Here is a 111525-nt window from a genome sequence, read left to right as displayed (position 1 = left end):
GGCGAGGCCCCCATGGCCACCAGCCGCTCCAGCAAAGCAGGCACTGCGGTATCCGCATATTTGGCGATATTCAGCTGCCCTTCACGGGCAATGTCTGAGGACGGCAGCATAATATGAGCCATACCCGCAATTTTGAGCAGAGGGTCGTGAAGGGTAATTCCGACGCATGATCCGAGGCCCAGCGTGCGGATGACCCCGGGATCGCGCACGACGTTCATGTCGGCCATGCCTACTTTAACGATGCTTTGCTCTTCAATCATTCTCTAGAGGCACTCCCAGGGCTTGAAAAATTTTCGCGAACGAGTCCGGATCGGGGATCAGAAAGAACTTCCCTTCCACCTCATGATCGCCCTCGAGAAAAGTCGTATCGATCAGCAGCGCATCATCACCCATTTGGCCAAACTGGAGCAGCCCGTAGCTCAGAACGGCGCCGGCCATGTCCATCGCCAGGCCAGGGACCGTCGGGGACAAATCCAGCTTCGTAAAGTCGGCGAGCGAGGACAGGTACGAACCGGCCAAAATATTGCCGATCTCGCAGAGTGCCGATTGCTCCATCTCATCGAACATCCCGTCCTGGTCGACCTGCATGCCGGCCAGCCTCTTCAGCAGGCTTTTGGCTGCTTCCGGGCTTAGAATAAAGAACAAATTGCCTGGAGCGTCGCCTTCCACCCTCAGAAAAATAGCAATGACGATTCGCTCGGCCCCGCCGACCCTGTCGGCAATCTCTTCAAAGGGAAGCAGCTGCACTTTGGGAACTGCCATATCGACCGGCTTATCGAGCAGGCGGGACAGCGCCGTTGCCGCATTGCCCGCCCCGATATTGCCGACTTCCTTCAGGACATCCATTTTGAATTCCTTAAAATGCTTAAAGACCTCCACGAACTACTCCTCTAGGCTTTCCAGCTGAATGATTTCGCTCTTCTTCAGCACTTCGGACAAGTTCAGCATGATGAGCAGACGGTCATCGCCGATTTTTGCCACGCCGTCCAGGTATCTGGCTTTAATGCCTCCGACGACTTCCGGCGGAGTCTCGATCCGGTCTCTGTTCAGATCGATGACGTCATTGGCCGAATCGACGATAAAGCCCACTTCCATTTCGCCTACCACCACGATAATGATCCGGGTTTGGTCCGTATATTCGGTTTCCGGAAGGCCGAAGCGTCCCCGCAGGTCGATAACCGGAATGACGACGCCCCGCAGGTTGATGACGCCCCTAACGAACGTGTATGTCTTCGGAACGCGTGTAATGGGAAGCATGCGCTCAATCGTTTGGACTTTGTCGACTTCGATTCCGTACTCTTCACTGCCCAGCTTAAATACAATGACTTTGATATCTTCTCCCATGCCCTAAACCTCCTTATTTAAATGCGGCGTATTTGCAATTCTTTACTGTCGCCGCAAGCCTTCCTTTATCGCAAGCCGTCCTATTTAATGAAGACGTTCGGATCCAGAATCAAGGCCACCTGGCCGTCGCCCAGAATCGTTGCCCCCGAAATTCCTTTGATTTGCGGCAGATATTTGCCAAGGTTTTTCAGGACGATTTCGTTTTGTCCGATAAATTCGTCGACGGTCAAAGCCGCCAAACGGTCTCCCTTATGGATGACGATGATCTCGGTTTCGCTTTCGTCCTCTTCATTAAAGTCAGGAACTTCAAAAATGCGGCTGAGCGAAATGAGCGGGATCATCGAACCGCGGAAATCCACCATTTTGTTGCCATGCACCTGGCGGATTTGCTCCTTCTTGACGATGCCGGTTTCCACGATCGAGCTGAGCGGGATGGCATATTTCTCGGATCCCATCTTCACGAGCATCGCGGCGATGATCGACAAGGTGAGCGGCAGCTGCACCGAGAAATTGGTTCCTTTCCCCGGTGTCGAATAAATGGTCACCTGCCCGCCGAGCGAAGTGATCTTTGCCTTCACGACATCCAGTCCGACTCCCCGGCCCGATACGTCGGAGATTTTTTCGGCGGTGCTGAAGCCCGGCGCGAACAGCAGCTGGTGCACCTGCTCGTCCGACATGCCCTTCGCTTCCTCCTCGGTAACGATGCCTTTCTTCAGTGCGGATTTCAGGACGTTGTCGCGATAGATGCCGCGCCCGTCTTCTTCTATTTCGATAAAGACGTGATTCCCGCTGTGGAAAGCCCGAAGGTGTACGGTACCCGTCTCCGGTTTGCCGGCGGCAACCCGGTCCTGGGGCGACTCGATGCCGTGATCGACCGCATTGCGCAAAAGGTGAACGAGCGGATCCCCGATCTCATCGATAACGGTCCGGTCAAGCTCTGTTTCTGCGCCGGTAATGACCAGCTCCAGCTTTTTATCCAGTGATTTGGCCAGGTCGCGGACCATCCGCGGAAACCGGCTGAACACCGTATCGACCGGGACCATTCGCAGCTTCAGGACGATATTTTGCAAATCGGAGCTGACGCGGCTCATGTGTTCTACGGTCTCGGTCAAGGCATGGTTCTGTACCTCTGAAGCCAGCTGTTCCAGGCGTACCCGGTCGATTAGCAGCTCGCTGAACAGATTCATCAGCACATCGAGCCGTTCGATATCAACCCGGATCGTGCGGGCCGGAGCACCGCCGGTTTTGGCGGCCGGCTTGGCTGCTGCCGCGGTCTTGTTATCCTTGCTCTCTGCCGCTGGCGCAGCGGCTGCCGGAGCGGCAGTGTCAGGTTTCGTTTCTTCGGCCACAGCCGCCGCGGATTGAGCGGATGCCGCCCCCATCTCGGCCATTTGCTGCAGGGATTCGTGATCGAGTTCTACTACTGAGGCTTGGTCAATCTCCGAAACGTTCAAAATTTGCTGTTTGAGTTCGGCAGGATCTTTTTGTGTTATGTAGTAGAGTGAGAAGCTTTTTTCGAATTTTTCCTGCTCAATATCCTGCACGGTTGGATGGGACTTAATGACTTCGCCGGACTTCTCCAGCAGATCAAACACCATATAGGCGCGGACCGCCTTCAACTGGCAATCGTCCCGAATGGCGACGTCAATATACAGCACGCGGTGCCCTTCCCCTATGGACTGCTGTAAAACGGAGTATTGAAATTCATCAAGCTGGATGGCGGTATTGGTTTCTTGCTTGGCCGGAGCGGAGCCTGCGGACTTCGCGCTGCCGGTGGAAGGGGCTTCTCCGCGAACGATCGCCTGAAGGTCGGCAACGATGGCCGATACGTCGGCTTTCCCTTCGCCGCCCTGGGTGATATCCTCCACCATAGCCTCAAGGGCATCGAGCCCTTTAAACAGCGTGTCGAAGATAAAGTCCTGCATCACCAGCTTTTCGTTCCGTACCAGGTCGAGCACGTTCTCCATTTGGTGGGTCAGCGACGCCAGGTCCTCAAAGCCCATCGTAGCCGCCATCCCTTTCAGCGTATGAGCCGAGCGAAAAATAATCTGGACGATGGAGAGATCATTCGGTGTCTGTTCGAGCAGCAGCATGTTTTCATTCAAGGATTGCAGATGATCATTGGACTCATCGATAAACATGGATAAATACTGATTCATGTCCATTATGAGACACCTCCTAATAAGTTTGCTTTCCGTTGCCTACAGCCTGGACGAGCCCTGCGGCAATATTGTGAAGCGGTAACACATGACTCACGCAGCCAAGTTCCACTGCGGAACGCGGCATGCCGTATACGATGCAGGTCTCCTCGCTCTCCGCGAACGTGCTGGTAACCCCGGCATCGTACAGCCGCTTCATCATCTTTGCCCCGTCGCTTCCCATCCCGGTCATCAGCACCACGTGGCGTTTCAGGGACGGAAGCTCAAGCAGGGATTCGAACATGACATCCACCGACGGACGGTGGCCGCCCACCGGACTCTCCTCCGTCAGCGAGATCATTAGGCCCCGGCTCTGATCCGGTACGATCTTCGTATGATAGCCGCCCGGGGCAATATAAGCGAACCCTGGCTCCAATGCCATTCCCTGCTCGGCTTCAACCACGGTCAGCGGGCTGAACGTATTCAGCCGCTGGGCGAGGGATTTCGTAAAATTGGGCGGCATATGCTGCACGATGACAACGGGTGCCGGAAAGTCGGCCGGTATGCCCTCAAGGAGCGTCTTCAGCGCCCGCGGTCCGCCGGTGGAGCAGCCGACCGCAACAAGCTGCGTATACGCGGTTGCTGCCCTGCCCTCCGCTGTCCGGCTGGGCTTGGCGGCATCCGTTCCCGCCGGCTTGGTTGTTTTCGCTTCTTGTGCCGAAGGAGCGGATTCCAGCACCTGGTGCGTCAGTTCGCGTGTTGTCCTGCTACTCGTAGAATCCTGATGTTTCTTTCCTGCTCCAGGCTTGGAAAGCTTCGTTGCCTTGGGCTTGTCAGGCTGCTGCAGGACAACCTCCTTATCGGGAGCGCTCTCCTGCGCGGCTGCCCCGTTACGAAGAACGCCGATTTCTTTTGCCAGGTCCGGGAGCGGCCGCTTCCGCCCAAGCTTTGGCAGGACTGGCGTTGAAACCGGTGCAGCCGCGGCGGGCTTGTTCTTCCGCTTCTCTTCCTCCGCTTTCCAAAGCGCTCTCCGTTCCTTGGCCGCCATAGCTGCCTTCATCTGCTCAAGCAGGGCATCCCGAACGTCATCGATCTGCTGCGCATGCACTACGGACGGCTTGCGAATAAAATCAAACGCTCCGGCCTCAAGCGCCTTGATCGTCTCCCTCATGCCGGCCTCATTGATGCCGGACAGCATGATTACCGGCAGCGGATGCGCCTGCATAATGGCCGTAAGCGCTTCGAGTCCGTTCATCACCGGCATCTCCACGTCCATCGTGACGAGGTCCGGCTGCTGGCTTAAAATTTTGTCTACGGCTTCCTTTCCGTTAACGGCCGTATCAACGACCCGAAATGCGGGATCCTTTTCAATGAGATCGGATACGATCTTCCGCATGAAAGCCGAGTCGTCCACTACTATGACTTTGTATGGCGTCATGCCGCTTGTTCACCTCTGTTCCTTAGTACAGAAAATCATTTTGTACGACGAAGCCATTTATGCATAAACCCTTTGATTCCTGTCAAGGCACTTGGTTCCGGGGGAGCCGGTACGAGCAAGTAACGGTATGCGATCCGCTGCAGATCCTTCGCTGCATCGCAGTTCGGGTATGCAAGGGAAAAGGGAACCTGCTTCTTCACGGCTTGTACAACATGACTGTCATCGGCGATGTAACCCAGCATGGTCGTTTCCACGCCCAGAAAACGCCGGGTCGCCATGGCGATTTTGTCGGCGGTTTGAGCCGCTTCCTTCTCATCGCCCGCCCGATTAATGATCAGCTTGAAGGTAACGCCCGGTTCCGCGCCGCTGACCACCTTGATTAAAGCGTAGGCGTCGGTGATTGAAGTCGGCTCCGGGGTGGTCACAACCAGGCATTCATCCGCCGAACGGATAAAATTCAGGTTCTCCTTGGACAGCCCAGCGCCGGTATCGAAGATGATATAGTCCATCTCGTCTGCCAGTCCTTCAATCTGCTCCGTAAAATAAGCCAGATCCTGCTCGGAGAGTGACAACAGCTCGGATAGCCCGGAGCCGCCGGCGATAAAAGACAACGAATGCGGTCCTTTCTCGATGATTTCGCTCGCCGACTTCTCACGCTGGAGTAAATGATACAGGTTGAATTTTGGCGAGATGCCCATCAGTACATCGATATTGGCCATACCGATATCGGCGTCAAACACCAGCACTTTCCGTCCCATCGCCTGCAGGGCAAGGGCAAAGTTGAGCGTAAAGTTCGATTTGCCTACGCCTCCCTTTCCGCTCGTAACGGTGATCAGCTTGGCGGTTTTCCCCTTTCCGGTCAGCCTGGGTTCCATTCCGGCTTCGGCTCCTCTCCCGCCGGATCCCCGCTGCCGGATCAAATCCCTTAATGCTTGTGCCTGGTCCATCATGGCGCCTCTTCTCCAAGCAGCATACCGCACAGCTTCTTGCTGTCCAGAAGCAGAAGGTCTTCAGGCACGTTCTGGCCGTTGGTCATGTAGGACAGGTACAGCGGGTATTCCCGGATCAGGTTAAAGACGGAGCCGCAGCTTCCGGTCTCATCCAGCTTGGTGAAGATCACCTTGTCCAGCCCATACTTGCTGAAGTGTTCTGTAATCTTCTTCATATCCTGGCTCTTGGATGTCAGGCTGAGCACCAGAAAGGTTTCGCTGTGGTCCGTTATGGCGGAAAACAGGCTTTGCAGCTCCGAAACGAGCAGCTCGTTACGATAATTGCGGCCGGCCGTGTCCATCAGGATGATGTCGCAGTCCTGAAGGCGCTGAAACGCCCGCTGCATATCACCGGGCGACTGCACCACCTCCAGCGGGACATTCAGAATGGAGGCGTACGTCCGAAGCTGGTCTACCGCCGATATCCGGTAAGTATCGGATGTGATCAGGCCAACTTTCCGGTGAAAACGCAGCAGCTGTTCCGCAGCCAGCTTAGCGATGGTCGTCGTTTTGCCGACCCCCGTAGGACCTGCGACATAGACGATCCGTGTCCGGTTGGCTATGCCTCCGCCAAACCGCTCCGAAAGGAACGCCAGCACCTGGCTGCGTACATGTGCAAACAATTCTGCATCCCCAAGCGTCCGGCCGCTCTCTTCCCAATGATCAAAGGAGGAGGTCATCCACTCCTCGATGAGGTCGAAATCGACCTCCTGCTGGATCAACCGCTCCTGCAGCTTCTCCAGTACAGCCGGGAGCTGCTGCTTCATCAGCGATTGGCGGGAGATTTTGGCCATCCACGCCTTCATTTCCTGCAGCTCTTCCAGCAGCTTGGCTTCCACGCTGTTTCTGGCCTCCGGCTCTCTTTCCCCCGCCTGCTGAGGCTGTTCAGAGCGGCTGAGCGCTCCGGTGTTCTGCCCCCGTTCCGAAAGAGGGAACGTTACGTTGGAAGGCGGCGTCTCGTTCGCAGCTGCTGATTCCCCATAGCCTGCCGCCTGGGTCACGGCCTCGCCGGCTTGAACGGATGTCATCTCCGCCTCCCGACGCTCCGGACGAGCAGGAGCGGCCTCCGGCTGGGCTTGATCTGCAGAAACCTTGGCGCCGGTTGCGGCAAGGGTCAGCTCGGCGGTCTTCTTGTATGCCTGCGGCACGGCCTTCTGTGGGACGGCCGCCTTTTGAGGAGCCGGGGCCTGCCGCTGTTTCGTTGCTGTATTCGCCTGTTCGTCTGCTTCCACCGCGGCGATGACCTCGATTTTTTTCTTCTTAAACATACCCAGGAAGCCGCCCAGCTTGGTCTCCTTCGTGCTCAGAATGACGGCATCGCTGCCCAGGTCATTGCGGATTTGGAGCATAGCTTCAGGCATCGTATCGACCACATATCGCTTTACTCTCATAAGTTCACCACTCCGACACTTTGAATTTCTACATTGGGTTCAAGCTCGCTGTAAGAAAGAACCGGAATATCCTGCATGGTCCGCTCAATCACCTGGCGCAAATACATCCGGATGGTCGGCGAGGCAAGCAAAATGGGCTGCTGTCCCGATTGAAGCAGGCGGTTGATCTGCTCGCTGAGCTTCTGGTACACCGTCTGGGTAGATACCGGATCCATCGCCAGATAGCTCCCCTGATCCGTCTGCTGGACGCTGTCGGCAATCTTTTTCTCCAGCGTTGGCCCTACTGTAATGACCTTGAGCGTCTCGCCTTCTCTTGAGAACTGCTGCGTAATTTGCCGGGATAATGCCTGCCGCACATACTCGGTCAGCACATCGGGATCTTTCGTATATTGGCCGTAATCGGCCAGCGTTTCAAAGATCGACACCAAATCCCGAATCGAAATTTTCTCACGAAGCAGCTTGGCCAATACTTTCTGAACATCTCCGATCGACAGCACCGACGGAATGAGCTCGTCGACGAGAACCGGATAATTTTCGCGCAAATTGTCGACCAGCGTTTTCGTCTCCTGCCGTCCAAGCAGCTCGTGGGCGTGCTTTTTGATCAGCTCGGTCAAATGGGTCGCCACGACGGACGGCGGATCCACTACCGTATAGCCCGAAAGCTCCGCGCGATCCTTCGTCGCTTCGTCAATCCACAAGGCCGGGAGTCCGAAAGCTGGTTCCAAAGTTTCAATTCCCGTGATCGATTCGTCATCGTAACCGGGACTCATGGCCAGGTAGTGATTTAATAGTAATTCACCGCTTCCGACGGTATTACCTTTAATTTTGATGACATATTCGTTCGGTTTTAGTTGAATATTGTCGCGGATCCGGATCACCGGGACCACAAGACCCAGCTCCAAGGCGCACTGCCTGCGGATCATAATGATCCGGTCAAGCAAATCTCCGCCCTGCTGTGTATCCGCCAAAGGAATCAATCCGTAACCGAATTCGAATTCGATCGGGTCCACCTGCAGCAGGTTGATGACACTTTCCGGACTGCGCACCTCTTCGATCTGCTGTTCCTCTTCCAGCTGTTCCACCTCGATCTGCTTTTTGTCCATGTTCCGCTGCATCCGGTAAGCGGCAAAGGCGAGCAGCCCGGCCAGCGGAAGCGTCGTGATGAGATGAATCGGAGTAAACAGCCCGAGGAGGGCAATCGTCGCCGCCACAATGTACAGCAGCTTCGGGTACGACAGCAGCTGTTTGGTCAGATCGTTCGCCAAATTGCCTTCCGAAGAAGAACGCGTCACGATCAAACCGGAAGCCGTTGAAATTAAGAGTGCGGGAATTTGACTGACCAGACCATCCCCGATAGTTAATACCGAGTAGGTGGACATCGCATCCTGGAAGGACAAGCCCCGCATGGCGATCCCGATAATAAAACCGCCGACCAGGTTGATCAGCAGGATGATGATGCTCGCAATCGCGTCCCCTTTGACGAACTTGCTCGCACCGTCCATCGCGCCGTAAAAGTCCGCTTCGCGTTCCACTTTGCGGCGCCGCTCCCTGGCCTGCTGCTCATTGATCATGCCGGCGTTCAGGTCGGCGTCAATGCTCATCTGCTTGCCGGGCATCGCATCGAGTGTGAACCGGGCGGCGACTTCCGCCACGCGTTCCGATCCCTTCGTGATGACGATGAACTGCACGACGACCAGAATCAGAAAGACGATAAAGCCGACGGCGATTTCCCCTCTGGCGATCCAGCTGCCGAACGTTTTGACGACGTCGCCGGCAAAGCCCTCGGACAGGATAAGCTTGGTCGTCGAAATGTTCAGCGCCAGCCGGAACAGCGTCGTAATGAGCAGAAGCGAAGGGAAAATGGAAAACTGCAGCGCTTCCTGCGTATTCATCGCGACGAGCAAAATAATGAGCGCGAGCGAAATATTAATGACCAGCAGCACGTCGAGCAGCCAGGACGGGATCGGAAGAATCATCATCATTACAATGCCGATGACGCCGGTCAGTATCGTTATCTCTTTTAATTTCAAAGCTTCCTTACCTCCGATCCCTTATCTCACTTTGCCTTTTAATTTATATACATAAGCCAGTACTTCAGCCACGGCTTGAAACAAATCGGCGGGAATCGAGTCCCCGATCTCCGCCCTTTGAAACAGCGCACGGGCCAGCGGCTTGTTTTCCATCGTAATCACGCCGTTTTCCTTGGCGATCTCCTTGATCCGCAGAGCCACAAAATCCTGCCCTTTGGCTACGATTTGCGGGGCATCCATGTTCGAGCCCTCGTACTTCAGGGCCACCGCGAAGTGGGTCGGGTTCGTGATGACGACGTCGGCCTTCGGCACTTCCTGCATCATCCGCTGCATCGCCATCCGGCGCTGCCGCTCCCTGATCTTCCCCTTGATCAGCGGATCCCCCTCCATTTTTTTATATTCATCTTTAATGTCCTGTTTCGACATCCGAATACTTTTCTCGAACTCATACTTTTGATACAAAAAATCCAGTGCGGCCATCACAAACAGGGCGGCCCCTATTTTTAGGCCGAGCTTCATCGTCAAACTGGCCACAAAATGAAACGTCTTCTCAATATTAACCTCGGACAGCTTGCCGATATCCGCGATAGCTCCTCTAAGCGTTTGATAAACGAGAAAGCCGATGATCACCAGCTTTAAGATCGATTTCGCGAACTCGACCAGAGAACGGACCGAGAATATATTTTTAAACCCCTTGATCGGGTCCAGCTTGCTGAATTTGGGCTTCAGCGATTCCCCCGTCAGCATGAAACCGACCTGCATCAAATTGGCGGCGAGCGCCATGACGACGACGGTAAGAAACACCGGCGCCAGCAGCAGCAAAATGTCGATGCCGTATTCCACGGCGAGGCTCATGACGTTGTTAATCGACAAATCCATGGTCAGGCGGTTCAGAAAAATGTCCTTGAACAGTCCGACAAGCCGCTCCTTGAACGATGAGCCGAACATGAGAAGGCTGAAAAAGGAAGCCAGCAGAACGACCGCGCCGGTTAAATCCTGGCTTTTGGCGACCTGGCCCTTTTTCCGGGTATCCTGCCGCTTTTTCGGGGTCGCTTTTTCGGTTTTTTCTCCGCCAAACAGCTGCAGATCCAGGGGATACCTGTAGGACACGTTCCTTCCCTCCATCCTCACATTACGCAGGCTTGTGACCGATAATCCCCAGAAGCGTCTGCATCGACTCAAACATGATCCCGAACAAGTCGCCGAAAATATAGGAAAAGCTCGGTACCAGCAAAAACAGAATCATCAGTCCGACAATAATTTTCAGCGGCATCCCGACGGCAAATACGTTGAACTGCGGTGCGGTGCGTGCCAGAAATCCCAGCCCGATGTCTGTCAGGAACAGCGCCGTGACGAGCGGAGCCGACATTTGAAAGGCAAGGACAAACGACTGGCCGAACGTCTTGATCAAAAATTCCGACAAGCTGCCATCCGCCATTCTGATAAACAACTCGTTGGAAAGCGGAACCCAGTCATAGCTCCGGATGATGCCGTCCAGCAAATAGTGATGCCCGTTCATCGTCAGAAACAGCAGCAGGGCGAACATGTACTTGAAGTTGCCCAGCATTGGCGCTGAGGTGCCCGTCATTGGATCCAGCACGTTCGCGATCCCGAAGCCGATCTGGATGTCGATGAAGGAGCCGGCCGTCTGGATCACCATAAACAGCACATAGGCAACGAATCCGAGCAGCAGCCCGATCAGCACTTCCCTGATGATCAGGAGGACGTACGTCACATCTGCCGGAACGCTCTGATGCACGCCATATGTTAGGTACACAAGCGCAGATACGAAAAAAGCGATGCCTATTTTGAAAATATTCGGGACTCCTTTAGAAGAAAGCACCGGAACGACAACAAAAAAGGCTGTAATTCGACAAAAAATAAGCATAAAAACCGGCAGACTTTCCAGCAGCATGTTCATGAATAAGTCCGCCTATCCGATATATTTGTACAAGTTGTCCAAAATGTTAAAAGTGAAGTCCACCAGCGTCGTCAGAATCCATGGCCCAAAGAAAAGAATCGCCAGCAGTACGGCCACGATCTTTGGCACAAATGCCAGCGTCTGCTCCTGAATTTGGGTTGTCGCCTGGAAAATGCTGATCACCAGACCGACGATGAGTCCCAGCAGCAGCATGGGCGCACTGACCTTCAGCACGGTATATACCGCCTGGCCGGCGAGACCGATAATAAATTCCGAATTCATGGCTGAACATCCCGCCCCTTCTTCATACTCATTCAGGTATTAAAGCTCATCAGCAGCGACTTGACGACCAAATACCAACCGTCCACCAGCACAAACAGCAAAATTTTAAACGGCAGCGAGATCATGACCGGCGGGAGCATCATCATGCCCATCGCCATCAAGGTACTGGATACGACGATATCTATAATGAGAAAAGGAATAAAGATCATGAATCCCATCTGAAAGGCCGTTTTGAGCTCGCTGATCGCGAACGCCGGCACCATGACCGTGAGCGGAATGTCCTTGTAGGTATTCGGCTTTTCGATCTTGGTATACTTCATAAACAGCAGCAGGTCCTTCTCCCTTGTGTTGGAGAACATGAACTTTTTCATCGGTTCCGCCGCTTTGTCCAAAGCCTGCGTCTGTGTCAGTTCTCCTTTTAAATACGGCTGCAGGGCCACATCATTGATGGAGGAAAAGGTTGGCGTCATGACAAACAGCGTCAAAAAAAGAGCCAGCCCTACGATGACCTGGTTAGGGGGCATCTGCTGAGTTCCAAGCGACGTTCTGACAAAACCGAGCACGACCACGATCCGCGTAAAACTGGTCATCAGCACAAGCAGCGCCGGCGCGATGCTGATGACCGTGATGAGAAGCAGAATCGAGAGCGAGCTGGTGCTTGGCTTCCCTCCGGAGTCCCCTACCTGGATATCGATATTCGGTATCGGATCCGCAAAGGCGGCCGTCACCGAGAGCAGGCTGATCAATGTAACGATGATACAAACGAACAAAACCTTCTTTTTCATGGCTCCCTCAACCGATCTGTAGTATTGTCTTCCCGCAGGAGCTCTTCCATCTTCTCTTTACGGTTTGACATCCGGCGCAGCTTCTCGTCAAATACTTCATGAAATTCCGGCGTTTCCTCCAGGCTGATCTCCTCGGATACCGGACCCGTTTTGCGCAGCTTTGCAGCAAGCTTGGCCACCAATGGCGATAACCCGTTCTGCGAGTATGCCGGATCCTGTTCAAACGATGCCAGGATGACGGCGACCTCGTCAGGGTCGGTAATTTTATCGACGAGGCGAATATCTTCGCCTACGCCGACCAAATATACGCTGCTGCCGATTTCAATGACCTGGAGCGATTTGTTCGGCCCCAGCCCGACAGCCCCCAGCGTCCGGATCGAACGGCTGCTGAACCAAGTTTTATTTTTCCGGCCGAGAAAACGGATCAGAAGAATAATGAGTGCAATAATCACCGCCAGGACGATGATGACATAAACCAGGCTGAGAGCGTAATTACCGGAGCCGGGAAGCGGCGTATCTGGATTACTCATCTAAAGTCCTAAACTCCCAGCGTCTTATTGATGGCTTCAATAACGCGGTCGGTCTGGAACGGTTTGACGATAAAATCCTTCGCGCCTGCTTGGATGGCGTCGATGACCATCGCCTGCTGCCCCATGGCGGAGCACATGATGACCTTCGCGGCCGGGTCGATCTTTTTGATTTCTTTCAGCGCGGCGATCCCGTCCATTTCCGGCATCGTAATATCCATCGTAATCAGGTCCGGACGAAGCTCTTTAAACTTCTCGATCGCCTGGGATCCGTCCTGGGCCTCTCCGACTACCTCAAAACCGTTTTTAGTCAAAATATCACGGATCATCATTCTCATAAATGCAGCGTCATCCACGATAAGAATTCGATTTGCCATTGATTAAAAATCCTCCCTAAATTTTGCTATTGTAATTTTTGTATTCGGTCCCACTGGCTGAGAATATCCGTGACACGCACCCCGAAATTTTCATCGATAACGACAACCTCGCCTTTGGCGATCAGCTTGTTGTTGATCAGGATGTCAACCGGCTCGCCCGCCAGCTTGTCCAGTTCGATGATTGAACCTTGAGACATTTCCAGGATATCCTTAATTTGCTTCTGGGTCCTTCCTAATTCTACGGTGACTTTAAGAGGAATGTCCATCAATAAGTTTAAATTATTTTGATCGACCTGGCCGAACGAGCCACCTTGTAAATTCGCAAATTGCACGGGCTGCACGTTGACGTTGCGGTTAGGCATAGACCCGTAATGCTGCGGCATGGCCGCATAAGGATTCTGCATGTTCGGATCGTACGCTTGCCCCGGCATGGAAGCGGGCATCCCGGCAGCTGGAGCACCGTAGCCCGGCGCGCCGGACGGCATTCCGTAATCCTGCTGCTGCGGAGCCGGCTGACTGGCTGTCGGAGGCGGGTAAGAGGCCTCAGGCTGAGATGCCGGCCGCTCAGGCGCTTCAACCGCTGGCGCCGCCTGCTGCATCGACTGTTCCGCCTCGTCCGAACCATGAATCAGCATGCTGACCATATCCTTGGCGAACTGGACCGGAAGCAGCTGCATGATCGTGGAATCGATCAATTCTCCGATTTTGAGCCGGAAAGAGATCTTGATCAGCGTTTGCTCGGAAGGCAGGCTGTTGACCCCGTCGCCGTTGGCCATGTCCAAAATGTCGATGCCTGGCGGCGAAATATTGACGAACCGGTTAAATATCGTCGACATCGAAGTGGCCGAAGAGCCCATCATTTGGTTCATCGCTTCCTGAACCGCGCTGATATGGATTTCGTTCAGCTCCGCATCCTGCGGATCACCTTCTCCGCCCAGCATCAGGTCGGCGATGACCTGCGCGTCACGCGTTTTAATGACCAAAGAGTTGATCCCTTCAAAACCGTCCACATACGTGACATGAACAGCCACATGGGGCTTGGGGAACTCTTCCTCAAACTGGCTGCGGGTAATGATGGACACCTTCGGCGTCGTAATGTCCACCTTCTTGCCCAGCAGCGTCGAAAGTGCAGTGGCTGCACTGCCAAACGTAATGTTGCCGATCTCTCCCAGTGCATCCTGCTCCAGAGGCGTTAAATAATCGTCTACCGTCGAACCCGCATTTCGGGAGAAGTCGGCCGCTTCGGTCTGTTTCAGCAGGGCGTCGATCTCTTCCTGGGATAAATAATCTTTACTCGTCAAGTTCTTCAGCTCCTTCGCTGACAATTTCGTCGATTTGCACGGCCACGCGGTCTTTGACGGTACCCGGGCTTCCTATAAACTTCAACCGGTCACCAACCTTGATTTTCAGTCCCGAATGTACCGGCTTGGCCAGACTGATGACGTCCCCTACATTCAATCCCAAAAACTCGGATACGGAGATATAAGACTCCCCAAGCTCGGCGATCATGCTCAGCTTGGCTTGGCTGATCCGGTTTTTGAGCGACTCGGCTTCCTCCGGTACGCTGGACTTCTTCTCCGATACAAACCACTGATGGGCCGAGAGCTTCGACATAATCGGCTCCAGCACTACATGCGGAATACAGAGGTTGATCATGCCCGTCGTATCGCCGATTTTAGTGCTCAGCGAAATCAGGGCGATGGTTTCGTTCGGTGAGACGATCTGCATAAACTGCGGATTCGTCTCCATCGCCTCCATCCGTGGAGAGATATCCAGCACCGTTTTCCACGCTTCCGCCAAGCTCTCGAACGCCCGGCTGAAAATTCGCTCCATGATCGTCGTTTCGATTTCGGTGAGCGAATTGATTTTGGAAGGAGCGTTTCCGACTCCGCCCAGCAGCCGGTCCAGCATGGCATAGGCCACGTTCGGGTGTACTTCCAGCACCATTCTTCCTTTCAAAGGTTCCGCCTCAAAAATATTGAGAATCGTCATCTTCGGAATCGAGCGGATAAATTCGTCATATGGAAGCTGCTCGACCTGAACCACGTTAATTTGAACAAACGTCCGCAGCTGTGCGGAAAAATAGGTCGTCAGATAACGCGCGAAATTTTCATGAATCCGTGTCAGACTTCGGATATGATCCTTGGAAAAGCGGACGGCCCGCTTGAAATCATAGGAACGGATTTTTTTCTGGGTCTCTTCTTTTTTAAGTTCCTCCGCATCCATTTCACCGGACGACAATGCGGCGAGCAGGGCGTCAATCTCATTTTGCGATAATACATCAACCAATCATCTCACCCCCTTACGGTTTCCGGTCGTTATGTTACAGCGGCGTCAAAACAAAGTTCGTGATGGAGATTTGCGTCAGTTTCCCTCGTGTCAAGGTTTTATTGATCAGATTGATCAATTTTGCGCTTAATTGGTCTTTTCCTTTGGAGCCCTTCAGTTCCTCGGGTCTCGTATCGGCGAGCGTCTTAATAATGATGGGCTTGATCTCGAATTCTTTGATCTTATCGAATTCTTCCTTCGATTTTTTGTCGTTCAATTGGAACGCAAAATTCATCAATACGATATAATCCTGATCCGCGAGATTGGTCTTGATATCCGTAATCTCCGAAGTGATTTCCACAAGCTCGTCTGCCGATAATTTTGGAGCCTCGATCGTTTGGGCGGCCGATTTCGTTTCGTTTGAACTGCTCCCGAAATATTTATCCATCAGCAAAAATGCGGCAAGCACGATCAGTGTAATCGCCAGCAGTATCGTTATTAGCCAGGGCAGCATCTTTTTCATGGGGATTCCTCCGTTTGTTGCACTTTAATAGTTGCGTTGTGAACGCCGATTTCCTGATTGTATTGCTTCACCAGGGAAATGACTTCCGCCGCTTTTTCCAAAACAATCATTCGTTTGCCCGTAACCAGGGTAATATACGTGTCCGGCGTTTCTTCCACTGTTTCGATAAGCAGGGCATTCAGCCATAATGGTGAGCCGTTTAACCGGGTAACTAAAATCATAGCAGGCCTCCTATGGAAATCGGAGGAGGACAGGCCTCCCCCGTCACTTCACTCTACTAACGCTTCAGATTGACAATTTCCTGCAGAACTTCGTCAGAGGTCGTAATGATCCGGGAATTCGCCTGGAAGCCGCGCTGGGCGACGATCATTTCGGTGAATTCGCCGGTCAGGTCAACGTTGGACATTTCCAACTGCCCGGCTACGATTGCGCCAGTTCCTGCATCTGCGTCGTTCCCCGTTGTAGGGGTAAGCGTTCCACCATCGTTGGCGTTCAAAGTCATCCGGTACAGGTTACCGCCGATTTTCTCTAGACCTTCCGGGTTCGTCACCTTACCCACACCTATAATCGTTCCATTATCGGTAGTCCCGTCAGCCAGTTTCTGAATAATGGTTCCATCTTGGGAAATCGAGAATGAAACGGTCTCTGCTTGAAGCGTAATAGGAGTTCCATCGGAATCGCAAACGAACATCCCATCTGAAGTCACCAGATTTTTTTGCGCATCCACATGGAAGTCACCGGCGCGGGTCAGAAATGGCGTTTCCTGATCGCCTGACAGTTTAATAAGAAAGAATCCGTCTCCGTCGATCCGCAGATCTGTAGGAACGTTGGTGGTCATCGCACTTCCAGCCGTATGAACGGTATCAATCGAACCGATGGACACGCCGAGACCAATCTGCTTGGCATTAACTCCGGCTTGGTCTGTTCCGTCCGGCGCTGTCACGCCAGATACGGTCTGGCTCATAACATCCTTAAACATGACTCGGCCTGCCTTGAAGCCGGTCGTGTTAACGTTGGCGATATTGTTGCCGATTACGTCGAGCTTGGTTTGGAATCCGCGCATCCCTGAAACGCCTGAATACATCGATCTCAACATGGGTCTGTTTCCTCCTAGGTTTGTGAAATGAACTGCGTCAGTCGGTCAGCAGTTCCCTGGCTTTCCGGTTCGGGCCAGCCAGCTTACGACAGCACAACCGCGCTGTCAATTTGGGTAAACACGTTGTCTTTCATGGATTTGCCGTCCATCGCCGTCACGACCGTCCGGTTAGGAACGTTGACGATGAGCGCCATATCCTTCATCAGGATCAACGATTCCTTGCTGCCTTTGGCGGCAGCCTTTTCAACGGCTTGGTTCAGCTTGTCCAGCTGTTCCCCTTTGATCTCGATCCCTCTTTGCTCCAGCCGCTTGGCCGCATGATTGCTGAACTTGAGCAGGCTTCCCTGCAGCAGTTCATCAAATGACGTCTGGGACGAGGCGTCCGGCGTTGAGGCCGGTTTCGAAGTCTTGACGGGTGCGGCCGGATATATCCTTCCGGGATAGAGCTGTCCGATCGTCATCCGTTCGTTCATGCCGATTCCCCGTTCCCGCCTGTCGTGCCCTCTCCTGCCGCTGCGCTTGCTGCCTCGGCGCCTGTCTCTCCGGTTTCAGAGGCGTTGCCCGCAGAACCTTCTGCCGTGCCGCCCGCATTCGACGCACCGTCAGTTGATGGCGTTTCGGTATCAGCCGGAGGAGTACCCTCTTCCTGCTTGGCATTCATGATTTCGACGATCTTCGTAATCGGAATCGCTACTGACCCGACGGAAGCGTACTGAACGCCGTCCTTGACGATAATCGAATCCACGATGCCCGTTTTGATCTCAGACGTACTTTCGCCTGATTGATCGGAGCTGCTTCCGCTATCGACCCAGCTGATCTGTTTGCCGATCAGTCCCGATACGTTGCCAAGGGACTGACTCATGGCGTTCAGCTGGCTGGATATGTTCATCAGCTGCTCGACCGAGGTGAATTGGGCCATCTGGGCGATAAATTCCTTGTCCTCCATCGGCTGCATCGGATCCTGGTTTTTAAGCTGGGTCACCAGAATGCTCAGAAACTGGTCCTTGCCGAGTGTCTGCGTCTTCGTGCTGGCCTTCTGCACGTTGGAAGCCGAGTAGTTAGGCCAAATGTTGCTTGTCGATACGATATCTGACATGGTTGTTCACCTCCGTTTTTACGCTTTGGCTGTAAACGTATTTCCTTGGTCCGCCTGCTGCCGGGCAAGCCATTCATTCAGCTCGTCTCCCAGCTCAGCCACGGTCAAGGCATCTTCGGAGGAAGCGTCCTTGTCCTTTTGCCGGCGGTTCGGCTGCTGCTGACCCGATTGGGATTGACGGCCGTCGTGATACATTTGGGACTGCAGCGAAGGGTTTTGCGTTACCACAAGTTTCTCAACCTGCACACCCTGCGATTGCAGCGTACTGCGGAGCTGGCTCATCTGCTGTTCCAGCAAATCCTTGGCTCCGGCGTGCTCGGTCGTAAATTGGGCAACGAGCTGTCCATTTTGCATCGTCAGCTTAATGTCGACCTGGCCCAGGTGTTCCGGGTACAGCGATATTTTCGCTTCCGAGATGCCTTCTTGCTTCACGATTTCCAGCTTGTTTACGACAAATGTGCTCATTTCTTTGGCAAACTGCGTAACGGGCACCGCTTGCGCCGCTGCTTTATGAGGCGACTGAATGCCTTCTTTCATCACGAGATGCCCTGCCGTTACCGTTGTCTGGCTGGTAAGCGGATCCTCCGGCTTCGCCGCCGCTTCCACCTCTTCTCCGGAAGAAGGGCTTGCAGCGGATGCTGCTGTTTGCGCATCGGCATTCGGCTGCTGTCTTGTCAAGATCGTACTCAGCACGGCCTTGCCGCTTGCAGCGGATGCAATATCGCCTGCCGGCAGCTGCCGGATCGCTTCCAGCAACGCGGAGATGCGGCTGGCTTGTCCTTCCGCTTTAGGCTGGAACATTGGTGCCGTATCCTGTTGCGCTACCGATTCCGAGTCCTTGACCAGAGCCGCCGGTTTGCTTTGCCCAGGAGCTGTGGCGTTCTGAACCAGGTTATGGAACGTTTCCAGCAGTTCTGCAGCCTGCGCCGTGGTGTCCGCCCCCGTATTTGGCTGCTGCAGCACCGTGATCAGCTGGGCCAACGCATCCTGTGCGGCAAACCGTGCCGTCGCCGGGTGGCTGGCCAGTGCCGTCAAGGCTTGATCGCCCTCATTAGCCGGGGTGTCTTCAGACTGTGCTTCGCCGTTTCCTTGAACGTTCAGCAGCAAGGTGGTTACCTGCTGAATCCAGCTTTGCAGGGCGCTCAGCACTTCAGGGTCTTCGGCAATCGCTTCATCCAGCTGATCGGCATCCAGAAGAAGGCTTTGCAGCAGGGCTGCGGTATTCTGCTCATCACTGTCCCCGTTCCCTTGAACCGCCGTCGTTTGAGCATTTTTCAGCAGTCCTTCCAAAAGTGACGCCGCGCCGTTCATGGCCGAAGCTTCCTGCGAACCGCCTGCTGTACCTGTCATCAGCTGAGTCAACGAGACTCCAAATGCCGGTACCAGTGCCGTTCCCGCCGAGGCGTTTGCCGCACCGCCGCTTGTTCCCGCTGTCTTCGCTCCGGTTGACGCACCTGCGGAAATGTTTTGAAATATCAGGCTCATCTTTGTTTTCACCTCCTTTCGCGTGCAGTACTACATTCAAGTACTCTGTTGAAAAGAAGCTCTGGTTGAAAAGAATCACTACTTGCTGCTTAGCAGCTTGTTGAGAATGACAGCGCTCGTCTTCTGGTCTGTTTTGCTCATCGAATCCAATATGCTTGACCGTGTCGAATCTGCCACGGCGCCCAGAATCGTCAGTACTTTGTCCGGACTGATCTTGTACATGGCCAGCAGCAGATTGGCCGCGCTGTCCGCGTTCATCGACCCGAACGTCTGGCTGATTTGAGCCTTGTCGAGCCCGGTTGACGACGGTGTCGTCTGCGCGGCGCTGTCCTTGTTCACTCTGGACTGAAGCGCCGCGATCGCCAAATCGCTGGACGATACGGAATCCTTCATTTTCAGCGTGATATCCGCCGCCATCTTCGGATCCATCTTGGCGAGGATGTTCATTCGGCTGTCCGCATCCATAGCGCTAAGCAGCTGAACAACCTCTTCCGTGGTCATATTCTGCAGAATTGGTGCCGCTTTGCTCGGGCTCATGCCGGCGTACATTTTCGCCAGGTTTTTGACCTGCTTCTCGTAATCATCGGCGGTATTTCCCGCCTGTGCATCCGCAGACTGCGCGCTGCTCTCTTGGAGCTGATCGATCTGCGTCTGCAGCGATTTGATTTTACTGTCCTGCTGCTTCTGGTCTTCCTTAGCCTTCTGAAGGTCCGCTTCCTTGGCTTCCAGCTGGCTTTTCAGCTCCTTGATCGTAGCGGTCGCGCTCTCCACCTGTGCTTTCGTTTTGTCCAGCTTGGCCGCTGCCGGATCCTTGACCGGGTCAGGAACCCAGTTTTTCACAACCGGAATTTTGTTGGCAACACCGAGCACTTCGTTCCGAACGTTGGTGTTCAGCAGCATCAGAAGCACGCCCAGGAGCACCACCGTAAAGATGATTGGTATAACAAGAAACAAAAACCGTTCAAATCCCCCTGTTGATTCTTTCTCTAATTCTTCAAAACCTGTTCTTGCCACAGTTGTTCCACCCCCAAGCCAGCAGCTCTATATCACGTTCACTCATCTCGCCCTAGCGCCCATGGCAAACCGTACGGTCGCCATCTCGTCAAGCTCGTTCTGCTCATGCAGGAGCGCCTGCTGCTGAAATGCCGTCTTTGCTTTGTCCCGCGCTTTTAACCAGACGTTTTCATCCAGCATCTTTGTGGACAAATGCTTCTGCTGTATCTGAACCTTCATATTGGCTCTGTTCACATCCACATGCTTCATCCGTATGCATTGGTCCAAATATTCGACATACGCCTGAATTTCCTGAATCATGGAGACAGGAACGCATTGGCCGGCAGCTTCCTGAAGCTGCTTGACCATGCTCTCCCGGATATCCAGCAGCTCCCCCAGCGACTTTTCTTCCGCCTGAAGCTTGCCGATGGCGCTGGACAGCATCCATTCCGCCTGGGTACGTTCGTTGCTTTTGAGGTCGACAATTTTTTGGAACGCGTACTGAAATCTCATCCCTTATGGTCATCTCCTTGAAAATTCGGAAATCAAACGTTCTTGAACCTGCTCCAGCGTCACTTTTTCGTCTACGCGCTGCTTGGTAAAATCCCAGATGGCCTGGATGGAATCGATGGCTTCATCGATTTGCTCGTTCGAGCCTTTTTGGTAAGCGCCGATGTTGATCAGATCCTCGGACTCTTTATAGACAGCCATCAGCCGCTTCAAATTATCTGCAGCGTCCGTCTGCTCGCGCGGCGCAATATCCTTCATCACCCGGCTGATGCTGGCAAGCACGTCGATCGCGGGAAAATGGCCCTTGTTCGCGATGCCCCGGTTCAGTACGATGTGCCCGTCCAGGATTCCCCGCACCGCATCCGCGATCGGCTCATTCATGTCGTCGCCGTCGACGAGCACGGTGTAAAAGGCGGTAATGGAACCTTGCGGCCCTGTCCCCGCCCGTTCGAGCAGCTTCGGCAGGCTCGCGAACACCGACGGCGTATAACCGCGCATCGCCGGCGGTTCGCCGATCGCCAGCCCCACTTCCCGCTGCGCCATCGCATACCGCGTCACGGAATCCATCATCAGCATGACGTTCATGCCCCGGTCCCGGAAATACTCGGCGATGGTCGTCGCGATCAGCGCTCCCTTGATCCGGATCAGCGCAGGCTGGTCGGAGGTGGCCACGATGACCACCGATCGCTGCAGCCCTTCAGGGCCCAGGTCGCGCTCGATAAAATCGAGCACTTCCCGTCCCCGCTCGCCGATGAGCGCGATCACGTTGACATCCGCTGCGGTGTTGCGCGCGATCATGCCCATCAGCGTACTTTTCCCGACGCCGGATCCGGCGAAGATCCCGACCCGCTGCCCTTTGCCGATGGTCAGCAGACCGTCGATCGCCCGTACGCCGATGCTGATCGGCTCCAGCACCCGGGGCCGGTTCAGCGGGTTCGGCGGCGTGTTATACGTCGAGCTGTGCGGCATTCGGGTCGGAATCAGGGAGCCGTCGAGCGGCTGCCCCAAACCGTCCAGCACTTTGCCAAGCAGCTCGGAGCCTACCTGAACGCTTAGCGGCTTGCCCGTGCCAACCACATCGCACCCTGGTCCGATCGACTGCAGCTCGCCGAGCGGCATGAGCAGAACCTTGTTGTCGCGGAAACCGACAACCTCCGCCTGCAGCGGCTTGGCGCCTTTGCTCGGATAAATGTAGCAGACGTCTCCGACGCTGGCGTCCGGGCCTTCCGACTCGACCATCAGTCCGATGACCTGGGTGACTTTTCCGTTGATCCGGACTGGATCAATGTTCCGCAAATGCTCCATATACCGTCCGCTGTCAAGCACCTTCATTTTGGTCTCTCCGTTCCCCTTCGTCCAGAGCGATACGTATCAGCTCTTTTTTGATTTCGGTCAGCTGAGTTTCCACGCGTGCGTCGACACTGCCGAACGAAGAGCGGATGACGCAGCCGTGATCATGGACCGTAGCATCCGGCAGGATTTGCAGCTCCGCTTGCGAATCGATCGCCACGCTCAGCTCTTCCCGGGCTGCCTGGACAAAAGCGAAATGCTCCGGCGCCACGCAAAGCGTAATCACACCCTGCTCCCGTTTGCGGGACAAGTTCTTCCGGATAAGATCGATCGCATAATCCCGGTCCACGGTCAGCTGCTTGTCGATCACCTTCTCGGCGATGGCACAGCTCAGATCTACGAGAAAGGGCTCGGCTTCCTGAATGATCTGCTCCTTGATCATATAGGCATGCCGCAAAACCGACTGGGCTTCGGCCATCATTTCCTGAAGCTTGGCCGCAAGATCCGCTTCCGCTTTCTCAGCGCCTTCCCGGTATCCTTCCGCGTAGCCTTCCGACTTCACGGCCTCGATCAGGTGCTCGTCCTGCTCCCTGCGTTCCTGCCACCACGCATTGATCTTCTCCTCGTTCTCGGCCAGTATCCGCTGCGCCTCTTCAGACGCCTCACGGATGTGTCGCTCCGCGAACTCCTTGGCATCCTGCAGCATTTCCTGGCTGAGCCGTTTACTCTCTTCATCCGCCTGGGCCCGGATCTCTTCAATCTTCACTTCATTGTTTACCTCATCCTGCTCCGGAAGCGCATAGTGCCTTGCCAGATCCAGCCGTTTGAGGGCTTCCACCGGTACGTACTGCGAAGATTTAATCAAATTAGACAATGATGTCATCTCCTCCGCCGCGGGCGATGATGATCTCCCCGGCTTCTTCCAGTCTGCGGATGGTGCCTACGATGCGGGTCTGAGCTTCTTCGACGTCACGCAGCCGCACTGGCCCCATATATTCCATCTCTTCCTTGAAGGTTTCGGCCATCCGCTTGGACATGTTGCGGAAAATGACGTCCCGCACCTCTTCGCTCGCCACCTTGAGGGCAAGCTGAAGGTCGGCGTTCTCGATGTCGCGGATGATCCGCTGAATGGAACGGTTGTCGACGTTGACGATATCCTCGAACACGAACATTCTCTTCTTGATTTCTTCGGCCAGCTCCGGATCCTGAATTTCGAGCGAATCGAGGATCGTTCGTTCCGTTCCCCGGTCGACCCCGTTCAAAATCTGGACGATCGATTCGATGCCGCCGGCATTCGTGTAATCCTGTGTCACGGTCGCCGACAGTTTCTGCTCCAGCACGCGCTCTACCTGGGCGATAACTTCAGGTGAAGTGCTGTCCATAACCGCGATTCTTCTTGCCACATCCGCCTGCTTTTCCTGCGGCAGGGAGGACAGAATCGCCGCCGCCTGCTCAAATTGCAGATAGGACAGCACCAAAGCGATCGTCTGGGCATTTTCGTTTTGTATAAAGTTCAAAATCTGGTTCGGATCCGCTTTGCGGGCAAAATCGAACGGGCGTACCTGCAGCGTCGCCGTCAGACGGTTGATGACTTCCAGCGCTTTTTGCGAGCCGAGCGCCTTTTCGAGAATTTCCTTGGCGTAGTTGATGCCGCCCTGCGAAATATATTCCTGGGCCAGACAGATTTGATGAAACTCGGACATAATGAGGTCCTTTTCCACACTGTCCACTTTGCGCACATTGGCGATTTCCAACGTCAGCTGCTCGATCTCATCGTCACGCAAGTGCTTGAAAATTTGTGCGGACACTTCCGGTCCCAGCGTAATGAGCAGGATGGCCGCTTTTTGGCGCCCGCTCAGTGCCTGGCTGTTTGCTTTTGCCATAAATCCACCCCCTATTCATCCGCGAGCCATGTGCGCAGCAGGTTGACGAATTCATCCGGCTTTCTCTTCGCCAATGTTTCCAGCTGTTTGCGCACCTGACTTTCGTTCGTCACGCTCTCCAGATTAATGGAAGGAAACTCTGCTGCAGGCGGCAGCGGAAGATCTTCTTCGATTTCCTCTTTGTTCTTGCGGCGGCGGTAAATCAGGTATCCTCCACCCGCAAGCAGCGCAAGCGCGGCAAGGCCGATTCCCCACAGCATGCCTTGGGAAAGCTTGATTCCGCTCGGCTGGGTAACATTACCACTGAAAGGTTGCGAATAGACCGAAACTTTTTTAGCCAAATCAGCGTCTGTATATGTAATACCGGAATCGGCAAGCGATGCCCTTACGATATTTACCAAGATATTCTGAATGGCATCTCTGGTTTGTTGATCTACACTGGTTTGTCCCGTTGGTGGTTCAACTGCTACGTTTATGGTTAAATCTTTTACGGTATACGGACTGGCAACGATGTCTTTGGTAATATGGTTAACCTCGTAATTGATCGTCTTGGACAAATCCTCGGAAGTTACGTCACCTGTGGACGAGTTACTTGGATACCCCGGCACCTGGGTTTGGCCCGTGCCTGCCACTCCGCTATCCGGATTGCTCTTACCCGTATAATTCTTCGAAATTTCCTGAACGCTGATTTCAATGCCTTTCATGTTCTCCGTATCTACCGGTGTCACCATGTTTTCCTTGCTCTGAACTTTATCGAAATTCAGCTTGGAGACGACGAGGACATCGACTTTATTCGGTCCCATGAACTGGCTCAGAAATTCTTTGACGTTCTGGCGAACTTCGCTTTCGAACTTTTTCTGAAGCGCAAAATTTTCTTCGACGGACGAGGACAGCGTTCCCGAACCGCCTTGGGCCGACGACAGCAGCTCCGTATTGCCCTCTGATTCGGTGATGGTGATATTCTCTACCGGCAGATTCGGTACGGCGGTCTTGACCAAGTTGAAGTACCCGTCGATCGTTTGCTGGCTTGGATGATAACCCGGCTTAAAGGTAAGCACGACTGATGCGCTTGCTTTCTCCTGGTCTTCTTCGCTTGCAAACACGCTTTCTTTCGGCAGGTTTACTAGGACTTTAGCCTTACTTATGCCGTTCATGCTCGTGAGCAGCTGCTCAACTTCTCCGTTCAATGCGTTGTTGTACTTGACGTTAAACTCGCTGTCGGTTGTGCCGATCGATGATGATTGATCGAACGTTTTGAAACCGATGGATCCGTTCTGAATGAGTCCCTGTGAGCCGACATCGACCTTGATGCGGGCCGCCTCCGTACTCGGTACCGAAATGGATGTTCCGTTAGGACTCAATTTATACGGGATGTTGTTCGTATCGAGGTAGTTCATAATCCCAGCGGAGTCGCTGGCATTCAAGTCCTTGAAGGCCACTTCATACTCCGTTTTGGAAAACTGCATGGTCAGCACGACAATGGCGATGATAATAAAAGCGATCGTAGAAATGAATAAAATTTTCTGTTTTTTGCTGAATTGATTCCAGTACTGAACGACCTTGTCCTTATACTGGACGATTCTTTCGTTCACAACGTCACCCACCCCACCCGAAAACTTAGCATAAATCTATGAATGAATAGGTTCAGGCGATCCGCCAAAATCCTTCGTTCACTCTTTTGTCTGCAGCCTTTAAATTTGCGTCCGCATGATCTCCTGGTACGCTTCGATCGCTTTGTTCCGAATCTGCGTCGTCAGCTCCAGGCTGAGAAGCGCTTTTTGCGAAGAAACCATCACCTGGTCCACATCAACTTGTCCGAGCATGAACTGATTGCTCATTTCTTCGGCGGCTTTCTCTTGCCCGGCCACCTGGTTCAGCGCATTTTCCAGATAAGATCCGAAATCGCTAAGGGATTGGGCTGGCGTCTTGCTTGCGCTTGATGCGCTTTGCTTCATGTCGAGCGGTTGGATGCTTTGTGTCGAAAACATCGAGTTTTGAATCATCAATGTCCCTCCTTACCTACATTTATTTATTCAGACTAGGCTTATCGACCTATTTCCAAGGCCTTCGTGATCATCGCTTTTGAGGAATTCAGTGCTGTGACGTTCGCTTCGTAAGATCTCGTGGCCGAAATCATATCGATCATTTCTTTGGCGATATCCACGTTAGGCATGTAGACATACCCTTGTGCATCTGCATCCGGATGAGTCGGATTGTATACCGGCTTCAGCGGCGTCTGATCCTCCTGGATTGCAGCCACTTTCACACCTTTCCCCGCACTTTGTCCGTTCATTTGTGCTTCCAGCATGCTGGAGAAATCCGATTCATTCGGCGAAAGCACAACCATCTTTCGGCGGTACGGCACCGCTTTGCCGTCAACCACCGACGCTCTCGTCGTTTCCGCATTCGCAATGTTGGACGAAATGACGTCCATCCGCAAACGCTGTGCCGTCAGCGCCGAAGCGCTGATCCCAAAGCTGCTGTTCATGTTCACCCGCGATTATCTCCCTTCAATGGCTGTCCGCATCATTTTGATCTGGTCGTTCATCTGCTGGATGTAGGCGTTGTACTGAAGCTGGTTGTCAGCCAGTGCGGACATCTCCCGGTCAATATCCACATTGTTCATATTGTTGTTCATCGCTGTCGATTGGTCCTCCGTTACAACTGGATCCGGGACCGAATTCGTAGGTCCAATGGCGAAGTGCCGGGGATCGGTGACCCTGCCGCGAAGCTGAGGTGCAGATCCATTAATTTCCTGCTGGAGCAGGCTTTCAAATGACACTTCGGACCGTTTGAAATAAGGCGTGTCGACATTGGCAATGTTGTTCGCAATGACTCTCTGGCGCGCGTTTGCGGCCTGAAGTCCGCCTTCCAAACGTTGAAAGCTGACGCTGTTCAGCAAATCCATTCCGTATCCCCCTTATTTTCCATAACTTTACTATTTGTCCGTGGGGAACTTTCTTCCCAATTTCACTTTTTTTCGACAAAAGTCCTTAGAAATATTGCTTATTCTAGGTCTAAAGTAGAAAAAATTACTATATTGTCGTATATCCTAAGTTTCTTAAAGATTGGGACATATTACAATAAGAAAAAAGCCCTATCTTTTACCAGAAAGAAGGTCTTTGTTCTTAATTTCTCTGAAATTTTTGCTAAATCTTTGCAGGATAAGGGTTTGTGGGCTTACATAGGACAGGCCTGTTGTCACATTTCGATAAAAACTCAGCTTGAATAGTCCTAGAATTTCAGATTTGCGAAAGTGTCGTAAAATAACCCCTCCCTTGCATACGAGCGCAGGATTATAGTTATACCTCCCAGAGAGGTTCTTACGATGTCGGCACTGTCTTTCCTGTGGTCCCTTCCTCAGCACAACAAAAAAAGACATGCCCGAAGGATCTTCATCCTTCTGACATGTCCCCGCTGTGACGGTTGTCGGTTTACAATATATATTGGCTCAAATCGCGGTCTTGGGCGATGTCGCCCAGCTTTTCGCGCACGTATTCCGGCGTGATGGTCATATTCTCCAAGGTCAATTCAGGCGCCTCAAACGACAAATCCTCGAGCAGCTTCTCCAGAATCGTATGCAGCCTGCGCGCACCGATGTTCTCGGTATTCTGGTTGACGGTCGCGGCAATTTTGGCAATTTCCCGGATCGCTTCAGATGAGAATTCGACCTCGATGTCCTCGGTTTTGAGCAGCTCGGTATACTGCTTGGTCAAGGCGTTCTTCGGCTCGGTCAGAATCGACACAAAGTCGTCGAGAGACAAGCTGCTCAGCTCCACGCGGATCGGGAACCGGCCTTGAAGCTCGGGAATGAGGTCCGACGGTTTGGCGATATGGAATGCACCTGCGGCAATAAACAAAATAAAGTCCGTCTTCACGGGGCCGTATTTGGTCATGACCGTCGACCCTTCCACGATCGGCAGAATATCCCTCTGGACGCCTTCACGGGACACGTCAGGCCCAGAGCCTTTGCCCTGGCTGGCAACTTTATCGATTTCGTCGATAAAGATAATGCCCGACTGCTCAGCGCGAAGAATCGACTCGGCGATGACGTCGTCCATGTCGATCAGCTTGGTCGCTTCCTCCTGCGTCAGCACCTTGCGCGCTTCCCGGATCGGCAGCTTCCGCTTCTTCGTCCGGCGCGGCAGCAGGCTGCCGAACATTTCCTGCATGTTCATGCCCATCTGGTCATTCCCCTGCCCGGCCAGCATATCCATCATCGTCGGCGAGTTGTCTTCCACGTCGATTTCGATCATGTCGTCTTCCAGGCTGCCGGACTGAAGCTTAAACTTCACCTGGCGCCGGCGTTCGGTCACGGTGCTGTCCTGCTCCTTATCCTCTTCCGTATCCTGTGCGTTCTGGTTGCCATTGCCGAACAGCATTTCAAACGGGTTGCGCTGCGCCTTGTTTTTGCCAGCCGGCGGAACGAGAATTTGCACGATTCGTTCGTTGGCGAGCTCCTCGGCGCGGTCTTTTACTTTTTCCGTACGCTCCGCTTTGACCATGCGGATGGACGTTTCGATCAAATCGCGGACCATGGATTCCACGTCGCGGCCGACGTATCCCACTTCCGTAAATTTGGTGGCTTCGATCTTCACAAACGGCGCATTGACCAGCTTCGCCAAACGTCTGGCAATTTCGGTCTTGCCCACACCCGTCGGACCGATCATCAGGATGTTCTTCGGTACAATCTCATCCCGAACATCCTCGGGAAGCCGGTTGCGGCGGTAACGGTTGCGCAGTGCGACGGCGACGGATTTCTTCGCCTGCTTCTGGCCTACAATGTATTTATCCAGTTCGGCCACGATTTGTCTTGGCGTCAAACTTTGGTTATCCATATGCATTCCTCCACCCTTACAGCTCTTCCACAATGATATTTCCATTGGTGTATACGCAAATTTCCGAAGCAATTTTCAAAGCTTCCCGCGCGATATCCTTCGCTTCCAAGTCCTGGGCGTGACGCTTCAGCGCCCGTCCGGCGGAGAGCGCAAAATTGCCTCCCGAGCCAATGGCCAGCACGTCGTCGTCCGGTTCGATGATTTCACCGCCTCCGGAAATGAGCAGCATGCCGGTTTTATCCATAACGATCATGAGTGCCTCAAGCTTGCGGAGAACGCGATCCTGGCGCCAGTCCTTGGCGAGCTCCACGGCGGCACGCTGCAGATTGCCATGATGCTCCTCCAGTTTGCTTTCGAATTTTTCAAAAAGGGTAATGGCGTCCGCCACGGAGCCTGCAAAGCCGGCAACGACCTGGCCTCTGTACAGGCGGCGCACCTTTTTGGCGGTCTGCTTCATAATGACATTTTCACCGAAGGTCACCTGGCCGTCACCGGCGATCGCCGCTTTTCCGTTATGGCGTACAGCGCAAATGGTTGTCGCATGAAAAGATAAATCCATACCTACAGACCTCCTAATCTATACTTCCTGATGTTCGGTTGCCAGTCCGGCTTCCTGGATAAACGCGGCAATCGTCTCCAAAGCCCGATTGGCCAGCGCCTCGTTCTTTTCCTTTTTGTTGCGGATCTTCTTCTCCAATTTCGGCAGCAGGCCGAAGTTGGCGTTCATCGGCTGGAAATGCTCCGAATCCGCGGTCGTAATATAATGAGCCATGCTGCCGAGGGTGCTTGTGTCAGGGAACACGACAAGGTCCTGTCCAAGCGCCTTTCTCGCTGCATTAATGCCCGCTATAAGCCCGGATGCGGCAGATTCCACATATCCCTCTACCCCTGTCATTTGACCGGCAAAAAACAGGTTTTCATTCGTTTTCAGCTGATAGGTCGGTTGGAGCAGCTTCGGAGAGTTGATGAACGTATTGCGGTGCATGACGCCGTAGCGCACATATTCCGCGTTTTCCAATCCCGGAATCATAGAGAATACGCGCTTTTGCTCTCCCCATTTGAGATGGGTTTGGAAGCCGACCAGATTGTACAGCGTACCGGCGGCATTATCTTGACGCAGTTGCACGACCGCATAAGGCAGCTCACCCGTGTGCGGGTTGACCAGCCCTACCGGCTTCATCGGCCCGAACAGCGCCGTCTGCTTGCCGCGCTTCATCATGACCTCGATCGGCATGCAGCCCTCGAAGTATACTTCCTTCTCAAACTCTTTCAACTGCGCGACTTCCGCATTGACCAGCGCGTCATAAAACGCGTTGAATTCCTCTTCGGTCATCGGACAGTTCAAGTAAGCCGCTTCGCCTTTATCATAACGGGAAGCCAGGTATACTTTGCTCATATCGATGGAGTCTTTCTCGACGATTGGAGCCGCAGCATCGTAGAAGTAGAAATACTCTTCGCCCATAAGTGCTTTGATCTCGGCGGAGAGTGCAGGCGAGGTCAGCGGGCCTGTGGCGATGACGACAATCCCTTCTTCTGGTATATGCTGAATTTCTTCGTTTACGACTTCAATCAGCGGATGGTTATGGAGAGTGCTCGTAATATCCCCGGAAAAACCGTCGCGGTCCACCGCCAGAGCGCCTCCGGCAGGAACCGCATTTTTATCGGCGGACTTCAGGATCAGCGAATCCAGCATCCGCATTTCTTCTTTGATGACGCCGACTGCGTTCGTAAGTCCGTTGGCGCGCAGCGAATTGGTGCAGACGAGCTCGGCGAACTTGTCCGTATGGTGCGCGGGCGTCTTCACGACCGGGCGCATTTCGTATAATTTCACGGGAACCCCCCGGCTTGCGATCTGCCAGGCAGCCTCGCTGCCTGCCAGACCCGCGCCGATGACGGTTACCTGCTGTACTTCTGTCAACTTCATTACCCCCTGCTGTTTACAATTACATCAATTCTTCGTTGTCTTCGTTCTCTTCCAGGGGCTCGGTATGGTCGCATGCCGTGCATTGGAGACGTGCTCCCTGCTTGTTGCGCTTCTCAACCATCAGAGAGCCGCATTTTGGACAAGGCTTCGGCGACGGTTTATCCCAGGATACGAAATCGCATTCCGGATAACGGTCGCAGCCATAGAAAATCCGCCCCTTCTTGCTGCGGCGCTCGACCACATGCCCTTCCTTGCATTTCGGACAAGTGACGCCGATATCTTTGACGATCGGCTTCGTGTTCCGGCAGTCCGGAAATCCGGAGCAGGCGAGGAATTTGCCAAACCGCCCCAATTTGTATACCATCGGTCGGCCGCATTTGTCGCAAATCTCGTCCGATACCTCGTCCTCGATTTCGATTTCCTTCATTTCTTCCTCGGCTACTTCCAGGCGCTTTTCAAAGGAAGAATAGAACTCAGCAAGCACCTTGACCCAATCCTCCGAGCCTTCCTCGACATGGTCGAGATCGTCTTCCATGTGGGCCGTAAATTCCACATCAAGAATTTCCGGGAAAAATTGTTCCATTTGCTCGATGATCAATTCACCCAATTCTGTCGGAACGAACTTTTTCTCTTCGATCGCGACGTAACCGCGCTTTTGGATCGTCTCCAGCGTCGGCGCATACGTACTTGGCCGTCCGATGCCGAGCTCCTCCATCGCCCGGACCAACCGGGCTTCGGTGTAGCGCGGAGGCGGCTGCGTGAAGTGCTGCTTCGGCTCGATATCTTCCTTCTTCAGCTTATCCCCTACGGCCAAGGCAGGCAAAAACTTCTCTTCTTCCGTCGTGCCGTCGTCGTTGCCTTCCACGTATACCTTCATAAAGCCCTGGAAGCGGACTTTCGAACCGGATGCGCGGAATACGGCAGGCCCGGCCGCAATATCAACGGAAAGCGTATCCAGTATGGCGGAAGCCATCTGGCTGGCAACGAAACGTTCCCAAATCAGCTTGTAAAGACGGTATTGGTCACGGCTCATGAACGACTTCACCGAGTCGGGATCGCGCATGACCGAGGTCGGGCGGATCGCTTCGTGGGCGTCCTGGGCGTTCGCCGATTTTTTCGAATACTCCCGCGGTGTTTCAGGGACAAATGGTTCCCCGTACTTCCCGCTGATAAATTCCTTGGCTTCTTCCTGGGCCGATCCGGCAATCCGGGTGGAGTCCGTACGCATATAAGTGATGAGGCCGACGGTCCCTTCTTTCCCGAGCTCTACGCCTTCGTACAGCTGCTGGGCGACGGACATCGTTTTGGCGGCACGAAAATTAAGCTTCCGGGCAGCTTCCTGCTGCAGGGAGCTTGTCGTAAACGGAGGCGAAGGATGCCGCTGGCGTTCCTTTTCCTTTACTTCGCTGACTTTAAAGGTGGCTCCCTTAATGGCAGCGAGCACTTCGTTTACTTCATCCTCTCGCGACAGTTCTTTCTTCTGGCCGTTCAGCTGCTGGAATTTCGCCTCAAAAACGGAATCTCCCTTGGCGAGCTGGGCCGTAATGGACCAGTATTCCTCCGGAATAAACGCGTTGATTTCGTTCTCCCGGTCGATGATAATCTTGACCGCAACCGATTGAACGCGGCCCGCGGACAAACCTTTCTTTACCTTTTTCCACAAAAGCGGACTGATCTTGTAACCGACGAGCCGGTCCAGAATACGTCTGGCCTGCTGTGCGTTGACCAGGTCCATATTGATCTTGCGCGGCGTTTTAAATGCATCCTTGACCGCTTGCTTCGTAATTTCGTTAAACACGACGCGGCAGCTATCCGTATCGTCGAGCTCCAGGGCATGGGCAAGATGCCAGGCAATCGCTTCACCCTCGCGATCGGGGTCAGCTGCGAGATAAACCTTTTTCACTTTTTTGCTGGCGTCCTTGAGTTCCTTTAATACGGAGCCTTTTCCGCGGATCGTAATATATTTCGGATTAAAGTCATTCTCGACCTCAACTCCGATTTGGCTCTTCGGGAGATCACGCACGTGACCCATCGAAGCTTTTACGATATACTTGCTGCCTAAATATTTGCCGATCGTTTTCGCCTTGGCCGGCGATTCTACGATGACAAGTGAGTCAGCCATAGGTTCATCCCCCTTTCCGAACAATTCTGTGAATGTTAGTCAATAGACTCTTGTTATATAAGCTTGTATATAGCACCAGATAATTGGGTAATCTGCTTTTTTATGATTAAAGATAACAGAACTGAATGCAAATGTCCAAAATCCCATCCGGTCTGCTGCAGCAGCTCATCCAATGTAGACGGCCCTTGTTCCAATATATGGTATATCCCAAGCTCATCCATTGTCAAATGATCTGCAGGCAGCCGCGTGTCCTCCAACATCTGACGCTCCCTATTGTATGTATCTTCAAACCCTTTTGGCAACCATGAATCATATTCTTCGATGACGTCTTCGGCATTCAGCACCATTTTGGCCCCTTGTTTAATCAAGTTCAGCGCCCCGCGGCTCTTGGGCGAGGTGACCGGCCCAGGCACGGCGAACACATCCCTGCCGGCTTCGAGCGCCAAATCCGCGGTAATCAAAGAACCGCTGCGCGAGTCCGCTTCGACGACCAGCGTCCCTAGCGTCAAGCCGGCGATGATACGGTTGCGCTGCGGAAACAAACCGGGATGCGATTTGGTCCCGGAAGGATACTCCGTCAGAATGAGTCCATCCTCGGCGATCCGCTCATACAATCCTCTGTTCTCCGGCGGATAGATCACGCCGTGTCCGGTCCCCATCACCGCAATCGTATTGCCTCCGCAGGCAAGAGCGGCTTCATGGCACACGCTGTCGATGCCTCTGGCCATGCCGCTGACGATCGTGAACCCAGCCGCACTGATGCCCTCCGCCAGCTCCTGGCCGACCTTACGGCCATAGGCCGTAGGTACCCTTGTCCCGACCATGGCGACGCCGGGCGTTTGCAGCAATCCCCGTTTTCCAGTGCAGTACAATACCCATGGAGGCTCCGCTATCTCCTTTAAATACGCAGGGTAATCCTCATCCAAAAAAGTCAGGATGCCGGCGCCTCCCTCAAGCTTACGGGATTTCAGCTCTTCGATCAAATCGGTTGTGATTCGTTCAGATAAAAGCTTCGCCTTTTCCTCGGGAAAACCTGCTTCCTCCCAATCTCTACTATTATAATGGAGCATGTCCCCGGAGAACATACGCTGCCCGCGCAGCCTGGCAATACTCTTCCTTCCGATCCCCTCGGTCTCGTGCAGTGCGATCAACAGCCACCGTTCGTTCTTCACGCCAATCCCGCCCTTCCTTATATTTTCCAGTTTTTTGGTGTTGAAAACACAAAAAAGCAACCCTTTATCCCCCGGATGGAGAAATAAAAGGTTGCTTACCTTTGAACCGTAAATAACGCCGGTTTATATTAGTGAGTCGTGCATTTTTCCAGCAGGCCGCGTTCTTCCAGAACGCTTACCAGTGTAGATCCCATTTCCGAAGGCGTCGGAGCGACTTTGATGCCGCATTCCTCCAGCTTGGCGATCTTTTCTTTCGCCGTGCCTTTACCGCCGGAAATAATAGCGCCCGCATGTCCCATGCGCTTGCCTGGAGGCGCAGTAACGCCGCCGATGAAGCCGACGACCGGCTTGGTCATGTTGGCGCGGATCCATTCCGCTGCCTCTTCTTCCGCCGTTCCGCCGATTTCGCCGATCATGATCACAGCATAAGTGTTCGGATCATCGTTAAAGCGGCTCAAAATATCGATGAATTCCGAGCCTTTTACCGGGTCGCCGCCAATGCCTACCGCAGAGGACTGGCCGATCCCGCGGGTCGTCAATTGATGAACCGCTTCGTAGGTCAGCGTTCCGCTGCGGGATACAACGCCCACATGTCCCGGAGTATGGATGTACCCAGGCATGATACCGATTTTGCATTCTCCAGGTGTAATGACCCCTGGGCAGTTTGGTCCGATCAGGACGGTTTTCTTGCCTTCCATGTAACGGGACACTTTGACCATGTCCAGCACCGGAATGCCTTCTGTAATACAGATGACCAGTTCCATTTCCGCATCGACGGCTTCCATGATGGAGTCGGCCGCAAATGCCGGCGGTACGTAGATAACGCTTGCAGTTGCGCCAGTCGCTTCCTTGGCTTCTACAACCGTGTTATATACGGGCAGGCTGACCGTTTGGCCGTTCTCCAGCGTAATGTCAACCTTGGTGCCGCCTTTGCCCGGAGAAGTTCCTCCGACCATTTGCGTGCCGTAGTCAAGGGCGCCTTTCGCATGGAAAAGGGCGGTTTTCCCGGTGATGCCCTGTGTGATGACTTTTGTATTTTTATCGACCAAAATACTCACGTTTGTTCACATCCCCTATCGTATTTTAAAGATTCTATTTTACGAGTGAGACAATTTTTTGGGCGCCGTCAGCCATGGAGTCGGCAGGCACGATGTTCAGGCCGGATTCGGCCAAAATTTTCTTGCCCAGATCCACGTTGGTTCCTTCAAGACGCACAACCAGCGGACGGGTCAAACCGAGCTGCTTGGCAGCTTCAACCACGCCTTCGGCGATGACGTCGCAGCGCATAATTCCGCCAAAGATGTTGACGAAAATGCCTTTGACCTGCTCATCCGACAGGATGATCTTGAACGCCTCGGTAACCTTCTCTTTCGTGGCACCGCCCCCTACGTCGAGGAAGTTGGCCGGGTCTCCGCCGTAGTACTTGATAATATCCATCGTGGCCATGGCAAGGCCTGCGCCGTTGACCATACAGCCGATGTTGCCGTCGAGAGCTATGTAGCTCAGGTCGTATTTGGAAGCTTCGATTTCTTTTTCATTCTCTTCGTCCAGGTCGCGAAGCTCTTGAATGTCTTTGTGCCGGAACAGTGCGTTGGAGTCAAAGTTCAGCTTGGCATCGAGTGCCATGACATTGCCGTCACCCGTTACAACCAGAGGGTTGATTTCTGCAATGGAGCAGTCCTTGTCAACAAAAGCGGTGTACAGGGCGATCATAAACTGAACCGCCTTGTTGACCAGTTCGTTAGGGATGTTGATCGCATAAGCCAGTCTGCGTGCTTGGAAAACCTGCAGGCCTACGGCCGGATCCACCACTTCTTTGAAAATTTTCTCAGGCGTTGCAGCGGCAACCTCTTCGATTTCCGTTCCGCCTTCTTCCGATGCCATCATCACGACACGTCCGGTAGCGCGGTCAACAACGACGCCGACGTAATATTCCTTGCGGATATCGCAGCCCTCTTCGATCAGAAGCCGCTTGACTTCTTTACCTTCCGGGCCTGTCTGATGCGTAACGAGCACTTTGCCGAGGATTTCCTCCGCGTAAGCACGAACCTCGTCCAGGTTCTTGGCCACTTTGACGCCGCCGGCTTTACCGCGGCCACCTGCATGGATTTGCGCTTTGACAACCGTGACTTGGCTGCCCAGGGATTTAGCGGCTTCAACCGCTTCTTCCACGGTGTAGGCCACCTTTCCGTTCGGAACGGTAACGCCGTACTGCTTTAACACTTGTTTTCCTTGATATTCATGGATATTCATTTACGGTATCCTCCTATCAACATGACTGCTACAAGGCGGGTTCTGATATCTCTTGGAAAATAATATAAACCCAAGCTATTGTAACATGTTTTTAAAACGCTTACCTTAAGAAACTGCGTTTCCATCGACAGCTTTTTGATATCGGTTTAATCCGTTTGAGAGAATATTTGGGATTTGATGGTAAAATCCGCCCTCCAAGTAACGTCTTAGGTCCGATATAATTCCACCTGGAGCCTTGCATCGTTCCAACATGGTTTCATGGATAACAGGGAAAAAGAGCGACAAATTTGCAGATGTTGGTCTGCAAAAATCGCTCTTCACTTCACATCTTGCCCTCTTGCTGTTCGTTGTTGTGATGGACACGGTTCAGCAGACTCTTGAACTGGCCCAGCAATTGCCCGAATTCGCTCTCGTTCAGGCACAGCTCCTGCTGCATGGCGGCCGGAACGTTCAGCGCCTTCTCCTTCAGCTTGTTTCCTTCGTCCGTCAACGTGATGATGACCTTCCGTTCGTCCTGGGCAGAGCGCTCACGGTGAATCAGACCAGCGGCCTGAAGTCTCTTCAGCAGGGGCGTCAAGGTGCCGGAGTCCAGGAAAAGAGCCTCCCCAAGCTCCTTCACGGTACACTGTCCCCGCTCCCAAAGCACAAGCAGGACCAAATACTGGGAATATGTCACACCGAGCTTCTCCAGATGGGGCTGATACAGCTTGGTGATTTCTCGCGAACAGGCATAGATGGTAAAGCACAGCTGATTTTCCAGCTGCAGTTGCGGATTCATTTCACTTGGTTTCATCACTTTCGTCTTCACCTGCCTTCTTGTCATAATATTATCATAATTTTGTCACATTATCATAGTAATTGCGCGATATCTTCTACAGAGACAACTGATTCCGTCCAATTATATTGTATACTTTTAAATTTTAAACAACAAATCGGTCTTGAATCACTCCCTTACAAGCATACCTCTATTTCCCATCCCCGATGCCTCCCATCTTGACTTTTACTGCTTACGGTCCTACAATTTTTGTAAACTTAAGCGAAAATAAGGAAGCACCTTTTTTCCGTCAACTACGGCGATCCCGTTCTCGTTTGTCCAGGGAAACCGCCGGGGAATAGGGGTGCTTTATTGTATGTATGGAAAAATGCACAGTACATGTTTATACGGAATTGACGGGGTTATCATTCAGGTGGAGGTCGACATTTCCAACGGACTGCCGCAGACGAGCATTATCGGACTGCCGGACTCCGCCATCCGTGAAGCGGTGGAACGTGTCCGGGCGGGCATCAAAAATTGCGGCTTCACCTTCCCCCTTCAGCGCGTCACGATCAATCTCGCACCGGCCGATCTGAAAAAGGAAGGTTCTGCGTTTGATCTGGCCATTGCCCTCGGCATTCTCGTAACGAGCGGACAGCTTCTGCTGCCGCAGGATGAGAAGCTGCTTCTCATCGGAGAAATGGCGCTCGACGGCAGCCTGAGGCCCGTTAACGGCGTTCTGTCCATGGTGGACAGGGCGAAGCGCGAGGGATTCACCGCCGTTCTGCTGCCGGTGGAAAATGCCGGTGAGGCCGCCTTAATCGATCAAATGAATATTTATGCCATCCGGCATTTAAACGAGCTGCGAGAGCTGGCCGCAGAACACTCGGCTGCTGATGTGCCCGGCAAAGACCAGCCCCTCCGGATTCAAAGCTTGTCCCCGCTGCTGAAAGCACCGGGGACTGCCGCTAATTCCGTATCCGATCACCTTCCTGCAGAAGATTATGCCGACGTGCTCGGCCAGCTCCATGTCAAAAGGGCGCTCACGATTGCTGCCGCCGGCATGCACAACATTATGCTGATCGGACCGCCCGGAACCGGCAAAACGATGCTCATCAAACGCCTGCCGACCATCCTGCCCTTCATGACCGAGCAGGAGGCGCTCGAAACGACCAAAATATTCAGCGCAGCCGGAAAACTGAAGGAACCCGGCTCAGGACTGATCCGCAGACGTCCTTTTCGTTCCCCGCACCACACCATCTCTTCCGGAGGACTGATCGGTGGAGGAACGATACCCAAGCCGGGCGAAGTCAGCCTAGCTCACCGGGGTATCCTGTTTCTGGACGAGCTGCCGGAATTCAACCGCCAAGTGCTCGAAGTGCTGCGGCAGCCGCTGGAGGACAAAACGGTGACGATCAGCAGGGCCCGTGCCGTGCACACCTTCCCGGCGCACTTCATGCTGGCGGCTTCGATGAATCCGTGTCCGTGCGGGTACCTCGGAAGCGATCACCCGGAACATCAATGCACATGCAGCTTCAGCCGGATCGCCCAATACCGCGCCAAAATCTCCGGTCCGCTGCTCGACCGGATCGATCTTCAAGTCGAGGTCCCCCGTCCTAAGGAATGGTCCACGGATGCACCGAGCCTGTCCTCGGCTGAAATGCGCAGTCAGGTGCTCGAAGCCCATGCGCGTCAGCAACAACGATACGGCAGCGGTTACGGCGGCTGGAACAGCGAGCTGACCGGCAGTGCGCTCCGGCGTTTCGCCAGGCTCGACTCCGCTTCAGCCGATATGCTCCATCAGACGATCGAAACGCTGGGCCTCAGCATGCGGGCATATGACCGCATCCTGAAACTGGCCCGGACGATCGCCGACCTCGACGGCCAGGAGAATATCGCCTTCAACCATGTGGCGGAAGCGATCCAGTACAGGAATTTGGACCGGCCGCAGATTACGGGGGTGGGGTGAAAGGAAGCAAATTTGCGGTATAAACGCTAGTAAGGTGATTCATGGTTTAAGTCAATATTTTGCGTACTATTACGAAAATAAAATGATGCAGACTGCCCTTCGACCCCTTCGGCCTTCCGGCTTCATGATCTATGCTCTAAGTCGAAGGGATAAAGGCAACGATATCTAAACTCCAGAAAACAAACGTTGAGCTCTATCAGCAGATAGATGCGCAGCCTCAGACGCTACAGGGATATAAGGCGCCTTATTGTAAATCATCTGAAGAAACTAGACACTGGGGTTCACAACAAAAAATAACCTGCCATTTGCGGCAGGTTATTTCCGTCAATCCATTCACTTTTCAAAACCCGGTCATCACAACTAGATCTAATTTACAACTTGGCAGGTAGATCATCGGGCAGCCAAACGCCCTTATTGGCAGGATAGAACTTCGCGTTAACTAATTCAATATTTGTTCTATCTATCTTTTTTTCTATTCTCCATTGCGATCCATGAATAATACAATATCCAGAATATGGATGGACAAATACCTAGTGCAATAGGCTGTTTATCATGTGGCAGCATAAATATAAAAACAATAAAAACAAGAAACGTAATAGCAAGTAGAATGAGATACTTTTTCCAGTGTCTATTTTTAAACACAGGTTCCTCCTCAATTCGTAAATGTTCTCACAGGCTTTTTGCCATATCGTCAATCATGCCTCTCTTTTACTTTCACTGTGAATAGGCTGAGAACCAAAGTAAGAATGACATATGTCCACAATCCATGTATTTCAAATCCATACAGGTATTTGTCCAGAAGCCAAAGTTTAATGGGTGTCAGCACGATGGAAGCCAACATTAAAGCCGGAGTGGTTAAACACCCAATCCCTACAGTGATCAGCATCACCGACATTACCATGGCTAAACTGAATAAAAGACTAATGAGGAACATCAGAAGGGATGCAATCAGCAAAGTTTTAGTATCTGTTATCGAAAGATATGGATTAAAGTACTCATTGCCTATCCAGAACACCAAAAAGGTAACAAGAAAATTCAGAATATTCCTCATGATACCTCCCACGAAATCGTCGTTTCCCCTTTCGATGAAGAACGGGTTGAAGTAAGCTCAAAAAAAGATACTGTCATCCTCTGATGTTGATACCTAGGAAAAATTCTCCTTTAGGCAAGTTCACACATCCCTCTTACTTAGCTTATTCTATGACGAGTTCAAATCACCTTCACCATAAGGTAAATAATTACAATAATACATCCACTTTTCCACCTCTCAGATAAAGCCGTGCTGCTGTTAGTTGTCTATCGAGAGGATCGAGCTAGCTCAGTGAAAATGGGGTAATAAAAAAAACTTCCAATCGCATGGTATTGGAAGTTTTTGATTAGGGGCTCGTCCTAGAACGCCCCCTGTATATGATTAATCGCGGCAATGCTTAGATCGCGCCCCAGCTCCACCGCAACAACGTCAAAGCGTACCTCACGGCCCTCCAGCCGCTGTGCGTGAAGATACACTTCGGCCGTGCTGCGGACCTGGCGGATTTTGCGGAAATTAACAGATTCTGCGGCTGTACCGAAGGAGGTGCCGGCGGTCCGGCTGCGCACCTCTACAAAAACAATGACGCCGCCGTCCTCGGCGACCACGTCCAGTTCGCCGCTGCGGCAGCGCCAGTTCCGGTCGCGGATGCGGTAACCTGCGGAGAGCAGCAGGTCGGCTGCCGCCCGCTCAGCGGCTGCTCCTTTTTGGCGCCGGTTATCCTTCATTTTTCCTTGCCGTCCGTTCATTCGAACGGCCTTTCCCGAGCGAGCCGGTCCGCCCGGTAAATATAGCTGAGAACCTCCGCGACAAGGTGATACAGCTCCGGCGGAATCTGCTGGTCCAGGTCCAGCTTGGAGAGAACCTCCACCAGCGCGGCGTCCTCCTGAACGGGAACCCCGTGTTCCTTCGCCGTCTCGAGAATCGTATCCGCCACTTTTCCCCGGCCCTTCGCCACGACGACCGGGGCATCGTTGTCACCGGGCGCGTATTTGAGGGCGACGGCCTTTTTCAAACTTGGGGACGGCTCCTGCGGCTTGCTGCTCATACCCTCATATCCACCCCCTTGTAGCTCTGCGGCACGAAGTCCGCCACGCGGTGGCCGCCCATGGCCGCACTCAAGCCAGCTGGCAGTTCAGCGGCCGGATTAGGTAGGGGAGCGGCTTTAAGCGTCAGAAGCTGATAGCCGATGGAGGATAGAGCGTCAGCGATTTCAGGCCGTCTGTCTTCCACCAGGGACTGAGCCCATTCCTGATCATTATGGACCTTCAGGCTGACGATCCGGTCGACGATCTGGACGTCGATCAGCGTCTGCCCGAGATGCTTCATCTGAAGGTCGAACCACAGGCGACAGTTGGATGCATCCAGTTCACCCTTGGGGCCGCGCCTGGACTGGACATGCACCGACGCCGTCTCCTGGCCGTCCGGCCCGTTCAAGGGCAGGAACAACGTGACCTGGGCGAACGGCGCCGTCCGGTCCGTGTTCAGGAGCAGCTGCTGGCCGGTCAGCTGCGAGATGACCTGCTGCGCCGCCTCCTTCAAGGCCGGCGGCGCAGCGTCGTCCTGGACGAGCTGAAGGAGGAGCCCCTTCAGCGTGTCGCGCTGCCCGGTTTCCTGCAGCGCCTGCTCCATCCGCGCGGCGGGCTCAGCCAGCTGCTCCGGCCGCACGGCGTGATGCGCCGGGCCGGGAGGCTGCTGCTGAACCGCATGCGGCCGGACGGTCAGCTCCGGACCGTCCGCGGCTTGGGGAGCGGGCTGCGCGGCGGCGGCCCCTGCCGCGCTCGCCGCTCCCGGCGCAGGCCCCGGCTGTGCCGGGCCTGCCACTGCCGCTGCACCCTGGCCTGCGGCCGGTGCAGCCAAGGGCTGCCGCGCGTTCCCCGCCGCGGCACCCGGCCCCTGCGGGGCCTCCTGCGCGGGCTGCAGCAGCGCCGCGCGTACACCCTGCTGCTCGTGCTCCGCACCGAGCAGCTTTAAGAGACGCCCCACCCACGGCTCCGCGCCGTGGGACAGGGGCGTCTTCGGCGAAGGCCCCGTGCCTGCGGGGCCTTCGCCTCCCTGCGCCGCGTGCTGCGGCGCAGGTTCCGCGGCCGGCGCGGCGAAGCCGCCGGCCCCGTGCCCGCCCGCCGGCTCAGCCGGGGCGGGCGTTGGTGCGGCGGCACCCGTGAGCGGTGCCGCGCGCAGCTGCTGCAGCAGCGCCTGCAGCCTGGCGACCAGCGGTTGAAGCGCCGCCGCAGGATGGGACGCCGCGGCAGCCGTGCCGGCCGCGGATGTGCCGTCAGCCGCGCGCCCCGCCGCCTTCCCGGCATCCCCCTCTGCCTCGGTGCTCTTTGGGCTGCGGGCACCTGCCATTGGCTCCGCTTCGGAAGCCGCTATGCTGCCAGCCCCCGGCTGCGCAGCCGCTCCGGGTAACGAAGCCGGCGGCTGCTGCCCCGAAGCCTGTGGCGTAATAACGCCCTGTCCGCTTTTGACTGCAGCCCCCGCTTCCTCCGAACCCGCTCCATCCTGCGCGGTGAACGCATTCAGCTGTTCCTCCAGCACGTGAAGCAGCTGGTGCACCGGCGGGCCGAATACCGCCTGCTGCAACCCCCTTACGCTTTCGGCCGTCAGCGGCAGTCCGCGCTGATTGGCAATCGATGCGGCGCCAAGCCACTGCTCCGTGCTGACCCCGGCAGGTTTTAACGCCAGCGCGTCTTTGAAGACGGCTGCGTTTTCTTTTGTCACATATACGCCCGAAGACCGCAGCGCCTCCAGCATGGCCCGATTCTCCGGCGTATCCGGCAGATCGAGCGATTGCAGCACATCCGCAAGCGACAACGGAGTCCCGGACCCATAGGGGGAACCCTCCATCGCTTTCAATACCGGAAGGCCGCCGCCATTGTCCGGCTGTACCTGCAAGACCGCTGCCTGGCCGGGCTGAAGCGGCGTTTCCAGTGCCGCCCGTACTTTGACGCCTTGGATCTGCAGCACGGCCTCCTGTCCGTCCTCAGAGACGCTCAGCACAACGCCGCGGACGACTTGTCCTTCCTTCAAATCCAGCTGTTTGGTCTCACCCGCTTTGGTGTCCCCCATCATGCCGCGCAGCAGTGAACCGATATTCAATGTCCCTCTCCCCCTTCCGTATTCCTTCGTTTATTTATCGGCCGAACCAGCCGCGGGCTGTAGTCCTACTATCTGCGTTCACGATCTCCGTTGTTTCTTTTCACCAAAAGATCGTCCCCTAACTTCATAATTGCTGCAAATGCTCAGCTCTTCAAACATGAAATGTAAAATACCGTCCAACAAATTACGAATCTGGCTGAATAAGTTTTATCGGATGCTGGGGTCATCGTTACGTCCTGATTGGTCCGCGAGGAACAGAGACGACGCGAAATGGCGACCCTGCACCTCAGGTTGGCCTGTTTTCTGAATCAAAGCTTGCAGATGCTTATCCAGGAAAACGCACCTACCAAAATTCTGATCAGCCAAACTTTCTCCTTATAAAAGTTTACATCGCGACACCCGAGTTTCCATTTAACCTGGCAAAAAAACAGCAGCCCTAGAACAGGGTCTGCTGCACAACTTCCATATTTTTCAAAAAACTGCGGCGATGCATCGGTGTCGGTCCCAAAGCTGCCAGCTGCTCACGGTGCAGTTTGGTTGCATAGCCCTTATGAATCGCGATGCCGTACTCGGGATACTTCGCCTCCCATTCTCCTTCACACAGCCGGTCTCGGCTAACCTTGGCCACGATCGAAGCCGCGGCAATCGATTGGCTGTTTGCGTCCCCTTTGATGATCGCCAGCTGTGGAACGGGCACGTCCACATGCTCCGCGTCCACCAGCAAAAAATCCGCGGTGATCGTCAGGCCAAGCACCGCCTTTTTCATCGCCAGGCGGGCCGCCTGCTTAATATTGATTTCATCGATCGTTCGGGCATCCACGTACCCTACGCTGACGGCAAGCGCCTGCTCCATAATCACGTCGTACAGAAGGTCCCGTTTTTTGGCGCTCAACTTTTTCGAATCGTCGACGCCCTCCAGAACGAGTCCTTCCGGCAGGATCACGGCCGCCGCCACCACGTCGCCAAATAAACAGCCTCTGCCAACCTCGTCCACACCCGCTATGTACCGGTAATCTCTTTCTATGTATTCGCGTTCATATTTTAGCAGGTCCCTCGGGGACTGCTCGATCTCTTCCGTATCCATGCTGTCTTTCCTCCTTCGTGCTGCAAGAGCCAAGGGGTATTCCCGCCCATTCCCCTGGCAAGTCTATCAAACTCGCAATCTATCCTTTTTATTGTACTATGTTCGGGCAGCGGATTCCAACGAAAAACGACATCTGGCAGGCTTCCAAAATCGGGATGCGGACTGCTGGAGTGCAGAAGATGCGCCGAGCCGAAATGTCCGAAAGCATTAGCTGGTGAAAGACGAAGTTAGCCGTAAAATGTGCCGCAAAGAAAAAAATGTACTGTAAAGAGGCGAGTGTGCTTAAAAAGAAGAGTGTACTGCAAAGAGGAGGAATGTGCTGAAAAAAGAAGTCTACTGCTAAGAGAAAAATGTGCTGTAGTAAGAAATGAACTGCAAAGGGAAGAATGTACTTCAAAGAGTGAACATGGATGTTGATATATCAAACGTTTGAATACGGGTTATACGTGGTTTTTGGCAATCCCGAAGTCCACCGTGAACTGACTAAGCTCTTTGACATGCATTATGCAACCAATGAAGAATGATGGTGCCAAGGGCTATGAGGGGTAGCCACAGCCAACACATCCTATGTAAGAACTTCTACCTTGCACAAGCGTTTTGACACTAACCCAGTCAGCTATATTTTTCATAAATAACCAATAAAATACTACCATTCAGCTGCTTGAGAAGGCACCACAACTTTAATCACCCGTACACCACGATCCCCACACAAAAAAATAGCTGCATCAATGCAGCTATCGTCGCCGTGCCCTCAAGCACCTGCATGTATTCTACACCGGCTCGCTGAGCAGCGACAAAAACTGCCTCGTCCGCTCCTGCGCCGGATGGTTTAGCACCTCAATCGGGCTGCCCTGCTCCATGATGATTCCTTCGTCCATAAACACGATCCGGTCCGCCACCTGGCTCGCAAATTTCATCTCATGGGTCACGATGGCCATCGTCATGCCTTCTACAGCCAGCTCTTTGATGACCTTCAGCACTTCACCGACCAACTCCGGATCCAGGGCGGACGTCGGTTCATCGAATAAAAGCAGCTCCGGACCGATGCCCATTGCCCGGGCAATACCGACCCGCTGCTGCTGTCCGCCGGACAGCTGGTGCGGATAGGAGTCCGCTTTGCCGGCAAGTCCTACCTTGCCCAGAAGCTCCAGCGATCTCTCCTTAGCCTCCGCTCGGCTCTTTTTCTGCACGATGACCTGCGCCTCCATCACGTTCTGCAGAGCCGTCATATGGGGAAACAGATTATACGATTGAAAAACCATACCGGTTTTCCTCCGGAAAGCCAGGATATCTCCCCTTCCCGGCTTGTTTCCTTCCCTGAACGACAAGGCGGAGTCTCCGATCCGCAGCGTTCCTTCCGTCGGGATTTCCAGCAGGTTGATGCAACGGAGCAGCGTCGTTTTTCCGGAACCGGAGGGCCCGATGATGACCGTTACTTGCCCTTTTTCGATCGACAGGTCGATTCCCTTGAGCACTTCATTGCTGCCAAAGCTTAATCTCAGGTCGTTGATTTCAATCATGATGCATCCCTCGTTTCGCTATCTTGCGGCATAACGGTCAAACCGGTGTTCGAGCTGATGCTGGACCGCCGACAGAACGGTGCTGAAGATGAGGTAGATCAAGGCTACCTCGCAGTACAGCAGCAAAGGCTCATACACGACCGCCGTTATTTGCTGCCCCTTTTGGAACAGCTCTGTGAGTGTCACCGTCGCAGCCAGCGACGTATCCTTCAGCAGGCTGATAAAAGAGTTGGCCAGCGGAGGCAGCGATACCCTTGCCGCCTGCGGCAGAACAATCCGGCGCAGCGCCTGGGAACGGGTCATCCCGACCGAGTACGCCGCCTCCCACTGCCCCTTGGCGATGGACTGGATCGCGGCGCGCATAATTTCGGAACCATAGGCTCCGACACTGATTGAGAACCCGATCACCGCGGCGGTGAATGCGTCGATGACAACGCCGATGCTCGGAAGCCCGTAGAAAATGATAAACAGCTGGACAAGCAGCGGAGTCCCCCGGATGATCCACACATAAAACCAGGCGACCCGCTGGAGAATGCTCCAACGCGACAATCGGGCCAGCGCGGTAAGGAACGCCAGCACGAAACCGAGAATGAAGGAAATGATCGTCAGGGGAATCGTGAACTTGATCCCCGCCATAAGCAGCGGCACAAAGGAGTCGATAAAAATATCGGTGAGATGGGCGGTTCTGTCATTCATCGGTTAACCCCCTTTTGCCGCTTATTTCGATACATCCGTACCAAAGTATTTTTTGGAGATGGCAAGGTACGTTCCATCCTTCTTCATGTCGGCCAGCGCCTGGTTAATGGCGTCCCGCAGCTCGTTGTTGTTTTTGTTCATCAGTACGGCGCTGGTGCTTCCCGTATCGGTTTCGTCCACCACCTTGATCGGCGCGTCGGGACGTCTTGTTTTGAAGTCGAGATAGGACAGTTTGTCGTTCACCGTAGCATCGATGCGCCCGGACAGCAGCAAGTCGATCGCTTGGTTAAATCCGTCGACCTGCACGATCGTGGCACCGTTGTCCTTAGCTATTTGATTCAGATTGCTCGTCAGCGACTGCCCTGCTTTTTTGCCTTTGAGGTCGGCGAGCTTTTTGATGTCCTGATTATTGTCCTTCACAATCAAAACCGCCTTGGAGGCGATGTAAGGGTCCGAAAAGTCGTATTTAGCCTTCCGCTCTGCATTAATGGATACTTCGTTCATCACCACGTCGAAACGCTTGGCGTCCAAGCCGGCGATCATGCCGTCCCATTTCGTTTCGATAAACTCCGGCTTCACGCCGAGCCTTTTGGCAATCTCCCGGCCCAGGTCAACGTCAAAACCGGTCAGCGTTCCTTTATCATCATGATAGGTAAAAGGTGCATACGTTCCTTCCGTGCCGATGCGCAGCTTGCCGCTTTGCTTGATCGTCTCAAGCAGGTTTTTCCCCGTCTGGGCGCCCCCGGTTTGCCCTTCCTGCGGCTTCGTTCCCGTATTTCCGCCGCACGCCGTCGTCACGGCCAGCATCAACGTCATCACGATTGCCCAATAAATCCGCCAGCTTCTCACATTTTTCCTCCTCTAACCGTTTTCACCTATTTTGCCACGATGCTGTATTTTCATTCGCGGCCGCCCTACTTACGCTTGATCCCGACAAAAAAAGCCCATGACCCCAGGTCATGAGCTTTCCTCTTCTCTATTATAAGTCTATTTTCTGCTGCGACACTATTTCGATATGTCGATAAATCCTTCCCCAAACACGTCCCGAACGTCATGGATCGTAATAAACGCCTGCTTGTCCGCTACCTTGACGATCTTTTTCAGGACAGGCACCTCCTGCTTGCTGATGACGATGTACAGCACTTCCTTGGCCGACTTGCTGTAATAGCCGTACCCTTTAAACACGGTGACTCCCCGGTCCATAACCCGGTTAACCTTCTCGGCGATCTCCGCATGCTGCTCCGATACGATCATCACCGCCTTTTTCGGGTTCAAGCCCTCGATGATGAATTCCATCACCTTCGTACCGACGAACAGCATAATGATCGTCAGCATCAGGCTTTCCGCGCCAATGATAAAGTAGGAGGAGAACGCGACGATCAGATCAAAGAACAGCAGGGCGTAACTGATGTTCCAGTCCCAGTATTTATGGGCAATCCGCGCCAAAATGACCGTACCGGCGGTGGTGCCTCCGGCCCTCACGATCAGCCCGATGCCGACACCGGCCAATACACCGCCAAAAATCGCATTGACGATCGGTTCGTTCGATGTTAGTGTCCAATTTTCGGTCAAATGGAGGAACAAAGAGTTAAACACGACGGCAACGATGGTGTACACCGTCGTCATTTTGTCCAAAAACTTATAACCCACGATCAGCAGGATGGCGTTCAAAATCAGGTTAACCAATCCCGGCGACCATGCAAACAGGTAGTACAGGATGATCGTAATCCCGGTCACACCGCCTTCGCCCAGGTCGTGGGGAATGACAAACAGATTGATATCGAGCGCAAAAATAAACGCCCCCGCGATGATCGTCATGATTTCCATCATTCTTTTTTTCATATGACGGCCTTCCTCTCCCATAAATCAACACGCAAAAAAAGCCCAGTACCTATAACGGAACTGGGCTTGTTCGTTCACTATGATACTGTACATCTCGCTTTGATACACGCTGGACACATGAATCGTATCCGGCGTTCTTTTCCGATTAATAAGGGGCTTCCATCGAGAACCGGCCCATTTTGCCGGCGCGCAGCTCCCGCAGCAGCGTCTTCGACGCTTTCTCAAGATCCACCCGTCCGCCGCTCATCAAGCAGCCGCGCTTACGCCCCACCGCTTCCATGATAGCGACGATTTCGTCGCTTTCGTCCGGGTTATGCGGCATGTCCGCGTCGATCTCGAAGCGCTCACGGAAGGCGTCCCAGTAATACTGGACCAGGTATTTGACCGCAAAAAAGGCGACATCCTCTACGTTCAGGATCTCTTCCTTGATCGCGCCGGTTACCGCGAGGCGGTAGCCAACGTTCTCGTCCTCAAATTTGGGCCACAAAATCCCCGGAGTATCCAGAAGCTCGATTTCTCCGCCTACCTTAATCCACTGCTGGCCCTTCGTCACGCCCGGCCGGTCCCCCGTTGCAGCAATGCTGCGCCCGGCGAGCCGGTTGATCAGCGTCGACTTGCCTACGTTCGGGATGCCGACGATCAGCGCACGGATCGCCCGCGGGTTCATCCCCTTGGCGATTTGGCGATCGATCTTCTCCTTCAGGAGCAGCTTCAGCTGTCCAGGAATTTCTTTCACGCCCGTACCTGTAGCCGCATCGACCGGAAATGCCGTATGGCCTTCCTCTTTAAAGTAATCCTGCCACTGCTTCGTTACCGAAGGGTCTGCCAAATCCGCCTTGTTCATAATGATCAGCCGGGGCTTCCCCTGCAAAATCTCGTCAATCATCGGATTTCGGCTGGACAGCGGAAGACGCGAATCGATCAGCTCGATCACGACGTCAATCAGCTTTAACTTATCCTGTATTTGGCGGCGCGCTTTGGTCATATGACCAGGAAACCATTGAATCGTCACCGTCATCACCTCATTCTCTTGTCCGCAAACAGCCTCATTCCACGTTCATTAATGGTTGATCAAATGGATGTCCTTCACCGGCCAGAAGATGAGGTCAGCCCGTCCGACGATATCCCCGAGCGGCACATAACCGATCATCCGGCTGTCCGTACTGTCGGACCGGTTATCCCCCATCACGAACACATGACCTTCGGGAACCTTGCCATCCGGAAACGCGCTGTTTGGAAAATCTTTGTCATTATACATCTGGCCCGCTTTATGGCTTGCATCGATGGCACCCTGTATGTAGGTTTCATTGACTTTTTTGCCGTTCACGGTCACCGTGTCGCCTTCCACCTTGACGGTATCGCCTGCGACGGCAATCACGCGTTTGATAAAATCCTTGCCTTCGGACGGAACATGGAACACGATAACCTCTCCACGATGCGGAGCCCGGATGTCGTACAATATTTCATTGACGATCAACCGCTCGCCTGTATGAAAGTTTGGCTGCATGGAGGGTCCGTCCACAATAAACGGTTTGAAGAGAAGCCAGCGGATCAGTGCCACCAAAATCAGGGCAATGATGATCGCTTTCAGCCATTCTACGACTTCATTTTTCCCTTTTTTTGGTGGTTTATGATCTTCTTCCTTCAGTTCCACCGCATCGCTCTGAATGTCCTGCTGCATATATCCACCGCCCTCTCCTAGTTTTGCCGAAAAGAAAAGCTCCCATTACGGAGCCGTGTATGCTTTCTTTGGACCAGCGAAGCGAAAAGGCATTCGTGATCGCCAGAAAAATCTCCGCTTCTCGCGGTCTGTCAATTTGGTTCGTTCATCTATTGACGCCTTTTTTATCCTAAAACGAAAAGGGCTTGAAATCAAGCCCTTTAGCGTTGTTCGCTGATTAACGGCGAATCTCTTTAATTCTTGCTGCTTTACCGCGCAGTTCACGAAGATAGTACAGTTTGGCGCGACGTACTTTACCGTAACGAGCCACTTCGATCTTCTCGATTTTTGGCGAGTTGATTGGGAAAGTTCTTTCTACCCCAACACCGTAAGAGATTTTACGCACTGTAAAAGTCTCAGCGATGCCGCCTCCGCGACGCTTAATCACAACACCTTCGAACAACTGGATACGCTCGCGGGATCCCTCGATAACCTTAACGTGCACTTTCAAAGTGTCGCCAGGACGAAAGCTAGGGATGTCGGTGCGAAGCTGTTCTTTGGTAATCTCTTGTAGGATGTTCATTTAGGACTCCTCCTTCCGTACAGGTGTTCTTGCCTCTTCCGGAAAACCCTCTGTTTTCCTTCATCATCCGCAGCGGACCACCGTATTCCACACAACAGCATTTATTGTAGCATATTTGTTTCATCCTTTGCAACTATAAATCTTTCAGTTGTTGCGCCGCCCCTCGGTTGAAAAAATAGCAAAGTCTCGCTCTCCCAAAGACAGATACTGCACACCGAAAAATAGGCTGACCCAATTGTAAGAAAAACGTCTATCGACGTACCTTCAAAGAAGACAGACCGCATTTAAAAGGAAGTTTTTCTTGCGATTATAGAATGGTTCAGCTTCGCTGAAATTTATTAATTCTATAATCTTAAAAAACTTCTTGCCAAAATCGGAATTGACGTTAAAATAAATTTATCATTAAAATAATTTTAACGTTAATAAAAATTGAATGGGGATGTCCTTTCATGAGCGAAACCGTATTGCTTCAGCAGAATCAAGGTGTGCGCAGGCTGGCGAAACACAAGTTGTATCTAATAATGATCACCGCCAAAATCATTTCACGATTCGGGGATTCCGTGGATTCCATCGCCTACAGCTGGATGGTCTATCTGCTTACCGGCTCCGAGCTGCTAATGGGAACACTGTACGCCATCAACTTCGTTCCAGGCATTGCTTTCAGTATGTTTACCGGCGTCCTGGTCGACCGCTGGTCCAAGAAAAAGGTCGTGATCGTGACGAATGCCGGCCGGGGTATCACGGTAACCGTGACGGCGCTGCTCTATTTCATAGGAGACTTGCAGCCGTGGCACCTGTTTATTTTTACGTTCATCAACTCTACGCTCGAATGCTTCTCCACGCCGGCGGAGATGTCCCTCGTTCCCCGCATTTTGCCCAAGGAGCTGCTGCTCAGCGGCAATTCGCTGACGTCGTCTGCTTCCCGCACCGCAGAGCTTGCCGGTCTGGCCGCAGCCGGCGGCCTGATCGCCATGCTCGGCATTTCCGGAGCGATGCTGATCGACGCCTTGTCTTTTCTGCTGGCCGCCCTCTTGTACGTCTGGATCCGTATCGACCGGGATCGCGGGCAGGAAAACGATGACGACGCAGATCTGATACAGGAAGAGGAAAGCCCGTCCTACTGGAGCCAGTTTAAAACCGGCCTGAAGTTCGTTAAAGGCCACAAGCTGATGATGATGACCATGCTTTCGGCCGCATTCGTGAATCTTTGCCTCACGCCCAAAAACGTGCTTGAGCCCGTTTATGTCAAACAAATACTCCACTCGGGCCCATACGGCCTCAGTTTGATCGGCATCGCCCTGATTACCGGCATGATTATCAGCGGCATTTGGATCAGCCAGAAGGGCTCCGCTTACCGCAAAAGCAGTCTGATCGTGTTCGGATTTTTGCTGCTCGGGGTTACGTACAGCCTTCTCTACGTCCCCGCCCTTCTAAGGGAATATCCTCTCTATGCCGCGGCCGCCTTTTGCTTTGGCATGGGATTCGCCATTTCGTTTATCAACACGCCGGTATCCACCTATATGATGGAAGTCACCCCCAAAGCGATGCTTGGCCGGGTCGGGGCGCTGTCGAGCACGATCTGCACCTGCGCCATTCCCGTCGGAAGCCTGCTGGCCGGTTGGGCCGGAGCATTCGTCGGGGTCCACGTGCTGTACCTCGTTTTTGGGCTGCTGATGCTGATACCGGGGGTCTATCTGTGGAGCCAGAAAGGATTTATGAAAATCTAAAGCGTTGGAAACATTTTGTGCTCGGAAGCCATCTCGGCTTATAATGGGGATAAACGATCCGGAAAACAAGATACGGGAAATGTAGAGGTGCACAACATTGGAGACCAAAGAACTGAGCACGATCGAGGAGATCCGGATTTATTCCGATCCATACCGTTTGAAAATATTAAGCTGCTTTCAGAAGGCCGACCAGCCAATGACGATCAAAGATATCGCTGACAAACTCGGGGAAGTTCCGGCCAAGGTCTACTATCACGCCAAAAAGCTGGAGAGCATCGGGTTAATTGTCCTCGTGCACACCAAGCAAATCAACGGAATCACGGCCAAATATTATCAAGCCTTCAAAGGATCCGTACGGATTAAGCGCAGCAAGGACATTGATGAGGCGGCCCAGAAAATCTTCCGTTCCGAAACGCAAAAGCTGCTGGAGGATTTGTATGAGGAGAGCAAGCGTAAGTTTCTGAAGGCTCAGAACCAGGAGGAGCCTGCCGGGAACCTGTCCCATTCCGAGGTCTATTTGACGGAAGAGGAAGCCAAAGCGTTTTTTGAGAAATTGACAGAGTTTGTAGAAAAGCACACCGAGCGACAGCACCCGGATCAGAAGCTGTACGACGTATTTACCACGATTGCCAAGTTGGACGAATAGCCGCCCATACGCCGCAGCCACAACCAGCCCCCGGCCATTTGCCGGGGGCTGGTTGTCTACGAGCTGCGAAAATGGCAATTACCGCTTCTTCGCAGCTCTGACCATCCGCTTTGTGACTACAGGAGCTGCCTTGCGGCATGCTCATCCTCCTGGGCCACGTACAAGTCGTACTGCGTCATTCCGCGGCCCGTAAAGGTGTCCCGGCCGGTCGGCTGGCTCACGATGCGCGAGCGGTGGCGGATCCCTCCGCTCAGCAGTCTGGACTTGGCCCTTGCATAGCTGTCTGCGTCGAAAGATGTGAAGATCAGGATTCGCTCCTTGGGAAAAAAGAACCTCCAAATTGCTTTTGCCGGATTCATGCATCATCCTCCTTCCGAGAGCTACATCAGTGCTTTTTTGCCGATATTATATCCTTTCCAGGTCCGAAAACCAAGTTTGGCATAAAAATCCACATATTCCGTCCAATCGATTACCAGGTGCTTCACGCCTCTGGCCGTCAGCTCCGCGACCCCGTCCTGAACGATCGCCAGCCCGTAGCCTTTCCCGCGGAACCGGTCGTCCACGCCGAGCGGCCCGATGCCGCCAAGCGGTTCACTGAACAGCGGCGCCCAATACGTATTCTGGGCAATCAGCGGGGACTCGCCGTCGTTCACGCGGCAAAAGCCGATCATTTCGTCCCCAAGGAACAGGGCGACGAATTCCCTTCCCTGCCCTCCCCGTTCCCAATAGCACTGCGCCTCGTAATACCAGCGTCCCGGAAAGCACCGCTTGAAGAATCGGAGCATCTCTTCCCGGTCTCCCGGGACAAGCAGGCGGGCCAAGGCTCCATCCCGATACTCGGGCCGCTCTAGGCCATCGTCCGAGGTTTTGTTCACCAGGTCGAACACCTCGTACAGGTATTCGTACCCACGTCGCGCGAACCACGACTTAACCTCCGGCAGTGCGAGCGGCACCCCGGGAAAATAGTGCCACGGGTCACGCCCGATGCTGGCCGATACCGCTCCGGCTTCGCGCAAGGCGTTCTCGGCATGACGGAGCAGCCCTGACCCTATGCCCTGCCCCTGAGCATCGCGGCGGACGACGATGGCCTGAATCCATCCGCCGCCGTCACCCAGCTGCATTTCGCGCGCCGGCTCCTGCCACTTCTTGGCGATCACGAACCCAAGCAGACGGTCCTCCCCGTCTACAGCCAGTCCGGAAGCGGGGCCATACACGTTCACATCTTCAAAAGTATTTTGCTTCATCAGTTCCCTGCGCATCGGAAAATGGCCGCCCAGTTCCCCGTTCCAAAGGTCACACATCGCGTCAAGCCATTCGGCATCCATCGGAATGATCTTCAATATAACTCCTCCTTCTACAGTGGATCGTACGTGCAAACGAGTTCTGCAAAACATCTTGTCCATCGAGATATTTCATGTCAGCTCGACCCGTCTTTAGCTGCTGCTCTTCAAGCGGATAAGAATTGTAGCAAAAAGACTCCTACGTCTCGCTATAAAATAATATTACAAAACAATTATATTGATTGTGTTATAAAATTTCAACGGAGAATAATTAGGTTTCACAGTCCGTAGTGATGTGGAATTACCATGGAATTCATCAGCATACGGTTCGATCCAGGTCATTCCTTATTGAAGGCTAATATAAAAATCGCCGGATCCGAGCTGACAGCTCTCGATCCGGCGATTTCATTCATTTATGATCCTTTTCAGGACTCCTTATTCAGGAGATCGTTACACTCTTTTCAGGAAATCGACGATGGTCAGCAGGCCGAGATCGAAGTTTTCCAGGTTAAAGTGCTCGTTAGGTGCATGCAGGTTTTCGTCGGGAAGGCCAAAGCCCATGCATACGACCGGAGCAGCCAGTACACGGGAGAACGTCTCCACGATCGGGATGGAGCCTCCATCTCTCGTAAATACGGGACGCGTGCCGTATACTTCCTCGTAGGCTTCCGCCGCCTTTTGCAGAATCGGCGTGGACGGATCGATCGTAAATGCATTGCCCTTCTCGAACTGGATGACGGTTGCTTTGGCGCCCGTCGGTACGTGGCTGTAGATATGCTTTTCGATTTTGTTCAAGATGTCCTGCGGATCCTGATGTCCCACCAGACGGCATGTAATCTTCGCATGGGCTTCCTTCGGGATGACCGTTTTGCTGCCTTCGCCCTGGAATCCGCCGTAGACGCCGTTCAGCTCTAGGGTTGGGCGGGCGCCCGTTCTTTCAGCAAACGTGTACCCCTCTTCCCCGTACAGCTCGTCAAGGCCAAGGTCGCGCTTCAGCTTGTTCTCGTCTCCGGACTGCTTCGCAAACTCGGCATGATCCGCCTCCGTAAGCTCCGGAACGCCTTCGTAGAAGCCTTCCACCGTCACGCGGCCCTTGGCATCATGCAGGGAATCGAGCAGGCTGACCATCGCATGCAGCGCATTCGGCACGCCGCCGCCGTAGCTGCCGGAGTGCAGATCTGTATTGGCTGTATGGACATGAACTTCCAGTGAGCACAGACCGCGAAGACCGGTGCAGATCGCCGGTTTTCCTTTTTCCAGCAGGGACGTATCCGAGATCAGAACCGCATCGGCTTTCAGCAGCTCCTGCTGTGCCTCCAGGAACTTCGGAAGGTTCGGGCTTCCGACTTCCTCCTCGCCCTCCACGCAAAACTTGATGTTGACCGGAAGCTGCTTCTCCTGCTGAAGAATCGCTTCCACCGCCTTAATATGTAAAAAGATCTGCCCCTTATCGTCCGTTGCCCCTCTGGCGTACAGCTTGCCGTCGCGTTCGGCCGGCTCGAATGGTGGTGTATCCCACAGGTTCAGCGGGTCTACCGGCTGCACGTCATAGTGCCCATAGACGAGAACCGTCGGCTGTCCCGGTGCATGCAGATGGTCCGCGTAGACGATCGGGTGGCCGTTTGTTTCGTGGATCTTCACGTTTTCAAGGCCGGCCTTTTTGAGTGTCTCCGCCAGCCATTCCGCCGCCCGCTTAACGTCCGGCTTATGCTCGGACAATGCGGAAATACTCGGAATGGACAACCATTTCTTCAGTTCGTTCAGATGCTGATCGCGATGGGTTTGAAAATATGCTTTATAATCCATAATATCCTCCTGTCATGACTAATTTTACTTTGGTGCTCGTGTTCTTGATGCTCAACAAATTCAGACAACCTTATATCCAGACTAACGCATCTGACGCTAAAAAACCACTCCCTGGCAGAACCCAGGGGCCGTGGTTTACAGCTCGGTTATTCAAGTCCGCCATCGGTATCTTTCAGCCTGCGGAGCTTTTCCAGTGTCTTGCGGTCCCGGTCGGTCAGCTCCACCTCATCCAGCAGGTCCGGGCGCCGCTCCAGCGTCCGCTTCAGCGCCTGCTCCCGGCGCCAAGCCTCGATGTTCGCGTGGTGGCCGCTCAGCAGCATGTCCGGCACTTTCCAGCCCCGGAACTCCACCGGGCGGGTATAATGCGGGTACTCCAGCAGCCCGGTGCTGAAGGAATCCGTCACGGCCGACGTTTCGTTGCCCAGCACGCCGGGCAGCAGCCGGGAGACCGCATCAATCACGACCGCCGCCGGAAGCTCGCCCCCGGTCAGGACATAGTCGCCGATCGACAGCTCATCGGTGATGAGATGCTCACGAATCCGCTCGTCATATCCCTCATAATGACCGCAAACGAAGATCAAATGCTCTTCCTTCGCGAGTTCCTCCGCTTTTTTCTGGGAAAAGGTTTCCCCCTGCGGGCACATCAGAATGACTCTTGGCTTGGCCTGATTTCCCGCTTTCTCCAGCAGATCCTCGACAGCTGCAAAGATCGGCTCCGGCTTCAGAACCATCCCCCCGCCTCCGCCATAAGGCGTATCGTCAACCGTACCGTGCTTATTCCCGGAGTAATCCCGGAAATTGACGGTATGAAGCGAGATGATTCCTTTCTCCTGGGCCTTGCCGAGAATGCTTGTCCGGAAAACACCATCCAGCATTTCCGGGAACAGGGTCAGCACATCCACTCTCATTAGTCCAGCAGTCCTTCCATAATATGAACGAGTATTTTTTGGTTCGGAATATCTACATCAAGGACCACATCATCAATGACGGGGATGAGGATGCTCTTGCCGCCCTTTGGCTGGACTACCCATACGTCGTTCGCGCCGGGCGTCAAAATTTCCGTTACAACCCCAAGCTCCTTGTCTTCATCGGTCACGACGCTGCAGCCGATAATTTCATGGAAGTAATACTCGTCTTCGGGCAGCTCCACGAGATGCTCTTTGCCGACTTTCAGCATGCTGCCCTTAAATTTCTCCACATCATTAATATTGTCGTAGCCGTCCAATTTGATGATGTACATATTTTTATGAAGGCGGGCAGATTGAACGGTCACGTCGACCGGCTTGCCCCCGTCCTCCGGAACGATCATGAGCTCGCTCCCCTTGGCGAAACGGACCTCGGGAAAATCCGTGTACGACAACACTTTGATTTCTCCCTTGATGCCATGGGTGTTGACGATTTTGCCAACCTTATAAAGTGTTTCCGGCATGTTCTCCTCCTAGCTTCGTGGCGCCGGCGCTTCGGCGCGCCTTGTATTGCACGGATCTATTATATAATCTTCAGCATGTACGAAAAAGGGCTAGGACATGCATCCTAACCCCCTTTCGTATATCTTTAAGATATGATATCCACGGTCACGCGTTTATCCATTTTGACTGCTGCAGAAGTCACGACTGTTCGAAGCGCCTTGGCGATCCGGCCCTGCTTGCCGATGACCTTCCCCACATCCTCGGGATGCACGGTCAGTTCATAGACAATCAGGTGATCCTTCTCCACCGTCTTCACAGCCACCTCTTCAGGATGATCCACCAAAGCCTTAGCAATAACACCAACTAATTCTTCCATAGATAACCCTCACGATCAGTCATTATTTCTGCTGCTTGAGCTCATGGAACTTTTTAAGCACGCCTGCTTTGCTCAGCAGGTTGCGGACTGTGTCGGATGCTTGCGCACCGTTTTGCAGCCACGCCAGTGCTTTATCTTCATCGATTCTTACGTCAGCCGGTTGGTTGACCGGATTGTAGTAACCGATTTCTTCGATAAAACGGCCGTCACGTGGGGAACGGGAATCCGATACCACGATACGGTAGAAAGGAGCTTTATGAGCACCCATGCGTTTCAGACGAATACGTACTGCCACGAAATTCACCTCCTTCAACAAAATAAGAGTGGGGACAGTCTCCCGCCTTAGCGGAGGGAAAGCTGTCTATATAGAAATGCAGTGATTAACGGAAAGGAAACTTCATGCCGCCTTTGCCGGCCAATCCTTTCAGCTGCTTTAAAGCCTTGCCCTTCGGACCCTTCGGACCCATCATATCCGAGAACTGCTTCATCATCCGGCGCATCTCGTCAAACTGCTTGATCAGCCGATTGACCTCGGCGAGCGATGTGCCGCTGCCGGTCGCAATCCGCTTGCGGCGGTTGTGGTTGATGATATCCGGATTCTGTTTCTCGGCCTTCGTCATCGAAAAGACGATCGCCTCAATGCGGCCCATCTGCTTCTCGTCGACCTTCAGATCCTTGGTCTGCTTCAGCTTGCCCATCCCCGGGATCATGTCCATGATCTGGTCGATCGGGCCAAGCTTCTTCACCTGCTCCATCTGCTCCAGGAAATCGTCGAACGTAAACTCGGCGTTGCGCATTTTACGTTCCATTTCCTTGGCTTTCTCCGTGTCGATATTCGACTGGGCTTTCTCGATCAGCGAGAGCATGTCGCCCATGCCGAGGATCCGGGAAGCCATCCGCTCCGGATGGAACGGCTCCAGCGCATCGATCTTCTCGCCGAGCGCCGCAAACTTGATCGGACAGCCGGTTACGGCCTTAACGGACAGCGCGGCACCGCCGCGGGTATCGCCGTCGAGCTTGGTCAGCACGACGCCCGTCAGATCCAGCTGCTTGTTGAAGTGATCCGCGACGTTGACGGCATCCTGGCCTGTCATCGCGTCTACAACCAGCAGCACCTCGTCCGGCTTCACCTCGCTGTGGATTTGGCGCAGCTCTTCCATCAGCTCTTCATCGATGTGCAGGCGTCCCGCCGTATCGATGATCAGATAATCGTTCCCGTTATCCTTGGCATGCTGATAAGCCTGCTTCGCGATTTCCACCGGGCTTGTCTTGTCGCCGAGTGTAAATACCGGTACGCCGATCTGGTCACCCAGCACCTGAAGCTGCTTGATCGCCGCAGGGCGGTAAATATCGCCCGCCGCCATCAGCGGACGGTGGTTCTGCTTCTGCAGCATCTTCGCCAGCTTGCCTGATGTCGTCGTCTTACCGGCCCCTTGCAAACCTACCATCATAATGACGGTCGGAGGCTTGTTCGCCTTCGCCAGCTTCGCCTGGCTTCCTCCCATCAGCTCGGTCAGTTCTTTATTAACGATGTCGATGATGACCATGCCCGGCGTGAAGCTCTCCATCACTTCGGTGCCGATGGCCTTCTCTTTCACCTTGGCGACGAAATCCTTGACGACCTTAAAGTTAACGTCAGCTTCAAGGAGCGCAAGACGCACCTCGCGCATCGCTTCGTTAACGTCATCCTCGGACACCTTGCCTTTGCCGCGCAGCTTGCTGAATACGTTCTGCAGCCGGCTCGTCAATCCTTCAAATGCCATGAACCGCCACCTCCTTCTAACGCTTTATTCCAATTGCTGCAATTGATTTATGATTTGATATATTCTCGTTTTATCGGATTCAGACATGCCGCTGGACTCCGTAATGATCTGCAGCCGCTCAAGTTCTTGGCTGCGCTGCTCATGCTTCTGCAGCAGTCCCAGCTTCTCTTCATACATGTCCAGCACCTGCTCAGCCCGCTTGATATGCTCATAGACGGCCTGACGGCTGATGTCGAACTCGGCTGCAATCTCCCCGAGGGAGAAATCGTCATGAAAGTAATATTTAAGGAACGTCTGCTGCTTCTCTGTCAGCAGCTGTTCATAGAAATCAAACAAAAGGTTGATTCGATTCGTCTTCTCGAGCCGATTCTCCTGACTCACTGAGGGACACTCCCTTCGTCAAGGAAAAACACTTTACAGTTCTTTAACGTTCCTTATCATACAGAAAACAAAGAAAGATGTCAAGCAAATATCCTTGTCATCTTGAAAAGTTTCTTGTTTCTATCTTTACGACCAAGGAAGCAGATAGATCAGCACCGCAAAGAAATGCATCACGCTCCCGCCAAGTACAAACAAATGCCAGATCGCATGGTGATACGGAAAGCCCCTCCACACATAAAAAACGGTACCAAGCGTGTACAGGATCCCGCCGGCAGCCAGCAGCCAGATGCCTCCCGAAGCCACGGCGGCCGTCAGAGGCCCCCAGGCAACCACGACCATCCACCCCATAATAATGTAGAAAATCGTGGACATAAACAGAAATCGCTTCGTAAAAAATGCCTTGAACACGCAGCCGAGCAGTGCAATCCCCCATACGGTAGCGAACAGCGACCACCCCAACGGTCCCCGGATCGCAACCAGCATAAACGGCGTATACGAGCCCGCAATGAACAAGTAAATCGAGGAATGGTCAAAAATTTCGAACAGATCCTTGACCCTGCCCTCCTTAAAGCTGTGTACCAAGGTGGAGTTGATGTACAAAATCAGCATCGTCGTCCCGTAGATCGAAAAGCTGGCGATATGCCATGCCGTCCCCTTCATGGTGGAAAATACGATCAGCACCACCAATGCGGCAACGCTGAGCAGTGCCCCGATGCCGTGGGTAATGGCGTTCGCCACTTCTTCCTTCCGGGTGTAAGTGTGTGTATTAGCCATAAACAACCCCTTCATCAATCCTTTTATTTTCACCATTATAACCTCCAAGCCGCCCGCATTTCCACTTTCCCTGGGCTTATCCCATGGCGGGGCTCATGATGGACTGACATGCTATCCGTGTCGGCCGGGCTCTTTCCCCATTTCGGCTGTAATTGGTCCTTTCATCCAATTCTATAAAGCTATCAAAGCATATATTGTAAGCGGCTGGTTGAAAGGAGGTATGTAAACTATGGCAATCATTATTTATCCGAAAACGATGAACTGGAAGTACATGAAGCAGCGGCCGCAGCAGCTCATGACCCAGCTAGGGGCCAGGGGCCACCTCGTATTCTTTGAAAACCTGGCGCCGCTGGACCGTGAATTCATAGAAGTGGAGCCGAACGTGTTTTTGTTCACCGACCATCACGCATTTATGAAGAAGCTGAAGAAGCTTCGCGAAGACCATGCGGTCGTGGGCTGGACCACCTGGGCCAAACAGCGCACACGTCTGACTTCCCTCTACCGTCCGGATGCCATCATCTATGATTGCTGTGATGAGTTTCCGCACTGGGCCAAGTATGAAGTCAAGATGGTGGATGCTTCCGACCATTTGGTATGCACAGCCGAATCCATCCGGATGCGCCTGGAGCTGGCCTATCCTGATAAACCGGTAACGCTGATCCCGAACGGAGCTGATGCTTCCTTCTTCGATCCCGCCCCGTCCCAGCGCCCTCAAGACCTGCCGCAAGGGAAAGTCGCTGCCTATATCGGCGCCTGGGCCTACTGGCTCGATCACGATCTGTTCGCGAAGATGGCGTCTCACTATCCGAACGTGCATTTCGTGTCCATCGGTGCCGCCTACGGCGATATCCCCGACTATGCGAGGCTTCCGAATGTTCATGTGCTGGGCGAGAAGCCTCACACCGAGCTCAAAAAATATCTTCAGCATATCGACGTCGCGTTAATCCCTTTTCAGTATCACCCCATTACCCTCGCAACCAATCCTGTAAAAGCTTATGAATATATGGCATCAGGTGTGCCTGTACTGTCGACGGCGCTTCCGGAATGCATCCGCATGGAACCCCATGTCACGACGGCAACCACACACGACGATTTTATCGCCAAGCTGGGCCGGATGCTGGAAGAGCCCGACTCCCGTGAACAGCGGCTGGCTCGGATCGAATATGCGCGGAGCAACCGCTGGGAAGACCGGGGAGAAGCCGCGCACCAGGTCATTATGGACACGCTGCGGCGCAAGAGCGGGCTGAAGTCTGAATGAAAGGAGGCGTTTATCGTTGAACATTGGAGTATGCGGTTATTACGGCATGGGCAACTTCGGTGACGATCTTTTTCTGAGAACGCTGCAGCAGGTATTCGTTGGCCATGTGGTATATCCGTGGACCAGCCGTCTCGATCCGGCGCAAACCGACCACGTCATTATCGGGGGCGGAGACTTGATCACGCCGTATTCGTTTAACCCTTATTATTTTCCGGATGCGCTCAAGAACCACCCCAAATGGCTGTACGGCGTCGGCATCGTGGACAACTACCCGGAGTCCAGCTGGCCAGCGGACCAGGTTGCGAAATACAGGAATTATATCCGCACGGCGCAAATGGCCGTATTCCGGGACAGCCGTTCGGCCGATATCGCACAAAGAGCCGGATTCCATCAGCATGTTCAGCAGGCCCACGATATCGTATTTGCGTACAGGCAGCCTGACTACCCAGTCAAACGATTCTCCAGCCGGCCGACCATCGGCCTGTGCCTGTTTGCTTACCCTTCGTTCCCGTTTGAAAATATGCTGCAGCTGTCGCTCCACCTGATCCGGCAGGGTTACCACCTTGTGTTTATCCCCGTGATCAACCACCCCACTAATATTTACTCGGACCTTACCGTCTGCCAGCAAATGCTCTCCCGGATCAAGGAGGCCCTCCCGGGGGCATCCGCCGAAACGCTGCCTATGCTGATGGAATTAGACCTGACGTACAGCTATATCCAGTCGGTCGATTATTTGATCACCTACAAGCTCCACCCCGCCCTGGTCGCCCTGCGCGCCGGGAAACCGGTATTCGCCCTGAGCCAGATGCGCAAGGTTGAGAGCCTGCTGGATGCGTTCGGGATGAAAAAATACTACTGCGATTACAAGCTGCCTTACGAAGATCTGCAAAACAGGGTCGACGCGTTTCTGGAGGAAAGTCCCAAAGAAATAAAGCTGCAGGAAAAGGCGATCCGCCGCGCGGAGCGTGAAAGCCTGCATCAGCTGCGTCGGCTTAAGGAAGAAATCGAGTCTTACCGATCATAGTCCCTTTCGGGAAAGCAACTGCCAATGAATAAAAGGAGGAGAACGGGAGCCATGATGTTTTTCTGGAATCATAAGCATTGGAAAATCCGGATCCGACAGCTGCATGATCAGATCCTGCATCTGAGCCATGAGCTTCATCATGTGAAGGATGACGTGCGTCAGATTGAAACAAAGCTAAATGAGCACTTGTGGGAATGGAAGGAGCTTAAGGAGGAAATCAGACGGCTGGCCCGACGGATCGAGGAGTTGGAGTCGCTGGCGGATCGCGTTGCGAGGCTGGAAGAAGAAGTTATGACGGGCATTACGGACAATCCCGAGCTGCACGCCTACTTTGCAGGCAAGATCGGCAGCGAGGTCCGGGTGGATACGGCCAGTGCTACCCTGCAGGGTGTCGTGCTGACGGTAGCCGAAGACGCGGTCGAACTCCGCGAGAGCGGCGGTGACCTGCTGATCATTCCGTTCAGCCGGATTACTTCGGTTCAGTAACCAATGACAATCAATTCCACTCGAAAGGAGAACAACCATGGATTTCAAAGAATTGGTTCGCGGCTTCATAAACTCGGAAGTCGAAGTCATGACGCCCGGCGATATGATCACCGGCACGCTCATCTCGGTTAACGACGCTTCATTGATGCTGAAGGTTCCGCCGGTTATGTACGGCCCACCGGGGGATGTGGCCATCGTGCCGCTCCGGTCGGTCGAGTTTGTCAGAGTGCTGACGGATTAACGGATATGACAGGTTTGACGGGTTTGACGGGTTTGACGGGTTTGACGGGTTTGACGGGTTTGACGGGTTCGACGGGTTCGAAACACGACCTGCAGCTCGTCGATTCACTTCACGGTCAGACCTCAAGGATGTCTGATTGCTTCTGTTTGAAGCCAAAAATGCGGCGAGGCTGGAGGCATTTTGCTCGGCCCAACGCAAAAAAGAAGGGTGGCTGCATGCCATCCTTCTTTTTGTTTGTTTTTTATGCAAGTATCCCTTCCGTACACGGATCAGTGCTGCGTTTCATCCTGCGCTGCGCCTTCCGCCTCCTGCTCCTGGATCAGTCCGGCGAACAGGGCATGAACAAACTGCTGGGAATCAAACGGCTGCAAATCCTCCATTTTCTCACCAAGGCCTACGAGCTTCACCGGAAGGTTGAGCTCCTGGCGGATCGCCACGACGATACCGCCCTTCGCCGTACCGTCAAGCTTCGTCAGAACAAGGCCTGTGACCCCGCTCTTCTCCCCGAACAGCTTGGCCTGGCTGAGGGCGTTCTGTCCCGTCGTTGCGTCAAGCACCATCAGCACCTCATGCGGAGCGCCCGGAATTTCCCGCTGAATGACGCGGAAAATTTTATTCAGCTCCTCCATCAGGTTCGTTTTGTTCTGCAGCCGTCCCGCCGTGTCGCAGATCAGCACATCCGCCTGGCGCTGCTTGGCAGCCTGAACCGCGTCAAACATGACCGCGGCCGGATCGGAGCCGGCATGCTGCTTGATGACCTCTACGCCTGCGCGTTCGCCCCACACTTCGAGCTGCTCGATCGCCCCGGCACGGAACGTATCGCCGGCGGCAAGAAGCACCTTTTTGCCTTCCTGCTTGAAGCGGTGGGCGAGCTTGCCGATCGTCGTCGTCTTGCCGACGCCGTTGACTCCAACAAATAGAATGACGGTAATGCCGTCTTCATTCATGCGGAGCGCGTTGTCGTCATCGCCACGCAGCAGCTCCATCAATTTCTGCGAAAGGATCGGCTGCAGCTCCACCGCGTCCTCAATCCGCTGCTTCTTCACTTCGGTACGCAGATCGTCGATCAGCTCCATGACCGTGTTCACGCCCACGTCCGCGCCGATCAGAATTTCCTCGAGCTCCTCATAGAACTCCTCGTCGATCTTTTTGCGGCGCGTCATCAGGTCGGTGACCCGTTCCACGAATCCTTTGCGCGTTTTTTCCAATCCGTCCCGGAACTGCTTCGTTACGGATTCAGTCTTGCTTGAAATGCTCTCTCTCAGCTTTCTGAAAAAGCTCATAGGTCTCCTCCATCTCTAAGGTTGAATATGCTTAAGCAATTTCCGCTTCGTCGTCTTCCAGCCGCACAGACACCAGCTTCGATACGCCGCCCTCTTCCATCGTAACCCCGTACAGGACGTCGGCTTCTTCCATCGTTCCCTTGCGGTGGGTCACGACGATAAACTGGGTCTGCTCGGAAAATTCACGGAGATACTGCGCGAACCGTGTCACGTTCGCTTCGTCGAGCGCGGCTTCGACCTCGTCCAGCACGCAGAACGGCACCGGCTTGACCTGCAAAATCGCAAACAGCAGCGCCATCGCCGTCAACGCCCTCTCTCCGCCGGAGAGCAGCTGCAGGTTCTGCAGCTTTTTGCCCGGGGGCTGGGCCACGATGTCGATGCCGGTCTCAAGCAGATGCTCCGGATCCAGCAGCACCAGATCCGCCCGGCCGCCGCCAAACAGCTTCACGAAGACGGTACCGAACTCGCGGCGGATGGCGTCAAAGGTATGCTTGAACCGCTTCGACATTTCGTCATCCATCTCGCGGATGACCTCATAGAGCGTCGTCTTCGCTTCCACCAGGTCCTGCTTCTGCTCATTCAGGAATTCGTACCGCTCGTTGACCCGCTGGTATTCCTCGATCGCACCGAGGTTGACGTCGCCCAGCGCGGTGATGCCCCGCTTGAGCTCGCGCACCTCGGTCTGGACCGCAGGCACGTCCTCCGGAATCGGATAGCGCTGCTTGGCCAGCTCGTAGCTCAGCTCGTAATCGTCGCTGAGCTTCTTCAGAATGTTCTCCAGCTCCACGTCAAGCCGGTTCACGCCGATTTCGGTCTGGCGCAGCTGATCCTCCACCGCCTTGAGGCGCGTCCGCTGCTCTTTCGTTTCGCTCTCTTCCAGCTCCAGCTTCTTCGACAGCTGCGTCCGGGCCGCCCGCTTGAAGTCCAGCTGCTCGGATGCCTGCTCCTTCTTGAGCCGGTACCGGTTCAAATCTTCGATCTGCTGAATGGATTCCCTCGCGTTCGTCTCCAGATCCGCCTCGATCGAAGCAAGCAGCGTCTTCGTCTGGCGCAGCTCTTTATCATGCGAATTGAATTCGCTTTGCATTCGTTTTAACTGCTCCTCCAAGGAGAAGCATTCCTGATCCAGCTTGCCTTCCCTGACTTTAAGCTGGGTAAGCTGGCTCTGCAGCTCCTCCTTCGCCGATTCGCTCGCCTTGCGGGCAAATTCAGCAGCTTGGATGGCTTGATGCGTCGCCTTTTCTTCTTCCTCCAGCTCGGCCAGCTTCTTGACAGCATTCGCCCGGGCTTCCTCAAGCTCCTTGTTCTCCTCGTTAAAGCCAGTCTTCTCCTGATCGGCTACTTCCACCTGCTCCAGCACATGCCGCAGCTCATGCTCCAGCTGCTTCAGGTCGCTGGACAAGCGCTGTTCCTCGATGCGCTTCTCGTCGCCGGACTGGCGCAGCTCGTCCAGCTTGGCCTGCGTTTCGGTCAGCTGAACCTTGACCTCCTGAATGCTCTGGCGGAGCTTGCGCAGCTGAACCTCCGTATCGTTGATCTCCTGATCGAGCTGGTCCAGCTGGCGCTTGCGGCCGAGCAGGCTGCTGTTCTTCTTATGCTGGCTGCCGCCTGTCATCGAACCGCCGGCATTGACGACGTCGCCTTCCAGCGTGACGACCCGGTAGCGGTATTGGCATCTGGCGGCAATCCGGTTCGCCACTTCCAGGCTTTCCGCGATGATAACGTTGCCGAGCAGGCTGCCGACGACCGGCGCATACCGGCCGTCGAACTGCACCAGGTCGGCCCCGATGCCGACGAAGCCTTCCACGCCTTCCACCATCGAGCGGTCACCCGCCGAAATGTTGCGGGGCCGGATGACGTCGAGCGGCAGGAAGGTCGCGCGGCCGAGCTGCCGCTGCTTCAGGAAGGAAATCGCCTGGCGCGAGACCGCTTCATTATCCATGACGATATGCTGAAGGGATGCGCCGAGCGCGGTTTCCATCGCCAGCTCCAGCTTCTCAGGCACGCGGATCAGCTCGGCCACAGCCCCGTGCACGCCGGACAGGATGGAGCGCCGGGACGCTTTCAGCACTTCCTTGACGCCCAGCATAAAGCCGTCAAAATCATCGGCCATCTCTTTCATCGTATCCCGGCGGGATACCTGAGCTTCGCGCTTCTGCTCCCATTTGCGGAGCGTGCCCTGGCTCTCGTCCAGAAGCCGCTGCAGCGATTGATACCGCTCGCTCTCGCTTATGTACCCGCCGCGCAGCTCGCGGATTTCCCCGCCCAGCTTCTCGATGGCCGAATCCAGCTGCTGCTTGCGCTTCAGCAGCTCCTCCTTCTGGGTTTCCCACTTGCCGGTTTCCTCCGCGGCGCGGTTCATCCGGCGGGAGAGCGCCTCCTGCTGCTGATCCGCATAGCGGATCTCGTTGCGGGTCTGCGCCATCTGGTTCATCAGCTCCAGCAGCGTCCCCTTTAACGTTTCTTCCTGCTGCTGGCTGATGCCTCCAGTCACGCCGGCCAGCTTCGATTCTTCGGCCGACAGCTGATCCCGAAGCGCCTTCAGCTCGTCCCGCGACGCTTCCAGCTTGGAATTCAGCAGGTCGATTTCCGCTTTGCGGTCTTCGAATCTCTCGTCCCCTGCCGTCAGCGACCCGGCCAGCTGCTCCCGGTTCGCTTCCAGGTTTCGCTTGCGTTCGCGGAGCACCTCTGCATAGCCTTCGCTTTTCTCATAAGCTTCGCTGTACTGAAGCAGCTCACCCTGCAGCGTCTCCACTTCTTCCTCCAGCTTGCGGAGTTGGGCGCGGTCGCTCTCGAGCTTGGCGTCATGCGCCGACACGACGGTGGACAGCTGAAGCTGTTCTTCCTGCAGCACGGCGAGCTTGGCATTCGCTTCGCTCCAGGAGGCGTGAATCTGCTCGATCTGGTACACGTAGAGCGAAATTTCTTTATGCTTCAACTGCTCCCGCAGCTGTTTATAGTGGATCGCCTTCTCGGACTGCTCCTTCAGCGGACCGATCTGATCCTCCAGCTCAACGACCAGGTCGTGGATCCGAACCAGATTCTGCTCGGTCTCATCCAGCTTGCGGACGGCGTCCTTTTTACGGGATTTATATTTAACGATGCCCGATGCCTCTTCAAAAATACCTCTGCGGTCTTCGGACCGGGTGCTCAAAATCTCCTCGATCCGGCCCTGACCGATAATGGAATATGCCTCTTTGCCGATGCCTGTGTCCATGAACAGCTCCGTGATGTCCTTCAGGCGGCAGGACTGCTTGTTGATAAAATATTCGCTGTCTCCGCTGCGGTGCACACGGCGCGTCACAGTCACCTCGTTAAAATCGAGGGACAGGGCATGATCCTCATTATCCAGGGTCAGCGACACCTCGCCGAAATTGACGGCTTTGCGCGCATCGCTTCCCGCAAAGATAATATCCTCCATCTTGCCCCCGCGCAGCGACTTGGCACTCTGTTCCCCGAGCACCCAGCGGATGCCGTCGGAAATGTTGCTCTTGCCACTGCCGTTGGGACCGACGACAGCCGTAATTCCGCGGACAAATTCCATTTCCGTTTTGTCGGCAAACGATTTGAAACCGGCTAATTCGATCCGTTTTAAAAACATATTCCCTCAATCACCTCTAAACCTAATAATACCACAACATTGCAGCTTGCGAGGACAAGCATATTCCCAATGAATAAAGAGCAAAAAGCAGTCTGAAGGCTCTTCCTGCCATCCATCCGAAAGGCGACTGCTCTTTGCTCTTTGTTTGTCCATGCTTTACAGGGAGCCGTTACCGGCCAGCTTCAGCTGCTTCAGCGCTTCGGCCGCAGCCTGCTGCTCCGCCTCTTTCTTCGAGCGGCCCGATCCTCTTCCCACACGCTCATTCCCCATATACACCTCGGAGACAAACTCGCGTTCATGCGCCGGACCGCGTTCCTCCACAATCCGGTATTCCAGAACGCCCATGTTATGGTGCTGCGTCAGCTCCTGCAGCTCTGTCTTGAAATCGCTCATGTGCACTTTGCCGCCCTCTTCCAGCAGCGGAAACACGTAGCGGTCCAGAAACGCCCGCGCCGCTTCCAGGCCTTGGTCAAGGTACAGCGCTCCTACAAACGATTCAAACACATCCGCAAGCAGGGCCGGGCGGGTTCTCCCGCCGGTCAGCTCTTCACCTTTTCCCAGCAGAACGTACTGCCCGAACTCCAGCTGCTCGGCAAATTTCACCAGCGACGGTTCACAGACGATCGCCGCACGCAGCTTGGTCAGCTCTCCTTCGGGCCGGTTCGGAAACAGATTGTACAAATACTCGGAAACCGTCAGCTCCAGCACGGCGTCGCCCAGAAATTCCAGGCGCTCGTTATCCTGCTGCTGGCTGAAACGGTGCTCATTGACGTAGGAAGCGTGGGTAAAAGCCTGCTTCAACAGCAGCCGATTGTGAAATTGGATTTGAAGTTTCTGTTGTAACTGCTTCAGATCTCCACTCAACAAATCGTCCCCTTACTGCTCGAATTTCTTCAGGATTACAGTGGCGTTGTGGCCGCCGAATCCAAAAGAGTTAGACATGACAACGTCCAAATCAGCCTTTCGTGCAACGTTCGGAACATAATCCAGATCGCATTCCGGATCCGGGTTGTCCAAGTTAATGGTTGGCGCCAGCATCTGGTTCTGCAGCGACAGGCCGCAAATGACCGCTTCAACGCCGCCAGCGGCTCCCAGCAGGTGGCCCGTCATCGATTTCGTCGAGCTGACCGCAACCTTGTACGCATGGTCTCCCAGCGCTTTCTTGATCGCGATCGTCTCGGAACGGTCTCCAACCGGCGTCGACGTGCCATGCGCGTTGATGTAGTCTACGTCCTCCGGCTGAATGCCCGCATCGCGCATCGCCATAGACATGCAGCGCGCCGGTCCGTCCGGATCGGGCTCGGTCATGTGGTGAGCGTCGCCGCTCAGCCCATAGCCGATCACTTCGGCGATAATGTTGGCCCCGCGTTTTTGCGCGTGCTCCAGCGATTCCAGAACGAGAATGCCTGCACCTTCACCCATGACGAATCCGTCACGGCCGGTGTCAAATGGACGGCTCGCTTTCTCCGGTTCGTCATTGCGGGTGGACATGGCGCGCATAGCGCAAAAGCCGGCCATTCCCGTCGGCCGGATGGTCGCTTCAGCTCCGCCGCAGATCATCACGTCGGCATCGCCGCGCTGGATCAGCTTGTACGAGTCGCCGATAGCGTGCGATCCGGTCGCACATGCCGTCACAGGCGTTGTGTTCGGGCCTTTGGCGCCCAGCATAATCGACAATTGGCCGGAGGCCATGTTCGCAATCATCATCGGGATGAAGAACGGGCTGACCCGCTTCGGTCCCTTCTCCAGCAAAACGTTATGCTGGTCTTCCCATGTTCCGAGGCCGCCGATGCCGGAACCGATGGATACGCCCACCCGGTTCGGATCGGAGTGCTTCTGAATATCCAGCCCGCTGTGCTCAAGGGCCGCTTTGCCGGCGACAACGGCAAACTGGACGAATCGGTCCATCTTGCGCGCATCCTTCCGGTCCATAAACGCCTCGGGATTAAAGTCTTTCACCGAAGCGGCAATCTGTGTAGGGTAGTCGCTGACATCAAAGGATTCGATCTGGGACACACCGGATTTGCCTTCCATCAGGTTATTCCAGAAAGTGTCCAAATCGTGGCCCAGTGACGTAACAACACCCATCCCGGTAACAACCACTCTGTGCATCAATAAGTTCACCTCTATATAAACAGCATCTGCAAAATCAATTATCCTATTTGTAAAGCCGATTCACTTGGAAAATGAGGAGAAGTCCCGCCTGTAAGAGCAGTACGGGACTTATCAAATGACTTAGGTATGAGATTGTATGTAGTTTACAACTTCACCTACGGTCGTAATTTTCTCTGCATCTTCATCAGAGATTTCCAGATCGAATTCATCTTCCAATTCCATCACCAGTTCAACAACGTCGAGAGAATCAGCACCAAGATCATCTTTAAAAGATGCTTCCAGTGTAACCTCGGCTTCGTCAGCACCCAAGCGATCGACGACAATGCGTTTTACACGCTCCAATACATCGGACATCCGGTTCACCTCCTCTTTGGTATTATACGAGAAAAGTTTTCAAAATGCCATAGACGCAATGAAAACGGTTATCTCGCTGTTTTTCCTAGATTTCCGGTATTACATGTACATACCGCCATCCACATGAAGCGTCTGCCCTGTCATGTAGGATGCCCCTTCCGTCGCTAGGAAAACCACGACTTTGGCAATTTCTTCAGGCTGTCCGAGGCGGGCGAGCGGAATGTCTTCCAGCATCTTCGCCCGGAGATCCTCAGGCAGCTCTCGTGTCATATCGGTATCAATAAAACCTGGTGCGACACAGTTAACGGTGATGCCACGCGAGGCGAGCTCACGCGCAGACGATTTGGTTAGGCCAATTACCCCCGCTTTGGCGGCGACGTAATTGGCCTGCCCGGCGTTGCCCAGAACACCGACGACCGATGAAATGTTGATGATCCGGCCGTAGCGCTGCTTCATCATCGGACGGCTGACTGCTTTGAGGCAGTTGAACACGCCCTTCAGATTCGTTTCGATCACCTGATCGAATTCTTCCTCTTTCATGCGCATCAGCAAGTTATCCCGGGTAATCCCCGCATTGTTGACCAAAATATCGATTTTGCCCCACGCTGCAACGACCTCTTTAACGAGATCTTCGGCCTGTTCGCTTTTACCGACATTGCCTTGAACGGTGATCGCCTCCACGCCAAGCGCACGGATCTGCTCCGCGACCTCCTTGGCGGCGGCTTCGCTGCCTGAATAGTTGACGGCTACGTTAGCCCCGGCTTCGGCCAGCGCAAGCGCGATGCTGCGGCCGATCCCGCGGGAGCCGCCGGTAACGAGTGCTGTCTGTCCCTGTAAAGGCTTAGACATGCCCATTCCTCCTTTCCTAGAGTATACCCAAAGATTCCTGCGTAATCATTGTTCAAGACTGGCCTTGAGCGTCTCCAGGCTGTCCAGGCTGCTTACGTTAATCAGCTTGACGGATTTATCCGTCTTTTTGATCAAGCCGGTCAGCACGTTTCCGGGACCGATCTCGACAAACGTATCCACCCCTTGGGAGATGAGATAGGTCACCGTATCCTCCCACAGCACGGGAGAGTATACCTGCTCCACCAGCAATCCGCGGATTTCCTCCGCAGACGCGGCCGGACGGGCCGTCACGTTCGCAATCACGGGAATAGCCGGTTCATCGAAGTGAAGCGGCTGCAGCTTCCCGCCCAGCTTCTCGGCAGCCGATTTCATCAGCGAGGAATGGAAAGGTCCGCTTACCTCAAGCGGGATCGCTCTTTTTCCTCCGGCTTCTTTCACGCGCTCGCCCACAAGAGCGACGCCCTCCTTAGAGCCGGAGACGACGATCTGCCCCGGGCAGTTCAGGTTGGCCAGCTCCACGAGATGTCCTTCGGCCGTGATGCTGCGGCACAGCTCGGCCAGCGCTTCGCGTTCGGCACCGAGCACAGCGGCCATGGCCCCTTGTCCGCCCGGAACCGCCTGCTCCATAAATTCGCCGCGCGCACGGACCGTTCCTACCGCATCCTCAAAGCTCAGCACGCCGGAAGCCACCAGGGCGCTGTATTCGCCCAGGCTGTGTCCGGCGACAAAGTCAGGAGTAACGCCTTGTTCGCGAACCGCCTCGAATGCCGCAACGCTGGCCGTCAGGAGCGCAGGCTGCGTATTGAAGGTCTTCTTCAGCTCACTGTCCGGACCTTCAAAAATCATATTCGTCATCGGGAATCCCAGCACCTCGTCCGCACTTTCGAAAATGCGACGGGAAGCGGGAACCGCATCATAGAAATCTTTACCCATTCCGACGGATTGGGCCCCTTGTCCGGGAAACACAAACGCAACTTTCCCCATTGCTCAGGCTCCTCTCGTATACTTCTTGATGCAAAGCTTCTATTGTATTGCTTGAATAAGCCAATTCACTTCGTAAGCTATCGATTGATCATTCACATAAGATGAATCATATGATTACCAGATCAGCACCGATGCGCCCCAGGTCAATCCTCCGCCGAAGCCGACCATCAGCACGCAGTCGCCTTCCTTCATCCGGCCTTCCTCCGCCGCTTCCACCAGCGCGAGCGGAATGGAAGCCGCCGACGTATTGGCGTACTTATCTACGTTGATGACGCATTTATCCGGCGAAAGGTCCAGGCGCTCCATGGCGGACTGAATGATACGGATGTTCGCCTGGTGCGGCACGAACAGGTCGATATCGGCCTTCGTTTTGCCGGCCTTGCGCAGGACGTCTTCCGTGGCCGTATTCATGACGCGGACCGCAAATTTGAATACTTCGCGCCCGTTCATATAAATGTAGTGCTTCTTGCCTTCGAGCGTTTCCTGGGACGCCGGCAGTCTGGAACCGCCAGCTTCCAGTTTCAGCAGCGTACCGCCGGCCCCTTCGGCTCCGAGGTCAAAGGACTGAAATCCCCGGCCTTCGGGAACTTCGCCCAGGATGACGGCTCCCGCGCCGTCACCGAACAGCACGCAGGTGTTGCGGTCGGTATAATCCGTAATCCGCGACAGCGTGTCGGCGCCGATGACCAAAGCGTTGTTGTACATGCCGGTCTTGATAAAATTGCTCGCCGTCGCAAGGCCGTAGACGAAGCCGGAGCAGGCAGCAGACAGGTCGAACGCGGCGGCTTGCTTGGCGCCGAGCTTGTCCTGCAGAATGCAGGCCGTTGACGGAAAGAACGTATCCGGGGTGATGGTTGCGACAACGATCAGGTCCAGCTCTTCAGCCGACATCCCGGCGGACTCGAGCGCCTTCAGGGCCGCTTCATAACACAGGTCCGAAGTCGCTTGTTCCGGAGAAGCGATATGCCGCTCGCGGATCCCGGTGCGGGAGACGATCCATTCGTCGTTCGTCTCTACCATCTTTTCCAGATCGCTGTTGGTTAATATTTTCTCAGGAACGTATTTGCCTGTGCCGATGATGCCTACTGAACGTAATTTTTCCATTCTCTTGTCACTCACTTCCCGCTGATTTCCTTGGATATACTCTCAACCAGTTGATTCTGCAGTGCAACGCGGGCCTGCCGGACCGCGTTCTTGATGGCGTTGCCGTCCGCCGAGCCGTGACTTTTGACGACAAGTCCGCTCAGGCCGAGCAGAGGAGCGCCACCGTGCTCCTTGTAGTCCAGCTTGCCTTTCAAATTACGCAGCTGAGGCATAAGCAGGGCGGCCCCAAGCTTGCTGCGCATATTCTGGGTGAACTGCTCCTTCAGCAGCTTGAACATCGCGCCGGCCGTTCCTTCCACGGCCTTCAGCAAGATATTGCCGGCAAATCCGTCGCACACGAGGACGTCGCAGTTCCCGAGCATAATATCCCGGGCTTCCACGTTGCCGATGAAGTTGATCGGAAGCTCCTGCAGGAGCGGGAACGCCAGCTTGGTGAGCTCGTTCCCCTTCCCTGGCTCGGTGCCCACGTTCAACAGGCCGACCCGTGGATTCTTCACGCCCATCACCTTCTCGCGATAAAGGCTGCCCATCAGCGCATACTGCGCCAAATGCTCGGGCTTTGCGTCCATATTCGCGCCCAGATCCAGGGCCAGCACTCCGGCTTCGTCAAGCGTCGGGATCATGGGAGCCAGAGCCGGACGCTCAATCCCTTCCATCCGTCCGACAACCAGCAATCCGGTCGTCATCAGCGCTCCCGTGTTGCCTGCCGAAATCATGGCTTCCGCCTGCTTCTCCTTCAGCATCCGTCCCGCCACGACCATGGAAGCATCCTTTTTGCGCCGGACGGCTTTGACCGGTTCATCCTCGGCTTCGATTACTTCACCCGCATGATGGACCGTCAGATTGGAGGGAACCGTCCCTCCGCCTTGCTTCAGGAGCGGCAGCAACCGCTGCTCGTCCCCGACCAGAACGATCTGCGTATCTTTCCATTCGGCGGCGGCAGCCAAAGCTCCTTCCACGTTGCACTCCGGCGCATGGTCACCGCCCATGGCATCAATGGCGATCCGCATACTGTACTCCTCCTTCGCTGTTATCCTCGCCCGTCGATCTGTATATCAGAAAGTTCCCCTGGAACACCATTTCCTCGCCCACATACGTGAACACCTCAACCTTGGCCTTCCCCTTCTGGCCGGCCATAGACCGGACATAGGCTTTGGCGATGCACTTCTCTCCCAGATGAACCTGCCGCAGAAACCGGATGTCTGCCGATGCGGTCAAGGCAATCTCGTCGTTAATGAGAGCAACTGCCAGCGAGTTGGCCTGGGCGAACACATAATGTCCGCGGGCGATATGGTTTCGGGTGAACACATGTTCTTCCCGTATTTCAAAAATGGAAATGCCGCTCTTGTCCAGCTGCAGATCCACGACATCCCCGACAACCTCATCAAGCTGCAAGGAGCGAACTTGATCATAGGAGTGCTCTGCCATCTGCTTCATTCGTTCCCGCAGTTCCGGGATGCCTAGCTCCATCCGGTCAAGCCGGATCGTCTGAATGCTGACCTTCAGCTCCCGCGTCAGTTCGCGGTCGGTCACAAACGGATTTTGTTCGATAATCTTCAAAAGCTGCTGATGCCGCTGCTTCTTGGGCAACCGTTCGATGTGAGGCACCTCCCTGTCATGTCTTGTCCGTCCATGAATGTGGAACACAAACAGTCTATGAAGTTCGTCAATAGAATTCACAGGAAAAAAGAATCAATCCGGACAGTTTTCATTAGAACCTGGTACTAATGTAGTATAAAGCATGACGGGTCAAAAAGAAAGTGACAAAAAAAATAGCACCTCACCAAAGATGAAGTACTACTTGATTGTTTTTGGCATTACTGCGAAATGATTTCTCTTGATTTATACGTTCCGCACACTTTGCATACGTGGTGAGCAAGCTTCAATTCTCCGCATTGTTCACATTTCACCATGCCCGGCACTGCCAGTTTAAAGTGAGTACGACGCTTGTCACGACGTGTCTTGGACGTTCTCCGTTGAGGTACTGCCATGTTCCCACCTCCTTATTTCAATCAACCGGGGTCCCGAAGGGCCCGGAGGAATGCATTCATGCTCATTTGAAAAAGTCTTTTAGCGCTGCAAGCCGTGGATCTACCACTTCATTGTTACAGCCGCAGGCACCTTCGTTCAAGTCTCTTCCGCACGTAGGGCACAGGCCTTTGCAGGATTCCTTGCACACGACGGTCATCGGAAGATTCAGGATAAAGGATTCCTCCACGTAAGGGACGAGCTCCACAGTCTCGTTGTCCACATATATGGTTTCATCTTCTTCGTCCTCGGCTTCCTCAGGCTGCTTCTTAAGCTTGAACTGCTCGTGGAATGGAATATCCAAATGCTCATGCACCGGTGTCAGACAGCGTGAACAGGACATGTCCAGCTGTACGGATAACTCGCCTTGAACATCCACTGTATCGGGACCGACATACGAGGCTGTAAGTTCCGCTGTGAGCGGTCCGTCGGCCTTGATGTCACCCAGTCCTTTAAGCAGCGGACTTACATCCACTTGCTGACGGAGCTGCAGCGGCTCGCTGCTGGCTGCCATTTTCCTGAATTGAAAGTGCATATACATCACTCCAAACAAACAAAAATTATTATACCGATTTCCGGGGAACTTTGTCAATAGTTTCACCTTGACCTTACGTTCCCCCTTATTGTGACTGGATGCCATTCGTTTTATGATATATTTTATAACAGCCGTTAACCACGGGTGCCCAAAATGAAACGATGGAGCTGAAGACCATGTCCGCAGTCGGCCTGATTGTCGAATATAATCCTTTACATAACGGCCACGTCCACCATTATACCAGAGCCAAGGAAGTGACGGGTGCCGAGCATGCCGTCGCGGTGCTGAGCGGGCCGTTCCTGCAGCGGGGCGAGCCGGGGCTTGTCAGCAAATACGCCCGCGCCGAAATGGCGCTGGCCATGGGTGCCGACCTGGTAATCGAGCTGCCGGCCGCATATGCCGTTCAGCCTGCCGAATGGTTTGCCTACGGCGCCGTCGCGCTGCTGAACGCCACCGGTGTCGTCGACAGCGTCTGCTTCGGAACCGAAAGCGGGACGCTGGAAGTGCTGCAGCCGCTGGCCCGCATGCTGGCTCATGAAAGCGAAGAGCTTCAAGGCCATATCGCGCACTATTTGGGCCAGGGGATGAGCTACCCTTCCGCCTACGCGGCAGCCGCCGAGGCTCTGGCGGGAAGCGGCGGCTGGAAGGAGGATATTCTCCAGCTGCTCCATAAGCCGAACCATACGCTCGGCCTGCATTATTTGATCGCGCTCGAGCGCCTTGGCAGCCGTATGCGCCCCTACACCATCCCGCGCATCCACGCGGGATATCACGATGAAGTGCCTGGGCATACGAATATAGCCAGCGCCACCGCGGTGCGCCGCATGCTGCTCGGCCCGGCCCCTGACGAGGCCGCTCCGTATGTGCCGGCCACGACGCTCGCGATTTTGAAGCGGGAATTTGCCGCCGGACGCGGGCCGATCACCTGGGAATCGTTCCGGCAGCCGCTTCTGCACCTGCTGCTCACCACACCTCCCGAGCAGCTCGCGGCCCTGCACGAAGTGACGGAAGGGCTCGAGCATCGCCTGGGCAAGCTGCTGCCGGCCCTGACGGGAGCCGATGTGGCCGGCATGCTCGCCGCCTTAAAGACAAAGCGCTATACTCATACGAAGCTGCAGCGGATGCTGGTGCATATTTTGCTTCGGCACTCAAAGGAGCAGCTCGCTCCTGCGCGTCTTGCGGAAGGCCCCGGCTATTTAAGGATCCTGGGATTCAACAAGACGGGACAGGCTCTGCTCAAGCAGATGAAAAAGACGGCCTCCCTACCGGTGGTAATGAAGCCGTCCGCCTTCTCCCATGACCAGCTGGACCTGGACCTCCGGGCGGCGGCGGCATATGCGAACGCGTACGACGCGCCGTCGCCGGACGATTGGTACCGCGACTATAGGCAGCCGCCGGTCATGATTTAGCCTGCAGCTGGTTCATATAGTCCATCGCCTGCTCGAGGGTGCTGACCTGAACCAGCTTCATTTTCGTTTTAATCTGATCCGCTTTGGCTTTCGCCTCGTTATAGTTATCTTTCGGAACGAAGAAAATATCAGCATTCTCCCGATCCGCCGCCACAATCTTATGCTGGACGCCTCCGATCGCCCCGACCGTACCGTTCTTGTCGATCGTGCCTGTGCCTGCGACCCGGTAGCCCTTGGTCAGATCCCCGGGCGTCAGCTGGTTGACGATTTCCATCGAGAACATAAGGCCGGCGGAAGGCCCTCCGATCCGCGTATCCTTGAACTGGACCTGATGGCCCGGATCTTTCGTCTTGACCGCCTGCATCGTCGCTATGGTGACCCCGAGGCCGGCCCGGGTGCTTCCCGTTTTCTGATCCTTGATCGGAATCAGCTTCAGCTTCTGCTCCAGCGTTTTGCCGCTCCGAAGCAGCTTGACGGTGACCTCATCGCCCACGTTCATCGGTTTCAGAATGCCGGCGAGCGCCGTATTGTCCGGGACCGGCTTGCCGTTGACTTCCTCAATGCGGTCGCCGGGCTTGAAGTATTTGTTGTTCACCGAATCGTCCGGCGTCGAGAACACAAACAAATACTCAGGAACGATGCTGAACGGCACCTTGGCTTCCCGGTAAGCCGCCTCCATCGCGGAGGACTGGGAGTCGCTCATCATGTAGACCTGCTCCGCCGCATACTCATCCTCGCTCATATCCCCGAGTCTCGCCTGCTTCTTGGCGACCTCATCGTTCGGGTTGAACACTGACATGACGAGCATGGCGATATTGGCGTAACTTGCCGCCACCGTCGTCATCATGAAGGTTCCGCGCTCCTCCGTATCCCCTTTGGCAATCGACAGCATCGGCTTCACCTCGTTGGCGCTGCCCGGCTGATAAATAATGTATGGTGTCGGCATATATACGCACCCGTACACCATGACTGCCACCACGAAAATGTACAGCAGAAGGCGCAAGCCCTCTCTTCTGCGCGGCCGTCTCATATTGTTGCCATCTTTCATTCCCATCCCTGCTCCCTGGTCTTATGGTTGTCTTCCCCGCATAGATTGGGTACTAGCTATGTTTACTCTTAAGAGGTGAAAATCATGAAAAAAACGACGCAGCGTCCTTCTCCCAAAGCCATGACGCTTATGCTGGGAGCGTGCGCAGCAGCTCTCGTGGCCGGTATCGTCAGTTCCCCTGCCCCCGCTTTTCAGGCTTCCCTTCAAGGCCTGAACCTATGGTGGAAAATCGTGTTTCCCGGGCTTTTGCCTTTTCTCGTCCTGTCGGAAATTCTGATCGCGTACGGATGGGTGAGCGCCCTGGGCGCTTTTCTGGAGCCGCTGATGAAGAAGCTGTTCCGTCTGCCCGGCACCGGCGGATGGGTCATGGCCATGGGGCTGACCACCGGTTTTCCGGGCGGTGCCCAGGCGGTTCAGCAGCTTCACGCCCAGGGCAGTCTTCAGGCCGAAGAAGCGGGCAAGCTCGCGGCCTTATCCCACTTCTGCAACCCGGTGATGATTCTCGTCGTGGTAGCCACCGGTCTGATGCACGATCCGGCCCTGGGCTACGGCTTGATCGCCGTTCATTGGATCGCCGGCATCCTGGCCTATCTGACCGTCCACCGACGCGTCAGAACGAAAGGAACCGCCCCTGCGTCAGACAAGCCTCGGCAGCAGCGACTGGAGGGCAAGCCTGCCCCGCTGCCTGCCCGCGTTCTTCAAGCGGCGGAGGAAGCCCGCGCCAAAGACGGACGCAGCTTCGGCCGGCTGCTTGGCGACTCCGTCACGCATGCCGTTCAGGTGCTGATGATGATCGGCGGCTACATCATTATTTTCTCCGTTGTCATCCAAATTGCCGGCCGGGTGACGACCGCCCGGCTTCCGATTCCGGATTACGCATTATCAAGCCTCTTCGAGGTTCATTTAGGCGCCCGGGACATCAGTGCCGCCGCGTTTGCTTCCGGTGGGCTGCAGTGGTCCGTTCTGTCTGCTCTCCTCGGATTCAGCGGCATCAGCGCCCTGCTGCAGTCCATGTCCCTGATCCGCAAAACCGGGGCTCCGCTTATGCCCATGGTCTGGACCCGGATTCTTCATGGGGCGTATGCCTTTGCCCTGACATGGTTGACCTGGGCTCCGCTCGCCGCATTGTTGGGCCGTATTCATCCCGTTTATTCCGAGAACGGCCCGTTCAGCGGCAGCCGCGGCCCGATAGAGGATCTGTGGGTACTGATGCCCCAGGTGCTGAAGTGGCAGGGACTCTTGCTCGCCTCCATCCTCGGCGCCTTGATCGTCCTTCTGATTGTGGTTCCCCGTCGCGCCAAAACGGTCCGGCGTTAAAATTTACTGCGCAGCGCCTTCTCCACTTCCGGCGGAACCAGATCCGTCACGTCTCCGTGATAGGCGGCGATCTCCTTGACGATGCTTGAGCTGAGATAGGAGTACTTCGGATTCGTCATCATAAAGACGGTCTCCGCCTCCGGGTTCAGCTTATGATTGGTCGACGCCATCTGCATCTCGTATTCAAAATCGGTGACGGAGCGAATGCCGCGCATGATAGCCTGGGCATTTTTCTGCCGCACATAGTTGGCCGTCAGGTCGCGGAAGCTGTCCACTTCGATATTCGGGATATGCCCGGTTACCTGCCGGATCAAATCCATCCGCTCTTCTACCGTAAACAGCGGGTTTTTGCTCCGGTTGTTGAGTACAGCAACGATCAGCACGTCAAACTGCTTCGCAGCCCGCTGGATGATGTCGAGATGCCCCATGGTTACCGGATCGAAGCTGCCCGGATATACGGCAATGCGCTGCTTGCTATTCGTTTCGCTCATCTTGCCCTCCTGCCCGCGAATCGTCGTCGGACGAATCCGCTGTATGTTCTTCGTATCTATAGATCGATACGGCCGTTTCACCGTACACCGCATGCCGGACGCAGGTAAACGAGCCGAACTCGGCGGGGTATTCGTAGCCTGACTCATGCTCCAGAACAATGACCGCGCCTTGCCGCAGCATATGCTTGTCCTGCATAAGGAGCATGAGCTCGTCCCCATTCTTCATCCGGTACGGCGGATCCAGAAAAACAGCGTCCAGGACCAGCCCCCGCTTTTCCAACGCCTTCAGCGCCCGGACCGCATCGTTCCGGTACACTTCCGCTTGTCCCTCCATCTTGGTCGCCTTGAGATTCGCCCGAATCGTCTCAATGCTCTTCGGGTCCATGTCGACGAGCACCGCCCGTTCCATGCCCCGGCTGAGCGCCTCGATCGCCAGTCCCCCGGTTCCCGCAAATAAATCGAGAACGGTCCCTCCGTCAAAATAAGGCCCGATCATGCTGAAAATCGCTTCCTTGACCTTGTCGGTCGTCGGGCGGGTACCCATGCCCGGCACCGCCTTCAGCGGTCTGCCCTTTGCGCTTCCCGAAACAACTCTCACTTGCTTTTCACCCATTCTATCGATGAAACCGCAGTTTCACTTGATCTGTCCGTATTCCGTTATTCTTCATCCTATGGCGTCATATCATGCCCAAATTTCGCGAGGGATATCGAATTTTGCGGAATACGAAATTATGACGATATCGTACCACAATCCCCGCAAGTTTGAAAAATGGCCCTTGAGGGATTTTTCATCTTTTTTGGAAAAGCAATGTATAAAACATCTCTGCCTGGGAATGCTTAAATTATCGACATCAAACGAATGTCGTAGACAACCGCGGAGTAAGCTTACGTTTCCCCATAAGCTCTTCGTCCGGTTTCTCCTCTCCCATGAGGGCGTCCCGCAAGGGGCGCCCAATTTTATTATTCAAAATACCCTTATGTATAAAGGAATTTTACTTGCGTAGAATTATGAACAAGAAGGAAATAATCATAATTGGGTACCATTTGGGTACCCAATTATTCATTGCCATTCCCTTCTAACCAATCAATAAACGATTGTTTTGGGATTAAATATTTTCTACCGATACGTATGTAATGAAACTGATTGGAATGAATTAAATCGTAAGCCTGGGTCTGTCCAATGTTAAGAATCTCCTTTATATCAATTGGCCTCAATACATCCGGAATATGCTCCCACGAATTCCCTGTCAGCTTTACTTCAGCAGTAACTTTATTACCCCTGTTTTCCCCTTCACTTTCCTCAAGCATGTTAACGTCGTCCATGATCTTCTCAATTTCCCTATTCACATACTGCTGCAGATCAGCCAGCCGCTTCTTTAAATACTCCAAGTTATTGTTTTCCTTATTCATCCTAAGCCCTCCAAAATATAAAAAGCCACTCAATTGAGCGGCTGCTGTAATCCATATTCTTTCATTAACCTTAAATAATCTGAAGTGCCTATGTTATGTATGAATTCATCAAGCTTTTGCCAAGGCTGCCCAGGCTCATCTCGATACATATTAATAACCATCTCAAGTTTCATTTTAGCTTTTTTTAACTCTTCTTCGCTCTGTGCCTCTTTCACCCTAATGTATCTTGAATATACATTATCTCCACTAGGCATCCGCATAACTTTTCCGTTTGTAACAATGTGATAATCATCTAAGCTTTCAATCACATGAATACCTTTGTTACGAATTGCATTAATTAAGTCCCTTCTCTCCTCCAACTCAAATCAGCCTCCTTTACAGCTCATTTTATCATAAAAACGGATAAAACTGTGGAGCCCATCGTGGGAATCAATACCGGAAGCGGAAGTAACTTTAAAAATAAAAATCTAGGCCTAAACGGGGGTCGTTCGCACCCGCAGTCGGTTTGAGGCGCTCCCAGGACCCGTGACCTCGTTCATCTTCGTTTGTCACGAACACCCCTGAATGCTCCGATTATCCCGGCTACTAGGCTTATGAAGATCCATAACCAGCCAGCCCAATTCAGATGTTTATCCGTATAACTGATCCCTGAAAAACCATACTCAATTGTCCAGAATCCTGTATGATCGCTGAACCCCACAAGAAAGAAGAACAGAGCCCAGGTTGCGCAAGCCATAAACACTAAAATTCCCATGGATATATCCCTCCTTAGTGTTAGTTTGCCCACATCCTATGGTGCCTTTACGTCGTGGTAGGTGCAATCAAAAGTCTTTCTTATTGCGTTCCTTTATCTCCTTAATCAGGTCGTCACATTTACTGCGCATAAATTCAGTGTAAGTAAGGAGTTCGGTTTCATACGCCATGAAATTTTCATGTGTTCGTTTTTCCCTTGAGTACTTTTCACTAATTGCTGTTAAACCATCACAAGTCTCAGTTATAAGTGAAAATAGCCTTTTATCTGATTCAATTGCTTCAGGTAAGTGCTTCTGCAATTTATGGATCATTTGGATAACACTTCGAAATAGTTCCCCAATTTGAAAATTCTCTGCATCGAAATAATCCCATGCTGAATTTAACTCTTGTCTCAAAACGGTCGCAAGGACGTAAGCCTTCCGATCCTTTGCCGGCTTTTCCGCCTCTCGTTGTTTGCGAATTTGCCACATAGCTACACGGTAAGCTCCTAGTACACCTACAAAGCTACCAAAGAAACCACCTAAATCAAAACCAATATTCATGAATTAACCCCCAACGCTGAATTCGTCTGTCGCCATTATTCGACGTCAGGGAGTTAAAACCTTCTCGGTAATCCAACATCTAACCGTCTTAGTGCGGCATGCAGGAACGCTATGATATTCCCATTATTGGTTTTCGGCAGATTCTCGAAGTGATCCCTCACCTCAGCCTCCCATTCCTCACGGGTAACGCCGTATTCCTTCAGCGATCTTTTCATGGTCAACAGAGAATGAAATTGCGCAACTTCATAGAATAAAAAAAGGACCTCCGATCGATCCGGAAGTCACCCTATTTTACATTCTCAATTCAATTTGACCATTATTTTGGGTAATTTCTGCTCTGGACTATCGGTCTCTTGGTTTCTGCATCAAATACAGCAGTTTTATCATAGGCCCTTCCACCAATCATAATTATCGACCTAAAGACGTATACCTGCCTATTTGGATTGTACCCACTTCCACTAACCCTCATCTTACCGAACTGATCGGTTTCCGCAAGAATGTTGTTGACATCTTTAAATAAACAGGATCTTCTAACGTTAAGTTTTGCCCCATCAAATTCAGAATACTCTTTCCGATCAAGTTGATTATAAAACTCGTCTGCAGATAAAAACTGCTTTTGGGTATTTGCGGGGTATTTTTCATCAGCTTTAGGCGGGTCAATAACAGGAGTACTGAAGCCAACTGATATCGCAAGGCATAGGACAATGATTTTAAACATTCCATTTCCACCTCCATATATCAATATGGCTCTTTATCAGAAAACTAATTCACACATATTTTTTATGTACTGGCTGAGATAATATCGCCGAATTTAATCCATTCCCATTCATCCTGGGCTATCGAAAGCTTAATTTCTTTACGGAACGTATTTATGACCGTCACAAATCCAGTAAGGTCCCGGGTATTGAATGGGTCAAATACGGTTAGTGTCACCTTGATATGGTCATTGAATGAATCTTGAAGAGCCTGCCCGATCAGCTGCCACTCCTGTTCATCGATTACCGGCTTCGTTTCACTCTTCAGCCCCATTTGATGGGCTAGAATCTCGCTCTTATGCTGCGGCAACATCATCCGTGAACTGTCAAACAATCCGTTATCGGTTAGTTTCTTGCTCATGGTCAGTACCCTCCTCAATACATGGTCCAGTAATCGGCCCCGCGGCTTATTCTAGGGCTATTTGTAGGGGCAATTCCTCTCTCCCATGCCTCCAAAATCACAACGTGTTCTACCGACGACTTGTTTTCCCACTGGATATACTCCTGTTTCTCTAGCTCTTTCAGTGACTGAATAATTTGGTCCTTGCGCTTGCCGGCCATAGTCTCAAGCTGCTCCATGTTCGGCATTTTATTGTGCCGGGTCAGATAATTACTGAGGATTCGCAACAATTTTCTTTCAGAATCCGCAAGCATTCAAACCCCTCCTTGCAAACATCTGTTCCAGTATTATACCCAAACACTCGTTCGCAAATCAATGTAAAAATTCCCCTACCTGTCCCCAGAACTTACCTCCTGAATAAGCTCCAACGGAAAGTTATAATTACGGGTGAGGTGTTTTTATGTTCATATCCCCGATGTTATTGGAAACGGCGCCTGGTCCGTTTTCACATTCACGATATATTTTTGAGCCAAAGGTCGACGGGCACCGGCTGGTTTTTGACCAGGAGGCAGGACGTGTCCGGCTCTTTACCCGGCATCACAATGACTGTACAAGTCAGTATCCCGAGTTGGTCCATCCCTTTGAGGATGACATCACGCTTGACGGAGAGGTCGCGTGTGTAGACCCTGGGACGGGAGTATCCGATTTTGAAGCCGTCATGACGCGACTGAAGACCGGTAAACATGATCGGATTCAGAGGCTGACCAAAACGCTCCCGGTTACCTTTGTTATCTTCGATATTCTGAGATATAAAGGGAAGGACCTCCGTAGTCTTACGCTGGCCCAGAGGAAGGATATACTAAGCGGTATCAAACTCCCGTCTAATGCTTTTGGGATTATGCCGTTTATCGAGGGTGAAGGCGAGAGCCTCTTTGCCCAAATCCAAAGAATGAAGATGGAAGGGATCGTTGGGAAGTTAAAAGACAGTAGGTATGTCAGCCGACGGTCTGCCGAGTGGCAAAAGGTCATCAACTGGACTTATGAGGAGGTATTCCTTACTGGGTACCGCAAGGACGAGTTCGGATGGTTGGCTGCTGTACCAGGTCCATCCGGCAAACTTCGTCCGGCAGGGATTATCGAGTTGGGCACAGGCCCGAAAGAGCGCAAAGATTTTTATATCAAAAGTCAAAAGCTGGTGACCGGAGAAGACAAGGCATTTGTATACCTGGAACCGACGATTCGCTGCCAGGTTAAGATTAGGAACTGGTACAAATCGGGGCTCCTTCGCGACCCGGTCTTTACACGGTTTATTGTTTAGACAGCATATTCAAACGTACAAGCGTCGCGCACAAAAAACTCATCACCGATTTTTACAGATAAGTCAGTTATTTCAACGATCTTCCCGCTGCCGATCATCTCCTGGTCCATAAAAACAGCCACCGGGATTTGCTCAATCATGGCGGTATGGAAATGGATCGGGGAAGTTAGGGGCTTCATAAATCTTTTGCTTTTCATCAAGTTTCACCTCTACCCGAAATTTTACCATATCTCAACAAAGAATGGGGGCAAAACAAAAAGGCCGCCCAAAAGGACGGCCAGGAAGAGGAGAAGCAGATACTACCAACTACTAGTGGAGTTTAACCCTTTATTATATTGGGCAATCCTGGTTTGCTTTATTCCTGCAAATAAAAAAGACCCTGCCAGCGCGAGCCAGCAGGGGAATTCTTCACGTCCAGAAATCTTGTTTCGACACTTTCTTACCAGTCAATTCTCTTACAGCCATGAGTAGCAATGTTATTGTGCTCTTACGAGGCTTATAATCTGGATCACTGCAAACATCAGAAACCGTATCACGATTCAACCCGGTAACCTTGACTATATCCTCCTGCTTTATCCTATGTTCGTCCAAAAACTCACCATATGGCGAACGTCTTTTCCCTAAACCAAACATCTCTCGTCCCTCCTGAGCTTTATTAATTATTATCAGAGTGGACGAGTCTAGCAAAATTTATACCCAATCTTTCGGATTACTCCGAATATTGTACAAACAGGTTGACGTATTCTCTTTAACATACCGCCGAACAATCGACGGAACATTCGGCAAGGAGGGCGTTAATGATGGCCACATATGGGATTATCGTAGGAACTTATATTGTCACGGCTATGATCGAGGCACGCTGCAGGAACGGAGGGGATCCGATCGGGGCGTTAGCTGCGCGAAGGTTCGGCAGGTTCTTTTTACTCGGCGCCGGCCTGGCGTTATCGTGGCAGTGGATTGCCGGCATGGTTGAGCTGCTTCGTTAAACGTAGGGGTTGAGGGGATATTTCCCCCGTGATACCCGATCTTTACCCCACCCATTTATATCGGCTTTTATTCCGAGGATTATTCCGAAACTGGCAGACGTCTGCTGATTTATCCTGCGTCTAATAACAACCGTTTTCTCTTCCGTTATCCCTTCACCTACGGAATAATCTGCCCTCAGGCGGCAAACATCGCAACGTCGAGGGGTTTGCCCGTCCGTTACCCTTCCGATCGGATGCAACACCTCTAGTTTGGAGAGGAGGCCCCATCATGTTTGGGTCTATTATTGGGATTGGATTTATTTGTGGGTCTGTATGTTCATTACTACCTCATTTCTTCTCTTCTTCTTTTTCTTTAGGTAACTCTTTCCTCTCTGCATGCAAAACCCTGAATCTGGTCGCCGGCGACTCGCAGCCAATGGTTAACGCGGAGTACACTCACGCCTGGGGAACGCGGCTCCTTGTTGGGCTGCCGGTTGGGCTGCCTTCCGCAAAGGTGTTCGATAACCGCAACGCAATAGCGGAGGCGCTGCGTGTGAGCCCGGATAACCTAGAAATACGCTATGATGACGGGCTTATCCTCGACATCATCACGCAGCCTATGCCGTCCAAGGTCCCGTATCGAGCTGGCACCGCGTATCGGGTGTGTGTCGGAGTAAATAAGCGCGGAGAACCGCGGTACTACGATTTTGATGGCCCGTATCCGCATCTATTGATCGGCGGCATATCGGGCGGAGGCAAGAGCGTCATGCTGCGTTCGATCCTAACGTCACTGGCGCAAGGGCCGGCGCCGGAGCTTTACTTGTGCGATCTGAAGGGCGGAGTCGAGCTCGGCATATTTCGCGGCCTGGAATGCGTCAAGGGATTCGCCACGGAGCTCGGAGAGGTGCTGCAGGTGACAACCAAGATTGAGGCGGAGATGAAACGCCGGTATAGCGTTATGGCCGCGAATGGGTCGCAGTCCTGGGCCGGGAATAAGGCGGTGCTAGTGGTCGATGAGCTCGCGGATTTCAAGGTACGCCCCGGGGATCCGGACCGGGTCATAAAGGCCGCGATCAAGACGAAGCTTACGAATTTAAGTGCAAAAGGGCGAGCAGCCGGCGTCATCCTTGTACTGGCGACGCAGCGGCCGAGCGCGGACGTCGTTGACGGCCTCATAAAAACGAATATAGCCGCGTCCATTTGCTTTCGCACGCGCGATGACACACAGAGCCGCATCGTACTCGATCATAACGGAGCAGCGGATTTACCGGATATTCCCGGACGCCTGATATTCCAGACAGCGCACGATGAGACGCTGCAGGGGCCGTTCCTGACTGCAGAGGATGCCAAGAAGATCATTGCCGGCTTACCACAACGCGAGGAGGTCATTCGTCATGAATCTTACACAGATCAAGCTGAACCGATGGACGGAAATTCTCTCGAGCTTTGACAGTTTCGGCTTTCTCACCACATCTCAGGTCCAGCGCCTGCATAATCTCGGCGGCATTCGGAATACACTCCGGATCCTGACCGATATGAAGGAGTATCTGCATAGTTTCCGCGAAGGCGAAACCGTGTGGTATCTCAACGCGGCCGGCCGGAGGACGATCGGAAGCGAGACGATCCGCAAACGAAACCAGACAACCCGCCACGTAATTATGAGGAATGAAGTCTACATCGCAAAGCGTCCGGAGCTATGGCGGCCAGAATACGCGATTAAATGGGATGGTAAGGAGATCGTCTGTGATGCGCTGTTCCGTACTGGAAAGGAGTACACGTTTGTTGAGATTGACTTAACCCAAACCATGAAAGCAAACGAGGGGAAAATTGCAGCCTATCGGGCACTAAGAGAAACAGGAAAGTGGCAGGCGAGATACGGAGAATTTCCGAGATTGCTCTTTGTGACCAGCACTAACTATAGGAAGGAACGGATCACCAGAGCTGTAGGAGACCTAGTTACTGATGTTGTAACGCTCATTGATCTTAGATAGCACACCCCAGCCTCAACAAGTAAATGTCCGACATACGAAAAAGCTATTTCATTAATCCACATTATGATTCCACTTCCACATATCGCCAAATCGTGACTTTTGATGTAGAATTTTAGGTACATAAGACCTAGTACATAACTTCAGCCGATGAAGGACATTTAGGAGGATTTGAATGAACAAAAGATTAGTGTACACACCAGTATTAAAATGGAAGCAAGGTGAACAAAAGGCTCTTGAGGAATTGGCTCCTTCAATCAAGCAATTCTTAATACCAATTATAGAGATCCCTCCTATTGATTGGGATTTTGAAAATGAAGTGCCGAAAAAGTCCATCGATGAACATTTGAGCAAGGTGGGGGAATCATTTGAAAGGGCTTGGGGAATCGATAAACCGATTATTGTCGATCTAAACTATATTGAGTCCTCAGATCGATTGGCCAACGGTCAACATCCACTTAATTTAATTGTTCAAGAGGCTGCAAAGCGAGGTATAAATGTAATTCCTGCAACCAGCACAAACAGAGATCAAGCATACCAACATGAGGTTAAACTTGCTCATCAGCAATATAACCAAGGAGTGTGCTTTCGTTTAAAGGAGGAGGACTTTGCAGACTTACAGAGTAATATAGATGCCTTGCTTCTCCAAAATGCAGTTACTCCATCACAAGTGGACTTGGTTCTGGATTATGAGTATGTAAATCCTAAAGAACAAGTAAGAACAACCATGTTTTTAACTGGCATTCTAAATTCGCTTCCTTATCTTAATGAATGGAGGAATGTTATTCTAATTGGTACCTCTTTTCCAAGTGATCTGTCTGCAGTAAACTCAGATTCAGTCGACTCAATTGAAAGAGCGGAGTGGTTAATCTGGAAAAGACTAATCAACTCAGCTTCCATAAAAATCACCCCGTCCTATGGTGACTATGGAATTTCAAATCCTGCACCATTTGATGCGGATCCTCGCTTCATAAACATGAGTGCAAATATCCGCTATACAGCCGAAGACAAGTTTATTATTTTCAAAGGCCGTATGATTAAGCGGTACGGAGGGAATCAATACTACCAGCTATCATCTCAGGTTGTTTCCCATCCAGAATTTTCAGGTCCAAACTTCAGTGCAGGAGATTATTATATCCAGGAAGTCGCCAATCAAAATGATGGCCCTGGAAATGCAACCAATTGGCGCAAATCAGGGACAAATCATCATTTGACATATGTTGTTAGTGAGCTCTCCAATTTGCTCTCGTCTTAAGTTTTTTTCGAACCTCATCCTGTAATTCACTCAGGGGTAGGTTTTCAGCTAATGCACTCCATAAAAAACTCCGAGGCTTGCTAAGCAGTCCCTTCTGCAAGCCTCTTTCTTTTAAAATCGACAAGGCCTCGTCACGCCAAAGAAGCTGCGCCACAGAAAGTGCATCAACATCTTGATTTTTTTGAGGTTCCCTCAATACAAAGAAGTGAATTAATCCATCCTCTTCTTTTTCTGCTTGAGTGATTCCCCACCAATCCGGAATAATATCTTTAATGCCGTCCACAAACTTGGATGCTGTCAATATAGTCACATTGTCAAAAACCCTATTATAAAATGCTGACTGTAAAGGAAGTCGCGCTAAAGTGTCACTTTCACTTTTAATTTCATACCCGTTAATAGCTCCATTTACTACAGCAACATCTATCCGTGCATCTCCCTGACAAAGAGGAAGCTCATCCAAAATTAATGTATCCGGCTCATCTTTATGTTCATTATGGAGTAAATAATGAAGTGATTTCCGGATATCTATATCCTTTGTTTTCATCATGACACCTCCACATAATAAAGATAGCTTAAACAAGTTTAGCATAAGGTCCTAAATATTAAAACTGAAACCTTGTTCAGTGGTTGCATGGATTAAAAATGGTAAGGGCCCTAATGAAAAGCAATTTAAACAGAACAGTAATTAAGAAAAGACCGCCTAAATGGACGGTCGTTAGGTACATATTAACTTACCCAGTATTGGATTATTTACTTGAAAGACTTCTCCGCCGCTGCGTTCGCTCGTACGTCCTCAAATGACTTTCCCATTCCTTCTGACCATCCCGGACGGCACCAGCAACCACTTTAGCATCAGCATTTCCATGAATAGTTATTGGCATATTAAAGACAGGTGCCCAGGTGCCGCCTGTCTCAATTCCTAATGCTTCGCCGGCTGCTGCATATAGCCCTCTGGACCGCTTCGAATTATTAACCGGGATGACGAACTCATCGTCCCCGCCCTCGCCGATCCACGCCAACTCAGGCGATGTTACCCGGCCTCCATCCGCATAACCATTAAATCCCGGGTCCCTCAGCTCAATATGCTTTATCTGCTTTCCTGCAGGAGTTGAATAATCTGGGATCGTGCCGGTTTGGTGCCACACGACAGACAAGTCAATCTTTTTAGATAGGGGCATCTCGTCCATTGCTGCATTCAAATCGCGTATATGGGAAGCAGCCTCTTCAAATCGTTTTTTCTCTTCATCCGTCATCTTCGCAAACTTGGCTGCTTGGGTTGAGAATTTCTCCCCGCCAAGATCGTTAATTTGGATGAGTTCAACTTGTTTATCATACAGCTGCTGATACGACTTTTCCGCCTCGATAATGGAATTATCTGTTTCATTGAGTTTTGTCCGCATGGAATCGTATAACGCTTTGTAGTCATCCATGGTTTTTTTCACTTGCCCCACCCGGCCAATGTAATCCTGACCTGTAGCTTTTAGAATTTCATTTGCAAGCTCATCTTCTTTTTGGCGTTGTTCTTCGCTTCCAGGTTGGGTGGTATCGTAAATTTGCCTTGCCCGCGCTGCATAACTTTTAAATTGCTGATAAGACTTCTCTGCATCAAGCATGGACTGCTTATAGTCATCAACCTTTGAAGTCATATCTTCGTATTCAGCCACAAGATTCGGCAAATTATCTTGAGCGTCAAATACTTTAGCCTCAAGATCCCGCCTACTTATTTCTCGCGTGGTATTATCAATTTTGTTCAAGGTATCTAATTGATCCATGAACACGCCATTCTTAGCATCTTCAGCACTAAGGATATCTGGGTTCAGCTTGATCAGTTCTTTTTCTGTATCGGCTAACTTCCTACGTGCTTCAGCAAGATCCTGCGCAGGGGTTTTTGAATCATTGATCTTATCCGTTAGTTTCTTATACTCGGTTATCAGGTTCTGGGTGCGCCTTGTCTGATCATCAATAGCATGATAATCATCAAAAGACTTTTGAAGGGAATCTCCCATGTTAAGAAGTTCTTCCCGAGCTTCCTCTTGATGCTTTTTATATGTGAGGACAGCAGTTGTCACAAGTCCTATAGCCCCAACTGCAATCCCTGCAGGGCTCGTCATCATGCTGAGGGTTTTATCGAATTTGCTGGCCCCGTTCGTCGTATCGAAAAATGATTTACCGACCTTGGTGAAATCTTTACCCATGGAATAGGCGTTTTTGGCCAGCATGGCCGCCGGCACGCCGAGAGCGAGCGTTTTGACCAGATCCTTGTTATCGGTCGCCCATTCCGTCACACCGTTAAGCGCCGGCATAACGTCCTCGCCGATCGGGATAACCAGGTTCGTCATGAGCTCGCGGCCAAGCCCCTGCAGTTCTTTCTTCACGCTGGTGTACTTGACTTCGGAAATCTGCTGCATGGTGTCGATAGTTTTATCATACTCGCCATTGATGTCCTTCAACGCTTCGACTGCTTCATGCTTCAAATCCTCGTATTTAGTTCCGAATAAGGCCACTCCCATTTGATTCTTTGTATTGGCATCATCCAGACTATCAAGCTTAGTGATGATTTGACCCAGTGCATCCCGTGCTTTTAATGAGCCATCTCCTAAGCCTTGTATGATTTTATGACTGTCGCTCATATAACTGACAATCTGGGATGAAGCTTTCTCCGCTGAAGCACCGCCCTTTTTCAAGGACTTCACCAGATCGGTGGCCACATCTTTTCCGGCCACCTTAGAGAGTTTGGTGAACTCTTTAACCTTTGTTCCGCCCTTACTTAATGCATCAACGAATGAATCAATACCTGTAGGAGCAAAGAGATAATCCAATGCATCGGTGACAGCTTTATCACCACTTCTGATCTGGATATTAAATTCCTTCAGCAAGTCCCCCATCATATCTAAATTGAATGTGCCTTTTTTGAGACCTGATTCAAGTATGCTGAACATTTCCTCTGCATCGTAGCCCGCGTCTTTAAAGTGGACGGAGTATTCGTTCAAGGTATCGAGGAGGTCGTCAGAACGATTCAGGCCGCGCTGGCTGCCCTGGGCAATCAAATCGAAAGCCTGATCCGCTGTAAGGCCCATATTCCGCATGAGTGCGTCTGTAGTGCGTACCGTCTCATTAACGTCATAACCAAAGGTATCCTTCAGAATGAGTGCATTCTTGGTCGCCTGCTCCAGCGCATCTCCGGCCAGCCCGGTAACCTGCCGGACGTTGACCAGTGAATCAGCAATGTCGTCAAATCCCTCGCCGTAATTCCCTGCGTAAATCTCCTGAATGGTGTCCTTAAACTCGGCCATGTCTTTTTCAGTGGCGCCCGTTGCTGCCCCCATTTGGTGGACGGAGTCGTCCAGGGCGCCGACCTCGTTAATCATGTTGGAGAACATATCACCGACTCGAGTAATAATAGCGTGTGCTCCTGTGAACTGAAGCGTTTTTTCAAAAATCTCACCGAATTCTTTGACGTCCTCCCGCAGCTCATGGAATGCGCCCTTGGCGTCCTCAGCATCCCGGGTGATCTTCCGGAACCCCTTCGCCCGCTGCAGGCTGTTGAAGTCTCTGCCAAGTCCCGTAACGTCCTTAGAGAGATCATCGAATGTTCGGGTTAGCTTGGGGTCAATGTCGCCATTGAGCTCGAATGTCATTTCAAACTTTTTGGGCATGAGTTAAACCTCCTTTGTACCAATTTTGATTAATGATTTCATGTGGGTGTTTCGCTTTGGTTTTGAAAACGCGTCATTAGCGCATTGAGCACCTCGACAGCGACTTCGGCAACCGTTCGGCCGTCTTTTATTGCTTGTGCTACAATGCCGGCTGCTCCTGGAGACTTAGCAAATTCATTTAGGGCGATGACGCGTTCGCGCTCAGCTTGCTCAGCCTCTGCTATAACTTGGTTGTATAGATCCGGATATTTGCTTTTGAGTTCTTCTAATTTCATGGTTATTTCGTCCTTACATATTTGATTTGCTTACTTTTATGGTGTGTCACGCTCCATCGGGGAGTACTTCGCCAGCGCTGACAAGGCACTTTCTATCTCTCGGCGAACAACAGACTCAACGACGTTAGCCGGCTCGTTCTCACATTCTGTAGCAATTCGGTTGGGGACGGCCAGCAGACGGGATTTTGTTGTCAGGATCAAGTCCGACAGTAGCAACTCCACGTCCGCAGCAGCATGAAGGTTCCCTTTCAGTTGCTCCAATTCAATGGCGGCCTTTTCCTTTTTGATGCGCTCATGTTCGGTCTTCTCATCGATAAACCGAGGCTTTTTATCGTCCTCTTTACCGCCTGAAACGTGTTCACAGTAGGCTTGGACGGCTTCGGCAAGCAGATATTTTCCTCTATTCACCTGCTTCAGGACGCCGTCCCGGGTCAATTGCCGTATCCATTGGGGTGTTTTCCCCACGATCGCAGCCAATTCTGAGGTGATTACCTCTCGATCCTGCAAGCTCTCCGCTTTCGCTTTTTGTTTTCCCATCTTTCATCACCTCACTTTCCCTTTTGTTATTGGCAGGCTGTTTTGAAAATTTCATGCATAATTCGAAGCGAAAAATTGAAAAGTTCCCCTCCAGACGACCGACATCCGAAAGGGAAAGTGATTTTTAAAATAAAAATCTGGAGCTGGATCGGGGTCGTTCGCACCCGCAGTCGGTTTGAGGCCTTCCCAGGACCCGTGCTTTACTCGATAAGCGGCCTCCGAATTCTTGGATTTATTGCTCCAACCGATCCTTGGCCGAGATATCACTTAAATGATTACGTTTGAGCGCTGCCTTGATCCGATCGCGTTTCTCATGTTGTCTTTGACCTCTGGTGTGACGGCCCGGTCCTTGGTTTAATCCAGCCTTGTTCTTAGCCTTCCATTGCTGGAAGCTTTTACGGGAGATGTCTTTCTGTTCTATTGTCGAAGCCATGACCCTCCACCTCCGAGATATTAATAAAGGACGCTGAGATAACACGCCCTAACATGTTTCCTGCGCAAGACATTATCTGTTACTGTAAGGCGACGGGTAATTCACCCAATCACTGCCCCCTTGGCTCATATCGACATGAGTAACATTTCGCCCGGGTGAGGCTTCTTTCTTGTCGAAGTATCTTTCCGTGTCTTCGCCGGCCAACCAAATTTTAATAAAGTTCTCCTGTTCGTAACTCGGTATTTCGCCCAGACGTGGATCAATAAGATGGAATTTCCATTTCAAATCTTCGACTGTCGTTCTGCTAGCACGAAGTTCATACCTTGTATTCTCCATCTGCTTCTTGAGCTCATCAATCTGTGCCTGCAGTTCATCTAATCGGGCGTGATTGGCGTTATACTGTTGAAGGCGTTCTTCCTCGGCCTTATTCGCAGCTGCTCGAATCTTTTCCATGTCCTTTGCGTAGTAGTCTCGAGAAGTACCCAGTTGAGTTTTATATCCATCAATGGAATCCTGGATTTCTTCAAGCTCAATCCGCAGTGTCCGGTTTTCCTTCTTGAATTTTTCAATACCGGTGGTGTCTTCGCTCATCTCCAGTTCAATCATTTGGTCAGAGTTGTCCTTGATCTTCGTTTTAATAATTTGTGCTTGCTCCTGGAGATCGTCAATCTTGCCTTGGATCAGCTGCTCCCGTTTATCAACTTTATCGAGGAACTCCTGCAGTAGCTCTTTCCAGTCTTTTTTCTTTAACATGATTCAATCTCTCCCCATGACTTAATAATTTATTGTTTCTTCCGACGAGCTCCGATTTCACGAGCATAGGCGACCATATCATTAGCTGTTTCCTGCCGTTTCATAGATGCGTTGAGGATCCGCAAGGCAGCATCCTCGGGAGACTCTCCAGAAGCTATAGCCTCGTCAATGTAACGGCTATTGTCACGGTTCCGCCATGACTGGAGTATCTGTACACGTTCTTGCTCCGTATACTGTGTTGGTTTTGTATTTTCACTCATATTTCGTATCCTTCTCTCTTACGAGGCCAATTTAAGGCCCCCTTATTTGAAGTGCTCTTTACCTTTGAACACTGATTACTCTTTTGGCTTTCGTCGTCCTCCTACTGGATAGGTACTTTGATACCCCTTGATGAGGTGAGCGCCTCAAACGCCTATAGTTATTGGCGTAAAACAGAAATAACGAGGGGTGGGGAACGAGCCACCCCATTGTTGTTAATTTTGACCACGGACTTATCACCTCCTCCAATAAACAGAAATATTTTTATAGTTGATTCCTATAAGATGATTGGATATAATGTACTTAATTCGTTGAATATCCATTGATTGTTTCTGATGCCTCCGCTGTTGCCGCAGTGGGGGCTCCTTCTTTTATGGCGTTCGCAAAGAAATTATCAGGAAGACCGACTTTCTCTTCAAAAATAGCTAGTTCGACCGCCTTTTCTCCATTTGACAGAACTACAACACTATCCGTGAGAAGTTTAATAATTTCCTCAAGTTTCAATCCGCGGTAACCAATCAATGCTGTAGCAAGGTCAATTACTCCGCTCATCGATCTTCACCTCACTTCATATCCATTGATTTATTAGCACCTATGTAGAGGCGCTCTTTAAAATCAGCCAGCATTCTGGCGGTTTTTAAATCCCTATTTACAACGTTCTCCAGGCATCGTTCCTCCAACTTATGGACGTCCTCTACAAACATGTATAAATCAAGGATCGCATGTTCCCGAGAAAATTCTTCCTCAGGAACACTCATCAACGTACAAGCCAATTCCAATAATTTTGATTTTAATTCCGCAACCTGCTGCCAAATTGCCGTATCCATAGCCCTTTTCTCCTTTCAAAGAAGCCGTACTGTCTTAATTATTTTGACCGATACCCCACTGTCAGGCGGTAGGAGCCAGGCGCTTCAACCTTGTGGGCCTTAACAACTTGCCGGCCGTAAGACAGGTCTTTCAGCAGCTGCTCGAACTTGCTGGTGAACCCAGGATCATCGAGATCCATCTGAAATTCACGGTCAGCCGCCTTGTCGACTTCGTGGTGCTCGCATAATTCCTGCCATGCTTCCTTGATCGCCAGGACCAAAACGATGTATATCCGCTTGTCCTCAATCTGCACGGCTTCAGAAAGTACTCCCTTGACGATCGGAGCAAGATAATCGTTAACTTCTTCCCAATCGGTGCGAGGGCTGAGTGCTGATGTGAGCATCATTCCAATATCAGAGTTGAACAGTTCGCCTGTGCCGGATTGTTCCTCGAGAAACTGCGCGAACGGAACTTCTTTGCCTGTTTCGTTATCGACGATGACAGGAGCAACTTCCCTTATGTTTTTCATGGTTATCATCCTTTTTGTTAGATTGTTATTGATTTGTTATTGAACCGGACCGAGTATGTCTGAACCGATTTCTGAGAGCCCCCTATTCAAGTAGTCCGAAAATTCCCTTTTCAACCCTTGATGATCAATAAAATTGCGAGCAGCTGTCGTGATGATGTCTTCGGTCATCTTATCCTGGACGGCGACTTGTAACGCCTGAATGAGCTGCGCATTCTCTTCTATCGCTTCCTGATAAGACCAAATAATTTCGGTAATATAATTCACTACATCCATTTCAGTAACTTTTCCTGATTTAAGAACGTCCAGCGTAGCTATCATTTGATTCTTCACTGTACTCCGTTCGATGTTCATCACCCCCTTAATTTAGTCAGGGCTGATCCCCCGCAGTGTTAGATCATCGTGAATTTTTCGAAGCCCACTTAGCCGGATTTTTCTATACAAACCATCCGAAATGCACAAATCACGGTATATTTCCTGATGCCTGGTGTACTCAGCTTCGGTCTGAATGTATTTACGAGTGATGATCTGCTTCTCCATTTCCGGCATTTTTGCTATCAGATTGAGGACTCTCCGCGTTTGATCATCATGGCGATCCAGAATTAACGCTAAATGGATCTTTCGGAGATATGAAACAACACGCTTTTCAGCATCTTTATCAAGCGATGGCATAACTGGCCCCCCCTGTGGTAAGATTGTTTCGTCGATGGCTTCCTACCTAGGGAGCTTTTTTTATTTATTGAACTGGTTGTATAAATGAACTTCGAAATATCGATGGGATAATTCAAGAAAATACCTAATGCTTCTGTTATTGCCTTCCTTGATCGGATCTTTGAAGAACTGTGTCACCCCCTCCTCCCATTCTTCCTGAGTTGTTCCGCATTCGATCAAATGACTTATTTGGTTTTGAATGAATTCGTAAGTTTTCTCGGATATCCTTACGTGCTTTCTTTTCATCACTTTCTTATAATGATTCAAATAAAAGTTAATAAGGGGATCGTCGATTTCAACGAAATCGATGTAATATTTTTCTTTACTCCTTTTTTCTTTAGTTTCTTTCTTTATATGGGGAGCTAATGAATCCCCCTTATAGGAACCTAATGAGTCCCCTATAGAAGAACCTAATGAGTCCCCTATAGCCGGGTTAATTTGCAGGTACCTCTTTCTTCCATCCCTCCTTTGAATAATAATTCCGCGCTGTATCATTTTCCTAAGTTCCCTTTTGACCTGTTCTTGATTGCAACCAGTTAAGCCAGAAAGGAAACTGACTGAAAGCCAATGTTCCGTTTGGTTGTAACCAAAGGTGTTCCTGATTACCGCATTCAAAATTCTGAACTGTGTCATATTGAGATCAGCTGTCATCAGATAGTTCATCACCCAGTGGGGAACCTTAACAAATAATGAATCGTTGCTGTTCTCCACTCACCTCACCTTCTTATCCTCCACAGCCGCAAAACTGCAGAATTCATTCAAGAGGTTTATGCATTGCGCGATCGCGTCTTCGTTCATCCAGACATCACCGCCGCCCCCGATAACAAGTTCAGGAAATCGTGTACTTCAATAGCTCCTGAAGTGTAATCGACCAAGGATAGATGGAGTGGGCCGGCTGCTACTGGGTTGACCCCGTTGATTTCAAACATGGCAGCCGTTACTTCCTCTATCATCTCGTCAGTTAACATGAGCTTAATCCCGATCCCTTCCAATGCGGCAGCTTTGTTCGTCAACTCCCGGATCAACTTCAGCAGCCGAAGGGTCACATTTTGATTTTCCAATGTCGGTCCCTCCCATTACACGTGGCAAGCATTTGTATTCCCCGAAATCCATTTATCAAGCTCATGTCGCCGGAAAAAATAACGACTTTTCACTTTGAAATACGGAATGCTATCCGTCCGGCACAGATCGTAAATGGTCCAGGTGGAGCAGCGCAGGTATTCAGCTGCTTCCTTGACGGTGAATGTCTGCGGCGCCTCAGGTGCTTTAGACTGCTGCTGGGCTACCAATTGGGCCAATTGCATCATTATCGCTCCCTGATCCATTTGCGGCTGGCGTTCAATTACTTCAACGATCTGAGCCGGTTGGCTGGATGGCTGCTGAATTATTACTGTCGGCACTGCATGACGGACATTTCTTTTACGTACCATTTCATGAACCTCCTCAAAATAGTGTTTTAAGTTGTTACTTCAGGTGGGGGCTAATTTATAGTGGATTAACTGCCGAATCTCTTTCGAGCTCGTTCCGACATGGCCGCCCGCTGCTCGTCAGTAAATTGTCTTTCCACTGCGAATCTAACTTGACTGCTATTCAGCTTCCATCTGCCCGCAGTTACTCGGCCGCTTTCTCCATCCTTTTCCTCCCAGTAGGGGGTAGCAATCTTATTAAGCTTGGTCAGGTGTTTTTGTACGCAAGTGTATACGTCCCATTTGTTATCGACATGATCGTAAACGCAGACGGTTTCGCGTTCCTCGTTCGTATACTTCATCTCAATCCGTCCTCCTTTCCGAAATTTTAAAACAACTATAAATGTAAAAAGACATTATTCACTTTCTTAGGGTTAACATAGCCAGGATCAGTTTTAGTGCTCAATAATCCCTGTCTTGTCTTTCTCCACTCAAGCCAATCGGGTCATGCTCAGCGTCTTCCCCGTATCCAGCGACGTAATTCTTATCTCGGTTTACAAAGAAAGTTCCCCACTGTTCGTTAAAGTGCTTGGTGATCATCTCGTATGCGGTCATCGCCTGCAGTGTCTGGATGATCTCTTTAATCCCTTCTACTGATCGCTTATCATCTATGGCAATCGGAGTGTACTCATATTCCCTTGCTGGCTTGTATTCTCCCTTCCTGTCCGGATCCGGAACAACCTCCACCAAGGACACAAAGAAACCATCCGTTGTTACCGCACGTTGTTCATCATCTGGGACCAACCATGCTAGTTCGAGGTAGGTGCCTTCCTTGACGTCTTGAGTGGGATTAAGCTTGATCGGCTTCAAGCACTTCTCTCCTTTCTGCTGCTGCAATTAATTTCAGTGAAACCCAGTTGCCTGCGCTTGTCCGAAGATATAAGCTGCTGCCAATCTTTTTACCGAAGTAGCGCATGGGCATTCCCCTTTCTGCTAGAAAAATATTTTAAAGACTGTACTCAGCGGAATTTTGCTTTTCTTGATTAGCAATCCATTCATCTAAGCTTGACTTACGGAACATAATTTTGTTTCCAATTCGATAAGCAGGAATCTTTTTTTGCCGGACCAATTCACGAAGCTTATATTCACTGGCGCCAATATATGGTGCAGCTTCTTTGACAGTCATCGTTCCCAAAAGAATCACCTCCTTAAATTATGTTGATGTATCAAACATGTGTTGATGCATCAAATATAAATGGTTTTTGTTGGTGTGTCAAGAGATATGTTGTTGCATTAACAAAAATGATGTATTATTTGTTTGAAAGGAGCGAGTTTATTTTGGATGTTGTTAAATTTGGAGAATTTATTCGCAAGAAGAGAAAAGAACGAGGGTACAATTTGACTCAGCTTTCCGAAAAGTCAGGTGTTTCGCACCCTTACCTGTCTCAAATTGAGAACGGAAAACTCAAAAAAATTCCTTCTGCAGAAATACTAGGTAAAATAGCTTCACACCTAGGCATGAGTCATGCTGAACTGTTGAGAGAAGCGGGACACCTAACCAGTGATCAAGTTGATCAGTTGTTGGAATGGGAAGGCAGAATTAAAAACGACTCGCAAATAGCTCAAAATATCAGATATTTTGTTGAATTGTTAATTGGTGATCGTGATAAGGATTTTTACAACTCCATAGAAACGGCGTTTATTGAAAGGGTCGGGGAAATATTTCGTAAGTACAATATACAAACGAAAAATAAAATAACTGTTAGTGATGGAAACGGAATCAGACAGGATATTCCGAAACAATATTCAGATATGATTCTAGAAATAGATAATCCTCAGTTTCAGTGGGATGTTCTCCAAGAACTGCAGGACATTGCACACGAATTTCACATTAAGTGGAATTCAGCTTATGAGGTGGGGGCAAGACAACCACGGCCCAAAAAACTAGAGGACATTATTCAACATGAGAGGATCACTTACAACGGTCACCTTCTGGAAGAAGAAGATCGCCAACGCGTTTTGGAGATGTTAAAGCTCCTCTTTCAGAATCGGAGTAAGTCCTAAGGAAGGATCAGGAACGATGAAAAAACATAAATTCAATGTCACAGAAATCAACGGTACGAAACCCATAAACGAATGGCTTGAGCGAGGGATTGAAAACTTTGCCAAGCGTGAATATGGCCTGAGTATCAAAGTTAAAGTTGTCGATCTTGTAAAAGGTAAAGTTTAGAGGGGATCGTAATAATGAAAAAGAAGGCATTTACTATCCATTACAAATGTATAGAGGATCGTTCTGCTGAAATAGTCAAGAATTTAGTTCGTCAGGAATTGCAAAAGGTATTTGTAAAGCATGGTGTCGTTGCGTATAACCTTGACGAAGTGTTGGACAAGTATATCGTTAGCACCCAGCACGCGCTGTGAGCCGTTTTAAGGGTAGTTACAGAAACAATTATGGGGTATCAGATTTGAACCCAAGCAGGTTAGTGGTGGTCGAATGCCCCCCCCAGTATACCAACACGAAATTTCTCGAGCCAAGACTGACCATCATTACGCAGCGTTTAAGCTGAATTTCATAAGAAGTTATCGACGTAAAATAGGCTAAGTCCCATCGAGGGTATCAACATACCTGTTTAGTGTTCTGCTATCGGTAATCATTGAATTATTAAGGAGGTTTTCACTGTGCCAAGCATCCAAAAACGTGGTGAACGGTCTTGGCGGCTTATTGCAGAGCTTGGATATGACGCAAACGGTAAAAGACTCCAGGAGAAGAAAACCATCAGAGTAGAAGATCCAGCCCTTCTGCGTGCTCCAAAACGCCTCCAGAACTATCTAGAGTCCGAACTTATAAAATTCCAAATGGAAGTGGATGCCGGGAATTATGTAAAGCCAGAGAAGATGACATTCGAGGCTTTTACTGAAAGGTGGATTAAACAGTTCGTTGAAGTAGAACTTGAGGAAAAGACGCAGCTGAATTATAAGTTCCATGCAGAGAAGCGAATACTGCCTTATTTCGGAAGTATGCATATGGAAAAGATAAAAACGCTGCATATTAAGGACTATCTCGAGTATTTAAGTACTCGAGCAGCTGCCCTAAGAGGAGACAAGCCACCTGGTTCCGCGACGATCGTTTATAACTACAGGGTACTGCGGAGTATATTTTCTAAGGCGGTTGAATGGAGGGTTTTGAAGGACAACCCTATGGCTGGAGTCAAGAAGCCCAAAGAGGATGACGTAAAGGAAATGGAGGTATACGACGAAAAGGAAATCACAGCGTTGTTTGACGCGCTGGTGGATGAACCTTTACACCTTCGTATCCTGGTGACACTAGCCGTTACCACAGGAATGAGGCGCGGGGAAATGGCCGGCTTAGAATGGAAGAATATTGACTTAGTAAATGGGTTTATCGATATCAAGCAGACCATACCCATGTATAAAAATAATGAGCCTGTAATCAAAGGGCCTAAAAATAAAAAGTCCGTTCGAAAGATCGCTATCTCCCCTTCCGTTGTCGAAGAACTTAAGCTTTATTATTCCGAATGGCGCAAAGATCGATTCAAGATTGCGGATAAATGGGAGAACGGTGAATTTGAATTTCTTTTCTGTCATCCAAATGGTAAACCAGTTTCCCCTCAACGGTTAACGTCCTGGTGGATTGATTTCCATCGTAAGCATAATCTAAAGCCAATCCGACTTCATGATTTACGCCATACCTCAGTATCCTGGATGATCTTTAAGAAGGTCCATTCTGAAGCAATTGCAAAGCGTGTAGGGCACACAAATACGAAGATGCTCGAGATATATGGGCACATATTTGAATCCGTGGACAAGGCCGCTGCAAGCGTCTTTGACGACATCACGATCCCGACAAAAAAGAAGGCCTGAATTGAGTACCTTGCTTGGGCACTAAATTGGGTACCATTTGGGTACCAAATCCGCAATAATTAAACAAAATCCCCTTCTCAGAGCATCATGAAATATTTAGCAAACCCTAATACATCAATATTTAGAGCTACACGCAAAAGTCGAAAATAACCCCATTATCACATCTCCCATGAGGGCGTCCCGCAAGGGGCGCCCAATTTTATTTCGTTATCATCCGATTGTATTTGTATCAGAACGCGCTGCACTTGTACGGTTTGTTCCTAATCATAAAAAAAGCACCCTTCAGATCACAGAATCCGAAAGGGTGCTTTTGCTTGATTATGGGATACCGAGTCGCTTAGGAGTGCTCGCGGTTTCTTCCGCGGAGTCCAATCAATCCAAGCAGGCCAAGAAGTCCAAGCCATCCCCAGTCCACGTCGTTGTTGTCATTTGCTGCGTTGGTACGGATCGTGTTGTTATATCCGTTGTTGGTACCGTAGGTGCCGTAAGTATTGTTCATACCGTTGGTGCCATAGGTTCCGTTCGTGTTGTTGGTGTTGTATGTTCCTGTAGTTCCCGTAGTGCCGGTACCAGTACCATTGCCATACGCAAATGCAGGTACGGCAACACTCATGGAAATGCAGGCTGTGAGCAGGGCTGCAGCGATACGCTTCTTCATCATTTTCACCTCCAGGTATAAGACTTCAATCGTAAGTTTCCCAAATGAGATATCACCTATGCAGTCCGCAGCCCGTATCTATTTCATCCCATGGAATATTTTTGTATTTCCCGTTTTACGCAAAAAAATGACCCTGTCACAGCGCCAAGGCCGTCAGGGTCCATTCCGTACTATATATATCAAAGGGGGTTATATATATAAATATACAAACCAATTGTGAATGAAACATTAAAACAGCATTATGCCAGTATTAATTTTTGATGTCTGTTTGGTTACGGGGCATGCGCCCATTTTTACAGGGCACTTATCACGATTTTCGCCTTCCGGCATACGCTGTTTCCATAGTTGAAAATGGGAGGCGTTAGAATGTCTTTAACTACTGGATCCCCTTATTCCTATTATCCTTATCCCTATCCTTATCCCTATCCCTATTATCCTTATTATCCTTATCCATACTACTCTCCTTATCCATATCCCTATCCTTATGCCGGATATCCCTATTTTGGCGGATACGGGGGATACGGCGGATACGGGCATGGCGGCCATGGAGGCTACCCGGGTATTGGAGGTCATGGAGGTTATCACGGTGGCGGAGGCTATGGTGGCCCTGGTGGAGGACACGGCGGGGGACCTGGCGGCCATCGCGAACCATATGGCAGTGTGCAGGATGACGGCGAATACTTCATCCCGCCTTTCAGCCAATGAAGGAGTCCGGGGCAAGGATACGCTTTTCTAGGATCCAACTGACTCCAGATGTTAATTTGTGCAGCAGGTCATGAACTGGAATTATTTGCATATGATTTTTACGTATCCTGATGTTGGCAATTTATAACCGGAGGTGTGTGTATGAAGCTCAGAAGCGTAGACAACACGATTGTCGCTCTGATTGGCATTTGGTTTATTATCGCTCCTTGGATTTTCGGGTTCTCTGACGATAACGGCGCATTGTGGACCAGCGTCATTATCGGTGCCGTTCAGCTGATCGTCTCATTGTGGGCGTTCTCCAGTTCGGGATGGGGCTCCTGGCAAAATTGGATTTCGCTTCTTGCCGGAGTTTGGTTCATCGTATTCCCTTTCGTTTATTCCGTAGATACAAGCGCATTATGGACCAGCATTATTCTTGGTGCCGTAACGGTGCTTCTCAATTTGATCACGATGGGAGCCAAAGATTAAACCCGAAGCAGAAAAGCGGCGGATCAGCGTACCTTAGAACAGCCCTTGTTACAATCAACTTAAGTTTCTTGTTTCTTCTTACTAAAAAATAAAAGCCAGATCAGCCAACACCAGGCACCATGAGCAAATGACTGCAACCGAGAGCATAGCAAAGCGCAGGCTTGTCCCATATAGGGAGAAACCTACGCTTTTTCTTTTCCTGATCCTGTCCGTAAGGAAAGCCGGGCTGTTACGGTCGATATTTCTTTTCGCTGGAGGAGGAATCTTTGGTGTGCTCTTTATTCTGCTCGTCCTTCATATTTTCGGTTAAATCCTCCACGGGGATCGGATCCACGTTGCGTTCGCTTTCATAGCGGTCGAACAGGCTTTCGCGCTCGGTGGCATACTGTTCCGGATGATCCATGCGTGCATGTTTTTCGTTTTCATCACGATTCACGGGCTCCTGCCGGTCCTTGTACTCCTTGTCCATGTTTCATCACCTCTTGGAGTACAAATACCCGGCTGCTCAAAAATGAATCACGCCCGAAAGTATGTACAGGCTATAGCATCCAAAGAAAGCCACCTGTCCCCGGCAGGACGCCGAAAACAGGTGAGCAAACTATATTTCTGTAGACGTTATATCCAGAAAGAACGGGTAATGATGACCAACAAAATAAAGAGGACCAAAATTGCACCTGTCGATGCGAAAGGATTTACGCCGCAGCCATAACCTCCAACGACTCCGCTCATTTCATTCCCTCCCTCCGGGTTCATACTCTTATGGTATGAAAGCCCGCTCCTCATGGTCTGGTCAAAGACCCAATTTTCATGGCGAGAGCACAGCCTATTTTGCGCGAAAGGTACGTTTAAGCCAATCAGGATTGCTTCTTGCCCAGGACATTCTGGGTATACTTGAGCAAAATGCTGCCCAGCGTCCCGATATCAACCGGATCTTCAGCCTTCCAGTCGGGACTGATTCCCACCTGGTCGATCAGCCATTGTCTTCCCGACTCCTTCCACTGCGGAGCTGTTTCGCTGGTGTTCGGCGCTGGATTGCTGTATGCTGCCATTAATTCCGCCTCGCTTCCTTTATACTCGTTCAGGTCAACGTCGCCGCTGATCCCCGGCACTTTGCCCTTGTTGGTATACTGGATAAATTCCCAAGCTTTCCAGCCCGCCTTGTTGGCCGGCGTACCGCTGCTGTAATAGGCATACCACAGCGGGTAAGAGCCGAGCGACGAATCCAGGTAAGAATCAATGAAGCTTGGAAACGTATAGATCATCAGGGTTCGGCCAGTCCGCTGCTTGAACTGGGTTCCCCACGTATTCACGATCTGGCTGATCCGCGCCTTGGTCTGGCCTTCCTTCGTTTCGATATCCAGCACAAACGGCAGCTTGAACGCGGACAGCCCCCCGGCGCTTTCAATCACCTGAAGGAAATGATCCACTTCGTTCTTGACATCATCCGTTGAGGCCGCACGGGTAAAATGGTATGCCCCGACGAGAAGCCCCGCGTTTTTGGCGTCCTGCGCGTTGGCCCGGAAGCGGTCGTCTACGATCCGGGATCCCTCTGTCGCTTTAAGAAAGGCAAACGAATATCCCGCGCCGCGGACCTTCTTCCAATCGATGATGCCCTGCCAATGCGACACATCGATGCCTTTGGCGTGGGTTGCGCTCCGGCTTTGCACTGACAACACCTCCATTCGGATTACCTTTGCGGCATATAGTGCTGATTGTAAGGTTATTTTATCCATATGTCATAAATGCACAAACGGTTGGACAATCCAGACCCATTTGCAAAATGTGCTCCGGCCCGGCCTCTTCCCGCGAAAAAAAAGAAGAAGCCCGTCAAATCAGAGCTTCTTCCCCGAAATTTAATGCTGAACCGGTTCCGCCAAGGGCCGATCGATCGTCAGCGTTTCCCTTGAGCGGCCTCGTTGATCCATGAGCCCGGATTCCCCGTGCTCGCGGTATTTCCTCATCCATACCTTTAACCGGCCGATGTCGGCGATGCCTAATGCGGCAGCCACTTCTTTTTTGGTCATCCCCTGAAGACGCATATGTACGGCCTTCCGTTTGGTATCCAGGCTGTATGAGCTAAAAACTTGCCCCTTCTTGGCCATCCGTATCACCTCAACCTATATATCGGAAGGCAGGGCAACTTTTTCAATATTAACTTACCAGCTGAAGCCGACCGCTTTCAAAAATTCCCTCGCCAGCGTCATATGTCCGCGGGATCCCGGGTGGACACGGTCCCAGTTCGTAGCGAGCGAAGACAGGTAGACATGCTCCGACAACGCGTCGAAAGCAGCCTGCGTATCGACAAAGATAGCGTCGAATTCCTCGGCGACCTTTTTGACGACGGCCCCATAGACGTCCATCGTTGCCCGCATCGGGTCATTCACGTTCGGATCGAGGTAATATGGAGTCATCAAAACGAGCCCCTTCAGCCTCGGCCGTGTCGCTTGTACCAGTTCCCTCAGCGTCGCTTCATATTCGTCCAAATACACATGCTGATCCGGATTCTGCGGGCGGTCGAATTGGCGCCACACATCGTTGGTTCCGATCATGATCGAAAGCCAGTCCGGCTTCAGGTCGAGCACGTCGCTCTCCCAGCGCTCCTTCAAATGGCGGACGGTATTTCCGCTGATTCCCGTATTCAGCACCCGGATGTTAAGCTGCGGGTATACCGCGCTCAGCAGCGCGTCGACTTGTGCGACGTAACCGCTGCCCAGCTGGCCGAAGCCGCCTTCCCCGACCGGCCGGACGCGGCCGCAATCCGTAATGGAATCCCCAATAAAGAGTAATGTATCATTTTGGCTCAGCTTCATCGCTTTAGTCCCTCTCCTTTTTGCGTTCAGGCAAGTAATATGTAGATCGCAGTTCGCTTAGCAGTTACTATCATTCTATCACATTGGCGGGGACCGTCTATACTGAAAAGTCCCTGATTCTGTTCGGTATCAGGGGCGGAGATACCCCTGTTTGACCGCGTCGTCGATCAAGTGCTGAACCAGCGAATACAGGTCCGGGAGGTCCTCCTGCAAAAAAACGATCCGCGCCCGGACGCGGTCTGCCGCAACTCCGTGTTCCTGCCACGCTTTTCCCCCGGTAAAATAATTGTGAAGCAATGGCTGAATCCGGTCCATGGCCGCCGCATAGCGCGATTCCAAGGTTTCCCGCTGCTCGAATTCGAGCCACAGAGCCAGCATTTCATCACGCTGATCGACGGGCAGAAGCCCGAAAATCCGCTTGGCCGCAGCCATTTCCCGCTCGAATTTCCCCTCCTGGCCCTTCTCATCATAAGCGAAGGTGTCACCTGCATCGATTTCAACCAAATCGTGCACCAGGAGCATTTTCATGACGCGAAGCAGATTTACCTTCCGCTGATCCAGATGTTCCTCGAGCAGCCAGGCCATGAGCGTAATATGCCAGGTGTGCTCCGCATCATTTTCGTGCCGGGATTTGTCCATCAGGTACGACTGGCGGTAGATCGTCTTCAGCTTGTCGATTTCCCTGATAAACTCGATCTGCCGGTTCAAACGTTCATTCATGAATAACAACCTCCTATACGTTAGGACGAACATATCATATCCAGCAGCCCATGACAAAACGGACACAATTCGGGCATCCCCGGCATTTCTTTTCTCCCCTAAACAAAAAAATTCCCGGCCATGGCCGGGACGCTTTCCTTCATCGCGAGAGTACGTTCTGAGAAGTCTGTTCTTTGAGAAGTCTGTTCTTTGAGCAGCCGGACATTACGTGAACATCCGGTAGACTCTTGCCTCATAAGGGCGCAGCTGCTCGGGTTCCATTCCGTCCTCGGGATAGTTGCCGATGATCAGCTCCCGTTTCATGCCGCTGTACCTGTCGTCAAGTTCAAGGATCGCAGCCGATTCCGAAAAATTCAAAGCGATAAGCCATATCACCTCGCCCAAAGTACGGGTATACGCATAAATCTGCTCGTGATCCTGCAGCAGGAGCTGGTAATCCCCGTATACCATCACGGGATTCTGCTTGCGCAAAGCGATCAGCCGCTGATAATAGCGGAAGACCGAATCCGGATCGCTCATCGACGCTTCCGCGTTAATTTCCTTGTAATTGGGATTAATCCGGATCCAAGGCATACCTGTCGTAAACCCCGCATTGGGCCCGGCGTTCCACTGCATCGGCGTTCTCGCATTGTCCCTTCCCTTGACATGGATTGCCTCCATGATCGTTCCCGGATCCGCATTCCCCTTCGTGACCCGCTCCTCGTACATGTTCAAAATTTCAATATCCCGGTAATCTTCAATGCTGGAAAATTGGATGTTCGTCATGCCGAGCTCCTCACCTTGATAAATGTAAGGCGTGCCTTTAAGGGTGTGCAGCAGCGTAGCGAGCATTTTAGCCGATGGAACCCGGTGTTCACCGTCATTGCCGAATCTCGACACCATCCGCGGCTGGTCATGATTGTTGAGATACAAGCTGTTCCACCCGTCCTCCGCCAGCCCGGTCTGCCATTTATGCAGCACGCCGCGCAGCTTCTGCAGCGTCCATGGGACCACGGTCCATTTGTCGCCGTCGCCCGCATCGACGTCCATATGCTCAAATTGAAACACCATTTGCAGCTCTTTCCTGTCCGCTCCGGTATATTTCAGAGCTTCTTCCACCGATACGCCCGGTGTCTCTCCAACCGTCATCACATCGTATTTCGACAGCACCTGCTCGTTCATCTCCCGCAAATAGTCATGCACATACGGGCCGTTCATAAAATAAGGGCTGCCGTCTCCAAGTCCGTCCTCCCCGTCGTCTGGAAGTCCCGGAACTTTGGAAATCAGGTTGATGACGTCCATGCGGAAGCCATCCACGCCTTTATCCAGCCAAAAGGTCATCATCTCGTACACCGACTGCCTGAGCTTCGGATTGTCCCAGTTCAGGTCGGGCTGTTTCTTTGAAAAAAGGTGCAAATAGTATTCTCCGGTCGTGTCATCATATTTCCAGGCCGACCCGCTGAAAAAGGACCTCCAGTTGTTCGGCGGCATATTCCCGCCTTTACCTGGGCGCCAGATATAATAGTCGCGGTATGGGTTGTCCCGGGATGAGCGGGACTCCGCAAACCAGGCATGCTCATCCGAGGTATGATTGACGACCAGATCCATAAGCAGCTTCATTCCGCGTTCGTGCAAGCCGTCCAGCAGCTGCGTCCAATCCTGCATCGTGCCGAATTCGTCCATGATCTCGAAGTAATCGCTGATATCGTAACCGTTATCGTCATTCGGCGACTTGTAGACCGGAGAGAGCCAGATGACGTCTACCCCGAGCTCCTGCAAATAGTCCAGCTTCGACACGATCCCTTGAATATCGCCGACCCCGTCGCCGTCACTGTCTTTAAAGCTGCGGGGATAGATCTGATACACGACGGCTTCTTTCCACCACGTGCGTTCCATATTCGACATTCCTCCCATTTTGCATATACACCGCCAATGCCATACTCGCGGCAGCAGAATTCCATCCTTTTATGCTTACCCCAACCAGGGCGGCCTATAACGAAACAGCGTGTAAACCGTTATCCGCTGATTTCCCAAATTGCATATGGAACAATTTAACAAAAGGGGGTATAGTACGATAGGGGTCTACCTTATTAAAAGAAGTTCTATATGGACTAGAGCGAAAGGCGGTACACAATGGATTCATTCATCAAAAAATTAGGCTTATGGATCACTGCCGTTCTGTTGATCGTGGTTGCCGGCGCTACACCTGCCTTGGCTGCATCCGCTTCCGGCTGGAATGTCAAACTGGTGAGCGTTCAGTTGGTTAAGAACGAGCATGTTGGCAATGAGTGGTATTACACGGCTTCTGTGAATGGTAAGGAAGTGGAGGAGGGCAGTTCCGTCACCGTCAAAAACGTGAGTTCGATCAACCTGTACGCCTACGCCGAAGAACAGGACAAGATCCCGGACGAAGGCAA

133 protein-coding genes (2 of these 133 running past the window's edge) are annotated in these 111525 nt (G+C 52.3%); 21 read left to right on the top strand and 112 right to left on the bottom strand.

Annotation, left to right across the window (positions count from 1 at the left end):
* The 39 genes from MKY74_RS15490 to MKY74_RS15300 form a co-directional block, all read right to left on the bottom strand.
* Positions 1-260, bottom strand: the 5' portion of a protein-coding gene (locus tag MKY74_RS15490; protein ID WP_076168100.1) for a chemotaxis protein CheD. It extends 238 nt beyond the left edge of the window; only the first 260 of its 498 coding nucleotides appear in the window; the start codon lies at positions 258-260; the stop codon falls past the left edge of the window.
* On the bottom strand, positions 253-846 hold the full coding sequence (locus MKY74_RS15485; RefSeq protein ID WP_285855177.1) for a chemotaxis protein CheC: 594 nt from the start codon (positions 844-846) through the stop codon (positions 253-255). The genes MKY74_RS15490 and MKY74_RS15485 overlap by 8 nt, the downstream gene beginning before the upstream one ends.
* A 36-nt stretch (positions 847-882) precedes the next feature.
* Positions 883-1344 carry a chemotaxis protein CheW gene (locus MKY74_RS15480; protein WP_076168106.1) on the bottom strand — a complete coding sequence of 154 codons (462 nt, stop codon included), beginning with the start codon at positions 1342-1344 and terminating at the stop codon, positions 883-885.
* 80 nt (positions 1345-1424) lie between these two features.
* Positions 1425-3509: a chemotaxis protein CheA gene (locus MKY74_RS15475; protein WP_076168108.1), complete on the bottom strand. Its 2085-nt coding sequence runs from the start codon at positions 3507-3509 to the stop codon at positions 1425-1427.
* 13 nt (positions 3510-3522) lie between these two features.
* On the bottom strand, positions 3523-4920 hold the full coding sequence (locus MKY74_RS15470; protein ID WP_076168111.1) for a protein-glutamate methylesterase/protein-glutamine glutaminase: 1398 nt from the start codon (positions 4918-4920) through the stop codon (positions 3523-3525).
* A 35-nt stretch (positions 4921-4955) separates the two neighbouring features.
* The gene (locus MKY74_RS15465; RefSeq protein WP_076168113.1) at positions 4956-5870 is read right to left on the bottom strand and encodes a MinD/ParA family protein; all 915 of its coding nucleotides are present in this window, start codon (positions 5868-5870) and stop codon (positions 4956-4958) included.
* Entirely contained in the window at positions 5867-7300 is a 1434-nt protein-coding gene (flhF, locus tag MKY74_RS15460) for a flagellar biosynthesis protein FlhF (protein WP_076168115.1), read from the bottom strand. Before flhF ends, MKY74_RS15465 begins: the two co-directional genes overlap by 4 nt.
* Positions 7297-9330 (bottom strand): flagellar biosynthesis protein FlhA, encoded by a 2034-nt coding sequence (gene flhA, locus MKY74_RS15455; RefSeq protein WP_076168118.1) that lies wholly within the window; start codon positions 9328-9330, stop codon positions 7297-7299. The genes flhF and flhA overlap by 4 nt, the downstream gene beginning before the upstream one ends.
* Before the next feature lie 21 nt (positions 9331-9351).
* Positions 9352-10440, bottom strand: coding sequence for a flagellar biosynthesis protein FlhB (flhB, locus tag MKY74_RS15450; protein WP_244169195.1), 1089 nt, complete (start codon positions 10438-10440; stop codon positions 9352-9354).
* Between the two features lie 22 nt (positions 10441-10462).
* Entirely contained in the window at positions 10463-11251 is a 789-nt protein-coding gene (gene fliR / locus MKY74_RS15445) for a flagellar biosynthetic protein FliR (RefSeq protein WP_076168123.1), read from the bottom strand.
* 12 nt (positions 11252-11263) lie between these two features.
* On the bottom strand, positions 11264-11533 hold the full coding sequence (gene fliQ / locus MKY74_RS15440) for a flagellar biosynthesis protein FliQ (protein WP_076168126.1): 270 nt from the start codon (positions 11531-11533) through the stop codon (positions 11264-11266).
* Between the two features lie 32 nt (positions 11534-11565).
* Positions 11566-12318 (bottom strand): flagellar type III secretion system pore protein FliP, encoded by a 753-nt coding sequence (fliP, locus tag MKY74_RS15435; protein WP_076168128.1) that lies wholly within the window; start codon positions 12316-12318, stop codon positions 11566-11568.
* Entirely contained in the window at positions 12315-12848 is a 534-nt protein-coding gene (locus MKY74_RS15430; RefSeq protein WP_076168131.1) for a flagellar biosynthetic protein FliO, read from the bottom strand. The genes fliP and MKY74_RS15430 overlap by 4 nt, the downstream gene beginning before the upstream one ends.
* 8 nt (positions 12849-12856) lie before the next feature.
* Positions 12857-13222, bottom strand: a complete 366-nt coding sequence (locus tag MKY74_RS15425; protein WP_076168133.1) for a response regulator — start codon at positions 13220-13222, stop codon at positions 12857-12859.
* Positions 13223-13248: 26 nt separating this feature from the next.
* Entirely contained in the window at positions 13249-14523 is a 1275-nt protein-coding gene (fliY, locus tag MKY74_RS15420; RefSeq protein ID WP_076168136.1) for a flagellar motor switch phosphatase FliY, read from the bottom strand.
* Complete coding sequence (fliM, locus tag MKY74_RS15415; RefSeq protein ID WP_076168138.1) at positions 14513-15511, bottom strand: flagellar motor switch protein FliM; 999 nt, start codon at positions 15509-15511, stop codon at positions 14513-14515. The genes fliY and fliM overlap by 11 nt, the downstream gene beginning before the upstream one ends.
* A gap of 34 nt (positions 15512-15545) precedes the next feature.
* Positions 15546-16013 (bottom strand): flagellar basal body-associated FliL family protein, encoded by a 468-nt coding sequence (locus MKY74_RS15410; RefSeq protein WP_076168140.1) that lies wholly within the window; start codon positions 16011-16013, stop codon positions 15546-15548.
* Positions 16010-16234, bottom strand: a complete 225-nt coding sequence (locus MKY74_RS15405) for a flagellar FlbD family protein (protein WP_076168142.1) — start codon at positions 16232-16234, stop codon at positions 16010-16012. Before MKY74_RS15405 ends, MKY74_RS15410 begins: the two co-directional genes overlap by 4 nt.
* Before the next feature lie 56 nt (positions 16235-16290).
* Positions 16291-17109: a flagellar basal body rod protein FlgG gene (gene flgG / locus MKY74_RS15400; RefSeq protein WP_076168144.1), complete on the bottom strand. Its 819-nt coding sequence runs from the start codon at positions 17107-17109 to the stop codon at positions 16291-16293.
* Between the two features lie 83 nt (positions 17110-17192).
* Positions 17193-17582, bottom strand: coding sequence for a TIGR02530 family flagellar biosynthesis protein (locus MKY74_RS15395; RefSeq protein ID WP_076168146.1), 390 nt, complete (start codon positions 17580-17582; stop codon positions 17193-17195).
* On the bottom strand, positions 17579-18205 hold the full coding sequence (locus MKY74_RS15390; protein ID WP_076168148.1) for a flagellar hook capping FlgD N-terminal domain-containing protein: 627 nt from the start codon (positions 18203-18205) through the stop codon (positions 17579-17581). Before MKY74_RS15390 ends, MKY74_RS15395 begins: the two co-directional genes overlap by 4 nt.
* Before the next feature lie 18 nt (positions 18206-18223).
* Entirely contained in the window at positions 18224-19690 is a 1467-nt protein-coding gene (locus MKY74_RS15385; RefSeq protein ID WP_076168150.1) for a flagellar hook-length control protein FliK, read from the bottom strand.
* A gap of 78 nt (positions 19691-19768) precedes the next feature.
* Complete coding sequence (locus tag MKY74_RS15380; RefSeq protein ID WP_076168152.1) at positions 19769-20704, bottom strand: MotE family protein; 936 nt, start codon at positions 20702-20704, stop codon at positions 19769-19771.
* A gap of 42 nt (positions 20705-20746) precedes the next feature.
* The gene (gene fliJ, locus MKY74_RS15375; RefSeq protein ID WP_076168154.1) at positions 20747-21196 is read right to left on the bottom strand and encodes a flagellar export protein FliJ; all 450 of its coding nucleotides are present in this window, start codon (positions 21194-21196) and stop codon (positions 20747-20749) included.
* A 9-nt stretch (positions 21197-21205) separates the two neighbouring features.
* Entirely contained in the window at positions 21206-22525 is a 1320-nt protein-coding gene (gene fliI, locus MKY74_RS15370) for a flagellar protein export ATPase FliI (RefSeq protein WP_076168156.1), read from the bottom strand.
* The gene (locus tag MKY74_RS15365; RefSeq protein ID WP_076168158.1) at positions 22512-23357 is read right to left on the bottom strand and encodes a FliH/SctL family protein; all 846 of its coding nucleotides are present in this window, start codon (positions 23355-23357) and stop codon (positions 22512-22514) included. Before MKY74_RS15365 ends, fliI begins: the two co-directional genes overlap by 14 nt.
* Entirely contained in the window at positions 23350-24366 is a 1017-nt protein-coding gene (gene fliG / locus MKY74_RS15360; RefSeq protein WP_076168160.1) for a flagellar motor switch protein FliG, read from the bottom strand. The genes MKY74_RS15365 and fliG overlap by 8 nt, the downstream gene beginning before the upstream one ends.
* Before the next feature lie 11 nt (positions 24367-24377).
* Positions 24378-25958, bottom strand: a complete 1581-nt coding sequence (gene fliF / locus MKY74_RS15355) for a flagellar basal-body MS-ring/collar protein FliF (protein ID WP_076168162.1) — start codon at positions 25956-25958, stop codon at positions 24378-24380.
* A gap of 99 nt (positions 25959-26057) precedes the next feature.
* Positions 26058-26369, bottom strand: a complete 312-nt coding sequence (fliE, locus tag MKY74_RS15350) for a flagellar hook-basal body complex protein FliE (RefSeq protein ID WP_076168164.1) — start codon at positions 26367-26369, stop codon at positions 26058-26060.
* A 41-nt stretch (positions 26370-26410) separates the two neighbouring features.
* A complete protein-coding gene (gene flgC, locus MKY74_RS15345; RefSeq protein WP_234489631.1) occupies positions 26411-26854 on the bottom strand; it encodes a flagellar basal body rod protein FlgC in 444 nt (147 codons plus the stop codon).
* A gap of 12 nt (positions 26855-26866) precedes the next feature.
* On the bottom strand, positions 26867-27274 hold the full coding sequence (gene flgB, locus MKY74_RS15340) for a flagellar basal body rod protein FlgB (RefSeq protein WP_076168168.1): 408 nt from the start codon (positions 27272-27274) through the stop codon (positions 26867-26869).
* 526 nt (positions 27275-27800) lie between these two features.
* Complete coding sequence (gene hslU, locus MKY74_RS15335; protein WP_076168169.1) at positions 27801-29204, bottom strand: ATP-dependent protease ATPase subunit HslU; 1404 nt, start codon at positions 29202-29204, stop codon at positions 27801-27803.
* Between the two features lie 16 nt (positions 29205-29220).
* A complete protein-coding gene (hslV, locus tag MKY74_RS15330) occupies positions 29221-29763 on the bottom strand; it encodes an ATP-dependent protease subunit HslV (RefSeq protein WP_076168171.1) in 543 nt (180 codons plus the stop codon).
* An 18-nt stretch (positions 29764-29781) separates the two neighbouring features.
* Positions 29782-31122, bottom strand: a complete 1341-nt coding sequence (gene trmFO / locus MKY74_RS15325) for an FADH(2)-oxidizing methylenetetrahydrofolate--tRNA-(uracil(54)-C(5))-methyltransferase TrmFO (protein ID WP_076168173.1) — start codon at positions 31120-31122, stop codon at positions 29782-29784.
* Between the two features lie 25 nt (positions 31123-31147).
* Positions 31148-33250 (bottom strand): type I DNA topoisomerase, encoded by a 2103-nt coding sequence (gene topA / locus MKY74_RS15320; RefSeq protein WP_076168175.1) that lies wholly within the window; start codon positions 33248-33250, stop codon positions 31148-31150.
* Positions 33251-33303: 53 nt separating this feature from the next.
* Complete coding sequence (gene dprA / locus MKY74_RS15315) at positions 33304-34422, bottom strand: DNA-processing protein DprA (RefSeq protein WP_076169546.1); 1119 nt, start codon at positions 34420-34422, stop codon at positions 33304-33306.
* Positions 34423-34550: 128 nt separating this feature from the next.
* The gene (gene sucD / locus MKY74_RS15310) at positions 34551-35480 is read right to left on the bottom strand and encodes a succinate--CoA ligase subunit alpha (protein WP_076168177.1); all 930 of its coding nucleotides are present in this window, start codon (positions 35478-35480) and stop codon (positions 34551-34553) included.
* 34 nt (positions 35481-35514) lie between these two features.
* Positions 35515-36675 (bottom strand): ADP-forming succinate--CoA ligase subunit beta, encoded by a 1161-nt coding sequence (gene sucC / locus MKY74_RS15305; RefSeq protein WP_076168179.1) that lies wholly within the window; start codon positions 36673-36675, stop codon positions 35515-35517.
* 322 nt (positions 36676-36997) lie between these two features.
* On the bottom strand, positions 36998-37468 hold the full coding sequence (locus MKY74_RS15300) for a MarR family winged helix-turn-helix transcriptional regulator (protein WP_076168181.1): 471 nt from the start codon (positions 37466-37468) through the stop codon (positions 36998-37000).
* Between the two features lie 337 nt (positions 37469-37805).
* Between MKY74_RS15300 and MKY74_RS15295 the strand changes: the two genes are divergently transcribed.
* Complete coding sequence (locus tag MKY74_RS15295; RefSeq protein ID WP_076168184.1) at positions 37806-39398, top strand: YifB family Mg chelatase-like AAA ATPase; 1593 nt, start codon at positions 37806-37808, stop codon at positions 39396-39398.
* Between the two features lie 691 nt (positions 39399-40089).
* On the opposite strand, the gene MKY74_RS15290 is transcribed toward MKY74_RS15295, so the two are convergent.
* The 12 genes from MKY74_RS15290 to rplS all read right to left on the bottom strand — a co-directional run bounded on the left by MKY74_RS15290 (position 40090) and on the right by rplS (position 50909).
* Positions 40090-40449, bottom strand: a complete 360-nt coding sequence (locus tag MKY74_RS15290) for a phage holin family protein (RefSeq protein WP_076168189.1) — start codon at positions 40447-40449, stop codon at positions 40090-40092.
* Positions 40450-40787: 338 nt separating this feature from the next.
* Complete coding sequence (locus MKY74_RS15285) at positions 40788-41174, bottom strand: YraN family protein (protein WP_076168191.1); 387 nt, start codon at positions 41172-41174, stop codon at positions 40788-40790.
* The gene (locus tag MKY74_RS15280; protein ID WP_076168193.1) at positions 41171-41473 is read right to left on the bottom strand and encodes an EscU/YscU/HrcU family type III secretion system export apparatus switch protein; all 303 of its coding nucleotides are present in this window, start codon (positions 41471-41473) and stop codon (positions 41171-41173) included. The genes MKY74_RS15285 and MKY74_RS15280 overlap by 4 nt, the downstream gene beginning before the upstream one ends.
* Complete coding sequence (locus tag MKY74_RS15275; RefSeq protein ID WP_076168195.1) at positions 41470-43524, bottom strand: hypothetical protein; 2055 nt, start codon at positions 43522-43524, stop codon at positions 41470-41472. Before MKY74_RS15275 ends, MKY74_RS15280 begins: the two co-directional genes overlap by 4 nt.
* 436 nt (positions 43525-43960) lie before the next feature.
* Positions 43961-44641 (bottom strand): ribonuclease HII, encoded by a 681-nt coding sequence (locus tag MKY74_RS15270; protein WP_279628445.1) that lies wholly within the window; start codon positions 44639-44641, stop codon positions 43961-43963.
* Between the two features lie 737 nt (positions 44642-45378).
* Positions 45379-46128, bottom strand: coding sequence for an amino acid ABC transporter ATP-binding protein (locus tag MKY74_RS15265; RefSeq protein ID WP_076168199.1), 750 nt, complete (start codon positions 46126-46128; stop codon positions 45379-45381).
* Between the two features lie 18 nt (positions 46129-46146).
* A complete protein-coding gene (locus MKY74_RS15260) occupies positions 46147-46824 on the bottom strand; it encodes an amino acid ABC transporter permease (RefSeq protein WP_076168201.1) in 678 nt (225 codons plus the stop codon).
* Between the two features lie 21 nt (positions 46825-46845).
* Positions 46846-47640 (bottom strand): amino acid ABC transporter substrate-binding protein, encoded by a 795-nt coding sequence (locus MKY74_RS15255; protein ID WP_084203851.1) that lies wholly within the window; start codon positions 47638-47640, stop codon positions 46846-46848.
* 189 nt (positions 47641-47829) lie between these two features.
* Positions 47830-48666: a YitT family protein gene (locus tag MKY74_RS15250; RefSeq protein ID WP_076168205.1), complete on the bottom strand. Its 837-nt coding sequence runs from the start codon at positions 48664-48666 to the stop codon at positions 47830-47832.
* A 145-nt stretch (positions 48667-48811) separates the two neighbouring features.
* Positions 48812-49678: a ribosome biogenesis GTPase YlqF gene (ylqF, locus tag MKY74_RS15245; protein ID WP_076169548.1), complete on the bottom strand. Its 867-nt coding sequence runs from the start codon at positions 49676-49678 to the stop codon at positions 48812-48814.
* A gap of 48 nt (positions 49679-49726) precedes the next feature.
* Complete coding sequence (gene lepB / locus MKY74_RS15240) at positions 49727-50347, bottom strand: signal peptidase I (protein WP_076168207.1); 621 nt, start codon at positions 50345-50347, stop codon at positions 49727-49729.
* Positions 50348-50564: 217 nt separating this feature from the next.
* Entirely contained in the window at positions 50565-50909 is a 345-nt protein-coding gene (rplS, locus tag MKY74_RS15235) for a 50S ribosomal protein L19 (RefSeq protein ID WP_076168209.1), read from the bottom strand.
* Positions 50910-51358: 449 nt separating this feature from the next.
* Here rplS and MKY74_RS15230 point away from each other — a divergent pair, with 449 nt between their 5' ends.
* Positions 51359-52636 carry an MFS transporter gene (locus tag MKY74_RS15230; protein WP_076168211.1) on the top strand — a complete coding sequence of 426 codons (1278 nt, stop codon included), beginning with the start codon at positions 51359-51361 and terminating at the stop codon, positions 52634-52636.
* Positions 52637-52733: 97 nt separating this feature from the next.
* Positions 52734-53282, top strand: coding sequence for a helix-turn-helix domain-containing protein (locus MKY74_RS15225; RefSeq protein ID WP_076168213.1), 549 nt, complete (start codon positions 52734-52736; stop codon positions 53280-53282).
* Positions 53283-53398: 116 nt separating this feature from the next.
* On the opposite strand, the gene MKY74_RS15220 is transcribed toward MKY74_RS15225, so the two are convergent.
* The 10 genes from MKY74_RS15220 to trhA all read right to left on the bottom strand — a co-directional run bounded on the left by MKY74_RS15220 (position 53399) and on the right by trhA (position 61071).
* Complete coding sequence (locus tag MKY74_RS15220) at positions 53399-53641, bottom strand: hypothetical protein (protein ID WP_076168215.1); 243 nt, start codon at positions 53639-53641, stop codon at positions 53399-53401.
* 21 nt (positions 53642-53662) lie between these two features.
* The gene (locus tag MKY74_RS15215; RefSeq protein WP_144025356.1) at positions 53663-54622 is read right to left on the bottom strand and encodes a GNAT family N-acetyltransferase; all 960 of its coding nucleotides are present in this window, start codon (positions 54620-54622) and stop codon (positions 53663-53665) included.
* Between the two features lie 390 nt (positions 54623-55012).
* Positions 55013-56368 (bottom strand): dipeptidase, encoded by a 1356-nt coding sequence (locus MKY74_RS15210; protein ID WP_076168217.1) that lies wholly within the window; start codon positions 56366-56368, stop codon positions 55013-55015.
* A gap of 146 nt (positions 56369-56514) precedes the next feature.
* Positions 56515-57276 carry a tRNA (guanosine(37)-N1)-methyltransferase TrmD gene (gene trmD / locus MKY74_RS15205; RefSeq protein ID WP_076168219.1) on the bottom strand — a complete coding sequence of 254 codons (762 nt, stop codon included), beginning with the start codon at positions 57274-57276 and terminating at the stop codon, positions 56515-56517.
* Entirely contained in the window at positions 57276-57797 is a 522-nt protein-coding gene (gene rimM, locus MKY74_RS15200) for a ribosome maturation factor RimM (protein WP_076168221.1), read from the bottom strand. The genes trmD and rimM overlap by 1 nt, the downstream gene beginning before the upstream one ends.
* 125 nt (positions 57798-57922) lie before the next feature.
* Positions 57923-58153 carry a KH domain-containing protein gene (locus MKY74_RS15195; RefSeq protein WP_076168224.1) on the bottom strand — a complete coding sequence of 77 codons (231 nt, stop codon included), beginning with the start codon at positions 58151-58153 and terminating at the stop codon, positions 57923-57925.
* Between the two features lie 22 nt (positions 58154-58175).
* Positions 58176-58448 (bottom strand): 30S ribosomal protein S16, encoded by a 273-nt coding sequence (rpsP, locus tag MKY74_RS15190; protein WP_076168226.1) that lies wholly within the window; start codon positions 58446-58448, stop codon positions 58176-58178.
* A gap of 85 nt (positions 58449-58533) precedes the next feature.
* Positions 58534-59916: a signal recognition particle protein gene (gene ffh / locus MKY74_RS15185; RefSeq protein WP_076168228.1), complete on the bottom strand. Its 1383-nt coding sequence runs from the start codon at positions 59914-59916 to the stop codon at positions 58534-58536.
* Positions 59917-59940: 24 nt separating this feature from the next.
* Positions 59941-60297, bottom strand: coding sequence for a putative DNA-binding protein (locus tag MKY74_RS15180; RefSeq protein WP_076168230.1), 357 nt, complete (start codon positions 60295-60297; stop codon positions 59941-59943).
* A gap of 126 nt (positions 60298-60423) precedes the next feature.
* The gene (gene trhA / locus MKY74_RS15175; protein ID WP_076169553.1) at positions 60424-61071 is read right to left on the bottom strand and encodes a PAQR family membrane homeostasis protein TrhA; all 648 of its coding nucleotides are present in this window, start codon (positions 61069-61071) and stop codon (positions 60424-60426) included.
* Positions 61072-61300: 229 nt separating this feature from the next.
* Here trhA and MKY74_RS15170 point away from each other — a divergent pair, with 229 nt between their 5' ends.
* Genes MKY74_RS15170 through MKY74_RS15155 form a run of 4 tightly spaced genes read left to right on the top strand, consistent with a single transcriptional unit; the run spans position 61301 to position 64080 of the window.
* Positions 61301-62329 (top strand): glycosyltransferase, encoded by a 1029-nt coding sequence (locus MKY74_RS15170; protein ID WP_076168232.1) that lies wholly within the window; start codon positions 61301-61303, stop codon positions 62327-62329.
* A 16-nt stretch (positions 62330-62345) separates the two neighbouring features.
* A complete protein-coding gene (locus tag MKY74_RS15165) occupies positions 62346-63353 on the top strand; it encodes a polysaccharide pyruvyl transferase family protein (RefSeq protein WP_076168234.1) in 1008 nt (335 codons plus the stop codon).
* A gap of 51 nt (positions 63354-63404) precedes the next feature.
* Positions 63405-63839: a hypothetical protein gene (locus MKY74_RS15160; protein ID WP_084203767.1), complete on the top strand. Its 435-nt coding sequence runs from the start codon at positions 63405-63407 to the stop codon at positions 63837-63839.
* A 37-nt stretch (positions 63840-63876) separates the two neighbouring features.
* The gene (locus MKY74_RS15155; protein ID WP_076168236.1) at positions 63877-64080 is read left to right on the top strand and encodes a hypothetical protein; all 204 of its coding nucleotides are present in this window, start codon (positions 63877-63879) and stop codon (positions 64078-64080) included.
* A gap of 269 nt (positions 64081-64349) precedes the next feature.
* On the opposite strand, the gene ftsY is transcribed toward MKY74_RS15155, so the two are convergent.
* The 12 genes from ftsY to MKY74_RS15095 all read right to left on the bottom strand — a co-directional run bounded on the left by ftsY (position 64350) and on the right by MKY74_RS15095 (position 76933).
* On the bottom strand, positions 64350-65363 hold the full coding sequence (ftsY, locus tag MKY74_RS15150) for a signal recognition particle-docking protein FtsY (protein WP_076168238.1): 1014 nt from the start codon (positions 65361-65363) through the stop codon (positions 64350-64352).
* Between the two features lie 31 nt (positions 65364-65394).
* Positions 65395-68964 carry a chromosome segregation protein SMC gene (gene smc / locus MKY74_RS15145; RefSeq protein WP_076168240.1) on the bottom strand — a complete coding sequence of 1190 codons (3570 nt, stop codon included), beginning with the start codon at positions 68962-68964 and terminating at the stop codon, positions 65395-65397.
* A gap of 156 nt (positions 68965-69120) precedes the next feature.
* Positions 69121-69828: a ribonuclease III gene (gene rnc, locus MKY74_RS15140; RefSeq protein WP_076168242.1), complete on the bottom strand. Its 708-nt coding sequence runs from the start codon at positions 69826-69828 to the stop codon at positions 69121-69123.
* Between the two features lie 12 nt (positions 69829-69840).
* On the bottom strand, positions 69841-71079 hold the full coding sequence (gene fabF, locus MKY74_RS15135) for a beta-ketoacyl-ACP synthase II (protein WP_089546522.1): 1239 nt from the start codon (positions 71077-71079) through the stop codon (positions 69841-69843).
* A gap of 120 nt (positions 71080-71199) precedes the next feature.
* Positions 71200-71433: an acyl carrier protein gene (acpP, locus tag MKY74_RS15130; RefSeq protein ID WP_019638123.1), complete on the bottom strand. Its 234-nt coding sequence runs from the start codon at positions 71431-71433 to the stop codon at positions 71200-71202.
* A gap of 99 nt (positions 71434-71532) precedes the next feature.
* A complete protein-coding gene (gene fabG, locus MKY74_RS15125; RefSeq protein WP_076168247.1) occupies positions 71533-72282 on the bottom strand; it encodes a 3-oxoacyl-[acyl-carrier-protein] reductase in 750 nt (249 codons plus the stop codon).
* A 45-nt stretch (positions 72283-72327) separates the two neighbouring features.
* On the bottom strand, positions 72328-73266 hold the full coding sequence (gene fabD / locus MKY74_RS15120) for an ACP S-malonyltransferase (protein WP_076168249.1): 939 nt from the start codon (positions 73264-73266) through the stop codon (positions 72328-72330).
* Positions 73267-73380: 114 nt separating this feature from the next.
* Positions 73381-74370: a beta-ketoacyl-ACP synthase III gene (locus tag MKY74_RS15115; protein ID WP_144025357.1), complete on the bottom strand. Its 990-nt coding sequence runs from the start codon at positions 74368-74370 to the stop codon at positions 73381-73383.
* A gap of 11 nt (positions 74371-74381) precedes the next feature.
* Complete coding sequence (gene plsX, locus MKY74_RS15110; RefSeq protein ID WP_076168255.1) at positions 74382-75380, bottom strand: phosphate acyltransferase PlsX; 999 nt, start codon at positions 75378-75380, stop codon at positions 74382-74384.
* Positions 75364-75960, bottom strand: coding sequence for a transcription factor FapR (gene fapR, locus MKY74_RS15105; protein ID WP_076168257.1), 597 nt, complete (start codon positions 75958-75960; stop codon positions 75364-75366). Before fapR ends, plsX begins: the two co-directional genes overlap by 17 nt.
* A gap of 227 nt (positions 75961-76187) precedes the next feature.
* Positions 76188-76361 carry a 50S ribosomal protein L32 gene (gene rpmF / locus MKY74_RS15100; RefSeq protein ID WP_036645943.1) on the bottom strand — a complete coding sequence of 58 codons (174 nt, stop codon included), beginning with the start codon at positions 76359-76361 and terminating at the stop codon, positions 76188-76190.
* A 62-nt stretch (positions 76362-76423) separates the two neighbouring features.
* Positions 76424-76933 carry a YceD family protein gene (locus MKY74_RS15095; protein WP_076168259.1) on the bottom strand — a complete coding sequence of 170 codons (510 nt, stop codon included), beginning with the start codon at positions 76931-76933 and terminating at the stop codon, positions 76424-76426.
* A 176-nt stretch (positions 76934-77109) separates the two neighbouring features.
* Here MKY74_RS15095 and MKY74_RS15090 point away from each other — a divergent pair, with 176 nt between their 5' ends.
* The gene (locus MKY74_RS15090) at positions 77110-78342 is read left to right on the top strand and encodes a nucleotidyltransferase (RefSeq protein WP_076168261.1); all 1233 of its coding nucleotides are present in this window, start codon (positions 77110-77112) and stop codon (positions 78340-78342) included.
* Here MKY74_RS15090 and MKY74_RS15085 read toward each other — a convergent pair.
* Positions 78332-79372 (bottom strand): SepM family pheromone-processing serine protease, encoded by a 1041-nt coding sequence (locus MKY74_RS15085; protein WP_076169558.1) that lies wholly within the window; start codon positions 79370-79372, stop codon positions 78332-78334. The genes MKY74_RS15090 and MKY74_RS15085 overlap by 11 nt on opposite strands.
* Positions 79373-79474: 102 nt before the next feature.
* On the opposite strand from MKY74_RS15085, the gene MKY74_RS15080 reads away from it, so the two are divergent.
* A complete protein-coding gene (locus MKY74_RS15080; RefSeq protein WP_076168264.1) occupies positions 79475-80707 on the top strand; it encodes a nucleoside recognition domain-containing protein in 1233 nt (410 codons plus the stop codon).
* Here the strand turns inward: MKY74_RS15080 and coaD are convergent.
* The 9 genes from coaD to MKY74_RS15035 form a co-directional block, all read right to left on the bottom strand.
* Complete coding sequence (coaD, locus tag MKY74_RS15075; protein ID WP_076168267.1) at positions 80704-81198, bottom strand: pantetheine-phosphate adenylyltransferase; 495 nt, start codon at positions 81196-81198, stop codon at positions 80704-80706. The genes MKY74_RS15080 and coaD overlap by 4 nt on opposite strands.
* Positions 81182-81796, bottom strand: a complete 615-nt coding sequence (gene rsmD, locus MKY74_RS15070) for a 16S rRNA (guanine(966)-N(2))-methyltransferase RsmD (RefSeq protein ID WP_076168269.1) — start codon at positions 81794-81796, stop codon at positions 81182-81184. The genes coaD and rsmD overlap by 17 nt, the downstream gene beginning before the upstream one ends.
* Positions 81797-82254: 458 nt before the next feature.
* Positions 82255-82608, bottom strand: coding sequence for a helix-turn-helix domain-containing protein (locus MKY74_RS15065; RefSeq protein ID WP_244169197.1), 354 nt, complete (start codon positions 82606-82608; stop codon positions 82255-82257).
* 29 nt (positions 82609-82637) lie between these two features.
* A complete protein-coding gene (locus MKY74_RS15060; RefSeq protein ID WP_076168271.1) occupies positions 82638-82967 on the bottom strand; it encodes a hypothetical protein in 330 nt (109 codons plus the stop codon).
* 176 nt (positions 82968-83143) lie between these two features.
* Positions 83144-83362, bottom strand: coding sequence for a hypothetical protein (locus MKY74_RS15055; protein ID WP_076168274.1), 219 nt, complete (start codon positions 83360-83362; stop codon positions 83144-83146).
* Between the two features lie 67 nt (positions 83363-83429).
* A complete protein-coding gene (locus tag MKY74_RS15050) occupies positions 83430-83903 on the bottom strand; it encodes a hypothetical protein (protein ID WP_076168277.1) in 474 nt (157 codons plus the stop codon).
* 316 nt (positions 83904-84219) lie between these two features.
* On the bottom strand, positions 84220-84621 hold the full coding sequence (locus MKY74_RS15045) for a hypothetical protein (RefSeq protein WP_076168279.1): 402 nt from the start codon (positions 84619-84621) through the stop codon (positions 84220-84222).
* Positions 84622-84683: 62 nt separating this feature from the next.
* On the bottom strand, positions 84684-85019 hold the full coding sequence (locus tag MKY74_RS15040; RefSeq protein WP_076168282.1) for a YolD-like family protein: 336 nt from the start codon (positions 85017-85019) through the stop codon (positions 84684-84686).
* 14 nt (positions 85020-85033) lie between these two features.
* The gene (locus MKY74_RS15035; RefSeq protein WP_076168284.1) at positions 85034-85312 is read right to left on the bottom strand and encodes a hypothetical protein; all 279 of its coding nucleotides are present in this window, start codon (positions 85310-85312) and stop codon (positions 85034-85036) included.
* 146 nt (positions 85313-85458) lie between these two features.
* Here MKY74_RS15035 and MKY74_RS15030 point away from each other — a divergent pair, with 146 nt between their 5' ends.
* Positions 85459-86316, top strand: coding sequence for an ATP-dependent DNA ligase (locus tag MKY74_RS15030; RefSeq protein WP_076168287.1), 858 nt, complete (start codon positions 85459-85461; stop codon positions 86314-86316).
* On the opposite strand, the gene MKY74_RS15025 is transcribed toward MKY74_RS15030, so the two are convergent.
* Both MKY74_RS15025 and MKY74_RS15020 read right to left on the bottom strand, forming a co-directional pair.
* The gene (locus MKY74_RS15025; protein ID WP_244169198.1) at positions 86313-86513 is read right to left on the bottom strand and encodes a hypothetical protein; all 201 of its coding nucleotides are present in this window, start codon (positions 86511-86513) and stop codon (positions 86313-86315) included. The two genes, MKY74_RS15030 and MKY74_RS15025, sit on opposite strands and share 4 nt — an antisense overlap.
* Before the next feature lie 211 nt (positions 86514-86724).
* On the bottom strand, positions 86725-86949 hold the full coding sequence (locus tag MKY74_RS15020) for a hypothetical protein (protein WP_076168289.1): 225 nt from the start codon (positions 86947-86949) through the stop codon (positions 86725-86727).
* A gap of 164 nt (positions 86950-87113) precedes the next feature.
* Between MKY74_RS15020 and MKY74_RS15015 the strand changes: the two genes are divergently transcribed.
* The 4 genes from MKY74_RS15015 to MKY74_RS15000 all read left to right on the top strand — a co-directional run bounded on the left by MKY74_RS15015 (position 87114) and on the right by MKY74_RS15000 (position 90524).
* Positions 87114-87302 carry a hypothetical protein gene (locus MKY74_RS15015; RefSeq protein WP_076168291.1) on the top strand — a complete coding sequence of 63 codons (189 nt, stop codon included), beginning with the start codon at positions 87114-87116 and terminating at the stop codon, positions 87300-87302.
* A 415-nt stretch (positions 87303-87717) separates the two neighbouring features.
* Positions 87718-88731, top strand: coding sequence for an FtsK/SpoIIIE domain-containing protein (locus MKY74_RS15010; protein ID WP_167372842.1), 1014 nt, complete (start codon positions 87718-87720; stop codon positions 88729-88731).
* Positions 88676-89272 carry a replication-relaxation family protein gene (locus MKY74_RS15005; RefSeq protein ID WP_167372843.1) on the top strand — a complete coding sequence of 199 codons (597 nt, stop codon included), beginning with the start codon at positions 88676-88678 and terminating at the stop codon, positions 89270-89272. Before MKY74_RS15010 ends, MKY74_RS15005 begins: the two co-directional genes overlap by 56 nt.
* 172 nt (positions 89273-89444) lie before the next feature.
* A complete protein-coding gene (locus MKY74_RS15000; protein ID WP_076168295.1) occupies positions 89445-90524 on the top strand; it encodes a beta family protein in 1080 nt (359 codons plus the stop codon).
* Here MKY74_RS15000 and MKY74_RS14995 read toward each other — a convergent pair.
* The 19 genes from MKY74_RS14995 to MKY74_RS14905 form a co-directional block, all read right to left on the bottom strand.
* On the bottom strand, positions 90493-91071 hold the full coding sequence (locus MKY74_RS14995; protein WP_076168297.1) for a sce7726 family protein: 579 nt from the start codon (positions 91069-91071) through the stop codon (positions 90493-90495). The two genes, MKY74_RS15000 and MKY74_RS14995, sit on opposite strands and share 32 nt — an antisense overlap.
* Before the next feature lie 199 nt (positions 91072-91270).
* Positions 91271-94180, bottom strand: coding sequence for a phage tail tape measure protein (locus tag MKY74_RS14990; RefSeq protein ID WP_076168300.1), 2910 nt, complete (start codon positions 94178-94180; stop codon positions 91271-91273).
* Between the two features lie 38 nt (positions 94181-94218).
* Positions 94219-94455, bottom strand: coding sequence for a hypothetical protein (locus tag MKY74_RS14985; RefSeq protein ID WP_076168302.1), 237 nt, complete (start codon positions 94453-94455; stop codon positions 94219-94221).
* 36 nt (positions 94456-94491) lie between these two features.
* Positions 94492-94992 carry a hypothetical protein gene (locus MKY74_RS14980; protein WP_076168304.1) on the bottom strand — a complete coding sequence of 167 codons (501 nt, stop codon included), beginning with the start codon at positions 94990-94992 and terminating at the stop codon, positions 94492-94494.
* Positions 94993-95224: 232 nt separating this feature from the next.
* Positions 95225-95425 carry a hypothetical protein gene (locus MKY74_RS14975; protein WP_076168306.1) on the bottom strand — a complete coding sequence of 67 codons (201 nt, stop codon included), beginning with the start codon at positions 95423-95425 and terminating at the stop codon, positions 95225-95227.
* Positions 95426-95497: 72 nt separating this feature from the next.
* Positions 95498-96178 carry a hypothetical protein gene (locus MKY74_RS14970; RefSeq protein WP_076168308.1) on the bottom strand — a complete coding sequence of 227 codons (681 nt, stop codon included), beginning with the start codon at positions 96176-96178 and terminating at the stop codon, positions 95498-95500.
* Positions 96179-96207: 29 nt separating this feature from the next.
* A complete protein-coding gene (locus tag MKY74_RS14965; protein ID WP_076168310.1) occupies positions 96208-96438 on the bottom strand; it encodes a hypothetical protein in 231 nt (76 codons plus the stop codon).
* Between the two features lie 301 nt (positions 96439-96739).
* Positions 96740-96988: a hypothetical protein gene (locus MKY74_RS14960; RefSeq protein ID WP_076168312.1), complete on the bottom strand. Its 249-nt coding sequence runs from the start codon at positions 96986-96988 to the stop codon at positions 96740-96742.
* A gap of 11 nt (positions 96989-96999) precedes the next feature.
* Entirely contained in the window at positions 97000-97263 is a 264-nt protein-coding gene (locus MKY74_RS14955) for a hypothetical protein (RefSeq protein ID WP_076168314.1), read from the bottom strand.
* Between the two features lie 38 nt (positions 97264-97301).
* Positions 97302-97772: a hypothetical protein gene (locus MKY74_RS14950; RefSeq protein WP_076168316.1), complete on the bottom strand. Its 471-nt coding sequence runs from the start codon at positions 97770-97772 to the stop codon at positions 97302-97304.
* A 36-nt stretch (positions 97773-97808) separates the two neighbouring features.
* On the bottom strand, positions 97809-98123 hold the full coding sequence (locus MKY74_RS14945) for a hypothetical protein (RefSeq protein WP_076168318.1): 315 nt from the start codon (positions 98121-98123) through the stop codon (positions 97809-97811).
* Positions 98124-98135: 12 nt separating this feature from the next.
* Positions 98136-98441 carry a hypothetical protein gene (locus MKY74_RS14940; protein ID WP_076168321.1) on the bottom strand — a complete coding sequence of 102 codons (306 nt, stop codon included), beginning with the start codon at positions 98439-98441 and terminating at the stop codon, positions 98136-98138.
* A 60-nt stretch (positions 98442-98501) separates the two neighbouring features.
* Positions 98502-99191, bottom strand: a complete 690-nt coding sequence (locus MKY74_RS14935; RefSeq protein ID WP_076168323.1) for a replication protein — start codon at positions 99189-99191, stop codon at positions 98502-98504.
* Positions 99192-99274: 83 nt separating this feature from the next.
* Positions 99275-99541, bottom strand: coding sequence for a hypothetical protein (locus MKY74_RS14930; RefSeq protein ID WP_076168325.1), 267 nt, complete (start codon positions 99539-99541; stop codon positions 99275-99277).
* Between the two features lie 15 nt (positions 99542-99556).
* Entirely contained in the window at positions 99557-99910 is a 354-nt protein-coding gene (locus MKY74_RS14925) for a helix-turn-helix domain-containing protein (RefSeq protein WP_244169199.1), read from the bottom strand.
* Positions 99911-99975: 65 nt separating this feature from the next.
* Entirely contained in the window at positions 99976-100248 is a 273-nt protein-coding gene (locus MKY74_RS14920) for a hypothetical protein (protein ID WP_076168327.1), read from the bottom strand.
* Between the two features lie 100 nt (positions 100249-100348).
* Positions 100349-100756 carry a hypothetical protein gene (locus tag MKY74_RS14915; RefSeq protein WP_076168329.1) on the bottom strand — a complete coding sequence of 136 codons (408 nt, stop codon included), beginning with the start codon at positions 100754-100756 and terminating at the stop codon, positions 100349-100351.
* Positions 100737-100862: a hypothetical protein gene (locus tag MKY74_RS14910; RefSeq protein WP_279628446.1), complete on the bottom strand. Its 126-nt coding sequence runs from the start codon at positions 100860-100862 to the stop codon at positions 100737-100739. Before MKY74_RS14910 ends, MKY74_RS14915 begins: the two co-directional genes overlap by 20 nt.
* A gap of 30 nt (positions 100863-100892) precedes the next feature.
* Positions 100893-101072: a helix-turn-helix domain-containing protein gene (locus MKY74_RS14905; protein ID WP_076169566.1), complete on the bottom strand. Its 180-nt coding sequence runs from the start codon at positions 101070-101072 to the stop codon at positions 100893-100895.
* A gap of 152 nt (positions 101073-101224) precedes the next feature.
* Between MKY74_RS14905 and MKY74_RS14900 the strand changes: the two genes are divergently transcribed.
* From MKY74_RS14900 to MKY74_RS14885, 4 genes are all read left to right on the top strand, one after another.
* Positions 101225-101950 carry a helix-turn-helix domain-containing protein gene (locus MKY74_RS14900; protein ID WP_167372844.1) on the top strand — a complete coding sequence of 242 codons (726 nt, stop codon included), beginning with the start codon at positions 101225-101227 and terminating at the stop codon, positions 101948-101950.
* 16 nt (positions 101951-101966) lie between these two features.
* On the top strand, positions 101967-102116 hold the full coding sequence (locus MKY74_RS14895) for a hypothetical protein (RefSeq protein ID WP_167372845.1): 150 nt from the start codon (positions 101967-101969) through the stop codon (positions 102114-102116).
* Positions 102117-102130: 14 nt separating this feature from the next.
* Complete coding sequence (locus MKY74_RS14890) at positions 102131-102307, top strand: hypothetical protein (protein ID WP_167372846.1); 177 nt, start codon at positions 102131-102133, stop codon at positions 102305-102307.
* A gap of 258 nt (positions 102308-102565) precedes the next feature.
* Complete coding sequence (locus MKY74_RS14885; protein WP_076168333.1) at positions 102566-103768, top strand: site-specific integrase; 1203 nt, start codon at positions 102566-102568, stop codon at positions 103766-103768.
* Between the two features lie 337 nt (positions 103769-104105).
* Here MKY74_RS14885 and MKY74_RS14880 read toward each other — a convergent pair whose 3' ends face one another.
* Positions 104106-104429 (bottom strand): WGxxGxxG family protein, encoded by a 324-nt coding sequence (locus tag MKY74_RS14880; protein ID WP_244169200.1) that lies wholly within the window; start codon positions 104427-104429, stop codon positions 104106-104108.
* Positions 104430-104928: 499 nt separating this feature from the next.
* On the opposite strand from MKY74_RS14880, the gene MKY74_RS14875 reads away from it, so the two are divergent.
* Positions 104929-105162, top strand: a complete 234-nt coding sequence (locus tag MKY74_RS14875; protein WP_076168339.1) for a hypothetical protein — start codon at positions 104929-104931, stop codon at positions 105160-105162.
* A 110-nt stretch (positions 105163-105272) separates the two neighbouring features.
* On the top strand, positions 105273-105599 hold the full coding sequence (locus tag MKY74_RS14870; protein WP_076168342.1) for an SPW repeat protein: 327 nt from the start codon (positions 105273-105275) through the stop codon (positions 105597-105599).
* 229 nt (positions 105600-105828) lie between these two features.
* Here MKY74_RS14870 and MKY74_RS14865 read toward each other — a convergent pair whose 3' ends face one another.
* The 7 genes from MKY74_RS14865 to MKY74_RS14835 form a co-directional block, all read right to left on the bottom strand.
* Positions 105829-106068, bottom strand: a complete 240-nt coding sequence (locus tag MKY74_RS14865) for a hypothetical protein (protein WP_076168345.1) — start codon at positions 106066-106068, stop codon at positions 105829-105831.
* 146 nt (positions 106069-106214) lie between these two features.
* Positions 106215-106328, bottom strand: a complete 114-nt coding sequence (locus MKY74_RS14860) for a sporulation protein YjcZ (protein ID WP_192714767.1) — start codon at positions 106326-106328, stop codon at positions 106215-106217.
* Between the two features lie 125 nt (positions 106329-106453).
* A complete protein-coding gene (locus MKY74_RS14855) occupies positions 106454-107266 on the bottom strand; it encodes a glycoside hydrolase family 25 protein (protein ID WP_076168347.1) in 813 nt (270 codons plus the stop codon).
* 186 nt (positions 107267-107452) lie between these two features.
* Positions 107453-107701: a helix-turn-helix domain-containing protein gene (locus tag MKY74_RS14850; RefSeq protein WP_076168349.1), complete on the bottom strand. Its 249-nt coding sequence runs from the start codon at positions 107699-107701 to the stop codon at positions 107453-107455.
* A 54-nt stretch (positions 107702-107755) separates the two neighbouring features.
* Positions 107756-108409, bottom strand: a complete 654-nt coding sequence (locus MKY74_RS14845) for an SGNH/GDSL hydrolase family protein (RefSeq protein ID WP_076168351.1) — start codon at positions 108407-108409, stop codon at positions 107756-107758.
* A gap of 129 nt (positions 108410-108538) precedes the next feature.
* On the bottom strand, positions 108539-109129 hold the full coding sequence (locus tag MKY74_RS14840) for an HD domain-containing protein (RefSeq protein WP_076168353.1): 591 nt from the start codon (positions 109127-109129) through the stop codon (positions 108539-108541).
* Between the two features lie 204 nt (positions 109130-109333).
* Complete coding sequence (locus tag MKY74_RS14835) at positions 109334-111004, bottom strand: glycoside hydrolase family 13 protein (protein WP_076168356.1); 1671 nt, start codon at positions 111002-111004, stop codon at positions 109334-109336.
* 237 nt (positions 111005-111241) lie between these two features.
* Here MKY74_RS14835 and MKY74_RS14830 point away from each other — a divergent pair, with 237 nt between their 5' ends.
* Positions 111242-111525: the 5' portion of a hypothetical protein gene (locus tag MKY74_RS14830; RefSeq protein ID WP_076168358.1), read on the top strand. It continues 142 nt past the right edge of the window; the window shows 284 of its 426 coding nt (coding positions 1-284); it begins with the start codon at positions 111242-111244; its stop codon lies off the right edge, out of view.

Origin of the sequence: Paenibacillus sp. FSL R5-0378 (genome assembly GCF_038009285.1) — a bacterium.
Classification (GTDB): Bacteria; Bacillota; Bacilli; order Paenibacillales; family Paenibacillaceae; genus Paenibacillus_AQ; species Paenibacillus_AQ favisporus.
This window is presented reverse-complemented; position numbering and strand designations above follow the sequence as displayed.

What these genes read in the sequence shown, in the direction of transcription:
- MKY74_RS15485 (WP_285855177.1), bottom strand. Translation starts at nt 846, where the DNA reads ATGGATGTCCTGAAGGAAGTCGGCAATATCGGGGCGGGCAATGCGGCA.
- MKY74_RS15480 (WP_076168106.1), bottom strand. Translation starts at nt 1,344, where the DNA reads ATGGGAGAAGATATCAAAGTCATTGTATTTAAGCTGGGCAGTGAAGAG.
- MKY74_RS15475 (WP_076168108.1), bottom strand. Translation starts at nt 3,509, where the DNA reads ATGGACATGAATCAGTATTTATCCATGTTTATCGATGAGTCCAATGAT.
- MKY74_RS15470 (WP_076168111.1), bottom strand. Translation starts at nt 4,920, where the DNA reads ATGACGCCATACAAAGTCATAGTAGTGGACGACTCGGCTTTCATGCGG.
- MKY74_RS15465 (WP_076168113.1), bottom strand. Translation starts at nt 5,870, where the DNA reads ATGATGGACCAGGCACAAGCATTAAGGGATTTGATCCGGCAGCGGGGA.
- flhF (WP_076168115.1), bottom strand. Translation starts at nt 7,300, where the DNA reads ATGAGAGTAAAGCGATATGTGGTCGATACGATGCCTGAAGCTATGCTC.
- fliR (WP_076168123.1), bottom strand. Translation starts at nt 11,251, where the DNA reads ATGAACATGCTGCTGGAAAGTCTGCCGGTTTTTATGCTTATTTTTTGT.
- fliQ (WP_076168126.1), bottom strand. Translation starts at nt 11,533, where the DNA reads ATGAATTCGGAATTTATTATCGGTCTCGCCGGCCAGGCGGTATATACC.
- fliP (WP_076168128.1), bottom strand. Translation starts at nt 12,318, where the DNA reads ATGAAAAAGAAGGTTTTGTTCGTTTGTATCATCGTTACATTGATCAGC.
- MKY74_RS15430 (WP_076168131.1), bottom strand. Translation starts at nt 12,848, where the DNA reads ATGAGTAATCCAGATACGCCGCTTCCCGGCTCCGGTAATTACGCTCTC.
- MKY74_RS15425 (WP_076168133.1), bottom strand. Translation starts at nt 13,222, where the DNA reads ATGGCAAATCGAATTCTTATCGTGGATGACGCTGCATTTATGAGAATG.
- MKY74_RS15410 (WP_076168140.1), bottom strand. Translation starts at nt 16,013, where the DNA reads ATGAAAAAGATGCTGCCCTGGCTAATAACGATACTGCTGGCGATTACA.
- MKY74_RS15405 (WP_076168142.1), bottom strand. Translation starts at nt 16,234, where the DNA reads ATGATTTTAGTTACCCGGTTAAACGGCTCACCATTATGGCTGAATGCC.
- flgG (WP_076168144.1), bottom strand. Translation starts at nt 17,109, where the DNA reads ATGTTGAGATCGATGTATTCAGGCGTTTCAGGGATGCGCGGATTCCAA.
- MKY74_RS15395 (WP_076168146.1), bottom strand. Translation starts at nt 17,582, where the DNA reads ATGAACGAACGGATGACGATCGGACAGCTCTATCCCGGAAGGATATAT.
- MKY74_RS15390 (WP_076168148.1), bottom strand. Translation starts at nt 18,205, where the DNA reads ATGTCAGATATCGTATCGACAAGCAACATTTGGCCTAACTACTCGGCT.
- MKY74_RS15385 (WP_076168150.1), bottom strand. Translation starts at nt 19,690, where the DNA reads ATGAGCCTGATATTTCAAAACATTTCCGCAGGTGCGTCAACCGGAGCG.
- fliJ (WP_076168154.1), bottom strand. Translation starts at nt 21,196, where the DNA reads ATGAGATTTCAGTACGCGTTCCAAAAAATTGTCGACCTCAAAAGCAAC.
- fliI (WP_076168156.1), bottom strand. Translation starts at nt 22,525, where the DNA reads ATGAAGGTGCTTGACAGCGGACGGTATATGGAGCATTTGCGGAACATT.
- fliG (WP_076168160.1), bottom strand. Translation starts at nt 24,366, where the DNA reads ATGGCAAAAGCAAACAGCCAGGCACTGAGCGGGCGCCAAAAAGCGGCC.
- fliE (WP_076168164.1), bottom strand. Translation starts at nt 26,369, where the DNA reads ATGATTCAAAACTCGATGTTTTCGACACAAAGCATCCAACCGCTCGAC.
- flgC (WP_234489631.1), bottom strand. Translation starts at nt 26,854, where the DNA reads ATGAACAGCAGCTTTGGGATCAGCGCTTCGGCGCTGACGGCACAGCGT.
- flgB (WP_076168168.1), bottom strand. Translation starts at nt 27,274, where the DNA reads ATGGATTTGCTGAACAGCGTCAGCTTTCAACGTTTGGAAGGCGGACTT.
- hslU (WP_076168169.1), bottom strand. Translation starts at nt 29,204, where the DNA reads ATGGATAACCAAAGTTTGACGCCAAGACAAATCGTGGCCGAACTGGAT.
- hslV (WP_076168171.1), bottom strand. Translation starts at nt 29,763, where the DNA reads ATGGATTTATCTTTTCATGCGACAACCATTTGCGCTGTACGCCATAAC.
- topA (WP_076168175.1), bottom strand. Translation starts at nt 33,250, where the DNA reads ATGGCTGACTCACTTGTCATCGTAGAATCGCCGGCCAAGGCGAAAACG.
- sucC (WP_076168179.1), bottom strand. Translation starts at nt 36,675, where the DNA reads ATGAATATCCATGAATATCAAGGAAAACAAGTGTTAAAGCAGTACGGC.
- MKY74_RS15300 (WP_076168181.1), bottom strand. Translation starts at nt 37,468, where the DNA reads ATGAAACCAAGTGAAATGAATCCGCAACTGCAGCTGGAAAATCAGCTG.
- MKY74_RS15295 (WP_076168184.1), top strand. Translation starts at nt 37,806, where the DNA reads ATGTATGGAAAAATGCACAGTACATGTTTATACGGAATTGACGGGGTT.
- MKY74_RS15290 (WP_076168189.1), bottom strand. Translation starts at nt 40,449, where the DNA reads ATGAGGAATATTCTGAATTTTCTTGTTACCTTTTTGGTGTTCTGGATA.
- MKY74_RS15285 (WP_076168191.1), bottom strand. Translation starts at nt 41,174, where the DNA reads ATGAACGGACGGCAAGGAAAAATGAAGGATAACCGGCGCCAAAAAGGA.
- MKY74_RS15280 (WP_076168193.1), bottom strand. Translation starts at nt 41,473, where the DNA reads ATGAGCAGCAAGCCGCAGGAGCCGTCCCCAAGTTTGAAAAAGGCCGTC.
- MKY74_RS15265 (WP_076168199.1), bottom strand. Translation starts at nt 46,128, where the DNA reads ATGATTGAAATCAACGACCTGAGATTAAGCTTTGGCAGCAATGAAGTG.
- MKY74_RS15260 (WP_076168201.1), bottom strand. Translation starts at nt 46,824, where the DNA reads ATGAATGACAGAACCGCCCATCTCACCGATATTTTTATCGACTCCTTT.
- MKY74_RS15255 (WP_084203851.1), bottom strand. Translation starts at nt 47,640, where the DNA reads ATGACGTTGATGCTGGCCGTGACGACGGCGTGCGGCGGAAATACGGGA.
- MKY74_RS15250 (WP_076168205.1), bottom strand. Translation starts at nt 48,666, where the DNA reads ATGAAAAAAAGAATGATGGAAATCATGACGATCATCGCGGGGGCGTTT.
- lepB (WP_076168207.1), bottom strand. Translation starts at nt 50,347, where the DNA reads ATGCAGCAGGACATTCAGAGCGATGCGGTGGAACTGAAGGAAGAAGAT.
- rplS (WP_076168209.1), bottom strand. Translation starts at nt 50,909, where the DNA reads ATGAACATCCTACAAGAGATTACCAAAGAACAGCTTCGCACCGACATC.
- MKY74_RS15230 (WP_076168211.1), top strand. Translation starts at nt 51,359, where the DNA reads ATGAGCGAAACCGTATTGCTTCAGCAGAATCAAGGTGTGCGCAGGCTG.
- MKY74_RS15220 (WP_076168215.1), bottom strand. Translation starts at nt 53,641, where the DNA reads ATGAATCCGGCAAAAGCAATTTGGAGGTTCTTTTTTCCCAAGGAGCGA.
- MKY74_RS15210 (WP_076168217.1), bottom strand. Translation starts at nt 56,368, where the DNA reads ATGGATTATAAAGCATATTTTCAAACCCATCGCGATCAGCATCTGAAC.
- trmD (WP_076168219.1), bottom strand. Translation starts at nt 57,276, where the DNA reads ATGAGAGTGGATGTGCTGACCCTGTTCCCGGAAATGCTGGATGGTGTT.
- rimM (WP_076168221.1), bottom strand. Translation starts at nt 57,797, where the DNA reads ATGCCGGAAACACTTTATAAGGTTGGCAAAATCGTCAACACCCATGGC.
- MKY74_RS15195 (WP_076168224.1), bottom strand. Translation starts at nt 58,153, where the DNA reads ATGGAAGAATTAGTTGGTGTTATTGCTAAGGCTTTGGTGGATCATCCT.
- ffh (WP_076168228.1), bottom strand. Translation starts at nt 59,916, where the DNA reads ATGGCATTTGAAGGATTGACGAGCCGGCTGCAGAACGTATTCAGCAAG.
- trhA (WP_076169553.1), bottom strand. Translation starts at nt 61,071, where the DNA reads ATGGCTAATACACACACTTACACCCGGAAGGAAGAAGTGGCGAACGCC.
- MKY74_RS15170 (WP_076168232.1), top strand. Translation starts at nt 61,301, where the DNA reads ATGGCAATCATTATTTATCCGAAAACGATGAACTGGAAGTACATGAAG.
- MKY74_RS15160 (WP_084203767.1), top strand. Translation starts at nt 63,405, where the DNA reads ATGATGTTTTTCTGGAATCATAAGCATTGGAAAATCCGGATCCGACAG.
- MKY74_RS15155 (WP_076168236.1), top strand. Translation starts at nt 63,877, where the DNA reads ATGGATTTCAAAGAATTGGTTCGCGGCTTCATAAACTCGGAAGTCGAA.
- ftsY (WP_076168238.1), bottom strand. Translation starts at nt 65,363, where the DNA reads ATGAGCTTTTTCAGAAAGCTGAGAGAGAGCATTTCAAGCAAGACTGAA.
- smc (WP_076168240.1), bottom strand. Translation starts at nt 68,964, where the DNA reads ATGTTTTTAAAACGGATCGAATTAGCCGGTTTCAAATCGTTTGCCGAC.
- acpP (WP_019638123.1), bottom strand. Translation starts at nt 71,433, where the DNA reads ATGTCCGATGTATTGGAGCGTGTAAAACGCATTGTCGTCGATCGCTTG.
- fabG (WP_076168247.1), bottom strand. Translation starts at nt 72,282, where the DNA reads ATGTCTAAGCCTTTACAGGGACAGACAGCACTCGTTACCGGCGGCTCC.
- fabD (WP_076168249.1), bottom strand. Translation starts at nt 73,266, where the DNA reads ATGGGGAAAGTTGCGTTTGTGTTTCCCGGACAAGGGGCCCAATCCGTC.
- MKY74_RS15115 (WP_144025357.1), bottom strand. Translation starts at nt 74,370, where the DNA reads ATGGAAAAATTACGTTCAGTAGGCATCATCGGCACAGGCAAATACGTT.
- plsX (WP_076168255.1), bottom strand. Translation starts at nt 75,380, where the DNA reads ATGCGGATCGCCATTGATGCCATGGGCGGTGACCATGCGCCGGAGTGC.
- rpmF (WP_036645943.1), bottom strand. Translation starts at nt 76,361, where the DNA reads ATGGCAGTACCTCAACGGAGAACGTCCAAGACACGTCGTGACAAGCGT.
- MKY74_RS15095 (WP_076168259.1), bottom strand. Translation starts at nt 76,933, where the DNA reads ATGCACTTTCAATTCAGGAAAATGGCAGCCAGCAGCGAGCCGCTGCAG.
- MKY74_RS15090 (WP_076168261.1), top strand. Translation starts at nt 77,110, where the DNA reads ATGTCCGCAGTCGGCCTGATTGTCGAATATAATCCTTTACATAACGGC.
- MKY74_RS15085 (WP_076169558.1), bottom strand. Translation starts at nt 79,372, where the DNA reads ATGAGACGGCCGCGCAGAAGAGAGGGCTTGCGCCTTCTGCTGTACATT.
- MKY74_RS15080 (WP_076168264.1), top strand. Translation starts at nt 79,475, where the DNA reads ATGAAAAAAACGACGCAGCGTCCTTCTCCCAAAGCCATGACGCTTATG.
- coaD (WP_076168267.1), bottom strand. Translation starts at nt 81,198, where the DNA reads ATGAGCGAAACGAATAGCAAGCAGCGCATTGCCGTATATCCGGGCAGC.
- MKY74_RS15065 (WP_244169197.1), bottom strand. Translation starts at nt 82,608, where the DNA reads ATGAATAAGGAAAACAATAACTTGGAGTATTTAAAGAAGCGGCTGGCT.
- MKY74_RS15055 (WP_076168274.1), bottom strand. Translation starts at nt 83,362, where the DNA reads ATGGGAATTTTAGTGTTTATGGCTTGCGCAACCTGGGCTCTGTTCTTC.
- MKY74_RS15050 (WP_076168277.1), bottom strand. Translation starts at nt 83,903, where the DNA reads ATGAATATTGGTTTTGATTTAGGTGGTTTCTTTGGTAGCTTTGTAGGT.
- MKY74_RS15045 (WP_076168279.1), bottom strand. Translation starts at nt 84,621, where the DNA reads ATGTTTAAAATCATTGTCCTATGCCTTGCGATATCAGTTGGCTTCAGT.
- MKY74_RS15040 (WP_076168282.1), bottom strand. Translation starts at nt 85,019, where the DNA reads ATGAGCAAGAAACTAACCGATAACGGATTGTTTGACAGTTCACGGATG.
- MKY74_RS15035 (WP_076168284.1), bottom strand. Translation starts at nt 85,312, where the DNA reads ATGCTTGCGGATTCTGAAAGAAAATTGTTGCGAATCCTCAGTAATTAT.
- MKY74_RS15030 (WP_076168287.1), top strand. Translation starts at nt 85,459, where the DNA reads ATGTTCATATCCCCGATGTTATTGGAAACGGCGCCTGGTCCGTTTTCA.
- MKY74_RS15025 (WP_244169198.1), bottom strand. Translation starts at nt 86,513, where the DNA reads ATGAAAAGCAAAAGATTTATGAAGCCCCTAACTTCCCCGATCCATTTC.
- MKY74_RS15020 (WP_076168289.1), bottom strand. Translation starts at nt 86,949, where the DNA reads ATGTTTGGTTTAGGGAAAAGACGTTCGCCATATGGTGAGTTTTTGGAC.
- MKY74_RS15015 (WP_076168291.1), top strand. Translation starts at nt 87,114, where the DNA reads ATGATGGCCACATATGGGATTATCGTAGGAACTTATATTGTCACGGCT.
- MKY74_RS15010 (WP_167372842.1), top strand. Translation starts at nt 87,718, where the DNA reads ATGGTTAACGCGGAGTACACTCACGCCTGGGGAACGCGGCTCCTTGTT.
- MKY74_RS15005 (WP_167372843.1), top strand. Translation starts at nt 88,676, where the DNA reads ATGAATCTTACACAGATCAAGCTGAACCGATGGACGGAAATTCTCTCG.
- MKY74_RS15000 (WP_076168295.1), top strand. Translation starts at nt 89,445, where the DNA reads ATGAACAAAAGATTAGTGTACACACCAGTATTAAAATGGAAGCAAGGT.
- MKY74_RS14995 (WP_076168297.1), bottom strand. Translation starts at nt 91,071, where the DNA reads ATGATGAAAACAAAGGATATAGATATCCGGAAATCACTTCATTATTTA.
- MKY74_RS14990 (WP_076168300.1), bottom strand. Translation starts at nt 94,180, where the DNA reads ATGCCCAAAAAGTTTGAAATGACATTCGAGCTCAATGGCGACATTGAC.
- MKY74_RS14985 (WP_076168302.1), bottom strand. Translation starts at nt 94,455, where the DNA reads ATGAAATTAGAAGAACTCAAAAGCAAATATCCGGATCTATACAACCAA.
- MKY74_RS14980 (WP_076168304.1), bottom strand. Translation starts at nt 94,992, where the DNA reads ATGGGAAAACAAAAAGCGAAAGCGGAGAGCTTGCAGGATCGAGAGGTA.
- MKY74_RS14975 (WP_076168306.1), bottom strand. Translation starts at nt 95,425, where the DNA reads ATGGCTTCGACAATAGAACAGAAAGACATCTCCCGTAAAAGCTTCCAG.
- MKY74_RS14970 (WP_076168308.1), bottom strand. Translation starts at nt 96,178, where the DNA reads ATGTTAAAGAAAAAAGACTGGAAAGAGCTACTGCAGGAGTTCCTCGAT.
- MKY74_RS14965 (WP_076168310.1), bottom strand. Translation starts at nt 96,438, where the DNA reads ATGAGTGAAAATACAAAACCAACACAGTATACGGAGCAAGAACGTGTA.
- MKY74_RS14960 (WP_076168312.1), bottom strand. Translation starts at nt 96,988, where the DNA reads ATGAGCGGAGTAATTGACCTTGCTACAGCATTGATTGGTTACCGCGGA.
- MKY74_RS14955 (WP_076168314.1), bottom strand. Translation starts at nt 97,263, where the DNA reads ATGGATACGGCAATTTGGCAGCAGGTTGCGGAATTAAAATCAAAATTA.
- MKY74_RS14950 (WP_076168316.1), bottom strand. Translation starts at nt 97,772, where the DNA reads ATGAAAAACATAAGGGAAGTTGCTCCTGTCATCGTCGATAACGAAACA.
- MKY74_RS14945 (WP_076168318.1), bottom strand. Translation starts at nt 98,123, where the DNA reads ATGAACATCGAACGGAGTACAGTGAAGAATCAAATGATAGCTACGCTG.
- MKY74_RS14940 (WP_076168321.1), bottom strand. Translation starts at nt 98,441, where the DNA reads ATGCCATCGCTTGATAAAGATGCTGAAAAGCGTGTTGTTTCATATCTC.
- MKY74_RS14925 (WP_244169199.1), bottom strand. Translation starts at nt 99,910, where the DNA reads ATGGTACGTAAAAGAAATGTCCGTCATGCAGTGCCGACAGTAATAATT.
- MKY74_RS14920 (WP_076168327.1), bottom strand. Translation starts at nt 100,248, where the DNA reads ATGAAGTATACGAACGAGGAACGCGAAACCGTCTGCGTTTACGATCAT.
- MKY74_RS14910 (WP_279628446.1), bottom strand. Translation starts at nt 100,862, where the DNA reads ATGCGCTACTTCGGTAAAAAGATTGGCAGCAGCTTATATCTTCGGACA.
- MKY74_RS14905 (WP_076169566.1), bottom strand. Translation starts at nt 101,072, where the DNA reads ATGACTGTCAAAGAAGCTGCACCATATATTGGCGCCAGTGAATATAAG.
- MKY74_RS14895 (WP_167372845.1), top strand. Translation starts at nt 101,967, where the DNA reads ATGAAAAAACATAAATTCAATGTCACAGAAATCAACGGTACGAAACCC.
- MKY74_RS14890 (WP_167372846.1), top strand. Translation starts at nt 102,131, where the DNA reads ATGAAAAAGAAGGCATTTACTATCCATTACAAATGTATAGAGGATCGT.
- MKY74_RS14880 (WP_244169200.1), bottom strand. Translation starts at nt 104,429, where the DNA reads ATGATGAAGAAGCGTATCGCTGCAGCCCTGCTCACAGCCTGCATTTCC.
- MKY74_RS14870 (WP_076168342.1), top strand. Translation starts at nt 105,273, where the DNA reads ATGAAGCTCAGAAGCGTAGACAACACGATTGTCGCTCTGATTGGCATT.
- MKY74_RS14865 (WP_076168345.1), bottom strand. Translation starts at nt 106,068, where the DNA reads ATGGACAAGGAGTACAAGGACCGGCAGGAGCCCGTGAATCGTGATGAA.
- MKY74_RS14860 (WP_192714767.1), bottom strand. Translation starts at nt 106,328, where the DNA reads ATGAGCGGAGTCGTTGGAGGTTATGGCTGCGGCGTAAATCCTTTCGCA.
- MKY74_RS14850 (WP_076168349.1), bottom strand. Translation starts at nt 107,701, where the DNA reads ATGGCCAAGAAGGGGCAAGTTTTTAGCTCATACAGCCTGGATACCAAA.
- MKY74_RS14845 (WP_076168351.1), bottom strand. Translation starts at nt 108,409, where the DNA reads ATGAAGCTGAGCCAAAATGATACATTACTCTTTATTGGGGATTCCATT.
- MKY74_RS14840 (WP_076168353.1), bottom strand. Translation starts at nt 109,129, where the DNA reads ATGAATGAACGTTTGAACCGGCAGATCGAGTTTATCAGGGAAATCGAC.
- MKY74_RS14835 (WP_076168356.1), bottom strand. Translation starts at nt 111,004, where the DNA reads ATGGAACGCACGTGGTGGAAAGAAGCCGTCGTGTATCAGATCTATCCC.